The sequence below is a fragment of the Methylobacterium sp. J-068 genome, assembly GCF_022829445.1.
Lineage (GTDB): Bacteria > Pseudomonadota > Alphaproteobacteria > Rhizobiales > Beijerinckiaceae > Methylobacterium.
In genome coordinates this window covers 168,284-280,838 of sequence record NZ_JAKSXY010000122.1, presented here as the reverse complement: position 1 = coordinate 280,838, position 112,555 = coordinate 168,284, and the positions used below count along the sequence as shown (strand labels likewise).

The following is a 112,555-nucleotide window of genomic DNA, read 5'->3' as shown; positions in this document are numbered from 1 at the left end:
ATGTCAGGGGGCTTCCCGCCGGCGGATGCCGGCGGGAAGGCGTCGAGATCACATGGACGGAACGGTGCCGTTGCGGCCGACGATGAGCACGATGGCGTTCGGCTTGCCGTCGGCCCCGGCCTTGGTGAAGGCCACGACCTTGGCGCCTGCCACCACGATGCTCTTCTCGCCCGGGTCCACCAGGGTCACGGGAACGTCCTCGGGCACCACGACCTTCTTCTCGCCGCCCTGGTACTTGACTAGCAGGGTGCGCCCTTCCGTGCCGGACAGGCTGCCGATGGCACCGTTGGTCATGGTGGAGTTGGAGCCGAGATCCCACGGGTAGTGGCCGTCGGCGGTGCCGCGCAGGGAAGAGGCGAAGACCGTGACCTGCAGCGCCTTCTGGGTCCCGTCCGGCTGCGGGATCGCGGCGGTGCCGATGTAGCTCTCGGACTTGATGTCGGAGAGCTTGCCGGTGCTGGCGGCCAGGATCTTGGTGTCACCCCCGAAGGTCACGGTCTTGGTCTCGCCCGTGCGGGGCTTGATCGTCACGGTCGAGCCGTCGATGGCCTCGATGGTGCCCCGGTAACGCACCACGTCGTCGGCGCGGGCGGGCGCGGCGGCGAGCGCGAGGCCGAGGGTCAGTCCGGTCAGCAGCGTCTTCATCATGGCGTTTCACTCTCCTTGTGGTGGGGAACGCGCGGCGGACGCGCCCCGTCTGACCCGTTGATCCGGGTTTGTTCGCGAGCCGCCGTGTCGCGCGGCGGCTCGACCTCACATCGGTGGGACGGTTCCGTTCTCGCCGACGATCACCCGGTCGGCCACGGCGACGCCGTTCGCGTCGGCTCTCGTGACGGCGACGACGCGGGCGCCGGCCTTGATCGCGCTCCTGTCGCCGGGCGCCAGGGACACCACCGGCACGCCCTCCGGGACCGTGATGGTCTTCTCGCCGCCCTTGTAGGTCACCCGGATGGTACGGTCGCCGGTGCCCGAGAGGGTGCCCACCGCACCATTGGTCATGGTGCTCTCCTTCTCGAGGTCCCAGGGATAATGGCCGTCGCCGGTGCCGCGCATGCTCGGCGCGAAGACCGCGACCTCCAGGGCCTTGAGCGTTCCGTCGGGCTGCGGCGTGGCGGCGGTCCCGATATAGCTGTCGGGCTGGATGTCGCCGATCCTGGCGTTGTTGGCGGTCGCGACCCGCACGGATTCGGCGAGCGTCACCTGGACCGATGCGCCGAGACGCGGCTTTATCGTGACATGCGCGCCGTCCACCGCCTCGATCGTGCCGCGAATCCGAACCACAGGAGAATCGGCCCAGGCCGGCAGGGCGAGGGCAGAGAGCGCAAGGGAGAGGGCGACGATCGGCGACTTCATGCGATGGGTCCTGGCAGCCGGTCCGAGCCGGCCACCGGGAACGTGCGCCGATTTGTACCCGTGCGCAAGTCAATTGCGCGCGATCCGAATGTCGGGCCCGTGGTCCGATGCCGCGCGCCTCGCCGGAGGACGCGCTCCGTTTCGAAAAATCGAGCCCTGTCGATGATCTTCGTCAGTGGGCCATCAGCATCGGAATCGCCGCGTGCGTCAGGAGGTGACTCGTCGGTCCGCCGAAGATCATCTGGCGCAGCCGGCTCTGGGTGTAGGCGCCCTTGATCAGCAGGTCGCAGCCGAACCCCTCGGCCTCGGCGAGGAAGACTTCGCCCGGTGTCCGGCGACCGGCGGAATAGGCACGGAAATCCGCTGAAATCCCCTCGCAGGCCAGCGCGCGGGCCAGCTCTTCCGCGCTCGGGCCCGGCACCGTGCCGCCCTCGACGCTGATGACGCGGATGCGTTGCGCCTGGCGCAGGAACGGCATCGCGAAGGCCACGGCCCGCGCGGTCTCCGTGGAGCCGTTCCAGGCGATCAGGATCGCGTCGCCCAGGGTCGCCGGGGCGATCGGCGGCGCCAGCAGGATCGGCCGGCCGCTCTCGAACAGGGCGGTCTCGAAGGTGGTCATGCGCGGGCTGCCGTCCTCGGTCCCCGGCCGGCCCACCACCGTGGCGGTGAACAGGCGCGCATATTGCCCGAGGAAAGCGTCCCCCGCCGGTGCGTCGGCGCGCCAGCGATACCGGGGTCCCGCCGAGGTCACGGCCTCCGGCAGGCAAGGGCCCTCGGTCGCGAGGGGAACGCCGGCCTGGTTCATGAAAGTGACGAACTGGCTTCCGGCCGTCTCGGCCTCGGCCTTGTCGGCCTCCTCGTCGCGCAGCCAGGTCATGCCTCCGACCATGTCGACGGGAACGTATTCGGCCAGCGCCGGCCGCAGGGACACGCCCTCGATCAGGCTGCCGAACCGGCGGGCGGCCAGGATCGCGGTCTCGAAGACCGAAGGAAGCGCATCGTGAAGCGCGACGGGGACGAGCAGGGTCTTCATGGACGTGCCTTTCGCGCCGCAGCCCGGAACGGTGCGAGGCTAGAGCGAAACCGACGCTCCGGAAACCGGCGCGGCTGCGATCTCCCGCGCGTTTTCCCGATCCTGCGCTCTCCGATCGATCCCCTCGGTCGCCACAGGTGCGATCCCCGGAAAAGGGCAGGCGAGCGTCCGTGGCTCCAACCCGTCATTCCGGGGCGCCGCGGGCGAGCCGAGACTCTCGAACGCCCCGGACGATCCATCCCGAACCCGTCGTCGGACGCTTTCCCGTGGAGCGTTTCCTCTCGGCCGCTGTCCTCAAAGCCCATCGGCGCGCCGGGAGGCGTCGCGACAATCCTCGACCCTGATCCGGTGATGACATGGAGCGTATAGATGCCATGAAGCTTGGCCTTTCCGAAGTGAACCGCTCTGCCCGTGATCCAAGAATGAAACGATTTTTGCCTGGAACCCAATCGCTCTTGCTTCGTTGGCCCCGCGATCGTGGCGGGTCGACGTTGTTTTCGAGGCGGATTAGCCTCGCGGCCCCGTATGCCACGCGAGTTATTCGAATTCGAGGATCTCATGATCAAGAAAACCTTTGCCGTGACCGCCGTGATGGCTGCCCTCGCAGCCCCCGCCTTTGCGCAGGGCATGCCGGGCGACTTCCGCATGGAGGCCATGCAGGCGAACGCCTTCGAGATTCAGTCGAGCCAGATCGCCCTCGACAAGAGCCGCAACCCGCAGGTGCTGCGCTTCGCCCGCGAGGCCATCCGTGATCACCGCGCCGCGAACGTGGCCCTGGCCGGCGGCGCGGGCAACTACGCGGCCGTTCGCGGCAGCGAGGGGGTCGGCGGCCTGATCACGGCACCGCTCGCGGTCGCCGGTGGCGCCGTGGGTGCGGCCACGGGCGCCGCGGCGGGTGTCGTCGGTGGAACCCTGAGCGGCGGCCCGGTCGCGGGTGTCGAGGGCATCGGCAGCGGTGCGGCACGTGGTGCCGAGACCGGCAGCCGCGCCTTCCGTGGCGACGTGGACACCACGGCCGGCACGACGATCATCGAGCCGAACCCGCAGCAGCAGGCGATGCTCGCCGAGCTGTCGCAGACCCCCGCCGGCCCGCGCTTCGATCGCCTCTACGGTCGCATGCAGGTCCAGTCGCACGAGATGACGATCGGCATGTTCCGCTCCTACGCGGCCTCCGGCCCGAACCCGGCCCTGCGCGCGCATGCCGAGCAGGCCCTCCCGGTGCTGCAGTCCCACTACCAGATGGCGCAGCGCCTGCCCGGCGCCCGCTGAGGCATGCAACGGGTCGCCGGGCTTCCTCGGGCCCGGTGCGGAATAAGAGACAGGACGTCGGGCTGGCAGGCTCGGCGTCCTGTCGCGTTCGGACCACCCTCTCGAAGGGAAAGCGGATTTCGGCTCCCTCAGATGGGTGCCATCACTCCTTGAAGCAGCCGATCATCGAGGTCGGGCCGAGGCGGCGCCCTTCGTGGTCGACCGCCGGGCTGAACACGCCCGTGTCGGGATCGCGCAGCAGCAACTCGCCGCGCGCGATGCCGAAATGAGCGCCGTGCAGGGCGAGGCGGCCGCTCATCACGCGATTGCGCACGAACGGGAAGGTCATCAGGTTCTCGAGGCTCTGCTCGACCATCGCGTATTCCAGGCGCGTCAGGTAATCCGGCCCGCTCTGCTCACCCGCCTTGGCGGCGGCGGGCTCGACCAGGGACACCCACTTGCCGATGAAGTTGCCCTTCGAGAGCGGCGCCGAAGGGTTGGCGTAGGCCTTGATGCCGCCGCAGCTGGCATGGCCGAGCACCACGATGTGCTTGACCTCCAGGCCCTGCACCGCGAACTCGATCGCCGCCGAGGTGCCGTGATAATCGCCTCCGGTCTCGTAAGGGGGCACGATGTTGGCGACGTTGCGGATGACGAAGAGTTCGCCCGGCCCGGTATCGAAGATGACCTCGGGGGAGACGCGGCTGTCGCAGCAGCTGATCATCAGCACTTCCGGGTTCTGGCCCGTGGCCAGCTTGGCGTAGCGCTTGGCCTCGTCGGGAAGCCGCCCGTCGATGAACGAGCGATAGCCGGCCTTGAGCGTCTCGGGGAACATGCGGAAATCCTCGTGGGGCGTGTCGACGGAAGGCTTGGCGTCGGGGGAGGGCTTGGCGTCACTGGAAGGCTTGGCGTCCGGGAAGGGCTTGCCATCATGCGGCGTGCCAAGCGGGGTCTGTTGCCACTCGAGGACGACCGGCGAGGCGGGAATCGTCCCGTCGACGATGGCGCGGGCGAGTTGGGCGAGGCCCGCCGGCTCGATCCGCTCGTCCGTGGCCGCGAGTTCATCGAGCGTCCACCAGCGGGTGCCGAGCACCGGGTTGTCCTCGGTCTCGGCGAGACGGCTCGTATCCACCGTCGCGTCGGGCAGGCGGACGACGAAGTAGCGCTCGCGGGCGAAGCGCGATGTCCTGAACAGGTGGAACGGGCCGTCGCAGGAGGCGACCTGCGGCCCGATCCCGGCCTCCGCCACACCGATCTCCTCGGAGAGTTCGCGCCGGCAGGCCTGCACATGATCCTCGCCGGGCTCCAACCCGCCGCCGGGCATGAACCAGAAGGTCCGGGCCTCCGGCCGGGCGGGATCGATCGGCCGCACCGCCTCGTAGGCGATGAGGAGCAGGCGGTCATCCGGATCGAAGACGAGGGCCCGGGCAATGTCGCGAACGGCTAGATCCTCTGTCATCCCGAATCCCACGGCTGCGCCTCAACGCACCGCTTTAGCAGGGAAATCGTCCGGAGCCAGGGGTGGCTCCATGCGCGGGCGCACGGGCGCGGCCGGCATCCAGATCACGATCGGCAGGCCGAGGTCGTCCCTGCCCGGCGGATCGGGCAGGGGCACCGCGCGTCCCTCCAGGAGATCACGGGCGACGACGAGGCCGGCCAGCGCGTCGAGATGGTCATCGGCGCCGACACCCGTGGGACGGGCCGCGATCAGGCCCTCCGGGATGCCCGCCGCGGCGAGCAGGGTCCGGCGCTCGGCCAATCCCGCCTGGCGTGCCGGCCCCTTCTTGCCCGCCGCCAGGGTCCGGTCGCCGTTGAGGCGATGGAACGCCACCTCGGGATGGACCTCGTGAAGGCGCAGGGCGAGGTCCGGACGCGCGCGCAGCAGGGCGTCGACCTCGCGAACGTAGCTCAGGATGTTCCAGCATTGGATCGAGGGCGCGAAGGGCGGGGTGCTGCTCGTCCGCGACAGCGCCTTGGCGGCCTCGTAGGTCGGCGCATGGACCGCCGCGCGGGCCGGGACGGGGAACACGCTGGCGCGTCCCGGTCTGAGTCGGGCGCGGGCGGCCCGGTCCGCGACACGCCCCCCGCCCGTGACGTGGCTGTCCAACCCGATCGGGATGTCGATCCCGACCCGGAGCGGCGCTTCCGGCGTGTCGAGGAATTCGAGGACGCCGGGAAAGCGTCCCGCCCGGTGGCGCGTCGGGTCGTCGAGGTCGAGGAGCACGCCCGCCCAGGCGCCGCGACAACCGTCGAGGCCGCCGATCCAGCGTGTCATCGCGGTGCTCCGGCGCGCGGCGGCGCGAACCGGATCGGGCCTGGCCCGTTGTCGCTGCTCAGGGCCGCCGCCGCCGTTGGCCGCCGAAACGGGAACGCATTCATGGACATCGCCGTCGACAAGGTCACCGAGATCATCCTGCGTGTCCGCGCCATCGATGTGAAAGAAGGGCCGACCGACCCCGATTCCGGCTCGAACCCCATCGACGACGGCGCCACGGACGTGCTCGTCTCGGGCACGGACGACGCCACCGAGGAGGAGTTGCGCGCGATGATCGGCGCCCTCAACGACGACGAGCGGGCCGACCTCCTGGCCCTCCTCTACGTCGGACGCGGCGACATGGAGCCCGAGGAATGGGCCGATGCGGTGCGCTTCGCCCGCGAGCGCGAGGCGGCCGGCCAGGGCGCCGCCCACGAGATCCTCGGCATTCCGAACGCGGGCGACCTCCTCGACGAAGGCCTCGCCAATCTGGGGATCACGCCGGACCTGCCGCAGGCCTGACCCACAAGGAAAAGGGCCGGCCCCGCCATGGGCGGGACCGGACCCCGGGACGCATGCGCGACTCCGCTACCTGCAGGGCAGCGCGATCGCGGTGTCCGCCACGAAACCCGCCGTGTCGCGCAGGCTCTCGGGCTGGTTCGGGTCCAGGGACACCGCCTCGGCCTCGCGGTGCAGGCGATCGTTGCAAGCGCAGGTCGGGATCTGGCCCCGCGGCGGCGAGCAGGCATCGTGATGCATGCAGGCCACGTCCAGGGCGTCGATCGGCGGGCGCGGGCTGCGGTTGCCCGGTCCGCAATAATTGCCGTGGATCAGCAGGGTGCCGCGCTTCGCGTCGATGAAGGGAAGCTCTTGCGCGCGCGTGGAGGCGGCAAACAGCCCGGACACCGAGGCGGCGAGAACGACGCTCGCCAGGAGGCGGTGGGTGCGGGTGTTCGGTCGGTCTACGTCCGTCGTCAAGTTTCGATCCTCGTGATCTCGTCGCGCCCTCCCGGTCGGACATGGTGCCTCCTCGCAGGCTGGCAAGCGGGGCGGGTGCCATTCGTCGCGTCGCGGCGATACCCGCGAAGACGTCCGGCCTCTGCCCCGGAATCGCCGCGTGACGCTCCCGGCGCGCCGATCCATGGCGGATGCGGGTGGGATCGGCCGGACACCGGGCCGCGTCTCGGCTTTCGCGGATCCGGCCTCACGATCGGGGCCGCCGACCTCCGAAGAGGCCCGCGGAACGCGGCATGGTTCAAGCCGGACGCCGCCGGGACGAACGGCGTCCCCGGCTTCGGCCGGCCCGCGCGACGGGCGGCGAGGGGGCGTCATCCACACCGTTAACCTTTTCTTAACCCGCCGATTGTCGTGCAACGCCGGCCATGGGACATTCGTTAACAGAAGCTTAACGGGACCAGCGGCGGTCATGCAGAACCTGTTTTCCCAGCGTCTTTCGGCCCTCCTGGGCCGCCGCCTCGCCCTCCTGGGCGTCGCGCTGATGGCGGGTCTGACCCTTGCTCCCGAGGCCGGTGCGCAGACCCTGGCCTCGCTGCCCACCGTGCCCAGCGCCATCGTCGCCGGAGCCGCCGCCCGCCCGATCGCCGCCTGGGTCGATTTCTGCCAGGGCTACGCCACCGAGTGCGCCGTGGACACCGCGGAGCCGATGCAGATCACCCTGACGCCGGCCATCTGGAACACCATCGTCTCGGTGAACCGTCGGGTGAACAAGTCGTTGCGGGCGGTCACCGACCTGGATCACCTGAACGTCGCCGACCGCTGGGACCTCGCCGAGGACGGCGCCGGCGATTGCGAGGACTTCCAGCTCCTCAAGCGCAAGCTGCTGGCCGAGACCGGGTTGCCGCGCCGCGCCATGCGGATGACCGTGGTCATCGACGAGAAGGGCGAGGGCCACGCGGTGCTGACCCTGATCACGGATCGGGGCGACATCATCCTCGACAACAAGACCAGCGCCGTCCTGCCGTGGCGCCAGACCGGCTACACCTTCATCAAGCGTGAGAGCCAGCAGGCCGTGGCCTGGGTCTCGCTGGGCCGGGCCGCCTCGCCGGTCACCACGGCGAACCGCTGATCCGGCATCCGCTCGATCGAAGCGGACGCCGTGTCGTCGAGCCCGCGCGGCTCTGCGTGAGGCTCGAATCCACCATTCCAAGGGATCGACCGGATTTGGATCCGTGTCCCGGAATGGGATTGGGGACAATTCCACCCTTCAAGATTGATTGAGCTTAGGCGAGCGAGGGTGCCCGGGTTCGGGAGGCCTCGCCATGACGATCCGCGACCGCGCCTTGCCCGCGCTCTGTCTCCTCGCCACTCTCATGTCCGCGCCCTGCGCATCGGGCGCCGAGCAGCCCGGCGTCGCCGACCGGCACGGCACCTGGCGCGCCTGCCTCCATCGGAACTTCACTCTGCAGGTCGCGCTGTCGAGCCGGATCATCGCGGCCGATTCCGCCCTGCGGACCTGCCGCCCGAGCGAGCAGGCCTACCTCACGGCGCTCTCGGCGTCGCCCCTCGTGGACGGCGACGACGTCGCCCGCGTCCGTCCGGCCCTCTTGCTGCGGGCCAAGGGCTGGCTCCTCGACGGCGGGCCGCAGCGGCCGCTCTGAGGATCGGCCCCGGACGAGCGTCAACGGAACGATTTGCGCGGATCGAAGGCGTCCCGCACCGCCTCGCCGGCGAAGACCAGCAGGCTGAGCATCACCGCGACCACGAAGAAACCCGTGAGGCCGAGCCAGGGGGCCTGGATGTTGTCCTTGCCCTGCGCCAGCAGCTCGCCGAGGGAGGCCGAGCCCGGCGGCAGGCCGAAGCCGAGGAAATCGAGGGAGGTCAGCGTCCCGATCGAGCCGTTGAGGATGAAGGGCAGGAAGGTCAGCGTCGCCACCATGGCGTTGGGCAGCAGGTGGCGGCTCATGATGCGGATGTTCGAGAGCCCCAGGGCGCGGGCGGCGCGGACATACTCGAAGTTGCGCGCGCGCAGGAACTCGGCGCGCACGACGCCGACGAGCGAGACCCACGAGAACAGCAGCAGGATTCCGAGCAGGATGAAGAAGCCCGGCTCGATGAAGGCCGAGATGATGATGATGAGGTAGAGCGTCGGAATTCCGCTCCAGACCTCGATGAAGCGCTGCAGCGCCAGATCGACCCAGCCCCCGAAATAGCCCTGCACCGCCCCCGCGACGACGCCGATCGCCGAGGAGACGAGGGCGAGGATCAATCCGAACAGCACCGAGATGCGGAAGCCGTAGATGATGCGGGCCAGTACGTCGCGGGTGGTGTTGTCGGTGCCGAGCCAGTGCTTCTCGAGCGCCGAGCAGGGCTTGCCGACCGACTGGCACTGCGCCTCCGTCAGCATCCAGGTCGGGGGCGAGGGGGAGGGAGTCGGCAGCCCGTCGATGATGGTGTCGTAGGAATACGGGATCGGCGGCCAGAGCGCCCAGCCGTTGTCGTCGATCTCCTTCCGGGTCTCCGCCGAGCGGTAGTTCGGCCGGGCGTAGAAGCCGCCGAACTTCTCGTCCGGATAGTCGATCAGGACCGGGAACAGGATCTCGCCCTTGTACGAGACGACCAGCGGCCGGTCGTTGGCGATGAACTCCGCGAACAGGCTGAGGACGAACAGGCCCGCGAAGATCAGGAACGACCAGTAGCCGAGGCGGTTGCGCCGGAAGTTGGCGAGCCGCCGCCGGTTGAGCGGCGACAGGCCGCGCGTGGGCGGCGGCAGGGCGATGGCCTGCGCCGCGTCGGCGCGCGCGATCTCGTTCATCGGGCGCTCCCCGCGCGGCGGTTCAGCCGTCGATGCGGATGGCCGTTCCCTCGATCTCGTTCGGGCGCACGCCGCCGTGGCGCTCCAGGTAGCGCCGCAGCAGCCGGACGTTGCGGCGGTTGGCCTTGAAGGCCGCGTCGAACAGGTCGCCCGCCAGCGGCACGGCGCCGAGCGCGCCGTCGGCTGCGATGTTCATCGCCATCCGGGCGATGAGCCAGCGCGGGGCCCCGAGCCGGCGCGCCTCGACCACGATGTAGGAGGCGAGCAGCATGCCGGCGACGTCGCCCACCACCGGCACGAGGCCGATCACCGCGTCGAGCCCCACCCGGCGGTTGATGCCCGGGATGACGAAGGCCGAATCCATCAGGTGCGCGAACGCCTCCAGGCGCAGCAGCGTCGCTTCCCGGTCGTCCGCCTTCGGCCGGAACGGCGTGGTGGCACCGGCGGTCCGGGTGAAGTCCATGGTCGGGCTCCGGGGCAAATCCAGCCTTTGGGGAATACGCGGCGTGGTCATCGCTCGGGATGTGGCCCCGCGCCCACGCGCGCGCAAGCGCCGTCCGCTCGCCGCCGCGCATCACGCCGCTCGTCCGGCGACGGCGCCGAGCCGGTCGAGGGCACGGTCGAGGACGTCGTCGGCCTTGGCGAAGCACAGGCGGACGAGGTGACGCACCGAGGCATCCGGATAGAACGCGCTGATGGGAATCGCGGCGACCCCGTGCCGACGCACCAGCGCGTCGCAGAACGCGACGTCGTCTTCCCAGCCGAGCGGCGCGAGGTCGACGTTGAGGAAATAGGTGCCGGAGGACGGCAGGACCCGGAAGCCGCGCGCGACGAGACCTCGGGTCAGGCGGTCGCGCGAGGCCGCGAAGCGCGCGCGCATCGCGCCGAAATACGCGTCGTCCTTGGCGAGCCCGTAGGCCACCGCCTCCTGCAGGGCCGGGGGCGTGGTGAAGGTGAGGAACTGGTGCGCGTTGGCGATGACCCGCATCAGCGCCGGGGCCGCCATCACGAACCCGACTTTCCAGCCGGTGAGGCCGAAGATCTTGCCGGCCGAGCCGATCTTCACCGTGCGGTCGCGCATGCCGGGCAGGGCCATCAGCGGGCAGTGCCGCGCGCCGTCGAAGACGACGTGCTCCCAGACCTCGTCGCAGACCGCCACCACGTCGTGCCGGGCGCAGAAGGTGGCGAGGAGCGCCAGATCCTCGCGCTCGAAGATCGTGGCGCTGGGGTTCAGGGGATTGTTGAGGACGACGAGCTTCGTCCGGTCCGAGAAGGCCTCCGCCAGGGCCGCGCCGTCGAGGCGGAAATGCGGTGGCCGAAGGGGCACGATGCGCGCCACGCCGCCCGCCCGGCGCACCAGCGGCAGGTAGGCGTCGTAGAGGGGGGCGAACAGCACCACCTCGTCGCCCGGCGCGATCAGGGCGAACAGGGATGCCGCGATGGCCTCGGTGGCCCCCGAGGTCACCATCACCTCCGCCATCGGATCGAGGTCGAGGCCCTGGTGATGGGCGTAATGCGCGGCGATGGCCCGGCGCAGGTCGGGCAGCCCCATCATCGGCGGGTACTGGTTGTCACCGTGCAGGACCGCCTCGGCGGCCCTGCGGCGCACGTCCTCCGGCCCCGGATCGTCGGGAAAGCCCTGTCCGAGATTGATCGCGCCGAGGTCCCGGGCGAGGCCCGACATCACCGTGAAGATGGTCGTCGGCAGATCGGCGAGGACAGGGTTCATGGAGCGGAATTCATGGTGTTCTGATGGGGATGAGCGCGTGGTGGCTGCACACGGGACGGCGTAGCACGAGCCCTCGGCGGTTGCGAAATGTGCGTCCTCGCACCCGCCTTCGGCGATGCGCTTCGATGTCGACTGACGATTGTTGACATTCATCAGCCATCACGTAACGTTCGGATCACGGCTGGAGCGGTGGTTTCCAGCGCGGGACTTCGCCCCCTCGTTCCGTACATGTGTCGCCACCGCTCCGGTCCGTTTTGAGAAAAGGTCGTCGCTCCCCCCAGCGGCGGCCTTTTTCGCGTCTCCGCCCCGAGTATTCGAGCGCCGGGGCGTCAAACGATCCAAACAGCAACACGGGGGAAACCCGAAGGCCCCACTGGAGTCGCATTGGTCCCGCAGGATGTCTTCCATGCTGCACGGCGGCTGCGATCAGGCGTTCGGACCGGGTGAACGAAGCCCCGTCAGGCCGCGCGGCTCACGTGCCCCGAATCCCGGGGGTGCGACGCCGCTCGATGCTGTGGGACGATGTCCGCGATCCTATCTGAACGGAGCGCCCAGGTACCGAAAGGGCGTCCTTGTGAGCGTGGGCGGAATGGGGATTGAATTCGTTGGTCTTCGGAGCGAGGCCGGCCCCTGTCCCGCTCGCCGTGCCGTCGTCTCCACGCCGAGTTGCGTGGATGTGCCCGGTTCTTCACACGACACGTTCTTTTCGTATGTCATGATCGTCAGGCCATGAACGAAACCTCTCCCATCCGCACCGAGACGGCGCGGGAATATCCCGGGGCCGTGCCGGGGGATACGCGGAGCCATCCGCCGGTCCGGCGGCGCGGCCGTGCGCGTCTGTGGTTCGTCCTCCTCCTGGTCCTGGCGGGCGCCGGCTATGCCGGATACCGGTTCTACCTCGCGCCGAAGGCCGACACGCAGGCCGCCGCCACCCATGGCCGGGGCAAGGGCGCGGGCGGGCGCGGCGCACATGGCGAGCCGCCCCAGGCGGTGGGCATCGCCACCGTGGTGCCCGGCGACGTGCCGATCGTGCTCGCGGGGCTCGGCACGGTGACGCCGCTCGCCACCGTGACGGTGCGCTCGCAGATCAGCGGCTACCTCACCGAGATCGGCTTTCGCGAAGGCCAGACCGTGAAGAAGGGCGACTTCCTCGCCCAGATCGATTCCCGCCCCTACGAGGCGCAACTGGCCCAGTACCAGGGCCAGCTGATGCGCGACCAGGCGCTGCTGCAGAATTCGAAGCTCGACCTCGCCCGCTTCCAGCGTCTCTCCCAGCAGGATTCGATCTCGAAGCAGAATGTCGACACGCAAGGGGCTCTCGTGAAGCAGAACGAGGGCACGGTGGCGGCCGACCAGGCGCTGGTCGATCAGCAGAAGCTCAACATCACCTACACGCGCATCGTCTCCCCGGTGGAGGGCCGCGTCGGCCTGCGCCAGATCGACCAGGGCAACTACATCACGGCCGCCTCCACCAGCATCGTGGTGGTGACGCAGCTCCATCCGATCTCGGTGGTCTTCACCCTGCCGGAGGACGACGTCGCGCGGGTGATGCGGCGCATGCGCTCCGGCGCCAAGCTCGCGGTCACGGCCTACGATCGCGGCGACGTCACCGCCATCGCCACGGGCATGCTCGACACGGTGGACAACCAGATCGATACCACCACCGGAACCGTGAAGCTGCGCGCGATCTTCGAGAACCAGGACGACGCGCTGTTCCCGAACCAATTCGTCAACGCCAAGCTCACCGTCGACACGGTGCGCGACGCGCCCATCGTCCCGACCGCCGCCATCCTGCGGGGCACGCCCGGCACCTACGTCTACCTGATGGAGGGGGACGACAAGGTCGTGGTCCGCCCGATCAAGCTCGGCGAGGCGGACGGCGCCCGCACGGTGGTGAAAGAGGGACTCGGCATCGGCGACCGGGTGGTGGTCGACGGGACCGACCGGCTGCGCGACGGGGCTCCCGTGCGGGTCACCGAGGGCGCCGGCAAGACCGCTCGGGCATCGGGCGAGGCGGGAGCGCCGGGCGACGGCCAGACGCTGCCGGCGGCCGCTCCCGTCAGGCCGGGCGAGAAGGCCGATGCCACCAGGGCGGATGCGGACGCGCCGGAGGGTCAGAAGCGCGAGCGCCGCCGGCAGAGGCCCGCGGAGGCCCGATGAACCCGTCCCGCCTCTTCATCCTGCGGCCGGTCGCCACCACGCTGTTCATGCTGGCGATCCTGCTGGTCGGCATGGTCTCCTACCTGAACCTGCCGGTCTCGGCGCTGCCGTCGGTGGATTACCCGACGATCCAGATCCAGACCTTCTATCCGGGTGCCAGTCCCGAGGTGATGACCTCGGCGGTGACGGCGCCGCTGGAGCGGCAGTTCGGGCAGCTTGCCAACCTCAACCAGATGACGTCGCAGAGCTCGGCCGGCGCCTCCGTCATCACCCTGCAGTTCAGCCTGGATCTCGCCCTCGACATCGCCGAGCAGCAGGTCCAGGCGGCGATCAACGCGGCCGGCAACCTGTTGCCCTCGGATCTCCCGGCCCCCCCGATCTACGCCAAGGTCAACCCGGCCGACGCGCCGATCCTGACCCTGGCGCTGACCTCGAAGACCCTGCCGCTCACCGAGGTGCGGGATCTGGCCGAGACGCGGCTGGCGCAGAAGATCTCCCAGGTGGCGGGCGTCGGCCTCGTCAGCACCGGCGGCGGCCAGCGGCCGGCCGTGCGCATCCGCTTCAATGCGCGCGCGCTCGCCGCCTACGGCCTCAACATCGACGACCTGCGCACCACGGTCACCAACCTCAACGTCAACACGCCCAAGGGCACCATCGACGGGCCGACGCAGTCCTATTCCATCAACGCCAACGACCAGATCCGCGACCCGAAGGCCTATGACGACGCGATCATCGCCTACAAGAACGGCGCGCCGGTGCGGCTCTCGGACGTGGCGGACGTGGTCAACGGCCCCGAGAACACCAAGCTCGGCGCCTGGATGGACGAGACGCCGGCCGTCATCCTGAACATCCAGCGCCAGCCCGGCGCCAACGTCATCGCCACCGTCGACAAGATCAAGGCGCTGCTGCCCCAGCTCCAGGCGACCCTCCCGGCCGCCATCGGCGTGACCGTGCTCACGGACCGGACCACCACCATCCGCGCCTCGGTCCACGACGTGCAGGTGGAGCTGGCGCTGGCCATCGGACTCGTGGTGCTGGTGATCTTCCTGTTTTTGCGCAGCGTCTCGGCCACGCTGATCCCGAGCCTGTCGGTGCCGCTGTCGCTGATCGGCGCGCTGTCGATCATGGATCTCTACGGCTTCTCCCTCGACAACCTGTCGCTGATGGCGCTGACCATCGCCACCGGCTTCGTGGTCGACGACGCCATCGTGGTGATCGAGAACATCGCCCGGCACGTGGAGGAGGGGGATTCTCCGCTGGAGGCCGCGCTGAAGGGCAGCCGCGAGATCGGCTTCACCATCATCTCGCTCACCGTGTCGCTGATCGCCGTGCTGATCCCTCTCCTGTTCATGGGCGACGTGGTCGGGCGCCTGTTCCACGAATTCGCGATCACCCTGGCGGCCACCATCGTCATCTCGGCGGTGGTCTCGCTGACCCTGGTGCCAATGCTGTGCGCGCGCCTCCTGAAGCCCCACGTCCCCGAGGCGGCGGATCGCCGGGAAGGCTTCATCGCGCGCGGCGCGCGGCGCTCCATGGACGGCATCATCGCGGGCTACGGCCGAATGCTGCGGGTGGTGCTGCGCCACCAGGGGCTGACGCTCCTCGTCACCCTCGGCACGATCGCGCTCACCGCCTACCTGTTCGTGGTGATCCCCAAGGGGTTCTTCCCCGTGCAGGACACCGGCGTGATCCAGGGCGTGACCCAGGCCGACCAGACCGTCTCCTACGCCGCCATGGCCGAGCGCCAGCAGAAGCTCGCCGCCATCGTGCTGAAGGACCCGGACGTGCAGAGCCTGTCCTCCTTCATCGGCGTCGACGGCCAGAACGTGACCCTGAATTCCGGCCGCTTCCTCATCAACCTGAAGCCGCACGAGGCGCGCACGGCCCGCGCGCCCGAGATCATCGAGCGGATCAAGGCGGCCACCACCGGCGTGGCGGGCATCCGCCTCTACCTGCAATCCGTGCAGGACCTCACCATCGACACGGCGGTGAGCGCCACCCAGTACCAGGTCATCCTGGAGAACCCGAACCTGCAGGAGTTCGAGACCTGGGTGCCGCGCTTCGTGCGGGCGCTCCAGGCTTCGCCGCTGCTGATGGATGTCGCGAGCGACCTCCAGGCCAGCGGATTGGCGGCCTACATCACCATCGACCGGCCCACCGCCGGCCGCTACGGCATCACCCCGGCGACCGTCGACAACGCGCTCTACGATGCGTTCGGCCAGCGCATCATCTCGACGATCTTCACCCAGTCGAACCAGTACCGCGTCATCCTCGAGGCGGATCCCGATCTGCACAAGACCATCGACAGCCTCGATCACATCTACCTGCCGTCCTCCACCGTGGCCTCGGGACAGGTGCCGCTCTCGGCGGTGGCCCGCGTCAGCGAGCGGCGGGCGCCGCTGCTGATCAGCCATCTCGGGCAGTTTCCGGCGACCACCGTCTCGTTCAACCTCGCGCCCGGCGCGGCGCTTGGCGACGCGGTCGCGGCGGTGGAGGCTGCGCGCAAGTCCATCGACCTGCCCGCGAGCTTCCGCGTGGTGCCCCAGGGCTCGGTCTTCGCCTTCGAATCCGCGCTCTCGAACCAGCTCTTCCTGGTGCTCGCCGCCATCGTGACCGTCTACATCGTGCTCGGCGTGCTCTACGAGAGCTTCATCCACCCCATCACGATCCTGTCGACGCTGCCCTCGGCCGGTATCGGGGCGCTGATCGGCCTGATGCTGTTCGGCCTGTCCCTCGACATCATCGCCATCATCGGCATCGTGCTGCTCATCGGCATCGTGAAGAAGAACGCGATCATGATGATCGACTTCGCGCTCCAGGCCGAGCGCGAGGAGGGCATGAGCCCCCGCGACGCGATCTACGAGGCCTGCATCCTGCGTTTCCGGCCGATCCTGATGACGACGCTGGCGGCCCTGTTCGCGGCGGTGCCCCTCATCGTCGGCACCGGCGTCGGCTCGGAACTGCGTCAGCCGCTCGGCATCGTCATCGCGGGCGGCCTCATCGTCAGCCAGGTCCTGACCCTGTTCACCACGCCGGTGATCTACCTCGCCTTCGATCGCCTGGAGCGCCGCTTCTCGGGCCGGCGCGCGGGCGGCGCGGGCAGCGTCGAGGCACTGCCGTGAACGTCTCCGAGCCGTTCATCCGGCGGCCCGTGGCCACCACCTTGCTCACCATCGGGGTGCTGCTGGCGGGCATCTTCGCCTTCATGAAGCTGCCGGTGGCGCCGCTGCCGCAGGTGGATTTTCCCGTCATCCTGGTCCAGGCGCAGATGGCCGGCGCCTCGCCCGAGACCATGGCCACCACCGTCGCCGCGCCGCTGGAACGCCGCCTCGGCGCCATCGCGGACGTCACCGAGATGACCTCGACGAGTTCGCTCGGCTCGGTGCGCCTCGTGCTGATGTTCGGCCTGAACCGCGACATCGACGGCGCGGCGCGCGACGTCCAGGCGGCGATCAACGCCGCGCGGGCCGACCTGCCGACGGCGCTCCGCCAGAACCCGACCTACCGCAAGTTCAATCCGGCCGACGCGCCCATCCTGATCCTGGGTCTGACCTCCGACACCCTGACGCCGGGCCAGCTCTACGATTCCGCCGCCACGGTGGTGCAGCAGAAGATGTCCCAGTTGCCCGGCGTGGGGAACGTCGACATCGGCGGCTCCTCCCTGCCGGCGGTGCGGGTGGCGCTCGATCCGACCGCCCTGTTCAATTACGGCATCGGCCTGGAGGGCATCCGCGCGGCGCTCGCCTCGGCCAACGCGAATTCGCCCAAAGGCGCGATCGAGACCGAGACGCAGCGCTACCAGCTCTACGCCAACGACCAGGGCCGGGTGGCCGCCGATTATCGCGACCTCGTCGTCGCCTATCGCAATGGCGCCGCCGTGCGGCTCACGGATGTGGGCACCATCGAGGATTCCGTCGAGGACCGGCGCAACCTCGGCCTCGTCAACGGCAAGACAGGCGTGATCCTGTTCATCTACAAGCAGCCGGGCTCGAACGTCGTCGAGACGATCAAGGGGCTCAAGGCCGCCATCCCCCAGGTGAAGGCGGCGCTTCCCGGCGACATCGACCTCAGCGTCACGGGCGATCGCAGCGCCACCATCCGGGCCTCCCTGGCGGAGACCGAGGAGACGCTGGTCATCGCGGTCGTGCTCGTCGTCTTCGTGGTGTTCCTGTTCCTGCGCTCGTGGCGGGCCACCCTGATCCCGGCGGTGGCCGTGCCGATCTCCATCGTCGGCACCTTCTCGGCGATGTATCTGCTCGACTACAGCCTCGACATCCTGTCCCTGATGGCGCTGATCATCGCCACGGGCTTCGTCGTCGACGACGCGATCGTGGTTCTGGAGAACATCCAGCGCCACATCGAGGCGGGAAAGCCCCGGGTGGAGGCGGCCCTGCTCGGCTCGCGCGAGGTCGGTTTCACCGTCATCTCCATGAGCCTGTCGCTGGTGGCGGTGTTCCTGCCGATCCTGCTCATGGGCGGCATCGTCGGCCGCCTGTTCCAGGAATTCGCCGTCACCCTCTCCCTGGCGATCCTGATCTCGCTCGTGCTCTCGCTGACGACCACGCCGATGATGTGCGCGTTGCTCCTGCGGCGCGAGGCGGGACACGGCTCGGAGCGGCAGAACGTGTTCGTGCGCGGGCTGGAGGCCGCGTTCGACGGCATGCTGACGGGCTACGAGCGGACCTTGCGCGTCGCCATGCGCCACCGCCGGCTCGTGGTCCTGACGCTGCTGGCGACCGTCGGCCTCAACGTCTACCTCTACGTCATCGTCCCGAAGGGTTTCTTTCCCGAACAGGATACCGGCCAGATGATGGGCGGCATCCAGGCCGACCAGCGCATCTCGTTCCAAGCCATGCGGCAGAAGCTGGAACAGGCCACCGCCATCGTGCAGGCCGATCCGGCGGTCGACAGCGTGGTGGGCTTCACGGGGGGGCGGGGCACCAACTCGGCCAACGTCTTCGTCGGTCTGAAACCCCGGGGCGAGCGCGACTCGATCACGGCCGTGATGACGCGCCTGCGGCCCAAGCTGTCGCGGGTGGCGGGCGCCCGGCTCTACCTGTTCCCGCGCCAGGATCTGCGCATGGGCGGCCGCCAGAGCTTCGCCCAGTACCAGTACACCCTCCAGGGCGACACGGCGGAGGAACTCTACGCCGCCGCACCGAAACTCGTGCAGGCGCTGCAGAAGAATCCGATCTTCGGCGACGTCACCTCCGACCAGCAGGAGGGCGGCCTCGAGAGCCGCCTCGTCATCGACCGGGCCAGCGCCTACCGCTACGGCCTGACGCCGGACAAGATCGACAACACCCTCTACGACGCCTTCGGGCAGCGTCAGGTCTCGACGATCTACAATCCGCTGAACCAGTACCACGTCGTGATGGAGATCGCGCCGCGCTACCTCCAGAGCCCCGACACCCTGAAGATGCTCTACGTCTCGACCTCGGGCGGCAAGGCGCGGGGCTCGGCCACCACCAACGCGGTGGCGGGCACGGTGGCGGGCGCCGCGACGGCCGCGAGCACGGCCGCGACGGCGGATGCGAACGCGGCCTCCATCGCCACCGACTCGGCCCGCAACGCCGCCGCGAACGCCATCGCGGGGGGCAAGGGCGGCGCGAGTTCGAGCGCGCCGGTCTCCAGTTCCAAGGAAACCATGGTCCCGCTCTCGGCCTTCGCCCGCCTGGAGACGGGCAACGCGCCCGTTCAGGTCAGTCACCAGGGCCTGTTCGTGGCCACCACGATCTCGTTCAACCTCGTGGCCGGCAAGAGTCTCTCCGATGCCACCGCAGCCATCGACCAGGCCATCACCGACCTGCGCCTGCCGGCGACCATCCACGGTGAGTTCGCGGGCGCGGCCAAGAGCTTCCAGGAATCCTCCTCGCGCCAGCCCCTGCTGATCCTGGCCGCGCTGGTCGCCGTCTACACGATCCTCGGAATCCTCTACGAGAGCTTCGTCCACCCCATCACGATCCTCTCGACGCTTCCGTCGGCCGGGATCGGTGCGCTGCTGGCGCTCCTCGTCTCGGGCACCGAGTTCACCGTGATCGCGCTGATCGCGGTGTTCCTGCTGATCGGCATCGTGAAGAAGAACGCGATCATGATGATCGACTTCGCCCTCGACGCCGAGCGCACGCGCGGTGCTTCGCCCCACGATGCGATCTTCGAGGCCTGCCTCTTGCGCTTCCGCCCGATCATGATGACAACGCTCGCCGCGATGCTCGGTGCATTGCCCCTCATCCTCGCCGGCGGGGAGGGGTCCGAACTGCGCCGCCCCCTCGGCATCGCCATCGTCGGCGGCCTCATCGTGAGCCAGATCCTGACCCTCTACACCACCCCCGTCGTCTACCTGTACCTCGACCGTTTGCGCCGCCGCGCGCCGGCCGCGGGCGCCGCGCTGAGCCCGGCCGAATGAGCGTGGGTGGTTCGGGGGATCGCCGCGCGCGCGGGCTCGTCACGTCCCCATGGGGAAGGCGCGCAACCCAACTCGCAAGGAACGCGGCTCCCTCTCCTTCCAGGAGAGGGAGCCCGGCGCATCTCGCCGCCCTCGTGGCCCTCGCCGCGTCGGTCTCCGGCTGCATGGTCGGGCCGGATTATTCCCGCCCCTCCGTGGAGACGCCGATGGCGTTCAAGGAGGGTGGGACCCGCGAGGACAGCGCGGCTTACGTGGCGAGCCGCAAGGGCTGGCGCCCGGCCGCGCCGAACGACGGGGCCGAGCGCGGCGACTGGTGGCGCGTGTTCCGCGACCCCGCCCTCGACCGGCTGATCCGCCTCGTCGATGTCGATAACCAGAGCCTGCGCGCGCAGGTGGCGGCCTACGAGCAGGCGCGCGGCTTCGTCGCCCAGGCACGGGCCGCCCTGTTCCCCATGGTGACGGGCGCGCCCAGTATCTCGCGCTCGCGCTCGCTGGGCATCGAGCGCACCAACGTCTCCCTTCAGGGGCAGGCGACCTGGGAACTCGACCTGTTCGGCCGCATTCGCCGCAACATCGAGAGCGAGGTCGCCACCGCGCAGGCCAGTGCCGCCGAACTCGCCCTGGTGCGCCTGACGCTCCAGGCCGAGGTGGCGACGAACTACCTGACGCTGCGCTACCAGGATTCGCTCCAGCGGGTGCTGAACGAGAACATCGAGGGCTACAAGAAGAGCCTCGCGATCACCGAGAACCAGTACAATGCCGGGGTGGCCGCCCGCTCGGACGTGATCACGGCCCAGGCCCAGCTTCAGACGACCCAGGCCCAGGCCATCGCGGTCGGCCTGCAGCGCGCGACCTTCGAGCACGCCATCGCGCTCCTCGTCGGCCGGCCGCCCTCGGAACTGAGCCTGCCCGTGGCGCCCCTCGCCGCCAGGCCCCCGGCGGTGCCGGTGGGCATTCCCTCGACGCTGCTCGAGCGGCGTCCCGACGTCGCCCAGGCCGAGCGCAACGTCCAGGCGCAGAGTGAGCAGATCGGCGTCGCCGTGGCGGCGTTCTACCCCACCGTGACCCTCTCGGCGTCCGGCGGCATCTCGGGCAACCCGGCCAACGGCCTGTTCTCGGCGGTCAATCAGGTCTGGTCGGTGGCGGCCGCCGGGTCCGAGGTGTTCTACGACGGCGGCGCCCGCGCGGCGGCCCTGCGCATCACCCGCGCCGCCTACGATGCCAGCGTGGCGAACTATCGCCAGACCGTGCTCACCGCCTTCTCCGAGGTCGAGAACGGATTGGCGGGCGTGCGCATCCTGGCCCGCCAGCAGACCGCGCAGGACGAGGCGGTGGCCTCGGCGCGCCGGGCGGTCGAGATCACCCTCAACGAGTACCGGGCCGGCACGCAGAACTTCACCACCGTGGTCACCGCCCAGGCGCTCGCCCTGAACAACGAGGTCGTCGCCCTGCAGGTGCGCCTCAACCGCTTCACCACGGCCGTGTCGCTGATCCGGGCCCTGGGCGGCGGCTGGGACGTACGCAGCCTGCCCAGCGGCGAGGCGCTCAAGGAGACCCGCCTGCCGGTCGATTCCGGCCAGGCCGTCCGCACCGACGAGTGAGGCTCCACGGCAGGGCACGGCGTGCGATCTGTCACGACCTTGGCCGGAACGACGCCGAACGCCGCCGGTTGACGAGCGGATTTCGCCGACACGTCGTGCGGCACCCGTGAGTGGAGGCCATCGCGCCATGGATCAGAGTTCCGACCCGAAGGTTTCCGAACCCGGCAAGGCCATCGCCAAAGCGCCGATCACCAAGGCGCCGGCCTGCACCCTGGTGATCTTCGGAGCCGGCGGTGATCTGACCAAGCGCCTGCTGATGCCGGCCCTCTACAACCTCGCCCTGGGCGCGCTTCTCGACGACTCCTTCCGCATCGTCGGCGTCGACCACAACCCCAACACCGACGCGGGCTGGCGCCAGGACCTGTCCGACACGATGCAATCCTTCACCACCGACCGGACCTCGGAGTTTCACCCCACTCGGATCGATCCGAAGGCCTGGGGCTTCATCCGCGAGCGTCTGAGCTTCCGTCAGGGCGACTTCGCCGCACCCGAGACCTTTTCGGGGCTCGCGGGCGCGCTGACCGGCAACGTGATCTTCTACCTCGCCGTCTCGGCCCGCTTCTTCGGCCCCATCGTCGACGCCCTGGGTGAAGCCGGGTTGCTGAAGGAGAGCGACGGGGCCTTCCGCCGCGTCGTCATCGAGAAGCCGTTCGGCAGCGACCTCGATTCCGCCCGTGCCCTCAATGCCCGCATCCTGAAGCAGGGCGGCGAGAACCAGTTCTTCCGCATCGACCACTTTCTCGGCAAGGAGACCGTTCAAAGCATCCTGGCGATCCGCTTCGCCAACGGCCTGCTCGGCCCGGTCTGGCATCGGGACCACATCGATCACGTCGAGATCAGCGCGGCCGAAACCATCGGCGTGGAAGCGCGCGGCGCGTTCTACGAGCCGACCGGCGCGCTCCGCGACATGGTGCCGAACCACCTGTTCCAACTCCTCTGCATGGTGGCGATGGAGGCGCCCGCGACCCTCGATGCCGAGGCCGTGCGCGACGAGAAGGCCCGCCTGATCCAGGCCGTGCGGCCGATCCAACCCAAGGACGCCGTGCGCGGCCAATACGCGGCGGGCCAGGAGCACGGCCATGCCGTTCCGGGCTATCGCGAAGAGCCGAACGTCGCCAAGGATTCCCGCACCGAGACCTACGTCGCCCTGAAGCTCAGCATCGACAATCCCCGGTGGGACGTCGTGCCGTTCTACCTGCGCACGGGCAAGCGCATGGCGGGCCGGGTCACCGAGATCGTGCTCCACATCAAGCCGCCGGCCCAGTCACCGTTCGCCGGAACCGGCACGGCGGTGGCGCCCGACACCTTACGCTTCCGGATCGACCCCGAGCAGGGACTCGACATCGCCATGAACGCCAAGCGTCCGGGCCCGCGCATGGATCTCGGTCAGGTCACCGCCGCGTTCGACTATGGCGACTTCTTCCACGAGACGCCGAGCGTCGGCTACGAGACCCTACTCTACGATTGCATGATCGGCGACGCGACCCTGTTCCAGCGAGCCGACAGCATCGAGTCGGCCTGGGCGGCGGTCGATCCGGTCCTCGAGGCCTGGGCCGATGCGCCGGTGGAGCCGTACGCCGCCGGCAGCGCCGGTCCGGCCGGCGCCGAAGCGCTGCTCGCCCATCAGGGGCATCGCTGGTTAGCGCTCGGCGAAGGATGACGCCTTCGGCGCGCGCGCCGGCTTGCGGGCGTCGACCACGCGGGTGGGTCGAAGGGCGGCGAGATCGTCGTGATGCAACAGCAGAACACCCGTCGCCGCCGCGAGCTTGCGGGCGGCGGGCGTGAACCCGGCATTCGAGACGACCGCCGCCATGTCGGCCGACCAATACTGCGTCGCGGCCACGATTTCCTGCACCGCGCCGTTGCCGACGGGCTTCGCATAGCGCTTGCACTGGACCACCAGCCGAACGCCGGCCTGTTCGGCGATGATGTCGGCGCCCTGATCTCCGCTGGCCTGCGTCGCCCGCGCCAGCCAGCCGGTGTTCCGGAGCAGGGTCGCGCAGTAGCGCTCGTAGGCGATCCCGTCTTCCGGCGCATCGCTCTCATCGGGGAGATCGACGCCGACAGCGACCTGCTCCACGATGGCGAGGATGTCCTCCCACAGCGCGTCTCCGATATCGCCGAATCCTCGCGCCTCCAGGTGCGGGATCACCGTACGCTCGGCGAAATAGGCGCGCTCGCGCTCCCAGCCATCCGAGATCAGGTTCCCGTAAGCATCGACGAAGCATTCCTGGCGTCGCCGCAGAGCGAGGATGCGGGCATGGCGTCGGGCGACGGCACGGATCGCGCGGCGGATCCGGCGCGGCCGATCGAGGCGGTGGACCAGCAGGCCGGCGAGAACGAGACCCGTGACGGCCGCGGCGGGCGCGCCGAACCAGAAGGCGAAGCCGCCCCCGATCACGGTGGTCCAGAACAGGCGCGCCACGAGGCGCGATGCATCTGCCATGCGGTTCTGCCCGTCTCCAGAAGGGGCCGCCATCGTCCCGGACAGGAATAATGGGCGGCACGGTTCGGAAGGACCGTGGCATCCGAGCGTTGCGTGATCTCTAACGCGGGGGCCGGTATCGCCGCGCCGTCCGGGACGCTCCGCATCGCGTCCATGCGGTTCGGTCTCGGAATCCCGGCCGAGATCGGCCTCGTGTACTTCAAATCTCTCCTGAGATCTCGCCGAATGCCGCGATCACGGGATCGGATCTTCGTGTCCGACACAGCGGGTGTAAGCTGTGGACAACGGGACGGCGACCGGGGTCGCGCGCCGCGATCGCCGTCGATGTCCTGTCGGCGGATGCCTCGCCAGCCGCGAGGGCGCGGATGCGGTTCCATGAGGAACCTCATCCGCGCCCCATGATGTCCGATTCCGGGAGACCGTGCCCGGTGTCAGCCCTGCGCCGCCACCTTCGGACGGCGGCCGCGCGGCGCGGAGGCAGTCTTGACCTCGGGCTCGGCCGTGATGCTGTCCTGCTTCCGGCGCTGCTGGCCGAGACCCATGTTCTTGGCGAGTTCGGAGCGGGCGGCCGCATAGTTCGGTGCGACCATCGGATAGTCGCTCGCAAGGTTCCACTTGGTGCGATACTGCTCGGGCGTCATGTCGTAGCGCGTCCGAAGATGACGCTTGAGCGACTTGAACTTCTTCCCATCTTCCAGGCAGACGATGTAATCAGGTGTGATCGAGCGCTTGATCGAGACAGCGGGTGTCAGAGGTTCCGACTTCTCCTCGACCGTGGAGTGGCTCAGCTTGCCCAGGGTCGAGTGAACCGAGTTGATTAGGGCCGGAAGGTCCGCGATCGGAACCGAATTGTTGCTCACGAACGCCGAAACAATGTCTGCGGCCAACTCGATGAAGTCCGGAAGAATCTCGCCGTCTGCTCTCATGCTATGCTCCTGGTTGTAAATGGATCATGTGCCGTTGGCCGTGGGAACGCTCCTTAAGCAGTTCGCCGCCGATCTCGTGATCATGACTTACCGCCTACTATGATGTCACAAAGAAAAGTGCAAGCGCAGAGTAGTGTTCCTCTCGACAGTCTTGGTCTTCGTTGGAAAATGAGCCAGAACGTATCAAAAGAGCTGTCTGCATTCAAAGAGGGCGGAAGCGGTTCTTATAAAAAAAGGAGGGGCGACGATTGGCGGCGAAACTTTTATAGCCTGATCTAGGAAATTCATATTAAAATAGGTATAAATTCAGGTAAGTGGACGCAATAGGCTCAGAAATGAGTCTTTAGTTCATGCTTGCTTGTCGCACCCCGTGTCCCGCCGCGAAGAGCGAGGATTGATCTGTTTTGATCTCGATCGGGTCAAAAATTACGACGTGTGAAATCACGGTTTCAGGTGCCGGCAGATCTCCGTCCCACGTGCGAAGGGTTTTCCAGAGGGCGTGTCGCTGAAAAACCACTCAAGCACTGGAGCGCTGGCGCTTTCGCAGCCCCTGCGATGCAGGGTTGTGGTTCTCGATGGGGAAAAATCAACCTGCGTTGTTTGCGGCCTCGCGCGGTCCATAGGACCTGAAGCGCTCGACGGTGCGCCGGATCTCGTCATCGCTCAGGATCAGGGGGGCGCCGACTTGCAGGGCGGCGGCATATTGGCGGCACAGGGCTTCCATCTCCACCGCCAGCCACAGCGCTTTGCGCAGGTCGGAACCGGCGGCGATCATGCCGTGGTTGGCGAGAAGGCAGCCGGCGCGCCCTTCGAGGGCGACCAGGGCGGCCTTCGAGAGTGCCTCGGTCCCGTAGGGCGCGTAGGGGGCGCAGCGGATCGTCGGGCCTCCCGCCGCGGCGATCATGTAGTGGACGGCCGGGATCTCGCGACCACAGATCGCGAAGGCCGTGCAATACGTCGGATGGGCATGAACCACCGCGCCGAATTCCGGTCGCGCCGCCAGGATGTCGCGATGGAACCGCCATTCGGAGGACGGGCTCAGGGCATGCGTGAAGCCGCCGTCCCACGACATGGCGACGATGTCCTCGGGGCGCAGCTCCTCGGCGGGAATGCCCGAGGGCGTGACCAGGAAGCCGTTTCCGAACCGCGCGGAGACGTTGCCCGAGGTGCCCTGACTCAGGCCCAGACGCAGGAGGTCGACCATGGCCGAGACGATGGCCGCGCGAACGGCGTCCTCCGAGCGCGCGTCGGACGGGTTCTGCGGGGCAGGGGCCTTTGGCATGCGGAACTCCTCGGCAAGGCCCTCCATCGCGGGCACGACGCGTCTATAACACCGCGCGCCGAACATCCTCGTCCGGCGTTGGTTCGGTTCGACGTGGGTTGATCGCAGAGACGACGCACGGCGTCCGGCCCGAGACCTGGGGCCGGGGCCTCGACCCCTCCGGTCGAACATGTCCGAGACAGGATCTTCAAGTCATGACGCAGTCCGGTCGATGAGCACCTACCGCTTCGAGGCACTGGTCGCGCCGCGCGCCATCGTCCTGGTCGGGGGCACCGATGGTCGAGACGGTCTTGGCCAGGATGCTGTTCTTGGTCGTGAGGCTGCCCAGGGTCTTGAGGCTTGCCAGGGTCTTGAGGCTTGCCAGCGTCTTGGCGAGGCGGTGCTGGCCAATCTGCGGCGGGCCGGTTTTGGCGGTCCGATCCGGTGCATCGGCTCCGATGCCGAAGCGGGTGCGATTGCCGGTTTCAGGGATCTGCTGGAGACGCCCGACCTCGTCATCCTGGCGACGCCCCCGGAGGCGGTACCGGCTTGGGTCGCCGAGGCCGGCCGCAGCGGCGCCGCCGCCGCGATCATCCTCACTCCGGATGTCGGTGACGACCTGTGCGAGGCGGCCCGCGCCGAGGCGCGTCGACACGGACTGCGCCTCCTCGGCCCCGGCAGCATCGGCCTTTCGGTGCCCGGCGCGCGTCTCGATGCCAGCCTGCTCGCGCATCCGCCGAAGGCGGGCGACATCGCCCTCGTCTCGCAATCGGGCACCGTGGCGGCCGGAATCGTCGCCTGGGCCGCACGGCGCGACGTCGGCTTCTCGGCCGTGATGTCGCTCGGCATCGCCTGCGACATCGACGTCGCCGACTGCCTCGATCACTTCGCCGCCGATTTCCGCACCCGCGCGATCCTGCTGTCCCTCGACGTGGTGACGGATGCGCGCAAGTTCATGTCGGCCGCCCGCGCGGCCGCGCGCGCCAAGCCGGTCGTGGTCCTGCGCGCCGGGCGGCACCGGGCGCCTCCGCGCCACGTCACGACCCATACGGGGGCGCTCGCGCGGCCGGACACCGTCTACGAGGCCGCCTTCCGCCGGGCGGGCCTGCTCTCCGTCGACAGCCTCGACGCGATGTTCTCCGCCGTGGAGACCCTCGGGCGCCAGCGGCCCTTCCCCGGGCATCGGCTCGCGATCCTCGGCAACGGGCGCGGCATCGGAGCCCTCGCCGCCGACCGCCTCGCCGATCGGGGCGGCACGCTGGCGGCGGCCGGAACGCTCGGCAACCCGGTGGATCTCGGGGTCGCGGCCGGTCCGGACGCCTACGCCGCCGCCCTGGCGCCGCTGCTCGCGGATGCGGGCAACGACGCCGTCCTGGCGGTGCATGTGCCGACGGCGCGCTCCGACAGCGGCGAGGTCGCGGCCGCGATCGCCGAGACGGTCACGCGGGTCCGGAAGGCGGGCGGCCGCAAGAAGCCCGTCTTCGCCGTGACGATCGGCGAGGAGGCGCAGGCCGCGAGCCGGCTCGCCGAGGCCGGCATTCCGCGCTTTCCCACCGATTCCGACGCGGTGGAGGGCTTCCTGCATCTCGTCCGCTACCGCGAGGCGCAGGACGACCTGATGCGCACGCCGGATTCGCTGCCCCGCGACTTCTCTCCCGACGTCGCGGCCGCCCGTGCCATCGTGGGCCGCGCGGTCGCGCAGGGGCAGACCTGGCTCGACCCCGTCGCGGTGTCGGACCTCCTCGCCGCTTACCGCATCGACAGCGTGCCCCTGACGCTCGCCCCCGACATCGACGCGGCGGCCACCGCCGCCTGGAGCATCATCGCCAAGGGCGGGGCGGTGGCGCTGAAGGTCGTCTCGCCGGACATCGTGCACAAATCCGACGTCGGAGGCGTGCGCCTCGATCTGACCAGCGAGGCCGACGTGAGGGCTGCGGCCGCCGACATCATCGCCCGGGCGCGCCGGCTCGCGCCGGAGGCCCGCATCACCGGGTTCGCCGTGCAGCCGATGATCCGGCGCGGCAAGCAGCGCGAACTCATCGCGGGCCTCGCCGAGGACCCGACCTTCGGGCCGGTGGTGGTGTTCGGGCGCGGCGGCACGGCGGTGGAGGTCATCGACGACCGGGCGCTCGGGCTGCCGCCGCTGGATCTGCGCCTCGCCTCCGAGCTCATCGACCGCACCCGCGTGGCGCGGCGGCTGGCCGCCTACCGCGACGTGCCGGCGGTGGACCGGCACGCGGTGGCGCTGGTGCTGGTGAAGCTCGCGCAACTCGCCGCCGATTGCCCGGAGGTGCGCGAACTCGACATCAACCCGCTGCTCGCCGACGAGACGGGCGCGCTCGCCCTCGACGCCCGCGTGATGGTGGCGCCCGAGGCCACCACGGGCCGGCGTGCGCGCGGAACCTATCATCCGCGCTTCGCCATCCGCCCCTATCCGGTGGAATGGGAGCGAAGCCTCACCCTGAAGGGTGAGACCGTGACGGTGCGGCCGGTGCGCCCCGAGGACGAGGCCCTGTTCCTCACCTTCTTCCAATCCGTGAGCGCCGAGGATCTGCGCCTGCGCTTCTTCGCGCCGGTGCGCGACTTCAACCATGCCTTCCTGGCCAAGCTGACGCAGCTCGACTACGCCCGCGCCATCGCGTTCGTGGCGATCGATGCGCGGAGCAGCCTGATGCTCGGCGCCGTCCGGCTCCATGCGGATGCCAATCACGAGAGCGGCGAATACGCCATTCTCATCCACGGTGACCGCAAGGGCACGGGCCTCGGCCTCGCGCTGATGAGCCTGATGATCGACTGGGCCCGCATCGAGGGTCTGTCGCGGGTGGAAGGCACGGTTCTGCGCGAGAATCGGCCGATGCTCGCGGTGTGCAGGCAACTCGGCTTCACCACCCGGCCGGACAAGGAGGATGGCGGCGTGGTGAAGGTGTCGCTCGCCCTCTAGGCATCGCGCGCGCGGGCTCTCCGGCCGGGTCCTGGCACCGGACCGGCATCCGTGTCGGCGGGAGCGCCCTATCCCGACTCCGCGTGGCGTCGGACGCCGCCAGGATCGGCCCCTGCGCTGAACTGCGATGGCGTCACCCCGAAATGCTGCCGGAACAGGCGGCTGAGCTGGCCCGCGCTGCGGAACCCGAACGTTTCGGCCAGCACCGCGATGGGTTCCGCCTGGGCCGGGGCGCCGAGGGCGGCCTTCACCGCCTCCAGCCGCGCGGAGCGGATGTAGCGATCCACCCCGCCCACCCCCTGGAAGACCGCGAAGAGGCGCGTCCGCGAGGCGCCGATGTTGCGGGCGATCTCGGCGGCGCCGAGGTCCGGATCGCTCAGCGAGGACTCGATGTAGAGGCGAGCCTTCTGGAAGAGCCGCGCCGGATCGGAGCGCGACGTTCCGTGGCCGGTGGCCTGGGTGATGGCCTGGGCCAGCAGCGTCGCCGTCGTGGCGAGGGTCGCGGCGTCGAGCGCGCTGCGTTGGGGCAGACGCGCGCGCAGGCGCAGGAGGTGCCCCGTATACGTTTCGGCGATCTCGGGCGGGACGACGAAGCCGTGGAGCCGGTCGAGGGCGCCGAACCAGCGCTTCGCGAAGGCGCGGGGCAGGCCGACGAAATTGCGCTTCTGGCTCGGGATCTCGACCGTGTCCCGGATGATCGCCGGCCGGGAGAAATCGATGATGTAGAGCGAGCCCGCCTCCGCCCGCACCTCGATCCCGTCGAAATCACCCACGATGGCGCCGGTCTCCACGTGCTGCACGACGATGGCGTCGATGCCGTCGTAGCCGATCTTCTGTGCCGGTCGATGGAAGACGAACGGCACGCCTTCCATGAAGTGGAAGCGCATGTGCTCGGACCAGAAACTCGTGATCTCGACGTGGAAGGGCGCCGCGAGGGGCGTCACCAGGGCGGAACTCGCGAACATGAGCTGGTAGACGCTCGCCGCCTCCTCCAAAGGATAATCACGGCTGGAAAACTGTGCGCGCCTCAGGGGGAACGCGTCGTCCCGATGATCCGACGAGGGTGCGCGCAAGGGTTAGGATCCAAGTCTTTCCGGCATGCCGCCGGACCCGTTAAGGCCTTATGCGCCCTGCCGGTTCCTCGGCTCGTAGGGATTTGCGGGCATTCGGATTGTCCAAGGCGGATCGTCGTTGATCTGCTCAGAGACCGCCCTCCCGCGATAGAGGCCGATGCGACAGTGCCGATCGCCCTGTCGGACCGTTCTTTCACAGGTTGCCGACCACGCTCGCTCCTGGCCGGGGATGCCTGCCGTCGGAGCCGATCGCGATCCCGGACCCTGTCCCTCGGGATCGGATGCGGGCTTCGGGTGCGCCGGCGGATGTACGAAGCCCGCGAGGGCTGTGTGTCGAACCCGGGCGGTCGCGCGCTCAATTGACAATCAGTTTGCTAAATTGCCCGGAAAAGCGTAGAGAGCATAAATCAACCCAGTCGCAGATCGTTCTCGGCCTGATTTCACAACGGAATCAGGGGCGAGAATATTTTGCTCCGGGGCTGATAACGGAGACGACCGCGCATGATCGCGTGGACCTCCGGTTGATTTAAGCCCGCAAGGGCGAAGGAATATGATGGCTGTCGGTACTGTTAAGTGGTTCAACGAAACGAAGGGTTTCGGTTTCATCCAGCCGGATAACGGCGGCAACGACGTGTTCGTGCACATCTCGGCCGTCGAGCGCGCCGGCCTTCGTGGCCTCGCGGAAGGCCAGAAGGTCTCCTACGAGATGGAAACCGACAAGCGCAGCGGCAAGCAGTCCGCCGGCAGCCTCCAGACCGTCTGATCGCGGCGGATTCCCTCGCGGAATCCACTTCGCCTTGAGAGCCGCTTCCCGGAAGGGAAGCGGCTTGCTTGTGTTCTCGGCCTTTTCTTTATCCAGGGGAGTGCGCCCGCAACGCGGCCTCCCGCATGACAGGATTCTGTGTGAGCCAATTCAACCCGAACTCGATGACCGACCGCCTCAAGGCCGCCACGGAAGCCCGCGCCGCAGCGTTGGCGCGGTTCCGTGATCGTCCGCCGGCGGACGATCCGGTCGTGGTCGCCCGCAAGGCGGAGCGTGCCCAGATCGCGCGGGAGCGAGAGATCCGCGTTGCGGCCCGTGAGCAGGCGCGTCTCGAGGCGGAAGCCCAGCGGGCGGCCGAGGCCGAGGCCGAGCGTGAGCGGCTCGCCGCCGCTGAAGCCCTGGCCGCCGAGGAGAAGATCGCCCAGGCCGCTGCGGCGCGCCTCGAGCAGAAGGCCCAGCGCGACGCGCGCTATGCCGCGCGCAAGGCCAAGGCCCGCCGCTAAGACGCCGCGCCGTCAAGGCCGCCGGCACCCTGAGCCTTCCTGGCTCGGGATACGGGACGGGTTTCGCAAGGGCCCGTCCGGTCCGTCTCCACTCGATGATGTGGAGCGGGCCCATCTCCCAGGTTGGCCGAACCCGGCCGGTCTTCGCGGCATGCCCTGCGTGCCGACCCTCGTTCGAGGAGACACGAACCATGTCCCATAAGTTCAAGCTCGGCCAGCGCGTGCGGCGCGCCCAGATCGGCTACGCGGCCAGCAAGGCCGACGCCACCGATGTCTTCGAAATCGTCCGGCTGGTGCCCGAGGATCAGACCGGCGAGCCGTTCTACCGCATCAAGTCCGGCTCGACCGAACGCGCCGTGCGCGAGGGTGAGATCACCGAGGTCTGACCCGGCCCCGTCCCGCGCGCGGGACCGGGGCCGAACGACGTCGTCAGGTCAGCACCACCACGCGGCTGCCGATCTCGACGCGACCGTAGAGATCGATCACGTCCTGGTTGATCATCCGGATACAGCCCGACGACACGCTCTTGCCGATCGAGTCCGGCTCCAGGGTGCCGTGGATGCGGTAGAGCGTGTCCTTGTTGCCCTGCCAAAGGTAGTGGGCGCGGGCACCCAGCGGATTGCGCGAGCCGCCGGGCACGCCGAGCCCGCTCTGGAGCTGCGAGACCGACTTCGCCAGCTTCGGCGTGCGGGCGATCATCTCCTTCGGCGGGTACCAGTCCGGCCACATCTGCTTCGAATTCACCGTCGAGGCCCCGGACCAGGAGAAGCCCTGCTTGCCGACGCCGACGCCGTAGCGCCGCGCCCGGCCGTTCGGCTGGACCAGGATGAGGTGGTGGGCGCGCGGATCGACCACGATCGTGCCCGGAGGCTCCGACCCCGTATAGGCGATCTCCTGGCGCAGGAAGGACGGGTTCGCCTTGCGCCAGTTGAAGGCGTAGACCGGAAACGGCTCGTCGGTGATCGCCGCGTAGGCGCGGTTGAAGTCGATCGGTCCGTTGTCCACGGGCTTGGCCGGCGCCGCCTGCTGGGGGGAGGCCGGCGGAACCTGGCGGGGCGCGTAGAGGTCCGCATCCGGATCGTCCGGCACCGCCGCCCGACCGCGCTGCGCGCTCACCGGATCGGCGTTGCGCTCGATCGAGCGACCGGAATCGCGCTCGGAATAGGGCACGTACTGACCGCCGCGACGCCGGTAGAGCCGGCCCATCTCATCGCGATAGAGCCGCTCGTCATCGTAGGGCAGATCGCCGTCGATCCCGTCGTCGAAGAGGCCGCGGCGGCTCTGGGCGAGGGCGGACCCGATGGGTGTGAGGAGCGCGAGGCTCGTCGTTGCCCCTGTGAGAAGCCTGCGGCGGGTCGTCTGGGACATGGATCAGGTCGCTCGAGAAGTCGTCGTGAACGTGGATGACGTGTGATGGGGCCTAGCAAGACAATCCCGGCGCGTCACGTCACGTTGATGACTGAGCAGCATTGCATGGGTACCAAAGGTCCCGTGCGATGCATCGTGGGCACAACGCGGCGGGAGTCTTGGAGACCGATCTCGGTGGGCGATCGTTCGGACAGGCCGCCCGCGCCGGATTGCTCCGATTTTTACCGTGTCGTGAAAACAGGCGGGATGGTGTGCCGGCGCGGTCGCGGGATGGTTGTAAAGAGCTTGAGCGTACCGACATAGGAGGGGGCCCGCGAGGGTTCCCCACACTCCAATCCATGGAACGCGACCCGTGCCGGTCCATCCGCGTCCTCGCTTCCGCACGCTCTTTCCGGCGCTCGCGGCACTGCTTCCGCTCGTCCTCGCGCCGGCGGAGGCGCTGGCGGGCCGCTCGCCGACGGAACGCCCATCCGAGGCGAGGGGGCCCGGAACGACCTGGACCTCCAGCGAACCGGAGAATGCCGCCTGCCAGCGCAGCCGGCGCAAGCTCTGGCAGCCCGGCGAGGGCTGGGTGGTGCGCAGCGTCACGGTGTGTCGCTGAACCTGCCACTTTCCGGATGCTTGGGCTTTCTTCCCGGATGCTCGGGCTTTCTTCGGTAAAATCTGCTTCGTGCGGCGGATGCACGTAGGAAAACCGTTCGCGTCCGCGTACAGGTGGCTGGCCACGCGGCCGATGGGGGGATCGGCCGGACGTCTGCCTTCCCGGTCGGTCAAGCCGGAGCGACCGCGGCCGGAGGGGCGATTGAGTACGACCGGCGATGACTTCGACTCGCGGCGCGAGGCCCTGTCCCGATACGATATTCTCGATACCGCCCCCGAGGCCGCGTTCGAGGACATCGTCAAGCTTGCCTCGATGCTCCTCGAGATGCCGGTCTCGCTGATCTCGCTGGTGGATACCGGCCGGCAATGGTTCAAGGCCCGTATCGGCTTCGAACGCTCCGAGACCACCTTGCGCGAATCGATCTGCGCGCATGCGGTGCAGCAGGACGATCTCTTCGTGATCCCGGACACGACCCGGGACCCGCGCACCGCCGACAATGCCCTCGTCGTCGGGGCGCCGCACGTGCGCTTCTATGCCGGCGTGCCGCTGCGAACGCCCGAGGGCACGGCGCTGGGCACGCTCTGCGTGCTCGACACCCGGCCGCGTGACCTCACCGAGGCCCAGGCCTTCATCCTGCGGACGCTGGCGCGGCAGGTCATGACCGAACTCGACCTGCGCCGGACGATCAAGGAGCGCCGGGAGGCCGATCGGCGCAACGCGGCGATCATCGAGAGCGCCGTCGATTACGGCATCGTGGCCATGGACCTCGCCGGCGTGGTCACGAGCTGGAACGTCGGCGCCGAGCGCATCCTGGGCTGGAACGAGGCCGAGATGCTCGGCCAACCCGCCGACCGCTTCTTCACCGAGGGTGATCGGGAGCGCGACACCCTGGCGCGCGAGATGCGCATCGCCCGCGAGATGGGCCGGGCCAGCGACGAGCGCTGGCACCAGCGCAAGGACGGCACCCGCTTCTGGGCCATGGGCGAGACGATGCCGCTGATGGGCGAGGGCGAGGCCCATATCGGCTATCTCAAGATCCTGCGCGACCGCACGGCCCAGCGTCAGGCCGACGAGGCGTTGCGCAAGCAGACGGCCCTGCTCCAGACCGTCACCGACCATCTCAGCGAGGCCGTGTTCCGGCTGACGCGCGACGACGTCGTCACCTTCGCCAACCCGGCCGCCGAGGCCATGCTCGGCTGGCCGCCCGGCGCCTTGATCGGGCGCAACCTGCACGAGACCGCCCACCATCATCATGCCGACGGCCGTCCGTTTCCGAGTTGCGACTGCGAGGTGGTTCGGGCCCTGCAATCCGGCGAGCCCTTGCGCGAGCGGGCCACGACGTTCTTCCGCCGGGACGGCACGCCCATCGACGTGATCACCACCAACGCGCCGATCGTCGAGGACGGAATCGTCCAGGGCGCGGTGCTGACGCTCACCGACGTGACCGAGCGCCGGGCGGCGACCGCGCGCCTGCGCCGGAGCGAGGAACGTCTCGCTCTGGCCCTCAACGCCTCGGGCATGATCGGCACCTGGGACTGGGACCTGCGCGAGGACGTCGTCTATGCCGACGCCGCCTTGGCGCGGATCTATACCGTCGACCCGGACCGGGCGGCCCAGGGCGCCCCCCTGGCCGACTATACGCGCAACTTCCACCCCGACGACGTGGCGCTGTTCCAGGCGGAACTAGACCGTCTCTTCGCGGGCGCCGAGGAGTTCGCCTGCGAGTACCGCATCCTCCAGCCGGACGGGTCGCATCGCTGGGTCATCGCGCGCGGACGCCTCGTGCGGGCGCCAGACGGCACGCCGCTGCGCTTTCCCGGCGCCTCGGTGGACATCACCGAGCGCAAGCGCGCCGAGGAGCGGCAGGCCGCTCTGGTGGAGCTCGGAGAGCGCCTGCGCGCGCTGCACGATCCGCACGAGATGGCGTTCACCGCGGCCGAGATCGCGGGCCGGACCCTCGGGCTGACCCGCGCGGCCTACGGGACCCTCGACCCGACGGGCCACTATCTCGACATCGCCCGCGACTGGACGCTGCCCGGCGTGGGGAGCCTCGTCGGCCGGCACCGCTACGCCGATTACGGCTCCTACCTGCCCGAACTGCGGGAGGGCCGCGTGGTCGTCATCGACGACGTGGAGCAGGACCCGCGCACCGCCGGCCGGTCGTCGGGCTTCCGCGCCCTCGACGTGCGGACCGTGATCAACCTCCCCCTGATGGAGCGCGGCCAATTGGTGGCGGTGTTCTGCCTCCACGATGCGAAGCGGCGCAACTGGACGCCGGACATCGTCGACTTCGTCCGCAACGTCGTCGACCGGACCCGCGCCGCCGTGGCCCGCCTGCGCGCGGAGGAGCAGCAGGAACTGCTGAACCGCGAACTCAGCCACCGCATGAAGAACCTGCTGGCGATGGTGCAGTCGATCGCGACGCAGACCATGCGCTCGGCCGTGGACGTGGACACCGCCAAGGAGGTTCTGGCCGGCCGCCTCATCGCGTTGGGGCAGGCGCACGACCTCCTGATGGGCGGGGCGCTGGGCAGCACGCTGATCGGGCCCGTGGTGCGCGGCGCCCTGAAACTGCACGAGGACCGGTCGGGCCGCTTCCGCCTCGACGGCCCCGACCTCGAGATCGGCGCGAAGCCCGCCCTGTCCCTGGCGCTGATGCTGCACGAACTCGCCACCAACGCGGCGAAGTACGGTGCCCTGTCCCAGGATCACGGCCATGTCGCGATCCGGTGGGAGGTCCGCCCTGAGGCGGGGGAGCCGCACCTCGCGTTCTCCTGGGCCGAGATCGGCGGTCCGCCGGTGACGAAGCCGGCGCACAAGGGCTTTGGCTCCCGCTTCATCGAGCGGGGCCTCGCGGGCCAGGTCGGGGGCACCATCGCGCTGGCCTTTCCGCCGGACGGTGTCACCTGCGCCATCGCCGCGCCCCTGGCGGCCTTTCAGGCCGACGGCTGAGCCCGTCTCGCCGGCCGAGATCATTTCCTAGGCAATGCCGCCTCGGGCGCCATCCCGGCGCTTCGTGCGTGGGCATCGCCCGCCGGGGACGCTGCGACGGTCCGAGGGCGTCACCCTTGGCACGTTCGGTGCTTGAGGGGGTCCGTCGCCGTGAGGCGGCGCGCGGAGCAAAGGCGCTCCGCTAAGCGGACGGCGTGAGTCCGGATCCCTTGGCACGAACGGCCGCCGCGCGGCCGCGAACCTCGAGACGCACTCCATGGCCAGCTTCAAGACCGTGATGAAATCCGGTCACCCCCCGACCTTGTTCGCCGCGTTCCTCTACTTCGATTTCTGCTTCGCGATCTGGGTGCTCAACGGCGCCATGGGCCCGTTCATCACCGAGACCTACAAGCTGACCCCGGCGCAGACCGGATTCATGATCTCGCTGCCGATCCTGGCCGGCGCGATCATGCGCTTTCCCCTCGGAATCCTCGCCCAGTACATCGGGCGCAAGAACGCCGCCATCACCGAGATGAGCGTCATCATGCTCGCGATGGCCTTCGGCTTCTTCTTCGTGAACACCTATGACGAGGTGCTCGCCATGGGGGTGCTGCTCGGCATCGCCGGCGCCTCCTTCGGCGTCGCCCTCTCGCTCGGCTCGGGCTGGTTCCCGAAGGAGCACAAGGGCCTGGCGATGGGCATCGCCGGCGCCGGCAATTCCGGCACGGTCCTCGCCGTGCTGTTCGCGCCCCCGCTGGCCCAGGCCTATGGCTGGCAGGCCGTCTACGGCTTCGCCGGCTGCGTCATGGCGATCCCCCTCATCGTGATGATCGTCTTCGCGAAGGAGCCGCCGGACGCGGAGCACCAGTCCTTCAAGGAGCATGTCTCCTGCCTGTTCCAGAAGGACGGCTGGGCCTTCAACCTGATCTACATCATCACCTTCGGCGGCTTCATCGGCCTCTCGAACTTCCTGCCGACCTTCTTCTACGAACAGTTCGCCGTGACCAAGGTGGAGGCCGGGCGCCTCACCATGCTGGCGGCCCTGATGGGTTCGGGCATCCGCGTCCTCGGGGGCTACTTCGCCGACCGCCTGGGCGGAATCCTGGTTCTGTCCGTGGTTCTCATCGCCGCGGTCGGCTCCTTCCTCCTCCTCACCGCGACTCCGTCGCTCGTCCTCACCACGGCCCTGTTCATGCTCTGCTTCGCGGCGCTTGGCGCCGGCAACGGCGCCCTGTTCCAGCTCGTGCCCCTGCGCTGGCCGGCCAACACGGCGGTGGCCGGCTCGATGATCGGCGAGGTCGGGGCTCTCGGCGGCGCGATCCTGCCGAACGTCATGGGCCTGTCGAAGCAATATACTGGCTCGTTCGCCTACGGCTTCGTCGGCTACGCGGTCTTCGCGGCGGTGGTGCTGGTCTGCCTGCTGGTCTGGCAGCGCAAGTGGGTCGGAACCTGGGTCGGACCGCGCGGCAAGGTGCTGTCCCCGGCGACACCGGCTGAGAGCAGGGCCGGAGGCCTCGACCCCGTCACGGCCTGAGGGCGGCGGGACGTTCGATCTCGCAGCGGGGGCCTCGTCGGCCCCCGTTCGCGTTCCGCTCGGATATCGGCCGCGGCGTCAGCCGACCTCGCCCGACACGAGGGCGAAGGTGAGGACGTCGACCGAGGCCGCGCCGCCGCGCAGGAGAACCCGGGAGGCCGCATTGGCGGTGGCGCCCGTGGTCATCACGTCGTCGATGACCAGGATGCGGCGCCCCTGGAGGCGCGCGCGGGCCGAATCCGGCACCCGGAACGCGCCCTGGAGGTTCGTCCCCCGCGCGACGCGGCTCAGGCCGACCTGTGAGCGCGTCGCCTTCACGCGGACCAGGAGGCCGGGATCGCTGGGGAGTCCGGCGATCCGGCCGATGCGTCGGGAGAGCAGGGCCGCCTGATTGAAGCGCCGACGCCAGAGCCGGAGGCGATGGAGCGGCACCGGCACGAGGCAATCCGCCTCCGCCAGGAGTTCCGAACCGGCGCCCGCCATCATGCGCGCCAGCACGGGACCGAGGTCGAGCCGGTCCTCGTATTTCAGGCGATGAACGAGATCGCGCGCCCGCCCTTCGTAGAGCGCGACGGCCCGGGCACGCTGGAAGACCGGCGGATCGGCGATCGCACGGGGGGAGAGCAGGGCTCCGGTTCCGTGATCGACGGCGAAGGGAGTTCCCAGCCTCTGGCAATAGGGCTGCTCGATCAGGCGCAGGCCCGACCAGCAGGCGGAGCAGAGGGCGTGGGAATCGGCGGTCGCCCCGCCGCAGCCCGAGCAGGTCGGGGGATAGACCAGACCGAGGGCCCCGCGCCAGAGAAGACGGAGGCCCTTGAGGGGAAGGCGAGCGGTGGGCACCATACGGTCACCCTACCGCTCCTGGTTGTGCGAGGCGATGCGGACGACGTCCGCGCCCGGCGCTAGCGCGCGGGCTGCGCCTGGTTCTGCTGGGCGTCGCGCTTGTTGGCCTTGTGGCGGCCGATGGCGCAGCCCGCCGCCGCCCCGAGGACGCCGTGCCCGGCCACGTGCCCGGCGAGTCCGCCGACGGCCGCGCCCTTGAGGCAGCCCTTGGCTTCGGCGCCCGTCGCCGCGAGGGAGAGGCCCGCCAGGGTGAGGGCCGCGCCGAACAGAATGGACTTCATGGCATTGATCTCCCGGTTGGCCGTATGGCCGTCGATTGGCTGGCCCTCAACACGCGACGGAGCCTTCGCGTTCCGGGTGCTGGCGCCGCACGCCGTCCCGCGCCATCTAATCCCTCGATGACGCCTCCACCGCTGTTCGATACGGGCCTCGCCCGCCGCCGCCTCGCCCGCGCCCACCGCGCCGGCTACGCCGATTTCCTGCTTCGCCGCGTGGTGGACGATCTCGACGATCGCCTCGGCGCGGTGCTCAGGACGTTCCCCCACGCGCTCGATCTCGCCACGCCGTCGCCCCTCGCGGCCGAGGCCCTGCGGGCGAGCGGCCGGGCGGAACGGGTCCTTCGCTTGGGCCCCCTGCCGGAGCCGGGCGCCGTGGTGGCCGATCCCGAGGCGTTGCCGCTGGGCCCGCAACGCTTCGATCTCGCGGTCTCGCTGCTGGCACTGCAGCACGTCAACGATCTGCCCGGCACCCTGGCGCAGCTGCGACGCGCCCTGCGGCCGGACGGTCTCTTCATCGGGTGTCTCCTCGGCGGGCGCACCCTGACGGAGTTGCGTCAGGTTCTGGGCGAGGCCGAGAGCGAGGTCGAGGGCGGGATCAGCCCGCGCGTCGCGCCCTTCGCCGAGGTGCGCGAGATGGGAAGCCTCCTGCAGCGCGCGGGCTTCGCGCTGCCGGTGACCGATGTCGAGACGCTCACGGTGCGCTATCCCGACCCCTTCGCGCTGATGCGCGACCTGCGCGGCATGGGGTTGACCAACGTCCTCGTGGAGCGCCGGCGCACCCCCTTGCGCCGGGCCACCCTGATGCGGGCCGCCGCCCTCTATGCCGAGCGCTTCGCCGACGCGGACGGGCGCCTGCGCGCCACCTTCGAGATCCTGTGGCTCTCGGGTTGGGCTCCGCACGCGAGCCAGCAGAAGCCGCTCAAGCCCGGCAGTGCCCGGGCGAGCCTCGCCGAGGCCCTCGGCACCCACGAGCGGAACCCCGAAGGATCGACCCCGTGAGAGAACCCGGACCCGACCATCCCATTCATATCGCGCCGCATCCGGGCCGCGTCCGCGTCCGGCTCGCGGGGCTGCTCCTGGCGGAGAGCGACGCGGCCCTCGTCCTGCGCGAGGCGACTTATCCGCCCGTGATCTACATTCCCCGCGCCGATGCCCTCTGGGCGCATTTCGTCCCGAGCGCCCGGCGCAGCCATTGCCCGTACAAGGGCGACGCGGCCTATTTCACGCTGACGACGCCGCACGTCACCCGCCCCGATGCCGTCTGGAGCTACGAGGCGCCTTATCCGGCGGTGGCGGCCATCGCCGGGCATCTCGCCTTCTACACGGACAAGGTCGATCCGATCGAGGTGACCTGAGCCCGCGCGGACCATCCCGGGTGCGGTCAGTCCCGCACCTGTGACCAGAAGGCGGACTTGCGGCCGTGCCGCGTGCGCAGGCCCTGGCGGTACTGCTCCGGGTCGGGGCTGAGGCTGTCCGGCTCGATCCGGCCCGCGAGGTGATCGAGGCTGGACAGGTATCGTGCGGCATGGCCGTAGGCGGCCGAGCGGCCGCGATCGAGGATGTCGTCGATCAGGATGCGGTAGAGTTCGGTCGCGGCGAGCGGTTGGCCCTGCTCCAGGGATTCGGCGGCGGGCACCAGAACCTCGTAGCGCCCGCCATCCCAGGCGCTGCGATGCCGAGCCACGAGGCGCGCCGCCCGGGCGGGCTCCGGCCAGTGCGTGAAGAAGGCCAGGGCGCGATAGCGGTCCGGATGGGCTTCGGCGACGGCGAAGGCCTGCTCCAGCGCCGCGTCGTCCTCGAAATCGGGCAGCTTGGCGAGGTGGGTGCGCAGCATCTCCCGGTCGAGATTCTGCTCGAAATCCCGCCAGCGCAGTGCTTGCGCGGCCTCGCTCTCACCCAGCGCGTCGAGGATGCGGATCTCGAGGGCGGTGTGGGCACGCTCCGAGGCGGAGGGGTCGAACCGCCCGGCGAGCAACTGCTCCCTCGTGACGACGAGGATACCGCGCTTCTGCGGACGGCGAATCCAGTCGAGCGCCTCCCGCGCCCGGCCGGCCGCGAGCAGGCGTTCCGCGATCAGGACGCAGTTGGGCGGCTCGGGCGCGCGTCCGGTCTCCAGCGCGATGAAGGCATCGACATCGCCGGTGCGGTCGGCCAGCGCCTGGCGCATCCGCATGAGGCGGCCGCGCTCCGCCTCCTTCGACCAGTCCCGCTTGTTCGTGGTGCCGGCGCCGGCCGGCGGCGTCGCTTCCGCCAGGGCTCCGTCGAGGGGCGCGAGGGCGGCCTCGGGAAGCCTCGGGATGAGGTCGTGCATCAGGCCTTCCACCAGCCCGTACCCGTCCCTTTCGAGCCGGGACACGAGGCGCAGGGACATCTCCGTCGCGTCCGGGGCGGTCAGGCCCGCGATGAGCGCGGCGGCGGCATCGGCTGCGCGCTCGTACACGCCGTGGATGCGGCCGCTGGAATCGTCGGCCCGTCCCAGCACGTCCCCGGCGCCGCCGAGGAAGCGGATCAGCCGGTCGAGGGCCGCCCTGGAATCGAGGGCCGCGAGCTCGTTCACCACCGTCGTCAGCATGGCGTCGAGGTCGAGGGCGAAGGCGCGCTGCTTCTGCCAGTCGATGTAGCCCCCGGCCCGTTCGAGGGCGGTCAGGCGCCGGTCGATCAGGGCGGCAACGGCCTCGGGCCCCTGGAGACCCGCCACCGCCGCCGTCACCAGCTTCTTGAAGGCGGGGTTGCGGGCCGTCTCGGCGAGCACGAGGCCGATCAGGCGCTCGAGACCCAGTTCGGTAAGGGTCTCGGGGCTCGGCGCGGTTTTTCGCGACGCTCGCTTGGGTTTGGCGGATGCTTTCGCCGCCTTCGTACCCGGCACCTTGGCGGTGGCCCCCGAGGTCGCCGCTGCCTTGCGCGCCATGCTCCGTTCTCCCCCGACACGGCCCGCCGGCCGGCCTGACTCCAACGATGCACGAGAACCCCGAACGGGTCACGCCAAGTCGATTGCGCCAAGTCGATCAGGCCAAGTCGGTCAGGCCAAGTCGGTCACGCCCGTTGGATCACGGCCCGAGCAGATCCAGCAGGAACGGGATCAGCGGCGCGTCGGCGGGCGGCATGGGCTGATCCTTGAGGTCGCGCGGCCGCACCCATTTCAGGGCCTGGCCCTCCATGGAGCGGGGCAGGCCCTCCCAGCGCCGGCAGACGTAGAGCGGCATCAGCAGGTGAAAATCGGGATAGGCGTGGCTCGCGAAGGTGAGGGGCGCGAGGCAGGCCTCCCGCACGGTGATGCCGAGTTCCTCGGCGAGTTCGCGGATCAGGGTCTCCTCCGGCCGCTCGCCGGGATCGACCTTGCCGCCGGGGAACTCCCACAGGCCCGCCAGCTGCTTGCCCAGCGGGCGCTGGGCCAGCAGCACGCGCCCGTCCGCATCCACCAGCGCGACGGCGACCACGAGGAGGATGCGCAGCGGAGCCTCGCTCACGGGGCGATCGCGAAGGTCGCCGAAACGTCGGCGGCGGTCTCGATCGTGCCCGCGACCAGGGGAACCGGTACGCCGCCGTGCTTGGCCCGCATCGGCGCCGGCGCCGCGAAGGCGATGGGAGGCGGCGTGCTCGTGGCCGGAGACTGGATGGCCAGCACCCGGCCGAGGGTGACGCCCGCCGCCTCGGCCAGGCGCTCCGCCTGCGCCCGCGCATCCTTCATCGCCGCGCTCCGCATGGCGGCCTCCGCCGCCTCGGGATCGCGCAGGCCGAAGCCGACGCCGTCGATGCGGTTCGCGCCGCCGTCGAGCGCCCGGCGCATCAGATCGCCGAGGCGCGCCATCTCGGCGAGGCGCACCCGCACGGTGTTCGTGGCGCGGTAGCCATCGGGCTTCTCCGCGAAGGACCCGTCCGATTGCCGGACCGACCGGGTGACCGGCTGCAGCGTCACCGCCGAGGTGCCGAGGTCCGCCTCCGGCACCTTGAACTCGGCCGCCAGGGCGAGGACCGCCTTCACGGACGCGCTCGCGCTGTCGAGGGCGGCGGCCGGGGTGGCGCCCCGGGCCTCGACGCCGATCTCCACCGAGGCGAAATCCGGGGGCGTCTCCGAGCGCGCGCGCCCGACGACGCTGATCCGGCCCTCGCCCACGGCCGGCCGCTCGTCCGCGAAGGCCGCCGGAATCGGGGCGAGGAGGAGAAGGGCGAGCCCGAGGCTGATCGCCGGCCGGCGCCTCACGAGCGGTAATCCCCGTTGATCTCGATGTAGAGCTTGGTCAGGTCGCAGGTCCAGACCCGCGCGCACCCTTCGCCGAGGCCGAGATCGACGCGGACGGTGACGTCCGATTCGCGCATCACGGCGCTGGCCGCGTCCTCGCTGTAATCCGGGTCGCGGGCGCCCTCGCGGGCGACGCGCACGTCGCCGAACCAGATCGCGAGGCGGTCGCGGTCGGCCGGCTCGCCGGCCTTGCCCACCGCCATCACCACCCGGCCCCAATTGGCGTCCTCGCCGGCGATCGCGGTCTTCACCAGGGGCGAGTTGGCGATCGACATCGCGATGCGGTGGGCGGAGGCGTCGCTGGTCGCACCCGTGACCCGAACCGTGACGAACTTGCGCGCGCCCTCGCCGTCCTTGGCGACGAGTTGCGCCAGCTCGACCAGAAGGTCGTCGAGGGCGGTCCGGAACTCCGACAGCCGCGGGTCGTCGGCCGAGGCGATGGCCGCGTTGCCGGCCGCGGCCGTGGCGAACAGCATCAGCGTGTCGGATGTGGAGGTGTCGCCATCCACCGTCACGCAGTTGAAGCTCTTGCCCGTGCCGGCGCCGAGCAGCGCCTGGAGCACGTCCTGCGGCAGGGCGGCATCGGTGAAGACGAAGCTCAGCATCGTGGCCATGTCGGGAGCGATCATGCCGGCCCCCTTGGCGATGCCGTTGATCGTCACCGGTAGGCCGTCGATCGCCGTCCGCCGGGTGGCGAGCTTCGGGAAGGTGTCGGTGGTCATGATCGCCTGCGCGGCGGCGGCCCAGGCGGCCGCGCCGTCCTCGGTCCGGCCGGCGCAATCGGCCAGCACGCCCTGGAACTTGGTGGCGTCGAGGGGCTCGCCGATCACGCCCGTGGAGGCGATGAAGATCTCGTCCGGCCGGCAGGCGGCGGCCTCGGCGGCGATCTGCGCCGTCAGCGCCACGGCCTCGCGTCCGCGCAGGCCCGTGAAGGCGTTGGCGTTGCCGGAATTGACCACCAGGGCGCGGGCGCCCGCGCTGCCCAGCGCCTCGCGGCACCAATCCACCGGGGCGGACGGGCATTTCGAGCGGGTGAACACGCCGGCCGCCCGGGTGCCCTCGGCGAGGGCCACGTACAGCACGTCGGTGCGGCCGGAATAGCGGATGCCCGCCTGCGCCGTGGCGAGGCCGACGCCGCGAATCGGCGGCAGGTCCGGCGACGTCCGGGGTGCGAGCGGCGAGACGGGCGGGCTCTTGGCGGATGACATGGGGTTCACGGCTCCGGCTGTCCGCCGCTTGCGTCGGTCGCGCGGCGAGGGCGGTGTTGCCCCGCCCGCGCGGGCGCCGTCAACCGGGAAGCCCGTCATCGTCCTGTCGTATCGGGACGGCGTCGCCCTGCCGGGTTCGTTACAAGCGTGGCCCGCGCGACACGGGAACGGCTCGGCCGTTCGCGCCATTGCATCACCGGCGCGTCCTGACCATTCGGGGGCTTGTCTGTCCGAGCGGACGTGACATAGCATGCTGCGACGCACAGTAGACCGAGGTGATCGGTACGGATGTCCAGGCGCGAGTGGGGAGTCTCGACTATGGAACTACCAACCTCGCCCGGTGGCGCCTACGGCGTCCAGGTTCTCATCGCCGGCCGGCAGAAGCATTGGCGCGACGAGGTCTCGTCGCAGATCCGCCGGGCCGGGTACGCGGCGACCACGGTGGATTGCGGCGTCGACGCGATGACTGTGCTGGCACTGGGCCTGCCGGTCGATGTTCTGGTGACGGATGTCAGCCTGAAGGGCAAATTGTGTTGCCAGAAGCTGGCGCTGGAAGCACGTGCCCTGCGTCCGGACCTGCGCATCGTGTTCGCGAGCGATCTCGAATCGCAGAGCCGCGACGCCGCGCCCTTTCAGACGATCGACGCGATGTTCGACCGGGATTTCCCCGATGACGGGCGGGAGGGCCTCATGGCCGTCCGGTGCATCGACAACGTCGCCACGACGGTGCGGGACGCCCTGCGCAATACGGACTGATCGGTTGTCGGACACCGGAATCCTGTCGGTCGAGGCCCGATTGTCGATCCGGCCCCTTCACCGCCGCCCTACGCGCCCGACATGACAGGCGTCTGACGGTCCCGCGTGCCTCTCGACGGCACGCGACGGACACCCCTCGGATCGGGAGATGTCCATCGCGGACCGCATCATCCGCAGAATACCGGTGTGGTCACTGCGCCTTGGGTGCCTCGACCGGCTTCGTCTCGGCGGGTTTGGCATCCGCGTTCGTCTTGGCCGCATTCGCGCTGGTCTTGCCGAGATAGACGTATTCCGGCGCGGCGCGGAGCTGGTCCTTGGTGGTGTCGATCGTCGCCTTCAGGGTGGCGTCGTCCACGCGGGCGAGCTTGAGGGCGCTCGGATCGATCGCGACGTACTTCGTACCGATGCCGAGGAAGCCTCCGACCCCGACCACCCAGGCCTTCACCGTGTTCTTCTCGTCGAGCACCACGTCGGCGATCTCGCCGATGGTCTCGTTGGCACCGTTCTGGATCGTCAGACCGACGAGCTTCGAGGTGACCATGTCGCTCTTGTTCTGAACCACGAAGGTCGGGCGCAGGTCGTTGGCCAGGGTCGCGGGCGCCGCCTGGACCGGTGCCGTGGGACTCGGCGCTGGTGCCGTGGTCTCCGGTGCCTGGGCGAGGGCGAGGGTGGCGCTCGCGACGAGGAGGGTCGTGCCGAGCAGGAGGCTGCGCATGGCGAAGTCTTTCAGAAGGTCGAGCGGGAGATCGATACGGGGATCGGGGGATTGTACCCGCTCAAGCTCACGCCTTCGCGAAAGGTTCCCGCCGAAGGGCCCCGGCGATGGACGAACGTCACCCCGGTGTTAGGTTCACCCCGACAGGATCGGCGGAACGCTTCCGCGCGCCTGACCGGGAGCCGCGCCATGCCGAAGAACCCGCAGACGAACCCGCAGCCCGATGCCGGGCCCGTCCTTCCCCGTCGACGCGCCCTGGCGCTTCTCGCCGGGGCGCTGACCCTGAGCGCTCGTCCCGCCCTGGCGAGTGACGTGCGCGCGGGGGCCTTCGCCTTCGAGAAGCCGGAAGGCGGCACGCTGCCGCTCGAAGCCTATGCGGGCCGGCCGATCCTCGTCGTCAACACCGCGACGGCCTGCGGCTATGCCGGCCAGTTCACCGGCCTTCAGGGCCTCTGGACCCGCTTCGGCGATCGGGGGCTGACCGTCATCGCGGTGCCGTCCCCCGATTTTGGCAACCAGGAACCGCTCGATGGCGTGGCCATCGCGGAGGCCGCGCGCAAGAACCACGGCGTGACCTTCCCGGTCACCGCCAAGACCCATGTCCGCGGACCGAACGCCCACCCGTTCTATCGCTGGGCCGCCGCCGAGAAGCCCGGCAGCACGCCGAACTGGAATTTCCACAAATACCTGATCGACCGGGACGGCAGCCTGATCGGAGCCTTTCCGTCGAATGTCGAGCCCAGCGACCCGCGCATCGTCACGGCCATCGCCAACGCGCTCCCCGCCGCCTGATTCCTCAGCGCCGCGGCGCACCGACGGGAATGTCGCGCGGCGGTCTCGGCGCGTTCGACGGGGGTCCCCTGCGGATGCGGCGCGGACGCTCCGATGCGCCGCGCACCGGCGGCGATGCGTAGTTCGACGCGAAGGGGTTGGCCGGCGTGCGGTCGGCGCTGCCGAACAGGCTGAATTCCGCGCGCGCGACGCTCGCGGTGAGCGCCATCATCGGCAAAAGGGCGAGCAGGAAAAGGGCGGGGACGAGCGGACGCATGCGGCTCCTGGCGAGATCACGGGCGATCGTCGAGCGGTGAGGTCTTCCGCTCCGATACCCCAAAGCCCCATATCCGGCGAGGCATCGGCACGCGATCGCCCGGGAATGACGAGATGGAACCCCATCGATTCGAGCAGGCGGGCGCGGTCTTCGAAGTCGCCTTCGAGCGGGCGCCGGAGGGCTGGCTCGCCCGAATCCGGCGCGAAGGCACAGACACGGTCCATGTCGTCGGCTTTCCGGACGGCCCCGGCTACGATCCGGCGGATCTCCGCGACTCCCTGATCGCGGGCTGCGAGGCGGCCGTCTCGAACCTGCCCTGGGCGCCGCCGACCCGCCACTGAGCGGGAACCTCCGCAGGCGCACCGGGTTCGCCTTCCCACAAGCGCCACGGTCCAGGCACACATCCGGGGAAGGAGCACAGCATGTCCGAGGTCACCTACCGCATCGTCGAGCACGATGGCGGCTACGCCTACAAGGTCGGCGACGTGTTCTCCGAGACATTTCCGAGCCACGACGACGCCCTCCAGGCTGCCCAGGCGGCCGCCGCCGAGCAGCAGGTGCCGGGCTCGACCGAGCCGATCCGCTATCAGGACGGCAAGGGGGCCTGGCACGACGAGACGGCCGAGGGGAACGACCGTCCCACCGCCAAGGTGGTCGACTGAGGCGCCGCTCTCCGAATGAACCGGGCGGTGACTAGCCGCCCGGTGACTTGCTGCCCGGCAACGGGGCGGTCGGGACCTGGCGACCGGCGGGAGGCCGAATGGCCGATTGCCTAGCCGGCCCGACCTCGTGCATGGCTGGACGTGATCGCGGGTGTGTTCGTGCGTCGCCGACGATCCGGCCGCGCGAACCCGCCCCCCCGATCTTTGCCCCTGGAGCCTGCCCGTGACCGTTTCGAACCCGCGCCAGCCCGACCACGCCATCGATCCGCTGTTCACCGAGCGCTGGTCGCCCCGCGCCTTTGCCGGCGAGGCCGTGCCCGAGGCGGAATTGCTGCGGATGTTCGAGGCCGCGCGCTGGGCCCCGTCCTCCTACAACTCGCAGCCCTGGCGTTTCGTCTACGCCCTGCGCGGCACGCCTGACTGGGAGCCCTTCCTCGACCTTCTGGTGCCCGGCAACCGCAAGTGGGCGGAGGGCGCCGGCGCCCTTGTGATCCTCGTCTCCAGCAAACTGATGAAAACGTCCGATGGCCTGAAGCCCTCCGCCAGCCACTCGCTCGACACCGGTGCGGCCTCCGCGAACTTCCAGCTTCAGGCGATCCGCCAGGGCTGGCACGTGCACGGCATGGGCGGCTTCGACAAGGCGCGTGCCGCCAGCCTGCTGAACGTTCCCGCCGACCATCAGGTCGAGGCGGCTTACGCGGTCGGCCGGGTGGCCGATCCGGCGGATCTCACCGAGGAGCAGCGCGCCAAGGAGGTGCCGAACGGCCGGCGGCCGGTCACGGATTTCGCCTTCGCGGGTGCCTTCAAGGCTCGCGAGGCCTGAGTCCGCCACCGTGCTGAGACCCGCTGCCGACTATGCCGGGCTCGTCGCCGGTTTCGCCTGGGACATTCCCGACCGCTACAATATCGGCGTCGATGTCTGCGACCGCTGGGGCACGCGCGCGCCCGACCGGGTCGCGATCCAGGAGGTGGTCGGCGCCCGCGTCACGGAGACGACCTTCGGGCAGCTGCGCGCCCGATCCGACCGCTTCGCGGCGGGGCTTCGGGCGCGGGGGATCGAACCCGGTGATCGGATCGGTGTCCTGCTGCCGCAATCGGCCGCCGTGGTGGTCGCCCATGCGGCCGCCTACAAGCTGGGGGCGATCGCGCTGCCGCTCGCCGGCCTGTTCGGGCCCGACGCCCTGCGCTACCGGCTCGCCGATTCGGGCGCGCGCGTCCTCGTCACCGATGCGGCCGGGCTCGAGAAGCTCGCGTCGATCCGCGCCGACCTGCCGGACCTCGAACTCGTTCTCTGCACGGACGGCGCGCTTGACGGGGCGGTCTGCGCCGCCACGCTGATGGCCGAGGCGCCCGAGGGCTTCGCCGCCTTCGACACGCGGGCCGACGATCCCGCCCTGATGATCTACACCTCCGGCACCACGGGGCCGGCCAAGGGCGCGCTGCATGCCCACCGGGTGCTGCTCGGGCACCTGCCCGGCTTCCTGATGATGCACGACTTTCCGCCCAGGCCCGATGACCGGATGTGGACGCCCTCGGACTGGGCCTGGGCCGGCGGCCTCCTCAACGCGACGCTGCCGAGCCTGCATCTCGGCGTGCCGGTGGTGGCCTGCCCCAGCTTCCGCTTCGAGCCGGAAGCCGCCTTCCGCCATATCGCCGAGCAGGCGATCACCACCGTGTTCCTGCCGCCGACGGCCCTCAGGATGCTGCGCAGCGTGTCCGCGCCCCGCGCGCGCTTCGACCTGTCGCGCCTGCGCAACATCGCCTCCGCCGGCGAGGCCCTCGGCCCCGAGACCTTCGCGTGGGCGCGCGCCGAGCTCGGCCTCACCATCGGCGAAGCCTATGGCCAGACCGAGTGCAACCTCGTGCTCGCCGCCTGTCCGGCGGCCGGGGTGGCGCGCGCCGGCTCCACCGGGCGTCCGGTGCCCGGCCACCGCGTCGCGATCCTGCGCGCCGATGGCAGCGAGGCCGGCATCGACGAGTCCGGTGAGATCGCCGTCGCGCGGCCCGACCCGGTGATGTTCTTGCGCTACTGGAACCAGCCCGAGGCCACGGAGCGGAAGTTCTCCGGCGACTGGATGCTCACCGGCGACACCGCCCGGCGCGACGCGGACGGCTACGTCCATTTCGTCGGGCGCGAGGACGACCTCATCACCTCGGCGGCCTACCGCATCGGCCCGACCGAGATCGAGGATTGCCTCGGCGCCCATCCGGCCGTGGCGCTCGCCGCCGCCGTGGGCAAGCCGGACCCGCTGCGCACCCAGATCGTCAAGGCCTTCGTGGTCCTGCGCGAGGGCTTCACCGCCTCGGACGACCTCGCCGCCGAGATCCAGGCCTTCGTGCGCACCCGCCTCTCGGCCCATGAATACCCGCGCGAGATCGCGTTCCGGGACAGCCTGCCGATGACGACCACGGGCAAGATCATCCGGCGGCAATTGCGGGACGAGGGCTGAGACCGTCGCGGACCGTCTGGTGCCTCAGGACGCCCGCGCGATGTCCCCGGCCGGCGGCAACCCCAGCAGCCGCGTCAGATCGTTCGCCGCGCCCGGCTCCACGAGGTCGGCCAGGGTGTAGCCGTCGAGCACCGCCAGGAAGGCGGCGAGCGCCTCTCCGATGGCGCCCCGCAGGCGACAGCACGGGCTGATCGCGCAAGGTCCGCCCGAGAAGCATTCCACCAGGGCGAGGTCCTCCTCCGTCTCGCGCACCACCGCGCCGATGACGATCTCGGCCGGCGATCTGCCGAGGCGAAGGCCCCCGCCGCGTCCGCGCAGGGTTCGCACCAGACCGGCCCGCCCCAGCTGGTGAACCACCTTCGTCAGGTGGCTCTCGGAGATGCCGTAGGCCTGCGCGATGCCGCCGATCGAACTCATGCGCGGCTCGTGCAGCGCGAGATAGATCAGCGTTCGCAGGGCGTAGTCGGTGTAGCGGGTCAGACGCATCGCCGCTCCTGAGGCAGAAGGTACATCGCGCTTGTATCATTAACCTGCGATGGTTTAAAAGGTGTATGGCTTATAGACCTTTGGAGTGATTCGTGTCCTCAACCCTGACGCCCTCCACCATCGCCCTGATCAAGGCCACCGTCCCGGCCCTCGAAGCCCACGGCCTCGCCATCACCACCCGCATGTACGAGCGCCTGTTTCGCGACCCCGCGATGCGCGACCTGTTCAACCAGTCGCATCATGGCGCGACCGGTTCGCAGCCGAAGGCGCTGGCCCTGGCGGTCCTTGCCTATGCCCGCCACATCGACGACCTCGGTGTTCTGGGCGGTGCGGTCGAGCGCATCGCCCAGAAGCACGTGACATTGAACATCCTGCCGGAGCACTACCCCGCCGTGGCCGAGGCTCTGCTCGGCGCGATCCAGGATGTGCTGGGGGATGCCGCCACGGCCGAGATCTGCGCCGCCTGGGGGGAGGCGTACTGGCTCCTGGCCGACATCCTGATCGGGCGCGAGGCCTCGCTCTACCGCGACCTCGCGCACCGGCCCGGCGGCTGGAACGGCTGGCGCGATTTCGTGATCGAGAGCGTGGCGCAGGAGAGCGAGGTCATCCGCTCCTTCGTGCTGGTCCCGCGTGACGGCGGCGCGGTCGCCCGGCATGCGCCGGGGCAATATCTTGGAGTGCGGTTGGAGATTCCCGACCGGGGCAGCCTCACGCGCAACTACTCGATCTCCTGCGCACCCAACGCGCGGGCCTATCGGATCACGGTGAAGCGCCAAGCCGCCGCCGGCCCTGTTAGCGAGGACGCCGCCGGCCCGGCCGGTGAGGGTGCCGCCGCCCCGGCCGGCCTCGTCTCGAACTGGCTTCATGCCTCGGCCGGACCCGGCACGATCGTCAGGCTGGCGCCCCCCGCCGGCGACTTCTTCCTGGAGGAAGGGACCGGACCCCTGGTCCTCGTCAGCGGCGGCGTGGGCCTGACGCCGATGGTCAGCATGCTGGAGACCCTGGTCGAGACCGATTCGACGCGGCCGGTCTGGTTCGTCCACGCCGCCCGCAACGGACGCGTGCATGCCCTGCGCGCGCATGTCCGGGCCCTGGCCGAACGGGCCTCCACGGTGCGGGTGCGGACCGTCTACTCCGCGCCCGAGGCGACCGACGTGCCCGGTCGCGACTATGACGCCGCCGGGCTGATCACGGCCGAGGACCTCGCCGCCGCGACGCCGGTCGACCGGGCGACCTATTACCTGTGCGGTCCCAAGCCCTTCCTGGCGGCCCTCGTCCACGGCCTGGCCCGTCTGGGGGTACCGGCGGAGCGCATCCGCTACGAATTCTTCGGTCCCGCCGACGAACTCGCCGCGCCCGATCGCGCCGCCGCCTGAAGGAACCCAACCGGAGGGGCCCGTCCCGTGCCGCGCGGGCTGCCCGAGACGCGGTCCGCGATCAGCGGACCGTGATGTGGAAGCGCGCGCGCCCGACATCGCCCCCGGGGCTGACGAACTCGAGCGCGAACTCGTCCTCGCCGGTGTAGCCGGGGGACGGGGTATAGCGCACGAAAGTCGTCGGCACCTTGCGGGAATTGCAGCGCGAGCGCGTGTTGAGGGTCGAGAAGCTCGGAAAGTCGCGCCCCTCTTCCACCTGAACGCGGCCGTCATGGGCGGTATCGATCAGGCTGACCGACATGGGGCCGAGCGACCGGCAGGTCGGGTCGAGGGACGAGAACGAGGCGACCGTCAGCGTATGGCCCGCGGAGACGACCTTCTCGAAGGTCCGCATGCGTGCGGGGAACGCGCCCGCGTCCACGGTGCCGATCAGGCTCGTCAGAGCCGCCAGGACAAGGTGCGGTCTCATCGTTTTCTCCAACCCTCCGCATTCCGAAACCCCCGGACGTCCGCGCCGGGGACGGGCCGGGCGCAGGCACGACCTGCCCGCTGAAATACACGCTAAGCGGGTTTCATCGCGCGGCGCAACCGGATCGCCCGATCCAGTCGCGGTTGGAATCATTCGTATAAAGACATCTTTATATCTTGATTGCCTCGGGCGTCCCACGCTGCTATAGCCCCGGCCAGACGCAGAGAACGACGGAGAGAGGACCACATGGCCCAGGATTACATCGTCAAGGACATCGGACTGGCCGAGTACGGCCGCAAGGAGATCTCGATCGCCGAGACCGAGATGCCGGGCCTGATGGCCACGCGCGAGGAATACGGTGCGTCGCAGCCGCTGAAGGGCGCCAAGATCGCCGGCTCGCTGCACATGACGATCCAGACGGCCGTGCTGATCGAGACCCTGAAGGCGCTCGGCGCCGACATCCGCTGGGTCTCCTGCAACATCTACTCGACCCAGGACCACGCCGCCGCCGCCATCGCGGCCGCCGGCATCCCGGTCTTCGCCATCAAGGGCGAGACGCTGACCGAGTACTGGGACTACACGTCGAAGCTGTTCGACTGGCATGACGGCGGCATGCCGAACATGATCCTCGACGACGGCGGCGACGCCACCATGTTCGTGCATCTCGGCCTGCGCGCCGAGAACGGCGACACCGCCTTCCTCGACAAGCCGGAGTCGGAGGAGGAGGAGATCTTCTTCGCGCTCCTGAAGAAGAAGCTCAGCCAGAAGCCGAAGGGCTGGTTCGCGGGTCTCGCCGAGTCGATCAAGGGCGTCTCGGAGGAGACCACCACGGGCGTGCACCGCCTCTACAACCTCGCCAAGGAAGGCAAGCTGCTCTTCCCGGCGATCAACGTGAACGACGCCGTCACCAAGTCGAAGTTCGACAACCTCTACGGCTGCCGCGAATCGCTGGTGGATGGCATCCGTCGCGGCACCGACGTGATGATGGCCGGCAAGGTCGCCATGGTCGCGGGCTTCGGCGATGTCGGCAAGGGTTCGGCCTCTTCGCTTCGCCACGCCGGCTGCCGCGTTCTGGTGTCGGAGGTCGATCCGATCTGCGCCCTCCAGGCCGCCATGGAAGGCTACGAGGTCGTCACCATGGAAGACGCCGCGCCCCGCGCCGACATCTTCGTGACGGCCACCGGCAACAAGGACATCATCACCATCGAGCACATGCGGGCCATGAAGGACCGCGCGATCGTGTGCAACATCGGCCACTTCGACAACGAGATTCAGGTCGCCGGCCTGAAGAACCTCACCTGGTCGAACATCAAGCCGCAGGTGGACGAGATCACCTTCCCCGACGGCCACCGCATCATCCTCCTGTCGGAGGGACGCCTGGTGAACCTCGGCAACGCCACCGGCCACCCGTCCTTCGTGATGTCGGCCTCGTTCACCAACCAGACGCTGGCCCAGATCGAGCTCTGGACCAACCCGGGCAAGTACGAGCGTCAGGTCTACACGCTGCCCAAGGCCCTCGACGAGAAGGTGGCGCTGCTCCACCTCGAGAAGATCGGCGTGAAGCTCTCCAAGCTGCGCCCCGACCAGGCCGCCTATATCGGCGTCTCCGAGAACGGCCCGTTCAAGCCCGACCATTACCGCTACTGAGCCGGCCGGCGCTCCTCAGGACGCGCCTCCACCGCCGCTGAGACACGAACCGAAGCCCGGCCTCTGCGCCGGGCTTCTTCGTGTCCGGCCTCCGGCCGGACAGGCGGCGCGGTGTGGCTTTTCTGCGCCCTCCGCGGGCCATCGCGGGTCAAGCCCCTAAAGTTAAGCTTAACCCTCTTCCGGTGCGATTCCGCCTCGCGCTAGTGTGGGCTGATTCCTCAGATGGAGTGGCTCGCGGCCGGCCTTCGGGCGGTTGCGGGAAGGGCGCATCTTGGCGCCTCATCGAAGATTCGTGGAGGCGGGACGGATCATGAGGGTCGATCGAACGGCGCGCGCGGTCCTGTGCGCCGGCTCTCTCGTCGTCGCCGTGGCCGGAACTCCGGCGCGCGCGATCGGTCAGGGAATGGACGCCGGCGCGGTCGCCGCGGGGTTCGGGCAGCACACCCACAATGCCGCCGGCCTCGCGATTCTGATCGGGCTGACGGTCTTCTCGACCATCGTGGCGCTCCTGCACATGCGCGAGCGCAGCCGCTGGACCCGGCGCGAGCGGGATCTCGTGACGGAACTGACGGCGCTGCGCGGCGCCCATGACCGCGCCGAGATGCTGCTCAACGCCGAGCGCCAGATCATCGTGACGTGGTCTGGGCGCGGCGCGCCGACGGTGGAGGGCGATGTCGGCCTCGTCGACGGCAAGCGCCTGTCCGGGGACATCCAGACGGCGTTCCTGGGTTTCGAGAGCTGGCTGCACGCCGTCGATGCCGACGCCCTGAACACGGCCATCGAGAGCCTTCGGGCGCGCGGCACCGGCTTTCGCCTGAGCCTGCGCACGCAATCCGGGCGCTTCATCGACGCGCACGGTCAGGCGCTCTCCGGCCGCGCCATCCTGCGCCTGCGCGAGACCACCGACGAGAAGCGCGAGCTCATCGACCTGCGCATCACCCTCTACGAGGCGCGGCGCAGCCTCTCGGCTCTGACCAGTCTCCTCGACGCGATTCCCCAGCCGGTCTGGCGCCGCAACCGCAACGGCCTGCTCGCCTGGGTCAACCTTGCCTACGTGGCGGCGGTCGAGGGGGGCACCCGCGAGAACACCCTCGAGGGCGGCATCGAATTGCTCGATCGTCAGGCCCGCGACCTCATCACCCGGGACGACGGGGGACGCCTCGCGAGCGGGGGGCGGGCGGCGCATCGCCTCTCGGCCGTCGTGGCGGGAGGGCGGCGCACCCTCGACGTCACGGAATCCGCCATCGAGACCGGCCGGGTCGGCATCGCGGTCGACGTCTCGGAACTGGAGAGCGTGCGCGCCGACCTCCAGCGCCAGATGGACGCCAATGTCCGCACCCTCGACCAATTGCCCACCGCCGTGGCCATGTTCGACGCCCGCCAGCGGCTGATCTTCCACAACGCCGCCTATCGCCAGCTCTGGGACCTCGATCAGGCCTTCCTCGACGGCCGGCCGCTGGACGGCGAGATCCTCGATCGGCTCCGCGCTGCCCGAAAGCTGCCCGAGCAGGCCGATTTCAAGTCCTGGAAAGCCGACGTGCTCGGCGCCTACCGGGCGGTGGAGGCCAGCGAGGCCTGGTGGTACCTGCCGGACGGGCGCTCGCTCCGCGTGGTCGCCGATCCCAATCCGCAGGGCGGCCTGACCTACCTGTTCGACGACGTCTCGGAGAACATGAAGCTCGAATCGCGCTACAACGCGCTGATGCGGGTGCAGGCCGAGACCCTCGACACCCTGAAGGAGCCCGTGGCGGTGTTCGGCGCCGACGGACGCCTGACCTTCGCCAACCGCGCCTTCGCGACCCTGTGGCGCCTCGACCCCGAGACCCTCGGCGAGCGCCCCCGCGTCGATGCGGTCATCGCCGCCTGTCGGGTGCTGTCGCCCGACGAGGACCCCTGGCTCGACATCCGCGGCGCCATCACGGGGCTGGAGAGCCGCGCCGGGCTGACCTGTCGCCTGGAGATCGTGGACGGCACGGTGCTCGATTGCGCCGCCCAGCCCCTGCCCGAGGGCGCGACGCTCCTGACCCTCATCGACGTCACCGCGAGCGTGAACGTCGAGCGCGCGCTCACCGACAAGAACGATGCGCTGGAGCGCACCTCGCAGCTGCGCGACACCTTCGTGAACCACGTCTCCTACGAGCTGCGCTCGCCGCTCACCAACATCATCGGTTTCACCCAGCTCCTCGGCGACGAGACGGTGGGCGCCCTCAACGAGCGCCAGCGCGAATATTCCGGGCACATCATGCGCTCGTCCGGCGCGCTGCTGGTGATGATCAACGACATCCTCGACCTCGCCTCGATTGACGCGGGCTCGCTCGAACTCAGCCGCGAGGTGGTCGATGTCCGCGCCACCGTCGAGGCGGCGGTGCGCGGTCTCGAGGACCGGCTCGCCGATTCCGCCATCGGCCTCGATCTCGACGTGCCCGACGATGTCGGCAGCTTCGTCGCCGACGGCAAGCGCGTGCGCCAGATCCTGTTCAACCTGCTCTCCAACGCGGTCGGATTCTCCGCGCCCGGCCAGCACGTCCGGGTCGAGGTCCGGCGCAACGCCTCCGAACTCACCCTGTCGGTGGCCGACCAGGGCCAGGGCATGCCCGCCGAGGTCGCCGCCCGGGTGTTCGACCGGTTCGAGAGCCACACCCTCGGCACCCGCCATCGCGGTGTCGGCCTCGGCCTGTCCATCGTGCGCTCCTTCGTCGAGTTGCACGGCGGCACCGTCAGCCTCGAATCCGCGCCCGGCGCCGGCACCCGCGTGACCTGCACCTTCCCGATCTCCGAGCCGAACGCGCGCCGGGATGCGGCCGAATAGGCGGCCTCGGCCGGGACCCTTCGGCCCCATCCGCGATTTGGTTAAGGATGCTCCGCTATGAAGGCGGACATCCGCGCGGTCCGAGGGGTCGCGGCGGCGCGCGGCCGAGGAGGAGTTGGGCGTTGAACGAGGATGGTGCCGACACGCCCCAGCGTGAGGTGAAATCGGCCTGGGAGATCATGCTGCCCGACGAGAGCGCCACCGAGGATCTCGGCCGCTTCCTCGCCGAGTTCCTGCTGCCCGGCGACATCGTCGCGCTCTCCGGCGGCCTCGGCGGCGGCAAGACCACGCTCGCGCGCGCGCTGATCCGCGAACTCGCCGAGGATCCCGGCCTCGACGTGCCGAGCCCGACCTTCACGCTGATCCAGCCCTACGAGGCCGCCAACGGCCGGCAGATCGTGCATGCCGACCTCTACCGCCTGCGCAGCCCCGACGAACTCGTCGAACTCGGCTTCGACGAGATGACCGAGACCGCGATCACCCTCGTGGAATGGCCCGAGCGCCTCGGCCCTCGCGACGCGCCGATCCTCTCCATCGACCTTTCGCTGCGCGCCGAGTTCGGCGACGACGCGCGCTTCGCCCGCATCGACGGCAGCGGCGGCATGGCCGCGCGCCTCAAGCGCGCGCGGGCCCTCCGTGTGCTCCTGGTGCGGAGCGGCTGGGACGAGGCGGCCCGCCTCGCCATGCAGGGGGACGCCTCCTCGCGCGCCTACGAGCGGCTGGTGAAGCCGGACGGCAAGAGCGCCGTGCTGATGATCTCGCCGCCGCGCGCCGACGGGCCGCCCGTGCGCAACGGACGTCCCTACAGCGCCGTCGTGAAGCTCGCCGAGAGCGTCCACGCTTTCGTGGGCGTCGACCGGGGCCTGCGGGCGCTGGGCTTCTCCGCGCCCCGCATCTACGGCGAGGACCTCGCCGAGGGCCTGTTGATCATCGAGGATCTCGGCTCCGAGCCCGTGGTCGATGCGGGCGGCCCGCGTCCCGAGCGCTACGCCGAGGCGGTGCGCCTGCTCGCCAAACTCCACGCCACCGAGCTGCCCGGCGTGCTCCCCGTCGCCGACGGCATCGACCACGTGCTGCCGCCCTACGATCTCGAAGCCCTGGTGTTCGAGACCGAGCTGCTGCCGGACTGGTACTGCCCGGCGATCCGGGGCGCGGAGCTGGCGGGCTCGGCGCGGTCCGAATTCGTCTCGCTCTGGGCCGAGGTGCTCGACAGCATCACGCCGGCCCGCCCGACCTGGACCCTGCGCGACTACCATTCGCCGAACCTGATCTGGCTGCCCGAGCGCGAGGGACTCGAGCGCATCGGCGTCATCGACTTCCAGGACGCGGTGCTGGGCCACCCGGCCTACGACGTCGCCTCGCTGCTGCAGGACGCCCGCGTGGATGCGTCGGCCGAGTTCGAGCTGCGCCTGCTCGGCCTCTACGTGCGCGAGCGCCGGGCCCGGGAGCCCGATTTCGACATGCACGCCTTCGCCCGGGCCTACGCGGTGCTGGCGGCGCAGCGCGCCACCAAGATCCTCGGCATCTTCGCGCGCCTCGACCGCCGCGACGGCAAGCCCGGCTACCTCGCCCACCTGCCGCGCATCGAGGGCTACCTCGCGCGCAATCTCAACCATCCGGCCCTGACGCACCTGCGCCTCTGGCACGAGGCGCACCTGCCGCACCTCGTCCCGAAGCCCGCGCCGGAGCCGGCACACGACGACGCCCGCCAGCCATGATGCAACCGCGCCTCACCCTCGTGACCCTCGGGGTCGCCGATTTGGCGCGGGCCGTGCGCTTCTACGAGGCCCTGGGCTGGACGCGCTCGGCCTATGCCGCGGAGGGCGTTGCCTTCTTTCAGCTCGGCGGGCTCGTGCTCTCGCTCTATCCGCGCGCGGCGCTGGCCGAGGATGCGGGGGTCGCCCCGGCGGGCGAGGGGTTTCGCGGCTTCGCGCTCGCCCACAACACCGGGAGCCGGGCCGAGACCGATCGGGTGCTGGCCCACGCCGTCGCGGCGGGCGCCACCCTGGTGAAGCCGGCCCAGGAGGCGTTCTGGGGCGGCTATTCCGGCTACTTCGCCGATCCCGACGGCGCCCTCTGGGAGGTCGCCTGGAACCCGGACCTCCTGCCGCTCCCCGACGGCAGCGTGCGCCTGCCCGCCTGAGCGCCCCCCGACCCGACGAGACGGAGCCTCCATGCCCGACACAGCGTCCATCACCCGCGCCTTCGTCCTCGCAGCGGGCCTCGGCAAGCGCATGCGCCCGATCACCGCGACGGTGCCCAAGCCCCTGGTGGAGGTGGCCGGCCGCGCGCTCCTCGACCATGCCCTCGACCGGGCGGCGGAGGGCGGCATCACCGAGGCCGTGGTCAACGTCCACTATCTCGCCGACCTCATCGAGGGCCATGTCGGCAAGCGCCGGACCGCCCCGGCCATCGTCATCTCCGACGAGCGCGAGGCGCTGCTGGAAACCGGCGGTGGCGTGAAGAAAGCCCTGCCGCTGCTGGGCGAGGCGCCCTTCGTGGTCTTCAACGCGGATTCGTTCTGGCTGGAGGGTCCGGAATCCAATCTCGGCCGGCTGATCGCCGCCTGGAACCCCGAGGTCATGGATATCCTGCTCCTCGTCGCACCCACCGCCACCAGCCTCGGCTACGAAGGGGCGGGCGACTTCGTGATGACGTCCTCCGGTGCGCTGGAGCGGCGCGGCGAGCGCGAGGTGGCGCCCTTCATCTATGCCGGCGTCGCGATCCTGAAGCCCGGCCTGTTCGCGGGCACGCCGGAGGGCGCGTTCTCCCTCAACCTGCTGTTCGACCACGCCATCGCGGCCGGCCGGCTGCACGGCCTGCGCCTCGACGGGCAATGGCTGCATGTGGGCACGCCGGAGGCGATCGTGGCCGCCGAGGCGCGGGTCAAGTCGACGGCACCGGTGGCCTGAGGGACGCCCGCGCGGATCGGGTCGGGCGTCGCCGTACGACGCCGCATTCCCGAGAACGGGATTCGGTGCCATGGATCTCCGATGCCGATCTCAGACGCCCCCCACGTCTTCACCATCCCGCCCGGCGCGCCCTTCCTGCCGACGCTGGCCGAGGCGCTGATCTCCGGCCGGCTCGTCGGCGCGATCGGCGACGACCCCTTCGCGCTCGCCTCCGTCACCCTGTACCTGCCGACCCAGCGGGCGGTGCGGGCGTTCTCGTCGATCCTGGCCGCGCGGCTGGGGCACGCGGCGCTGCTGCCCCGCATGGTGCCGCTGGGCGAAGCCGACGAGGCGGAACTCGATCTCGCCGCCAATCCGCTCCTCGAGAACGGGCCGGATCTGCTCCACCCCGCGATGCCGCCCCTGGAGCGCCGGCTGATCCTGGCGCGCCTCGTTCAGGGCTGGGCCGAGGCGGTGGACCGCACCCTGTTGCCCATCGACGACGACGTGCCCTTCCTGGTGCCGTCCTCCCCCGCCGACGCCATCGGACTCGCCGCCGACCTCGAACGCCTGATGGACGCCCTCACCGTGGAGGGCCTGCCCTGGGCCGAGATCGCCGGTGCGGTCGAGGCCGAGTACTCGCGCTACTTCGGCCTGACCCTCGATTTCGTGCAGATCGCCGCCGAGGCCTGGCCCCGAATTCTCGCCGAGCGCGGGATGAGCGATCCGGTCTCGCGCTCGCGCAGGCTCGTGCTGGCGGAGGCCGAGCGCCTCGCCCGCGAGCGGCCCGGAGACCCGGTGATCGTGGCGGGCTCCACGGGCTCGGTTCCGGCCACCGCCAAGCTGATCGCCGCGGTTGCGGGGCTGCCGCGCGGCGCCGTGGTCCTGCCGGGCCTCGATTCCGATCTCGACGCGGCGGGCTGGGACGCCATCGAGACCGGGGAGGGGGTCTCCCGGGAGATCGCCCACGGGCACCCGCAGGCGATCCTGCACCGCCTGCTCGGACCGGCCTGCCTCGCGCGGGACCGCGCGCAGATCGCGACCCTGGGCGAGCCCTCCGCCGAGGGCCGCGCCCGCTTCGGCCTGCTCTCGCAGGCCCTGCGTCCGGCCGAGACCACCGAGGCCTGGGCCGAGCTCGACCCCGAGGCGCGGGCCTCCTTGAGCGATGCCGGGATGCGGGGCCTCGCGGTGGTCGAGGCCGCCGACGAGCGCGAGGAAGCGCTGATCATCGCCCTGGCCTTGCGCGAGACGCTGGAGGCTCCGGGTGCCACTGCGGCCCTCGTCACGCCCGACCGCGGCCTCGCGGTCCGGGTCGCGGCCGAACTCGCCCGCTGGGGGATCGTGGCGGAGGATTCCGGCGGCGAGGCCCTGTCGCGCAGCCGGGCGGGACGCCTCGCGCGCCTCGCCGCCGAACTCGCCGCCGCGCTGGAACCGGCCCGCCTGATCACGCTGCTGTCGCATCCCTTCGTCCGTCTCGGGATGCCCCGGCGCGACGTGGTGCGGGCGGCGGCCGCCTTGGAGATCGGCACACTGCGCGGGCCCGCGCCCGCGCCGGGCTTCGCGGGCCTGCGCGATGCGCTCGCCGACCAGCGCGGCGCGACCGGACGGCGTCCGCGCGCCAAGAGCCGCCTGACGGATCGCGACTGGGATCTGGCCGCCGACCTCCTCGATCGCCTGGAACTCGCCTTCGGCGGCTTCCTCGATCGCGATCATCGCGGGGTCGGAAACCTCGTCGCCTACGCCGCCTGCCACCGCGCCACCTTCGATCGGCTGATCGACGCGGGCGAGGACGAGCCGGTCGACGATGCCTCGCTCGCCGTCCTCGACACCCTCTTCGACGATCTCGAACTCGCCGAGCCCGGCCTCTTGCCCGGCCGCTTCGGCGACTACCCGGCCTTCTTCACCGCGCTCGCCCGCGAGCGCATGGTGGCCTGCAGCGACGGGCGGCCGCATCCGCGCCTGCGCATCCTCGGCCTCCTGGAAGCCCGCCTGATGAGCGTCGACCGGGTGGTGCTCGGCGGCCTCGACGAGGGCGTCTGGCCGATGAAGACGACCACCGACGCCTTTCTCAACCGGCCCATGCGCGAGCGCATCGGCCTGAACCCGCCCGAGCGCCGCATCGGCCAGAGCGCCCACGACTTCGTCCAGGCGCTGGGCCACCACGATGCCGTCGTCACCCGCGCGGCCAAGCGCGAAGGGGCGCCGACCGTGCCCTCGCGCTTCCTCCAGCGCCTGCGCGCCTTCACGGGCGAGGCGTGCTGGAACCGCGCGCGCGCGGAAGGGCGGCGCTTCTCGGCCTATGCCGCCGCCCTCGACCAGGGCACCGGCCCGGTGCCGCCGCGCCTGAAGCAGCCCAGGCCCCGGCCCGATCCGGCCCTGTTCCCGCGCACCTTGAGCGTCACCGAGGTCGAGACCCTGGTGCGCGATCCCTACGTGATCTTCGCCCGGCACGTGCTCGGCCTCGATCCCCTCGACCCGGTGGCGGCCGAGCCGGGCGCCGCCGATCGCGGCACGCTCATCCACGAGATCCTGGGGGAATTCGCGCAGAAGCATCCCGAGGCGCTGCCGGATATCGCATTGGCCACCGAGCGCTTGGCCGGCTTGGCTGCGAACGCCTTCGCGCCCATCAACGATACCTATCCGGCACTCTATGCCGAGTGGTGGCCGCGCTACGAGCGGCTCGCCGCCAAGTTCCTGGACTGGGAGGTCGAACGGCGCGGGCGGCTGGCGAAGGTCCATCCCGAGATCTCCGGCAAGTGGGTGATCCCGATGGGGAGCGAGACCTTCACCCTCCGGGCGCGGGCCGACCGGATCGAGCGCCGCAGCGACGGCGGGGCCTGCATCGTCGACTTCAAGACCGGCCTGCCGCCGAGCAACAAGGAGGTCTTCGCCGGCTTCTCGCCCCAGCTCACCCTGGAGGCGGCGATGCTGATGGCCGGCGCCTTCGAGGGGTTCGCGCCGGAGACCCTGACGCCGGATCTCCTCTACGTCCACGCCTCGGGGGGCCGCAAACCGTTCGAGCCGCTTCCCGTCAAGCCGCCGCGCGGCGACGAGCGCGAGGTCGCCGCCATCGTGGCCGAGCACGTGGCCCGCTTCCGGGGACTCGTCGCCCGGTTCCTCACCGGCGAGGCGGCCTACACCTCGCGGCCCTACCCGAAATACGCGAAGTCCTACGGCGATTACGACCACCTCGCGCGGGTGCTCGAATGGTCGCTCGGTGGGGAGGGAGACGCCTGATGTCCGCGCGCGAGACCTTCGTCGTCGACGACCTCACCCGGAAAGCGCAGCGTGAGGCCGCCGACCCGCGCGCCTCGGCCTGGGTCTCGGCCAATGCGGGCGCGGGCAAGACCAAGGTGCTGACCGACCGCGTCGTGCGCCTCCTCCTCGACGGGGCGCCGCCCGCCCGCATCCTGTGCCTGACCTTCACCAAGGCGGCCGCCGCCAACATGTCGATCCGCGTGTTTCGCGTGCTCGGCCGCTGGGTCACGCTGGACGATGCCACGCTGACGGCCGAACTGACGGAACTGACGGGCGAGCGCCCATCGCGAAAGACCCTGCAGGTGGCGCGGCGCCTGTTCGCCCGCGCGGTGGAGACGCCGGGCGGCCTGAAGATCGAGACCCTGCACGCCCTCTGCGAGCGGCTGCTGCACATGTTCCCCTTCGAGGCGAACGTGCCCGCCCGCTTCGTGGTGCTGGACGAGACCCAGGCGGCGGACGCCTTCCACATCGAGACCGGCAACGTGCTGGCCGATGCCATCGGGGGAACCGAGCCGGATCTCGGCGCGGCGGTGGCCATCGTGGGGCCGGAGGCGACGGGCGACGCCCTCCGCAAGGCGATCCGCGCCGCCATGCGGGCGCGCGACGTGCTGGCCGCCCGCCACGGCCTCGACGCTCCGTTCTCCGGCCTGGCCGACGCCCTCGGCGTCCGGCCGGACGAGACCGTCGCGGGCATCGAGGCCCGGATGCTGGACGGCCTCCTGGGCGACCTCGGCGCGGTCGCCGCGCGCCTGCGCACCGGCAAGGCCACGGACGAGGGCATCGCCGACCGGCTGATCGAGGTCGCGGAAGCCTCCGGGAGCGCGGCTCTGGAGACCTATCGCGGCATCTTCTTCACCAAGGAGGGTCTGCCGAAAGCCGACAAGAGTCTCGGCACCAAGGCGGTCCCGGAGGACGTCAAGCAGGCGCTGCGCGACGAGCGCGACCGGCTGGAACCGTTGCAGGACGCCTTGCGCGGCGTCCAGGCCCTGGCGCGCACCCGCGCCCTGTTCACCCTGGCGGCCGAGATCCACCGCCGGGTCGAGGCCCAGAAGGCGCGCCTCGGAGCGCTCGACTTCGACGACCTGATTCACAAGACCCTGGACCTGCTCGGCCGGGTCGACTCGACCTGGGTGCTCTACAAGCTCGATCGCGGCGTCGACCACGTGCTGATCGACGAGGCGCAGGACACCAACCCGCACCAGTGGGAGATCCTGCGCCGCATCACCGCCGAGTTCGCGAGTGGCGAGGGGGCCCGCGAGGTGGCGCGGACGCGCTTTGCCGTGGGCGACCCGAAGCAGTCGATCTACAGCTTCCAGGGCGCGGAGCCGCGCGAGTTCGAGACCACCCGGCGCGAGTGGCAGCGCGCCTCGAACGGCGCCGGCCTCGCCTTCTCGGACGTACACCTGAACCTGTCGTTCCGCTCCGCCGGCGGCGTGCTGCGGGCGGTGGACGCGACGTTCGCGATTCCCGAGCATTACGAGGGCCTGTCCTTCGAGGACGCCGCCATCGGCACCACCCACAGCACGGCGCGGACCTCCGCCCCCGGCACCGTCGAACTCTGGCCGATCGAGGAGCCGGCCGACGAGCCCGAGCCCGATGCCTGGGCCGCCCCCGTCGACGCGCCCGAGACCAACGCGCCGGCCATCGTCACCGCGCGCCGCGTGGCGCGGGCGGCCCTGGCCTGGATCACCACCGGCGACGAGACCGGCCGGATCTGGCGCCCGGGCGACATCCTCATCCTGGTGCGCAAGCGCTCGGCGGCCTTCGAAGAGGTGATCCGCGCCATGAAGGCGCTCGGCGTGCCGGTGGCCGGTCAGGACCGCCTCGACATCGCCGCCCACATCGCCGTCAACGACCTCGTGGCGGTGGGCCGCGCCGGGCTCCTGCCGGCCGACGACCTCACCCTGGCGGGCGCGCTGAAGACCCCGCTCGTCGGGTTCGACGACGACGACCTCGTGCGCATCGCGGCCCGCCGCGAACGCCACGAGACCCTGGAGGACGCGCTGGCCCGGCACGCCGAGGCGGGCGATCCGGCGGCGATCCGGGGGCACGAGGCCCTGACATCCTGGATCGCGCTCGCCGCCTGCGAGGGGCCGTTCGGGTTCTACGCCACGTTGCTCGGCGCGCGCGGCGGGCGCCGCGCCCTGGTCTCCCGCCTCGGCGGCGAGGCCGGCGACGCCATCGACGTCTTCCTGATGACGGCGGCCCAGGCCGAGCAGGCCACGGACGCGCCGTCGCTGGGCGGCTTTCTCGCGCGCTACGACACCGTGCCGGGGCGCGGGGAGGGAGGGCACACGGTCAAGCGCGACCTCGATTCCGGCCGCGACGAGGTCCGGGTGATGACCGTCCACGGAGCCAAGGGTCTGGAAGCGCCGGTGGTCGTGGTCATCGATGGCTGCGAGGCGCTCGGCCGCAACGATCCGCCGCTCCTGTCCATGACGCCCGTCGGCGTCTCCCAGGGCCGGTTCGGGCAGGGCGCCGGCCCGCTTCCGCCGATCTGGGCGGGCGCCAAGGCGGGCGATTGCGAGGCGGTCACGCAGGCGCGCGCCGCGCTGCAATCCCGCGCCCGCGAGGAGCACAACCGCCTCCTCTACGTGGCGATGACCCGCGCCGCCGACAGGCTGGTGATCGCGCCCCACCGTGGGCACGAGGCCCCGAGCGCGTCGGCGTGGTGCGAGATGATCCGTGCCGGACTGGAGCAGGCCTTCGGCGCCGGCGAGGCCCTGGAGACCCCGTACGGCCCGGCGACGCTGTGGCGCGAGGGCGGGCGTGCCGCGCCGCTCGGCGCGGTGCCGCCGGCCGCCGGGGCCTCGGTGGAACTGCCCCCTTGGCTCGAAGCGCCCGTCCCCGGAGAGTTCGAGGCGGCGCCGCCCGTCACCCCGTCCGGCGCGCTGGGAGCCGCCGACACGCGGCGCGAGCCCGGCCGGCGCCAGGCGGACAGCGAGGCGCGCCGGCGCGGAACCCTAATCCACTCCTTGGTCGAGCACCTGCCCCGGATCGAACCCGCCCAGCGGAAGCCCGCCGCCGCCGCCTTCGTGCGTGCCCGGGCTCCGGGCCTCGACCCCGTGAAGCAGGGGGCCATCGTCGACGCCACCCTGCGGCTCCTGGACGAGCCCGACCTCGCGCCGCTCTTCGCCCGCGATGCGCGGGCCGAGGTGACGCTCTCGGGCCGGGTCCGGGTGGGCGGCGTCGCGCGCGCCGTCTTCGGGCGGGTCGACCGCCTGGCGATTTCCGGGGACACAGTCTGGGTGGCGGATTTCAAGACCGGCCGGCCGCCGGCCGAGGGCGGCGCCGCGCTGCCGCGCGCGGAAGCCGGGCAGATCGCCCTCTACGCGGCCCTGCTCGCCGAAATCCACCCGACGCACCGGATCGTGCCGATGCTGGTCTGGACCTCCGGCCCGATCATCCGCCGCCTGTCCGAGGGCGAAATCTCGGCCGCCCTCGACGATCTGGCGGCCTGAGGCGCGAAGCCTACCGGCGCCCGCCGGCCGCCTTCCTGCGCGGGGCGGCGGCGCCGGCATCGTCCTCGAAGAGTTCGGCGAGTTTTTCCGTCATCGCGCCGCCGAGCTCCTCGGCGTCGATGATGGTCACGGCGCGGCGGTAGTAGCGCGTCACGTCGTGGCCGATGCCGATGGCGAGCAGTTCCACGGGCGAGCGGGTCTCGATGTCCTCGATCATCCAGCGCAGGTGGCGCTCGAGATAGTTGCCGGGGTTCACCGAAAGGGTGGAATCGTCCACCGGCGCGCCGTCCGAGATCACCATCAGGATCTTGCGCTGCTCGGAGCGCGCCAGCAGACGCTTGTGGGCCCAGTCCAGCGCCTCGCCGTCGATGTTCTCCTTCAGCAGCCCCTCGCGCATCATCAGCCCGAGGTTCTTGCGCGCCCGGCGCCAGGGAGCGTCGGCCGACTTGTAAACGATGTGGCGCAGGTCGTTGAGCCGGCCCGGCGTGTTCGGCTTGCCCGCGGCGAGCCACGCCTCGCGCGACTGTCCGCCCTTCCAGGCCCGCGTCGTGAAGCCGAGGATCTCGACCTTGACGCCGCAGCGCTCCAGGGTGCGCGCCAGGATGTCGGCGCAGGTCGCCGCCACGGTGATGGGGCGCCCGCGCATCGAGCCGGAATTGTCCAGCAGCAGGGTCACCACCGTATCGCGGAAGTTGGTGTCCTTCTCGCGCTTGAACGAGAGCGGCTGGAACGGATCGGTCACCACGCGCACGAGGCGGGCCGGGTCGAGCTGGCCCTCCTCGAGGTCGAAGTCCCAGGCGCGGTTCTGCTGGGCGAGCAGACGGCGCTGGAGCCGGTTGGCGAGGCGCCCGACCACGCCCTGGAGATGCGCCAGCTGCTTGTCGAGATAGGTGCGCAGGCGCGCGAGTTCGTCCGCGTCGCAGAGGTCCTCGGCGTGGATGACCTCGTCGAAGCGCGGGTTGAAGACCTTGTATTCCGGCCCGCGCGGCTCGTTGGTCCGCTGCGAGGGCGGCCACCACGCCTCCGAGGCCTCCTCGGATTCGGCGTTCTCCGACTCGTCGGGCAACTCGCCGGAGGGCGCGTCGGCGGCTTCGGTAGCCCCCTCCTGCATCTCGTCGGAGGCCTCCTGCGAGGTCTCCATCTCGGAGCGGTCGCCCTGCGACTGCTCCTCCGCCTCGCCCTCGCTCGGGGTCTGCTCGTCGTCCTGCGACTCGTTCTCGTCCTCGTTCTCGTCGTCCTCGGGGTCGAACGGCGTCTCGTCCGCCATGTCGAGGGAGGTGAGGAGGTCGCGCACCGAGCGGGCGAAGGCACGCTGGTTCTCGAGGGAGCCGATCAGCCCGTCGAGGCTGGGCCCGGCCTTCTCCTCGATGTGCGAGCGCCAGAGGTCGACGATCTTGCGCGCGGCCGCCGGGGGCGCGGCGCCGGTCAGGCGCTCGCGCACCATCAGGGCGACGGCATCCTCCATCGGCGCATCGGCCCGGTCGGTGATGTCCTCGTACTTGCCGCCGCGATGGTAGCGGTCCTCCAGCATCGCCGAGAGGTTGGAGGCGACGCCGGCCATGCGGCGCGAACCGATCGCCTCCACGCGGGCCTGCTCCACGGCGTCGAACACCGCGCGGGCGCCGGCATTCTCGGGCGCCAGGCGGCGATGGACGGCGACGTCGTGGCAGCCGAGGCGCAGCGCCATCGAATCGGCGTTGCCGCGCAGGATCGCCACATCCTCCGGCGTCAGCTTGCGCGGCGGCTCGGGCAGGCGCGCCTTGTCGCCAGTCAGCGCCGGGCGGTCGCTGGCATAGACCACCTCGATCTCGGAGCGCTTGGCGATGGCGCGCAGGCAGCCCGCCACCGAGCGCTTGAGCGGTTCGGCGACGGGCTCGCGCCGGTCGCCGGCTTTACGGTTGGAGATGCTCACGGGCGTTGCTTCTTCACCGAATCGAAGTCGAAGGGTCGCTCCAGGATATCCTCCCAGGCGTAGGGGCATTCGGACGGAAACTCATCGGGCGGAAGTCGCGTCTCGTCGGAAGCCCAGTCACGCGCGTCCGGGTAGGCATCCCCGAGAGCCTCGTCGATGCGGGGCTTGAGGCCTGGGCTCCCGGCCAGGATGCGGGCGTAGCGCCGACGCTGCTCGCGGATCGAGAAGATCCAGCTCGGTGTCCGATGCTCCGGCTGCTGGTCCCATTTCAGCATGTGCATCACGAGGACGCGCAGGGTGCTCTGGAGCTTGCCGAACTCGCTCTTCGACAAATCCTCCAGCTCCTCCGCCACGTGATCAAGATCGACATCCTCCAGCCGGCCGGAACGCAGTAGGTCGGCCTGTTGGATCAGCCACGAATAGAAGTCGTCCTCGTAGCGCGCACGGTTCGAGGCACGCTCAGAGGATGACGCCAAAAGTGCTTCGTCCTTTCGGGCCGGCTCGGCCATCGCGGTCCTCCGAAGAAACGGTCTTTCAGCTCAAGGCCACGTTCGACGCACTCTCGGGCAAATCCTTGCCGAAGGCGCGCTGGTAGAACTCCGCCACCAGGGTGCGCTCCAACTCGTCGCACTTGTTCAGGAAGGTTACCCGGAAGGCGAAGCCGATATCCTTGAAGATGTCGGCGTTCTCGGCCCAGGTGATCACGGTGCGCGGGCTCATGACGGTGGAGAGGTCGCCGTTCATGAAGGCGTTGCGGGTCAGGTCCGCCACGCGCACCATGCGGTTGACGATGTCGCGGCCGCCGTCGCGCTGGTAGTGGACCGCCTTCGAGAGCACGATGTCGACCTCGCGGTCATGCGCGAGGTAGTTCAGGGTGGTGACGATGGACCAGCGGTCCATCTGGCCCTGGTTGATCTGCTGCGTGCCGTGATAGAGGCCGGACGTGTCGCCCAGGCCCACCGTGTTGGCGGTCGCGAAGAGGCGGAAGGCCGGGTGGGGGCTGATCACGCGCTTCTGGTCGAGGAGCGTCAGGCGGCCGGAGAGTTCCAGCACGCGCTGGATCACGAACATCACGTCCGGGCGGCCGGCATCGTACTCGTCGAAGACCAGCGCGACATTGTTCTGCAGCGCCCAGGGCAGGATGCCGTCCTGGAAGGCGGTCACCTGCTTGCCGTCACGCACCACGATCGCGTCCTTGCCGACGAGGTCGATGCGCGAGACGTGGCTGTCGAGGTTGATCCGGATGCAGGGCCAGTTCAGGCGCGCGGCCACCTGCTCGATATGGGTCGACTTGCCTGTGCCGTGATAGCCGGTGACCATCACGCGCCGGTTGCGGGCGAAGCCCGCCAGGATCGCCAGGGTGGTCTCGCGGTCGAAGATGTAGTCCGGATCAAGATCCGGCACATGCTCCTCGCGCTGCGAAAAGGCCGGCACCTTGAGGTCGAGGTCGATGCCGAAGGCCTCGCGCACGGAGACGGTCCGGTCGGGCAGCGAGGCGGGCGTGACGTCAGAAAGCATAAGGACCTCGTCGGGGCGCGGGTGCCGTCGGTTCGGGCACGGGACCGCGCGGGCTGTGTCGGGCTCAGGCGTCTGGCGGCTCGGGACGAACCGCGCGCGAGCGCCATCTAAGGGTCGGCGCCGGGCGGCGCCAAGGGACTTCGCGCAGGATATAGGGCGTCGCGCGGCATTTGCCGCCCCATCCGGTGTCGAGAAGCTCCGGAAAAGGTGCATCGATCGTGCCGGACCATTACCGCGCGCCGTTCGGGCCCGTCAGCAGAGGCCGGCGGCGCGCAGGGCATCGTGGGCGCGGATGATGTCGCGCAGGCGCTCCTCGAAGGAACGGTCGCCGCCATTGGCGTCCGGGTGGAAGCGCTTCACCAGCACCTTGTACTGGGCCTTGATCGCGGCGGCGTCGGCGTTCTCGTCGAGGCCGAGCACGTCGAGGGCCTTGAGGGTGGCCGCGGAGTGGCGGGGGCGGCGCGGCTCGGGGGCCTTGCGCCGGGCGGTCTCGCCGACGCCCTCGGCGCGCAGGATGTCCAGGGGGTCGACATAGGCCCAGTCGCGCTTCGGCGCGCCCTTGGCCTTGGCCTTGCCCTCGGCGGTGGCGGGGTTCACGCCCATCGCCCAGGTCGGGCGGTGCCCGATGATCGCGTCCTTCTGGTAGGCCTGCACGGCGGCGTCGTTCATGCCGTCGAAGTAGTTGTACGTGGCGTTGTAGGCGCGCACGTGGTCCATGCAGAAGCGCCAGTACTGGCCTTCCGCCTTGCGTCCCTTCGGCGCCCGGTAGAGCCCGGGATTCTGGCAACCCGGGGTCTCGCAGGTCTGGGTCGCGGCCGTCTTCGGCTCGTCGCAGGACGGCTTGATGCGGATGCTGTCGAACAGGGGCGAGTTGAGATCCATGATGGGGCGATTATGAGGGGGCGGGTCGCAGACACAAGAGCGGCGGGCCTGATGACGCATGCGACCGCCGGGGGTTGACGCGCGGAGCCGGAGGAAGGCTCCGGCAACGTGTCCGAGATCGGGATGAACAGGAGACGCCCACGATGAGCGAGACCGGAACCCTGAAGGCGTGGATCGACGAGACGCTGCGCGCGCAACTGGCGCCGCAGGCCTTGGAGGTGATCGACGAATCGCACCTGCATGCCGGCCATTCGGGCTCGCGGCCCGAGGGGGAGACGCATTTCCGCGTGAACGTGGTGGCGGCCGCCTTCGAGGGAAAGAGCCGCGTCGAGCGCCACCGCATCGTCAACGCGGCCCTCGATCCGGCCTTCCGGCGCGGACTCCACGCGCTCGCCCTGCGCGCCCGCACTCCCGCCGAGGCGGCCTGACGGCCGAGAGAAAGACCGCGCCGTGGCCCTGCACTGCACGCCCCACATCGTCATCGACGAGGCGGAACTGGAGGAGACGTTCGTGCGGGCCTCCGGTCCCGGCGGCCAGAACGTCAACAAGCTCTCCACCGCCGTGCAGCTTCGCTTCGACGCCCGGCGCTCGGCCGCCCTGCCGGACGCCGTGGCGGTGCGGCTGATGCGGCTCGCGGGCCGGCGCCTCACGGTGGACGGCGTCATCGTCATCAGCGCCCAGCGCTTCCGGACGCAGGACCGCAATCGCGCGGATGCGCGTGAGCGGCTGGCCGAACTCGTCGCCGAGGCGGCCGTGCCGCCGACGCCCCGGCGCGCCACGCGCCCCACGCTGGCCTCGAAGAAGCGCCGCCTCGACGAGAAGTCGAAGCGGAGCGCCACCAAGCGCCTGAGGGGCAGCAGCGGCGATTAGACCTTGGGCTCGGCCACGCCGTCCGGCGGGTGCCTCTCGATCTCACCGCTGACATAGGCGCTGCCGGGCTTCGCGATCGTGAGCACCAGGGCGACGATCGCCAGAAGCGCGGAGACGGCGGCCGGGAACAGGAAGGCGTCCTCGCCATAGCGCAGCTGCAGGAAGCCGCCGATGACGGCACCCGTGCTGAGGGCCGCCCAGAGCGGCGCCTGGATCCAGAAAGAGGGCGCCACCGTGCCGAGCATGAGGTTGGCGAGCCCCGTGCCGAAGCGCACCACCGCGCCGGTGACGTAGGTGAGCGCGAGGCTGCGGCCGCCCTCGTCCTGCAGGGTCGCGTTCTGCAGGCCGAGCGCGATCACGATCGGATAGGCGTGGAGCGGGAAGGCGAAGGTCCCGTGCGGGATGATGAGTCCGATGGTGAGCAGGACCGATTGCAGCAGGAGCAGCACCGAGAGGCGCCAGCGCCCGACCCAGGCGGCGATGAGCGTGCCCGCGAAGGCGCCGAAGCAGAACAGGACGATGACGGAGGCGACGCGCGAAGTGCTCTCCCAGTCGAACCGGCTCACCGAGACGCCGAACCGCGTCGTGTTCCCGCTCATGAAGGACATGAACAGCTGCGAGAATTCGAGGAAGCCGATCGAATCGGCGCAGCCCGCCACCGCCGAGAGGGCCAGTGCGAAGGGAATGCGCGTCGCGGCGCTCGCCGGAAACGACTTGTTCTGCGTCTCTGCCATGGAATCTCCGTCCTGCGTGTCGCGTCACCGTGCCCGTCCGGCCCGACGCATCAAAACGCCGCCGGAGGTCGTCCAGCGGCGGCGGTGCGGTGTCGGTCCGTTGCTGGCAACAGCGCCGTCCGGATTTGGTTCAACCCCGTCGTTCGCCGCGGATCAAGGGTCGGAACGGGATCGTGAACCGCCCGGACGGCGCGCCACCACCACGCGGCCCGGCACGTCGGCGCCGTTCTCCCGGCGGACGGATGCCGGTTCGAGGACGACGAGATCGAACCCCGCCGCCGCCACGGCCTCGCGCACCAGCGCATCGCCGTGGGCGTAGCGCGAATCCGCCCCGAGGATCAGTCCGTCGCCCGGATGCGACTGGACCGTGAAGGCGAAGCGGCCGCCCGAAGCCAGGACGCGCGCGGTGTCGCCGAGCACGCGGGCGAAATCCCCGACATAGATCATGACGTCGGCGGCGATGGCGCAGTCGGCCGAGGCCGGGGGTTCCTCGCGCAGGATTGCGGCGATCTCCCCCTCTACGAGGCGGTGATAGCAGCCCAGGCGCTTCGCCCGCGCCAGCATCGCGGGCGAGAGGTCGATCCCCGTGAGGTGATCCGGGCGCTGGCCCAGGGCCGCCCCGACGAGGCCGGTGCCGCAGCCGAGATCGAAGACCCGGCCGAGGGGGCCGGGCGTCGCATCGAGCGCGGCGACGAGGAGGGCGGGCCCGCGATAGGACAGGCCCTCGACGAGGTGGCGGTCGAAGCGCGGCGCGTAGGCGTCGAACAGCGCCCGCACGTAGCCGGGCGAGATCGCCGTGGCGGAGGCGCCCGCGCCGAACCGCACCAGGGCGAGGCGGGCGCCCTGCGCGTCGTCGGGGTCAATCTCCAGGGCGTTGGCATAGGCGCGCAACGCGGCGTGGTGGTCGCCGTCCCGCCCGCTGGCCGCGTACCGGGCCTCGCGGGCGCGGCCGAGGAGGAACCAGGCAGGAGCGAAGCGGGGCGCGATCTCCAGCGCCTGCTCCGCCATCTCGGCGGCGCCCTCCGGGTCGCCGTCGTCGAAGCAGCCCTGCGCATAGGCGTAGCGCCGGTCGGCGAGGAGGTCGCCGGAGGTGATCGTGTGGGACATGTGGCTGCGCCGGTGCGTCGGGCGCCCTATATGCCGCGCCGATGAGCATCAGCGCCAGCGAACTTCTGACCCTGACCCGCGAGGGCCTCTACTGTCCCCTCGGCGGCTTCCACGTGGACCCGACCTGGCCGGTGCCGCGCGCGCTGATCACCCACGGCCATGCCGACCACGCCCGCTCCGGCCATGGCCGCGTGCTCGCGACGGCCGAGACCCTGCGCATCATGGCGGTGCGCTACGGCGCCGATTTCTGCGCGAGCCGGCAGGAGGCGCCGCTCGGACAGGCGATCCGCATCGGCGACGTCACCGTGCGCTTCGCGCCCGCCGGGCACGTGCTCGGCTCGGCCCAGATCGCGATCGAGGCGCAGGGGCTGCGGGTGGTGGTCTCGGGGGATTACAAGCGCGCCTACGACCCGACCTGCCTGCCCTTCGAGGTGGTGCCCTGCGACGTGTTCATCACCGAGGCGACCTTCGGCCTGCCGGTGTTCCGGATGCCGGACACCCGCGACGAGGTGCGGAAGCTCCTCGATTCCGTGGCCCTGTTCCCCGAGCGCGCTCACATCGTCGGGGCCTACGCCCTCGGCAAGGCGCAGCGGGTGATGGCCCTGCTGCGGGAGGCCGGCTACGACCGGCCGATCTACCTGCACGGCGCCGTGGAGAAGCTGACCGAACTCTACAAGCAGGAGGGCATCCCCCTCGGTGAGACGCCGAAGGTGGTGGCGACCGAGCGGGCCAAGCTCCACGGCGCCATCGTGCTCTGCCCGCCCTCGTCGATCCAGGACGTGTGGTCGCGCAAATTCCCCGATCCCGTCACCTCGTTCGCCTCGGGCTGGATGCGGGTGCGCGCGCGGGCGCGCCAGAAGGGCGTCGAACTGCCGCTCTGCATCTCCGACCATTCCGACTGGCCGGACCTCTGCCGCACGATCCGGGAGACCGGGGCCGGCGAGGTCTGGGTCACGCACGGGCAGGAGGACGCCCTGGTGCATTGGTGCGGGACGCAAGGCATCAAGGCTAAACCCCTGCACCTGCTCGGCTACGGCGACGACGGCGAATCCGAGCCGGCGGCCGCGCCGGAGGAGGCCGCATGAACGATTTCGCCCATCTCCTCGACCGCCTCGCCTACGAGCCGCGCCGCAACGCCAAGCTGCGCCTGCTCCAGGATTATTTCGCCCATGCGCCCGACCCGGAGCGCGGCTACGCTCTGGCCGCGATGACGGGGGGGCTGACCTTCCGGGAGGCCAAGCCCGCGATGATCCGGGGGCTGGTGGAGGCGCGGGTCGACCCGGTGCTGTTCGGGCTCTCGCACAACTACGTCGGCGATCTGGCCGAGACGACGGCTTTGATCTGGCCGGCACCGCAGGCCCCGGGGGACGTGAACGTTCCGGCGTCGGGCAGGCGGCGTGGGTCCCCTCTCCTGGAAGGAGAGGGACAGGGTGAGGTGCGTGACCTCTCTGGAGAAGGACCACACCTCTCCCCAACCCTCTCCTTCCAGGAGAGGGAGCCCGTCGCGTCATTTTCAGGCACGCATCGGTCCTCGGAGGCTGCGGGAGGGGGGGCGCTCGCCTCCCTCGGCCACAACAACCCGCCCCCGCACGTCCCCAGCCTCGCCGAGGTGGTGGAGACCCTGCGCACCGTGCGGAAGGCGGATCTTCCCGCCCGCATCGCGGAATGGCTCGATGCCCTCGACGAGACCGGGCGCTGGGCGCTCCTGAAGCTCATCACCGGTGCGCTGCGGGTCGGCGTCTCGGCCCGCCTCGCCAAGACCGCCATCGGGGCGCTCGGCGGCCACGAGGCCGACGCGGTGGAGGAGGTCTGGCACGGGCTGGAGCCGCCCTATGCCACCCTGTTCGCCTGGGTCGAGGGCCGGGCGCCGCGTCCGACGACGCTCAACCCCGCGCCCTTCCGGCCGCCGATGCTCTCACACCCCATCGACGAGGCGGCGGATTTCGAGAAACTCGACCCGGCTGCCTTCTCCGGCGAGTGGAAGTGGGACGGCATCCGGGTCCAGCTCGTCGGCGGGCGGGACGCGGGCGGCACCCAGGTGGCGCGCATCTACTCGCGCACCGGCGAGGACATCTCGGGCGCGTTCCCGGATCTGGCCGAGGCCATCACCTTCTCGGGCGCGATCGACGGCGAGTTGCTGATCCTGCGCGCGGGTCGCGTGCAGAGCTTCAACGTGCTGCAGCAGCGCCTCAACCGGAAGGCCGTGACGCCGAAGCTGCTGGAGGAGTTCCCCGCCCATGTTCGCGCCTACGACCTGATGCAGGCCGAGGGCGAGGACCTGCGCCCGCTGCCCTTCGTGGCGCGCAGGCAGCGCCTGGAAGCCTTCGTGGCCGCCCTCGACCACGCGCGCATCGACCTCTCGCCGCTGGTGCCGTTCGCCACCTGGGACGCGCTCGCCACGGCCCGCTCCGATCCGGCCGCCGTGGGGGCGGGCGAGGACGCGGACGCCATCGAGGGCGTGATGCTGAAGGCGCGCGACAGCGCCTACCTGCCGGGCCGCCCCAAGGGGCCGTGGTGGAAGTGGAAGCGCGAGCCGTTCCGCGTCGACACCGTGATGATGTACGCCCAGCGCGGGCACGGGAAGCGCTCGTCGTTCTACTCCGACTACACCTTCGGGGTCTGGCGCGAGCGCGAGGACGGCACGCCCGAACTCGTGCCGGTGGGCAAGGCCTATCACGGCTTCACCGATGCCGAGCTCGCCAAGCTCGACCGCTACGTCCGCAACAACACCACGAAGCGCTTCGGGCCGGTGCGCGAGGTGTCCTACGGGCGCGACCACGGCCTCGTGCTCGAGATCGCCTTCGAGGGCGTGCAGCGCTCGACCCGGCACAAGTCGGGGGTGGCCATGCGCTTCCCCCGCGTCGCCCGCATCCGCTGGGACAAGCCGGCGGCGGAGGCCGACCGGGTCGAGGCCCTGGAGACCATCCTGGCGCGCGGCGAGCGCGAGATCGCGCCGGGCGAGACCCTGCAGGTGGCTCAGGTGAAGGAGGCGCAAGGATGAGACGCGCGGGCGAGAACGGCGGGCGGATCGGGGCGCTGGAGGGCTTTTCCAGCGGCGCCGTGGAGCGCCAGGCGACCGCCACGATCACGGTGACGACGCCCGGCCAGGGCTTCACCGAGATCACGCGGGCGGTGGCGGATTTCCTCGCGCGGAGCGGGGTCGCGACGGGGCTCGTCACGGTGTTCTGCCGGCACACCTCGGCCTCCCTGACGATCCAGGAGAACGCCGATCCCGACGTGCGGACCGACCTCCTCACCGCCCTCGACGGTCTCGCCCCGCGCCATGCCAGCTACGTGCACGGGGCGGAGGGGCCGGACGACATGCCCGCGCATATCCGAACGCTGGTGACGGATTCCGCGCTCAGCGTTCCGGTGCGGGGCGGGCGCCTCGGCCTCGGCACGTGGCAGGGAATCTACCTGATCGAGCATCGCGACCGGCCCCACCGGCGCGAGATCCTGCTCCAGGTCTTTGGTTCGTAGCGCCGCGCCGAAACCTCAGCGCCGGATCAGGATGACGCCGCCGATGAGGAGCAGGACCCCGACGAAGCGTGGCCCGTCGAGGGCGCGCTGGGCGAGGCCCATCCAGCCGAAATGGTCGAAGGCCACCGAGGCAAGCATCTGACCCGTGACCAGCAGCGCCAGGAAGGTGGCGGCGCCGAGCTGCGGCACCAGGATCGTCGCCAGCGCGATGAAGACCGCGCCGAAGAACCCGCCGCTCCAGCCCCACCAGGGAATGCGTGCCGCAACCCCGGCCGAGGGCAGGGGGTCGCGCAGCGCGAGCGCCAGCACCACCATGCAGAGGAGCCCGACGAAGTAGCTCATGAAGCCGGCCCAGGCGGACGAGTTCAGGGCGATGCGCAGATTCGCGATCAGCGCCTGCTGCACCACGATGCTGGCTCCCGCCAGGACCGAGAGCGCGATGGGAGCCAGTAGCATGAGCATGGTCCGGTAGCCTTCTGGGGATCGATGCCGTCGCCACGCCCAGGGGCGCGGCCGTCGCCGCCTTGACAACCACCGCGCGGCCATGCCGTCAAATGCCGGAATTTTCGAAGTCCATGCGGAGAGGGCATGATGAACCCGGCCCATCTCGACCTGTTCCGGGCCGTGCTGCGCCATGGCGGCATGACGCGGGCGGCCGAGGCCCTCGGGCTCGGCCAGCCGCATGTGAGCCGGAGCATCGCGCAGCTTGAAGCGGAACTCGGCTTCGCGCTGTTCGTGCGCGGTCATGGCAGCGCCACGCCGACCCCGGAGGGCGAGGCCTTCGCGCGCGAGGTCGAGCGGACCTATGCGGGGCTCGACCATCTCCGCCACGCGGCCCGCCAGATCCGCGAACTCGGCACCGGGCCGCTGCGCATCGCCTGCCAGCCCTCGCTGGCCTCCGGCCTGCTGCCGCGCGCGGTCCGGCGCCTCGACGCCGAACATCCGGGCATCCGGATCGCGATCCACGTGCCGAGCCCGGACACGATCTGGTCCTGGGCCGCGTCGGGCCAGTGCGACCTCGGCCTCGCGCGGCCCCGGTCCGGCTATGCCGGCGCGACCGGCGAATCCTTCCTGACCGTCGACGCCGTCTGCGCGCTTCCGCGCCAGCACGCTCTGGCGGCGAAGCGGACCATCGCCCTCGAGGATCTCGCGGACCGGCCCCTGATCGCGGGCGGGCTCGGGATCTTCCAGCAGACGGTCGAGGCGCTGTTCGCGCAGGCCGGCCTCACCCCGCGCTTCGCGTGCATGGCGCAATACACGGCGGCCCGCTGCGGCCTCGTCGCGGAGGGGCTCGGTCTCGCGATCGTCGATCCGGTCCCGGCGCGCGAACTCACCGGCCTGCCCATCGTGCTGCGGCCGTTCCGGCCCCGCGTCGCCATCGAGACGATGATGATCCGGCCGGCGGGACGGCCGCCGAATCCACGGGTGGAGCGCCTGATCGAATTTTTGGAGCTGGAGCGCGATGCGCTGAGGTCGGAACAGGCCTGCCCGCACGGCCCCTGAGCGACGCCCCGATGCGTTCTCCCGGGGGCTCGGCCCGCTTCGATCGGCGGGAAACGCTGTCGGGCGGGCCGTGCCCGAGACGGGCGAGCGTTTGGTGCGTCGTCGTACTCGACGTGTGCATCGAAACACGACGTACCATGATCGTGCTGGGGAGAATTTTTGCCGACCGGCTCGCCAGCACGTTAACGGGGTTATAGCCTCCGTGGCATTGGAGTCGGGAGAGAAGCCATGAGTGAGGAATTGCTGGAGCTCGTGCGCCGTGCGCGTGAGATCGAGATGACGCCCTCGCAGCTGCGCGAGCAGCGTCAGAGCTTCGTCTACGGCAATACGCATATCGAGAACGCGCTGATCACGCGCGAGATGGTGGCCGAGGCGGATCGGAAGGTCGAGCTCGAGGATGCGGGTGACCGTTGATCGGCATAGCGTCGCCGAAACGCCAGAGCTGATCACCGACGAGGTCGAGAAGGCCAGGCGGGAAGCAGAAAACGGCGTTCGGCAATATCAGGTGGCTCTGGAAATGATCCGGGGCCACATTCACGATCCCGAACGACCGTTTCGGCTGCGCCAGAGCACGATCCTGCAGCTGCACGAGACCGCGTTACGCGGCATCCACCCGCTGGCGGGGACCTTCCGAAACACCCCGGTGTCGATCGGACAGAGCAAGCACACGCCGCCGGCCGCACTTCACGTCAGCGATGAGGTGTCGGACCTCTGCGAATACGTGAACCAGAATTGGGCAACGGCTTCGGCTGTTCACTTGGCCGCCTACGTGCTCTGGAAGTTGAACTGGATCCACCCGTTCGCGGACGGCAATGGCCGCACGTCGCGGGCGATCAGCTATGTCGTGATGAGCATCAAGCTCGACAGTCTTCTGCCCGGAACGCCGACGATCCCCGAGCAGATCGCATCCGCCAAGAGCCCGTATTACGAAGCCCTCGAGGAAGCGGATTTGCATTGGACGAAGGACGCCGTCGACGTCTCGGCGCTCGAAGGCATGTTGGCGTCGATGCTCGCCAAGCAACTCCTTCATGCCGCGAATGAGGCATCGGGGCAGACATAGGCGGGTCCGCATCGGCCGTCGTGAAACCCGCTTCGGCCGAGGGCATCGAGCGTTCCGGGCCCCGGCTTCATGCGCCCGGCATCGCCTCGGCCCGGAACTTCGCGAATCCCTTCGCCCGCAGGTCGCAGGCCGGGCATTGGCCGCAGCCGTGGCCCCAGGCGTGGCGGTCGCCGCGCGTGCCGAGGTAGCAGGTGTGGCTCTCCTCCACGATGAGGTCGACCAGCGCCGGGCCGCCGAGGTCCCGCGCCAGGGCCCAGGTCTCGGCCTTGTCGATCCACATCAGGGGCGTGTGCAGCACGAAGCGGCGGTCCATCCCGAGGTTCAGCGCCACCTGGAGCGCCTTGATCGTGTCGTCGCGGCAATCCGGGTAGCCGGAGAAATCCGTCTCGCACATGCCGCCGACGAGGTGCGTCAGCGCGCGGCGATAGGCCAGCGCCGCCGCGAAGGTCAGGAACAGGAGGTTGCGGCCCGGCACGAAGGTGTTGGGCAGGCCGCCCGCCTCGAACGTAATGGCGGTGTCGCGGGTGAGCGCCGTCTCGGAGACCTGGCCCAGCGCGTCGAGGGCCAGCGTGTGGTCCTCGCCGAGGCGCGCCGCCCATTCGGGCTTCAGGGCCGCGAGGCCCCGGCGCAGGGCGTCCCGGCAGTCGAGTTCGACCCGGTGGCGCTGGCCGTAATCGAAGCCGAGGGTCTCCACCCGCTCGAAGCGCTCCAGCGCCCAGGCGAGGCAGGTGGTCGAATCCTGTCCGCCCGAGAACAGGACCAGGGCGCCGCCGGCCCCCATCAGAGCGCCTCGCCCTCGTACTCGGCCCAGGACATCGGCGTCTCGTACACCTTCACGGAGGAGAGCGCCGGCAGCGCCGCCTTGGTGCGCTCCCAGATCCAAGCCGCGATGTGCTCGGCGGTCGGGTTCTCCAGTCCCTCGATCTCGTTGAGGCAGTAATGGTCGAGGCGGGCGAGCACGGGCGCGAAGGCGTGCTCCACGTCGAAGAAATCCACCACCCAGCCGGTGGCCGGGTCGACGGCGCCCGAGAGCGTGAGTTCGACCCGGTAGGAATGCCCGTGCATGCGGTGGCAGCGATGGGTCTCGGGCACGTTCGGCAGGCGGTGCGCCGCCTCGAAGGTGAAGGCCTGGGTGATCTTCATGGGGTGATCTTCATGGTGGGAGCGGGCGGATTCCTCACGGAATCCCGATGATCTTGTGCGTCTGGAGCGAGAGGCGCCAGCGCGCGTCACGCCGGCAATAGGCGACCGCCGAGGCCGTGTTGGCGAGCCGCTCCGGGCCGTCCATCGGCTGCAGCCAGCGGTGCCGGAAATCGAGGTCCGCGAAGGCGTCGGGGTCGACCCGCGCTTGCGGGTAGACCAGCTTCAGCTCGTGCCCGCTGCGCTGCACGAGGGGATTGCCCGCCTTGGGGCTGACGCAGATCCAGTCGATGCCCTCGGGAGCCGCCAGGGTGCCGTTGGTCTCCACCGCGATCTCGAAGCCCTGCCCATGCACCGCCGCGATCAGGGCCGGGTCGAGCTGGAGCAGCGGTTCACCCCCGGTGAAGACCACGTAGCGGTGGCTCGGGCCACCCGCCCAGGTCCTCGCGATGGCCTCCGCCAGGGCCTCGGGCGTGGCGAAGCGCCCGCCGCCCTCGCCATCCATCCCGATGAAGTCGGTGTCGCAGAAGGTGCAGGCGGCCGTGGCGCGGTCCTCCTCGCGGCCGGACCAGAGATTGCAGCCGGCGAAGCGGCAGAACACCGCCGCGCGGCCCGCCTGCGCGCCCTCGCCCTGGAGGGTGTGGAAGAGTTCCTTGACCGCGTATGCCATTACGTTCCCGCGCCGGCCGGACGAGTCTTCCGGGCGCACGCTCCTCGTCGTCGAATGTCCGTTGCCGGGCCGCAGATAAGCGGGCGCGTCCGCCGGAGCCAGCGGGCACGCGCGGAGCGCACCCATGCGTCGGGCGCGGTCATACCATGAAAACGCCGGGATCTCGCATCCGCGAAAGGCTTCGCCATGCTGTTGCCACGGAACGACGCTTGATGGGAATCCATGTCACGGCCCGGTCGTCCCACGCTCGATGTCGACGCCGTGTGGGCCAGATCCGAGCTTGGCCGTTGACGGCTCATCCGCGCGGCCCGATCATCGATCGGGCCGGGGCAACCCTTCTTGAGACAGGCCTGATGTCGAACGGATTGTTGAGGCGCTTCGTCGCCGGTCTCGCGATGGCGGCGGGGCTGCTGGGCGCCGGTTCGGCGGGCGCGGTGACGGCGCCGATCCTCGTGGTGGAGGTGGATTCCGGCAAGGTGATCTACGGCCAGGCGGCCACCGACCCCTGGTTTCCGGCCTCCATCACCAAGCTCATGACCACCTACGTCGCCCTCGACCTGGTGCGGCAGGGCCGCGTCTCCCTCGATTCGCTGATCACCATCTCGGCCGCCGCCGCCGCCGAGCCGCCCTCGAAGATGGGCTTCCGGCCGGGCACCAAGCTCACCCTCGACAACGCCCTCAAGATCATCATGGTCAAGTCGGCCAACGACGTGGCCTGGGCGATCGGCGAGAATCTCGGCGGCTCCGTCGAGGGCTTCGCCCAGATGATGAACGAGACCGCCCAGCGCATCGGCATGCGCGACAGCCGCTGGACCAACCCCAACGGCCTGCCGGACCCCCGGCAATGGACCTCGGCCCGCGACATGGCCGTCCTCGGGCGCGCCCTCATCCGCGATTTTCCCGAGAACCGGGCCCTGTTCTCGATCAGCGCGATCCAGTTCGGCCGTTCCGTGATGGCCAACCATAACGGCCTCCTCGGGCGCTATGCCGGAGCCGACGGCATGAAGACCGGCTTCATCTGCTCGGGCGGCTTCAACGTGGTGGCGAGCGCCACGCGCAATGGACGCCGCATCCTCACGGTGGTGATGGGCCAGCCGAGCGCGCGCGAGCGCGACCTCAAGGCGGCGGACCTGTTCGATTACGGCTTCTCGCAGAGCACGGGCTGGACGGCGCAGACCCTCGACGCGCTGCCGGCCTCCGGTATCTCCGAGCCGCCGGACCTGCGCCCCTATATCTGCGACAAGCGCAAGCCGATGCCCGTCGACGAGGGCCAGGGCGCCATCACGGCGAGCACGGGGGCGGCCGGCGCCAGTGCCGACAACGCCAACGCGCAGCTGATGGCGGCGGCGGCGCCTCCCTCCGCCGCGCTCGCCTTCGCCACCATGAACAGCGCGGCCCTGCGCAACCGCGCCCTGCCGCCGCGCGCGCCGCTTCAGCCGGTCCTGGTCTGGATCGGCCGCGACCCGGCCGAGGGCGCCATCGCGCTCAACGAGCAGGAGGAGGCGGAGAAGGCCGAGAAGGCGGCCAAGCTCGCCGAGGCCCGGAAGGCAAAGCTCGAGGCGATCGCGGCCAAGCGTGAGGCCGCGCAGGCGGCAAAGCAGGCCAAGGGGACGGCCCCCAAGGCCGACGCGAAGAAGGCGCTGGCCAGGGGCAAGTCTGCGGTGCCCGCCACGGCCCATGCCTATGCGCCGGCCGAATCCACCCCCGTAATGGAGGGCGCCCCGAAGCTGAAGGTCGGCACGGTGGGCAGGCCGGCCGCAAAGGCCGCGCCCAAGGGGCTCGAGAAGGGAGCGGCGAAGGGCGCCGGGAAAGCCGCGGCCAAGCCCGACGGCAAGGCGGGCAAGCCCGTGGCGAAAGCGGCGAAATCCACCAAGTCGGTGAGCAAGGCCGCCGCGGACGAGTGAGGCCCGGCGGGTCGCGCCGATCCTGGCAATGTTATAACATCTACTGAGGATTGAGCGCGGGGACGGATCGGGCTAGGCCAGGGGGATGACAGACCTCTCCAAGCCCGATCCCCGCGCGTCCGAGCCGATCCCGCTCACCGTCCTCACGGGCTTCCTCGGCGCGGGCAAGACGACGCTGCTGAACCGGATGCTGCGCGACCCCGCGCTCGCCGACACGGTGGTGATCGTCAACGAGTTCGGCGAGATCGGCCTCGACCACCTGCTGATCGAGACCATCGACGAGGACATGGTCCTCCTCGGCGCCGGGTGCCTGTGCTGCACCGTGCGCGGCGACCTCATCGCGACCCTCGAGGACCTGCTGCGCAAGCGCGACAACGGCCGCATCCAGCCGTTCCGCCGCGTGGTGATCGAGACGACGGGCCTCGCGGACCCCGCCCCGATCCTGCACGCGCTGATCTACCATCCCTATCTGGTCATCCGGTACCGGCTCCAGGGCGTCGTCACCGTGGTCGATGCGATCAATGGGGCCTCGACCCTCGACCGGCATCCCGAGGCCCTGCGCCAGGTGGCGGTGGCCGACCGGATCGTGCTGACGAAGCGCGATCTTACCGAGGATGACGGCCGGACTCTCGAAGCGCGGCTGCGGGCGCTGAACCCGGCCGCGCCGATCCACGCGGCGTCGGTCGAGCCGGTCGCGCTTCTCGGCGGCCTGTTCGGGCTGGAGGGCAAGATCGGCGATGTCCGCGACTGGCTCGGCGCCGAGGACCATCATCATGAACACGGTCATCATGGGCACGGTCATCATGGGCATGGCCACCACCATCACGACGTGAACCGGCACGATGCGGCCATCCGGGCCTTCAGCCTGACGAGCGACAAACCCGTACCCCGCGCCGCCTTCGAGATGTTCCTGGACCTGCTGCGCTCCAGCCACGGCCCGAACCTGCTGCGTCTCAAGGGACTGGTGGCCCTGGCCGATGCGCCGGAGCGCCCCCTGGTGGTGCACGGCGTGCAGCACGTCATCCACGCGCCCGTGCATCTCGACGCCTGGCCCGATGGCGATCACCGCTCGCGGCTCGTCCTCATCGTCCGCGATCTCGACCCGGCCTTCGTCACCCGCCTGTGGGACGCCTTCCTGGGCCGCCCGCGCATCGACGGCCCCGACGCGGCGGCCCTGACCGACAACCCGCTCGCCATTCCGGGGGGATGAGACCGGCTCCGCTTCGATCGAGCGGAGACGGTCTGAAATTTGGCCCGCCTGTCCGAAAGCGGGCGGCATCGATCTTGAAATCTTAATCCCACATCGCGCCGCGCGGCGCGCACCTGTCCCGGATCGGGACGGATATGGGATCGGATCGCAACAATGAGACATCGCTTCACGGTCATCGAAGGCGGCGCCGGCATCGCGGCGGGCGCCGACACCGTGGTGGATGGCCCGTTCTCCGAGACGACGGTCGACGAGACGCCCGTCACCTGGCGCATCGACCTGCGCCGCGCCATCGTTGTCGGCGCGGACGAGGTCGCCGCCTGGCGGGCGCTACTGATCCGCGCGGGAGGCGGCGATTCCGTCCATGCCGATCCGGATTACCTGCTCTCGGCCGCCCAGCATCAATCCGGCGGGCGGGACATCCTCTTCGCCCTGGCCTGGGCGGTCGGGAGCGGCCCGGATCGTCTGGCCGCCGTGGTGCCCCTGGCCCTGCCGCATACGCTGTGGGGCCACAGCCGGATCGTCCTCTGGCAGCCGCACGGCGTGACCGTCGCCCCGGTCTTCGCGGCCGAGACCGAAGCGGCCGTGCGCGAGGCCCTGACCGAGCGCCTGCGCGAGCTGCGTCCCCGGGCGACCCTGGCGCTCGCGCCCGTCGCGCGGCCGGACGCGAAGGCCGTCGTGCCGGCATCGCACCTGCGCGCCGTGGCCCCGCGCGCCAGCATCCCGGCCCACAGCCTCGTCGGCGTGCGTTCGCTCCGCGCGCCGGTGCCGGCCCGCGTCGAGCGGATCAGCGATCCGTACGCCGTCCGTGACGCGGTGGAGGCGTTTCTCCTCCTCGATGCCGAGGTCTCGTCGGCCCCCATCATCGGCGATCCGTCCGAAGCCGCGATGGTGCGGGTCGTGACGCGGCTGTTCGCGCAGCGCCGTCAGGCGATGGTGGAGCTGACGCGGCGCGACGGCGCCGTGGTCGCCGCGACGCTGATCCTCGGAACGGGAGCCGGCGCCGTCCGGTGGCGCCATGCCGAGGGCGACGTCGCCCCGGAGCGCATCGATCGGCTGGCTTAGAGTGCCTCACCAAGCTCCCGACCACCGCCGGTCCTCACTCTGGGCACGGCGGCGCAACGGGAGTTTTGTGAGAGACACTGAGGCGTTCCGGCCGGGCCGTGGACGGGTGGTCAGGCCCGCCGCGCGCCCGTCCACGGCCCCGCGATCACCGGTCGGTCAATCATCGGAAGATCTTCTTGGCCTTCAAGGCACCGTAGCGGTTCGACGTGCCGCTCATCTCCTGCGTGCCGCCCTGGGTCTGGAAGGTCTCGACCGTCGAACTGCCGCCCTGCGAGCCCCAGGTCAGCTTGACCCCCGTTCCGGTCGCCTCGACAAAGCCGTAGTTCAGCCGGGCGTCGTGGGGTTTGATCTCGTCCGCGTTGGCGGGCTTCGTCTTGCTGTAATAGACCACGTCCTGCCCCAGGAAATGGTAGTAGTACTGGTTGTTATCGGTCACGTTCCACCAGCCGCGGACCCAGTCCGGCATCTTCGCTTCCTGCTGCGCGCTCGTGACCTCCCAGAACAGGATTCGCGGCTGCTTGAAGATGCTGCTCTCGGTCATGCCGCCGGAAATGCCCTGGCGCTGCACGATGTCGTGCCCGTCCCAGAGCTCCGTGTGAAAGCCGAGCCCGTTGTCCCGGAACACGAGGATTCCGCGCCGCCCGTAGATCGCGGCCTTCATCTGGTCGGCCGACTTCGTTCCGGGCTTGATGTCGTCGGTCGTGCCGAAATTGTCGGTGAGGAATTTCTCGATCTCGGCCACGTTGCCGACGTAGAACCCGTTGCCGGTCTTCGGCTGGAAGCTTCGCCGGTTGCCGACCGATTTGGGCATGTCGACGTTCTCGGGGATCTTGAGGTTGGCCCCATTCAGCGAGTTGGAGAGCTGAAGCGCGCAGGAGGTCGGCTTGTGCGGCGCCGTGACGCCGTCGGCCTGAGCTTTCGCCACGGCCTTCTCCCAGCCCGCGAGAAGACCCTTCATGATCTCCTGGGGACCGCCGGTCAGCTTGTCGTGCTTCATGTAGAACTTCAGCATGGTGCCGAAGTCTGCGTTGATGACGCGGAACATGATCGTCTCCCGAAGCTGATGGCGAAGTTCGTGCGGTGTCAGGCGGCCTGTTTCACGGTGTCGAGGACGGACCGGGCGGTGTCCGGGCCCGATCCTGGAGCATCGCCAACGCGCTGGGGACAGCGATGGCTCGATGAGCAATGTTCAACCGCTGCGCGATGCCGCGGCCATTGTGCTCGGAAATGGAAGAATTTCGTTCTTCAGCAGATGTGTCGGCAGGCTGGTCCGTTGATCAATGAAAGCGAGATTCGCTCTCGTCATCGAGCAATATAGAGCTTCGCCGTTGCGCCGTCGAGATTGAAGATCGTGGGTTTTCGCGGGGCGTCGGCATATTTCGGCGCGGATCGCCCGCCGGGGACGCTTTCGATCCTGGACCTCGTGCGGCGCGACGACCGCGCGTTTCCGGGCCCGCAGGGCAGGCCTTCCCATCCCGTGCCGAATCCTTACGCGAAGTGCGGGCCTCGCCGGATTCGCGGGTGCGTTCCGCGCGCGCGGCCGCGGGTGGCTTTGCGCCTACTCGTCCTCGCCGAACTTGTTCGCGAGAAGATCGCTGATCGCCGTCATGCAGGCCTCGGCGTCGCTCCCCGAGGTCACCACCGCGATCGAGGTCCCCTGCGCGGCGCCGAGCGTCAGCAGGCCCATGATCGAGCGGCCGCCCACCGTCTCGCCGGAGCGGGTCACGGTGACGACGGCGTCGTGGCGCTCGACCGTCTGGACGAACTTCGCCGAGGCCCGGGCATGGAGGCCGCGCCGGTTGATGATGGGCAGGACCTGGATCAGCCCGCCCTCGGGCACCGGGGGCAGGGCGTCTTCGGCGTCGTAATCGTCGTCGCTCATGGGCGTTGGCCGTTCCCTCGCTGGCACCCCGCGCCGCTTCGCGCGGCATCGGCAGGCCCGCCCGTCGAGCGGAACCGTCGATTGCCTGTAAGCCGTGGCGGGAACGGAGGAAAGGCTATTTGCCGGCCAGCACGCGCGAGGCGACGTTGATGTATTTCCGGCCGGCCTCCTGCGCGTGCAGGACGGCATCGCCGAGAGGCTCGGCGTCGCGCACGCTGGCGAGCTTGATCAGCATCGGCAGGTTGATGCCCGCCACCACCTCGACCTGTCCGCCATTCATGCAGGAGAGGGCGAGATTCGAAGGCGTGCCCCCGAACATGTCGGTGAGCACGACCACGCCATTACCGGAATTCACGCGGCCGACGGCCGTCATGATGTCGAGCCGGCGCAGCTCCATATCGTCCTCGGGACCGATGGTGATGGTCTCGATCTGCTTCTGCGGCCCGACGACGTGTTCAAGGGCAGCCTTGAATTCCGTCGCCAGCAGGCCGTGGGTGACGAGCACCATTCCAATCATCGACGCGGGTTCCAACGCCTTGTGAGCGGAGCCGCCATTTTGTGCAGCGCAAGGTCGAGCGCAAGGTGATTGCGACGTTTTGTGTGCTCGAACGTCATCATCATGCCACGGTGGTGGCCCCGGCGCTACGGTCCCGGACCCGGCGGCAGCGTCAGAACGGGACGGTGCGTCCCGCGCGCCACGCCGGGGCAGGCAGACAGCGCGTCGAGGGCGAGGCGAGGGCCGAGGCCGGCGTGCAGGAGCGCCCGGTCGAGGAGCAGGCCCGGCAGGGGAAGCCCGAGCAGCGTCACGGCCGGCATGGCCGCCTCGGGCAGGCGCGGGAGCCCGTCCACGAGGTCGACGACGAGGCGCAGGGGCGCCGAGGGCAGGGCGGCCGCGACCGGAAGGATGCCGAGGCCCCGGACCTCGATGCGGGCGCCCAGCGCCGGATGCGGCCGGGCCACGACCTCCCCGGCCTCGCACGCGAGCCGGATGGCATCGTCGCCCACGAGGCCCGCAGGCAGGCCGAGCAGGGCCGCCCGGTCGAGGAGGAGCAGCGCGAGGGTCGACTTGCCCGCCCCCGAGGCGCCCCGGATCAGGATTCCGGCGCCGTCGATCGCGACGCAGCTGGCGTGGATCGTGTCCTCTGCGCGGTTCGTGCGGGTGGTCATGCCCGCTGGGTCAGCGCGTGACGGCGGGTAGCCGCACGATGAAGCGGGCGCCGCGCACCGTGGGTTCGCCCTCCTCGTCGGCCGGGCCCGGCCGGTTCTCCGCCCGGATCGTGCCCCGATGGGCCTGGACGATCTGGCGCGAGATCGAGAGGCCGAGGCCGGAATTCTGGCCGAAGCCCTGTTCCGGACGGTCGGTGTAGAAGCGCTCGAAGATCCGCTCCAGGGCGTGCTCGGGAATGCCCGGCCCCTCGTCCTCGACGATCAGCTCCACGTCGTTGCGCACCCGGCGCAGGGCGACGCGCACCTTGGCGTCGGGGGGCGAGAACGAGCGGGCATTGTCGAGGAGGTTGTTCACCACCTGGCCGAGGCGGCTGTCGTGCCCGAAGATCGTCAGGGGCGATTCGCCCTCGCCGGCCGGCGCGTCGACGTCGAACTGGATCGGCGCGTCCTTTGCCCTGCGGCGCTCGTTGGCCACCGAGACCACCGTGGTCATCAGCTTGCGCATGTCGACGCGCCGCGCCTCCGCGCGGGCGAGTTCCGCGTCGAGGCGCGAAGCGTCGGAGATGTCGGAGATCAGCCGGTCGAGGCGCTTCACGTCGTGCTGGATGATCGCCAGCAGGCGCGAGCGCGAATCGTCGGATTTCGCGAGCGGCAGGGTCTCGACGGCGCTGCGCAGCGAGGTCAGCGGGTTCTTCAATTCGTGGCTGACATCGGCCGCGAAGCTCTCGATCGCGTCGATGCGGCGGTAGAGGGCCTGGGTCATGTCGCGTAAGGCCCCCGAGAGGTGGCCGATTTCGTCGGTGCGCCCGGTGAAGTCGGGAATCTCCTCGCGCGACTTGATGCCGAGCCGCACCTTCTCGGCGGCATCCGCGAGGCGCCGTACCGGCCCCGCGATGGCGCCGGCGAGGAGGATCGACAGGACCAGCATCACGGCGGCGGCGATGAGGAAGACCTGGAGCAGGCCGAAGCGCTCCGAGGCGATGACCCGGTCGATGTCGCCCCCTTGCGTCGAGAGCATCAGGGCGCCGCGCACCGAACTCGCGCGCTGGATCGGCACCGCCACGGAGACGATGGTCTCGCCGGCCGGATTCCGGCGCACGATGGTGCCGCGCGCGCCGCCGAGCGCCACCTGCACCTCCTTCAGGCCGTGGCCGCTCGCGGGGCCGATCTCCTCGGAGGCACTCGACGGCACCTGCCGGCCCCCGAACTTCGATTGCAGGAAGTCCCAGACCTGCTCCAGCAGGGTGCGCTTGCGGGGGCGCACGTCCGGGTCGCTGCGGCTCATCTCGCCCCGCGCCGAGAGGGTGCGGGTGTCGAACAGCAGGCCGCCCTCCTGGTCGTAGACCCGGGCGCGGTTGCCGGTGGGCGTGATCAGGCGGCGCAGGAGCGGGGCCACCCGCTCCGGGTTCAGCGAGAAGGTGAGGGGGGAGGAGGGCTTGTCCTCGCCCTCGCCGGCCTGAAGCTGAAGGAGCTGGTCCGGATCGATCCGGATCGCGTCGGTCTCGACCGAGGCCGAGGACGCGATGGCGCCGGCGATGATCTCGCCCTGGATCAGCAGGCTCTGCACCCGCGCCTGGATCAGCCCCTGCCGGAACTGGTTCAGGTAGAGGAACCCGAACAGCAGCGCGATGAGCCCGACGAGGTTGAGCACGACGATGCGCCGGGTCAGGCTCGACGAGGCGCGCTGTCCGATGCCGTTCCAGATCTGGCGCGGCCAGTCGAGCATGCCGCGCGAAGGGATCTCGGCTTGGTCTGTTGTGGCCACGATCGTCCGGGTGTGTGGGGAGGCGCGGGCTTGGCGGAAGGGGCCGCTCAGCTTTCCTTGAAGCGGTACCCGACGCCGTACAGCGTCTCGATCATGTCGAAGTTGGTGTCGGTCACCTTGAACTTCTTGCGCAGCCGTTTGATGTGGCTGTCGATGGTGCGGTCGTCCACGTAGACCTGATCGTCGTAGGCCGCGTCCATCAGGGCGTTGCGGCTCTTCACGACGCCGGGGCGGTGGGCGAGCGCCTGCAGGATCAAGAACTCCGTCACCGTCAGGGTCACGGGCTCGCCCTTCCAGGTGCAGGTGTGGCGCTCCGGGTCCATCATCAGCAGGCCGCGCTCCAGGGAGCGGGCGGCGGCGTCGGCCTCGCGCGCGGCGGCGCCGGGGCCGTCCTTCGGGGCGAAGCGGCGCAGCACCGCTTTCACGCGCTCGACCAGCAGGCGCTGCGAGAACGGCTTATGGATGAAGTCGTCCGCGCCCATCTTGAGGCCGAACAGCTCGTCGATCTCCTCGTCCTTCGAGGTCAGGAAGATCACCGGGAGGTCGGATTTCTGCCGCAGACGCCTGAGAAGCTCCATCCCGTCCATGCGCGGCATCTTGATGTCGAAGATCGCGAGATCGGGCGGGGAATGCTTCAGCCCGTCCAGCGCCGAGGCACCGTCGGTATAGGTCTGGATGCGGTAGCCTTCCGTTTCGAGCGCGATCGAGACGGAGGTGAGGATGTTTCGGTCGTCGTCCACGAGGGCGATGGTCGGCATGCGCGTGTCCTGTTGCTCGGATGCGGCTCGGCGGACGTCTGACGGCGCCCGCCTCTCCGCATCCCACCCCGATTCGCCGTCGCGGACGGCACGTCAGGATCGGCAAAAACGCGGTGGCGACCGTGCCGGAGGGCGGGCCGCGTTCGCGCGGAGAGTCAGGCTGTGTAATGGCAATGTGCAATAAAAGCGAGCGACCCTCGGTCGTTCGTGCGTTTGGCGCTTGACTGAGGCCAACGGGCCGCACTCCCGTCCCCTCGTGCGGAGCCTCGATCCATCGCTATGATCCCCCGGCTGAACGCGGCCTGAGCGCCGCATGCCGATCACGATTCAGGCGATCACGATTGCGGGGGGACCATCATGGCCGAGGGCGAGACCAATACGGGGTCGGAGCGGCGCGGACCGGCGGTGCCGCTGCCGGCGGCGGAGGCGCCCTTCGACGCGATCGGGCTGGCCCGGCACCTCCTGCGCTCGATCCGCTCCGGGGCGCTGGCCACCCTCGACCCGGAGGACGGCACGCCCTTCGTCTCGCTGGTCACCATCGCCACGGATGTCGACGGCACGCCCCTGATGCTGCTCTCGCGGCTCTCGGCGCATACGCGCAACCTGCTGAAGGACCCGCGCGCCTCGCTGCTGTTCAGCGCCGGCGGCAAGGGCGACCCCCTCGCGCATCCGCGCCTCACCGTGACGGGGCGGGTGGCGCAGACGGCCGAGCCGCGCGCCCGCGCCCGCTTCATCGCCCGGCATCCGAAATCGAAGCTCTACGCGGATTTCCCGGATTTTGGGTTCTTCGGTCTGGAGCCGGCGGCCGGGCACCTGAACGGAGGCTTCGCCAAGGCCGCCGTGCTGACCGCGGACGAGTTGCGCCTCGACCTGACGGGCGCCGAGGCCCTGGTGGCGGGCGAGGCCGGCGCCGTCGAGCACATGAACGCGGATCACGCCGACGCGCTCGCGCTCTACGCCGTGGCCTCCGGCGCCGAGCCGGGCCCGTGGCGCCTCACCGGCCTCGACCCCGAAGGCATGGACCTCCTCACCGGCGACCGGACCGTGCGGGTGCTCTACCCGGAGCCAGTCCGCGAGATGGGCGCGCTGCGCAAGGTTCTCGTGACGATGGCGGCCGAGGCGCGCAAGGGCGGCGCCCCCGAGCCGGGATAGGGGAGCCGCGCGCGACACGATCCCGCCGAGCCCCGGGACAACCCCGTCCCGCCCCGCGCTTGGCGCGGGGGACGGGCGCTGCTATCTGCGGCGTTCCAGTTTTTCAGCCCTTATGACCGTGCGCCGGGTCCGTCCCCTGACGGCGGGCCGCGCGCGCCGGAGATCGCAGCCTCGATGACCACGTCCCCCATCGACAACATCCGCAACTTTTCCATCGTCGCGCATATCGACCACGGCAAATCGACCCTCGCCGACCGCCTGATCCAGACCACCGGCACGGTGGCGCTTCGCGACATGAGCGAACAGATGCTCGACTCGATGGACATCGAGAAGGAGCGCGGCATCACCATCAAGGCGCAGACCGTGCGCCTGGAGTACAAGGCTGAGGACGGGAAGGACTACATCCTCAACCTGATGGACACGCCGGGCCACGTCGACTTCGCCTACGAGGTCTCGCGGTCGCTCGCCGCCTGCGAGGGCTCGCTCTTGGTGGTCGACGCGTCGCAGGGCGTCGAGGCGCAGACGCTGGCCAACGTCTACCAGGCGCTCGACGCCAACCACGAGATCGTCCCCGTCCTCAACAAGATCGACCTGCCGGCCGCCGAGCCCGAGCGCATCCGCGCCCAGATCGAGGAGGTGATCGGCATCGACGCCTCCGACGCCGTGGCGATCTCGGCGAAAAGCGGCCTGAACATCGAGGCGGTTCTGGAGGCCATCGTCACCCGCCTGCCGCCGCCCAAGGGCGACCGCGACGCGCCCCTCAAGGCCCTGCTGGTGGATAGCTGGTACGACGTCTATCTCGGCGTCGTCGTGCTGGTGCGCATCGTCGACGGCGTGCTCAAGAAGGGCATGAACATCCGCATGATGCGGGCCGACGCCGTGCACGGCGTCGACAAGATCGGCGTGTTCCGGCCCAAGATGGCCGATATCGGCGAACTCGGCCCCGGCGAGGTCGGCTTCTTCACGGGCTCGATCAAGGAGGTCGCCGACACCCGCGTCGGCGACACGCTCACCGAGGACAAGCGCCCCTGCAAGGAGATGCTGGCGGGCTTCAAGGACGTGCAGTCCGTGGTGTTCTGCGGGCTCTTCCCGGTCGATGCGGCCGAGTTCGAGACCCTGCGCAGCGCCATGAGCAAGCTGCGCCTCAACGACGCGAGCTTCTCCTACGAGATGGAGACCTCGGCCGCGCTGGGCTTCGGCTTCCGCTGCGGCTTCCTCGGGCTCCTCCACCTCGAGATCATCCAGGAGCGCCTGGAGCGCGAGTTCAACCTCGACCTCATCTCGACGGCGCCCTCCGTCGTCTACCGCCTGCAGATGACCGACGGGACGATCAAGGAACTCCACAACCCGGCCGACATGCCGGACGTGATGAAGATCACCGCCATCGAGGAGCCGTGGATCCGCGCCACGATCCTCACGCCGGACGAGTATCTCGGCGGCGTGCTGAAGCTGTGCCAGGACCGGCGCGGCACCCAGGTCGACCTCAACTACGTGGGAAAACGCGCCATGGTCGTCTACGACCTGCCGCTCAACGAGGTGGTGTTCGATTTCTACGACCGCCTGAAGTCGATCTCCAAGGGCTATGCTTCGTTCGACTATCACATCTCCGACTACCGTGAGGGCGACCTCGTGAAGATGTCGATCCTCGTCAATGCCGAGCCCGTGGACGCCCTGTCCATGCTCGTCCACCGCACCCGCGCCGAGCATCGCGGCCGGGCCATGTGCGAGAAGCTGAAGGACCTCATCCCCCGCCACCTGTTCCAGATCCCGGTCCAGGCGGCTCTGGGCGGCAAGATCATCGCCCGCGAGACCATCAAGGCCCTCTCCAAGGACGTCACCGCCAAGTGCTACGGCGGCGACATCTCGCGCAAGCGGAAGCTTCTGGACAAGCAGAAGGAGGGCAAGAAAAAGATGCGCCAGTTCGGCAAGGTCGAGATCCCGCAGGAGGCTTTCATCGCCGCCCTGAAGATGGACGATTGATCCGTCTCATACTGTTTCGGCCTGATCAGTTCGGTGATGAGGGGACCCGTCGCGTCTGATCGTCCCGAAGGGATCAACCGAAACCGGTCTTAGATGGGGTGCGGCTCGCCGATCAGGAGCCGGAGCGGGCGCGCCAGCTTCTTCGAGAGGCGGCCGACCGGCTCGACGGTGACGTCCTCGGCACTCGCCGCCTCGACGATGGCGAGCGCCACCGCCTCGGAACTCGTCAGCACGGCATAGACGCGCAGGGCCTCGCGCCGGCGCTGCGCCGCGACGAGGAAGACCTGCTGCTTCGCGGCGCGGTGCGCCGTGGGTGGGCTCTTGGCGGGGGAACGCTCCGCAGGAGGACGCTTGGCAGGCGGGCTCTTCTTGGCAGGAGGATGCTTGGCAGGTTGGCGCTTGGCGCCTTGTGTCTTGGCGCCTTGCGTCTTGGCGACATGCCCCTTCGCGACATGCCCCTTGGCGGATTCGGCTTTGGCCTTGATCTTCTTCGGTGCGGCTGTGGCCTTGATCGCGGACGGCACGGGCGGAACCTATTTCCCAGCGGAACGGGACGGTGAGGAGGTCGGCGGTGCCGACCGGCGGTCGTTGACGGCATCCGCACCGAAGCGACGGCATCTCATGGCCAACGCTCCAAAACACAACCGAGGTCCGCCCCAAAGCGCAAAGTCCGACGATCGCCGCCGCGCAGGACGCCAGCGGACGGGCTGGCGCGAAGCTCCGGGGGAGACCGTTCGTCGGGGAGGGCCGGTCCCCGGGATCAGGCCCGCGCGGCAATCCGGACCGTGCCGCGTCCGGCAGCCTTGGCGGCATACAGGGCGGCGTCGGCCCTGAGGAAGAGGTCGGCCGGTGTCGAGTGTCCCATCTGCGCGATCCCCACGGAGGCACCGAACCGAAGGCACTCGCTCCCATGCGTCAAAGGCGCGCGCATCGCCGCGACGATCCGTTGACCGAGCGCCTCGCAGAGGACACCCTCCGGATCGTCCCGGATCAGGACGGCGAATTCGTCTCCGCCGATACGGGCGACGAGGTCCGCGTCGCGGCAGGTTTCGCCGAGGCGTCGTGCCGCCTCCCGCAGGCAGGCGTCGCCCACGGGGTGACCGTGGGTGTCGTTGATCCCCTTGAAGCCGTCGAGGTCGACGAGCAGGAGGCCGTCGGATGCCCGGACGTTCTCCAGGTGGGATTGGAACACGGCGCGGTTCGCCAACCCGGTCATGACGTCGAATTCCGCCAGGTAACGCGTGCGGTCGGCATGCAGCTTCTCGACGGTGATGTCCTGCTTCAGGCCGAAGATGCGCACCGGCACCCGGTTCCGGCATTCCACCGTCGCGGTGATCCGAATCCACCGGCGGCCGCCGCGTCGGCCGACGATCTCGGTGTCGAGCGCGAAGCTCGATTGGCGTGCGATGGCATCGGCCCGCACCGCGACGAGCGTCCGCCGGGCGTCCTCGGTGTAGCAGTCCAGGGTTTCCGACCGGGTCGGCACCGAACCGCGCGGAAATTCGAAGATGTCGTAGACGCCGCCGCTCCATCGGAGGGTCTCGCTCGGCAGATCGCACTCCCAGAGGCCGATCTGCGCGGCCGACGAGGCCTGCTCGAAGACGGTCCGATCATGCGCCAGGGCGTCGGCTTGGGATCGGATCAGCGCGGCCTGAGCGCGGACGATTTCCGCTCGTGCGGCGGATTCGGCCCGCAATCCGCGAATGATCGCGGCATCGCTCGCTTGCCGGATGGCGGCCGCATCCATCACGCGGTGAGCGAGGTGAACCGCCGCCAGAGGCAGGCCGAGCGGTCCGGCGCGCACGGGGGCAGGTCCAGGGAGGCTCGCGCCGGGCGAAGGTTCGCCCGCGCGCAGGGAAGCGTCCTCGAAACCATCGGACGTCGTCAGCAAGACCTCCCACGCACAAGAAACCGTTTCGCAATCCTGAGTGGATCGAGGTTAAGAAAACGGTCGTTGCGTGCCGATTACTGGGCGGGCTTGTCCTCGTCCGGGAGATCGGTCTTGTCGGCCGGCGGCTCGGCGCTCGCCATGGCCCTGCGCTCCAGCATCGGCTGCAGGCGCGCGGCGAGTTCCTGACCGAGATGGCGGGTGTAAGCGTTCTGGAAGTAGCGGGCTCCGGTGCCGCGCCCGTACAGGCGATCATGCGCCTGGATCATCGCGTCGACTTCCGGCCGGCAGAGGAAGCCCGTGACGCCGGCCGCCTCGTACCAATGGCCCGCGCGCGCATGACGGGTGGCGGTGGGGTTCGACAGCACGGTTTCGGCGAAGCAATCCGTCGCCGCTCTCTCCAGGGGCGACATCACCGCGTGCGGCTGAACCGGATTGCGCCCGGCGGCTTCCGCCACGCTGCCCAATCCGAACATCGTCACGAACGCGCCGAACAGCAAAGCCTTCATCGTGGGAAGCCCCGTGCGAAATCAATTTCGATTCGCTCCGAGTATTCACCGCGGATTTCGTTCGGAGAAGGGCAGAATCCCGCGTCGCGCGCGCCACAATCGCGATCCTGCCGGATAGTGGCGAGCCCACAACAGGGGCCGGCTCAGCCCCGGCGCTCGGCGTTCCAGCGGCCGCTGCAAGAGATCACGCCGGTCGTGGTCCAGGTGCCGTTGCCCGTTCCCTGACGGCCGAGCCGTCCCACCACGTCGGCGGAATCGTTGCCGCGCGCGATCACGGCCCGCACCGCTCCCGACGGCGAGACGCGGCCGTTGATGTTAAAGTCGCCTCCCGCGTAGCTCGCCTCTCCGCGACGGATCTGCACGCCGTAGCGGTAGGCCCGGTCGCAGGGGCCGTCCAGGGTCACGACCTCGATGCTCCAGGCCCCGTCGTAGCGGTTCGGGACCTTGACCTTCTTCTTGGCGGCATCCGCGGCCTCGATGGAAGCGGTGAGAAGAGCGAGGGTGGTCGCCGCTAAGGCTGCGCGTCGCATGGTTTTCCGTTCGAACTGATGGTCTCGACTGGGCCGAGAACGAACGGGACGCCGATCGGTTTCCCGATCATGCACCCGTCGCGTGCGCCAGCGCTCCCGTCAGCAGCGTCAGGACGTCGCCGCCCGCCTGGAGGTAGGCGTCCACGCCCGCCTCCGTCAGGGCCTCGCTCAGCTCGCCCGGCCGGCCGGCGAGATAAAGCTGCGCGACGCCCGCCGCCTTCAGGGACCGGGCGGCCTCCACCGCCTGCGTCGCATAGATCGCGTCCGACGAGCACAGGCAGGCGATCCGCGCGCCCGACGCCCGGAAGGCCTCGGCCAGAGCGGCGGCGTCCGAGAAGCCCTCCTGGTTCACGGCTTCGATGCCACCCGCCGCGAAGGTGTTGGCGGCGAAGGTCGAGCGCGCGTTGAAGGACGCCACGGGACCGAGATTGGCGAGAAACACCACCGGTCGCCGGCCCGTCTCGGCCAGGGTGACGTCCGACGCGTCGCGCAGGGCCTCGTAGGGTTCGGCCAGACGCAGCGAGGGCAGCGGCTCGCAGGTCAGTGCCGCGCCGCTGCCGAAACCGCCGGCGGGCGGCGCCGCGACGACCGGGACGTCCAGCACGGTCACGGGCTTCTCGGCGAGGTACGGAAATTCGCTGGCGCCGGTGATCGCCTCGCGCCGCGTGGCGACGTTCTTCGCGCGCGTGGCCCGGGTGGCGGCGATGCGCCCCTGAAGCGCTCCCGAGCGGAGGCTGGCGACGATGCCCCCCTCGCGCTCGATCTCCTGGAAGCCCGCCCAGGCGGCTTGCGCGAGTTCTTCGGTGAGGGTCTCGAAGCTGCCGGCCCCCGCCGCCGGATCGGCGACGCGGGCGAGGTTCGATTCCTCGATCAGTACGATCTGGCTGTTGCGCACCACCCGGCGGGCGAAGGCGTCGGCGAGGCCGAGTGCGGCCGTGTAGGGCAGGGCGGTCACCGAATCCGCGCCGCCGAGGCCGGCCGAGCAGGCCGCCATGGAGGTTCGCAGGATGTTCACGAAGGGGTCGCGCCGATTCATCATCCGCCAGGCGGTCTCAGCATGCAGGCGCAACGGTCTCGGCGCGAGGCCGCAGGCCGATTCGACCCGGCCCCAGAGCCGCCGCATGGCCCGGAACTTGGCGATGGTGAGGAACTCGTCGGCATCCGCCGTGAGCAGCACCGAAACGGCGTCGCGGGCGCGCTCGACGGCGTGACCGCCGGTCTCCAGCGCGCGCAGGTAGGCCACGGCCGTCGCGAGGGTCGCGGCGAGCTCGGCCGCCTCGCTGGCGCCCGCCTCGTGATAGGGGCGCCCATCGGCGAGGCAGGCCCGGCCGGTGAAGCCCAGGGCATCGAAATCCGTCAGGATGCGGGCGATCTCGGCGCCATGATCTTCCGCGAGGGTGCCGGTCCGGGCGAGGACGCTGATCGGATCGAGGCCGAGATCGAGGTCGAGCCCTTTCAAGGTCTCGCCGCGCGCCGCGACCACGTCCTTGATCAGGTTCGCGGCCTCGATTCCGCGCGCACCGGCATCGAGGCGGGTGGCGATGAGCGGCAGCATGACGTTGCCGAGGGCGGCGTCGAGATCGGCCGCGTTCGTCGCGGCGAGGCCGTGGCCCCGGGCGGCGTGAGCACCGGCGAAGACGAGGACGAGTGCGTCGGCGCCACCCTCGAGGTCCGCCAGGGCGAGGTCGCTGGCCGCCGTTCCGTCCGGATGATCGACCCGCTGGGAGATGCGCCACGGGCCCGGCGCCCGAACGGGCTGCGCCACCGGGGGCGACTTCTCGTAGAGGGGCTCGATGCGGATGCCGTCGGCGGTCTTCGAGACCAGCCGCTTCTCGAAGTCGCCGCCCTTCAGCACACCGTCGACGAGGCCGAGCCAGCGCTCGCGGGTCGCGGGCGGGAACAGGTCGGCGAGGGGACGGTCTTCCATCGGGTCGGGCCTCCGCATTGGCTCTCATGCGCCGGCCCGGGAGAGCCGGTGCGCCGGCCCGAAGAGAGCCGGCATCGATTTCCGGACAGCCCTTGCACGGCGCCGCTCGCGGACGCAATCGTCCCTTCGGCCTGTATTATGTATCCCGGCGCGGACGCGCGCCGGGCCCGGGGCGAAGACGCTCAGCCGAAGATGATCAGGCCCGCGAAGCCGAGGGATCCGACGATGATGCGCCACCAGGCGAACAGCCGGAACCCGTGCGAGGCGACGTAGTCGAGGACCGTGCGCACCACGATGAAAGCCGAGATGAAGGCCACGATGAAGCCGATGACGATCAGCCCGGCATCGTCCTTCGAGAGGTTCTTGTAATTGTCGAGCAGGTCCTTGGCGAAGGCGCCCGCCATGGTGGGGATCGCGAGGTAGAACGAGAACTCGGTGGCCGAGCGCTTGTCGGCGCCCATCAGCATGGCGCCCACGATGGTGGCGCCCGAGCGCGAGACGCCGGGGATCATCGCGAGGCACTGGAAAAAGCCGATCTTCAGGTCCATCGGCAGGGTGAAGTCGAAGACGTCGCGCTTCTTCACCTCGAGGTCGGTGTCGTCGAGGACGAGGAGCACCAGGCCGCCGGCCACCAGGGTCGCGCACACGATCCAGGGATTGAAGAGGTAGAACTTGATGTATTTCGAGAAGAGGCCGCCGATGATCGCCGCCGGCAGGAACGCCAGCAGGATGCCGGCCACGAAGCGGCGGGCCTTCGGGTCGTTGGGCAGGGAGAGCGTGATGCCGAGGAGCCGGCGGAAATACACCGCCAGGATCGCCAGGATCGCTCCGAGCTGGATCAGCACCTCGAAGGTGTTGTTGGGCGACTGAAAGCCGATGAAGTGGCCGACGAGAAGCTGGTGCCCGGTGGACGAGACGGGGATGAACTCGGTCGCCCCCTCCACCACGGCGAGCACGACCGCCTTCGCGATGCCCATCGCATCCATCATCACTTCGCCTCGACGGTTTGGAATCTCGAAAGGCCCGGCGGCAGCACGGCCCGGGGCCGCTCCGTCATCCGGGACGCGGCCCTCGTGGATCGAACGTGATCCATCAAGGTTGACGGATGGTTATCGCGTTCGGTCCGCGCGTGTTAATGAGGCGGCAATGATCGGGCAATAAGTCTCGTCCGGCCGACCATCCCCGCAGGGCGACGATGCGGTTCGTCCCCCGGCACTCTTTCCCCGTTCGAAACGGCCTCGATGGCGACGCTCTACCACTCCCCCTTCTGCCCGCATTCCCGCTTCATCCGTCTCGTCCTGTCCGAGATGGGCATGGAGCCGACGCTGATGGAGGAGCGCCCCTGGGACCGGCGCGAGGCCTTCCTGCTGATCAATCCGGCCGGGACCACGCCGGTGCTCGTGGAGCAGACCGGCCTCGCCGTGCCGGGCGCCGGCATCATCGCCGAATATCTCGACGAGACGCGCGGGCTCGGCCTCAGCGGGCGGCGCCTCCTGCCCGAGACCACGGCCGCGCGCGTCGAGGTCCGCCGCCTGCTCGACTGGTTCCTCGTCAAGTTCAACGCGGAGGTGACCGAGTACCTCGTCACCGAGAAGATCTCGAAGCGCTTCATGAACAGCGCCAATGGCGGCGGCCCGCCGGACATGCACGCCATTCGCGCGGCGCGCACCAACGTGCGCTACCACATGAAGTATATCGGCTACCTCATGTCCCGCCGGAAATGGCTGGCGGGCGACCATCTGACCTATGCGGATCTCGCGGCGGCGGCCCACCTCTCCTGCGTGGATTATCTCGGCGACGTGCCATGGGACGAGGACGAGACGGCGAGGGACTGGTACGCGCGGGTGAAGTCGCGTCCGTCCTTCCGCACCCTGCTGGCGGACCGGGTGCCGGGCATGGCCCCGGCCGACCACTACGCGAACCTGGACTTCTGAACGCGCGGGTTTCCCAGGAAATCCCCCGCACGGCCCCGCGCAAGATCCTCGTCGGGGACGACCTGCGCCGGGCGGTGGACGCGCGGGCGCGCCATCTCGGCTTCGAATCGATCCGGATCACCCGGCCCGATGCCGTGCCCGAACTCCGGGCCCGTCTCCCGGCCTGGCTCGCCGCCGGCCATCACGGTTCGATGGACTGGATGCTGGAGCGGGCCGACCAGCGCGCCGACCCCGCCACCTTGTGGCCGGGTGTCCGCAGCGTCGTCGTGCTCGGGATGAATTACGGCCCGGAGCACGATCCCCTGGCGCTGCTCGCGCGGCGCGACCGGGGGGCCATCGCGGCCTATGCCCAGCGGCGCGACTACCACGAGGTGGTGAAGGGCAAGCTCAAGGAGCTCGGCGGCTACCTCTCGGCCAAGGGCGATGTCCGCGTGAAGGTCTTCGTCGACACCGCCCCGGTGATGGAGAAGCCGCTGGCCGCCGCCGCCGGCCTCGGCTGGCAGGGCAAGCACACGGTCCTGGTCTCGCGCGACCTCGGCAACTGGCTCCTGCTCGGGGCCATCTACACCTCGGCCGATCTGGAGCCGGACGCAGCCGAGACCGACCATTGCGGCTCCTGCCGGCGCTGCCTCGACATCTGCCCGACGAACGCGTTCCCCGAGCCCTATCGCCTCGATGCGCGGCGCTGCATCGCCTACCTCACCATCGAGCATGCGGGGCCGATCGCGCCGGAATTCCGCGCCGCCATCGGCAACCGGATCTTCGGCTGCGACGATTGCCTCGCGGTCTGCCCCTGGAACAAGTTCGCCGCCGTGGCGGCCGAAGGGCGGATGTCCGCGCGGGCGGATCTGGCCGCGCCGCCGCTCGCCGAGCTTGCCCGTCTCGACGACGCGGCGTTTCGCGCGCGCTTCGCCGGCACGCCGGTCAAGCGCACGGGGCGCGACCGCTTCCTGCGCAACGTGCTGATCGCCATCGGCAATTCGGGCGATCCGGCCCTGGCCGCCGAGGCCGAACGCTGCCTCGGCGATCCCGCCGCGCTGGTTCGCGGCATGGCGGTCTGGGCGCTCGGCCGCCTTCTGCCCGAGGCGCGGCTGCGGGCCCTTTTCAACGCGCACGGCTTGAGCGAAACCGACGCCCTGGTCGAAGCCGAATGGCGCTCGGCCCTGGCCATGCCCGAGACGACAGGACAGCCCCAGCCATGAACCTCTTCGTCTTCGGCCTCGGCTTCACCGCGCGCCACTTCGTCGAGCGGGCGCGCGATGGCTTCGCGGCGATCCGCGCGACGGTGACGGACCCGTCCCGCAGCGCTCCGAGCGACCTTGCCGCCCTGCGCGCCTTCGGCCCGGAGAGCGACGATCCCCGCATCGCGGCGGATCTGGCCGAGACCGACGTGCTCCTGGTCTCGGCGCCGCCCGGGCGCGCGGGCGACACGGTGCTGGCCCGCTATCGCGACGCCATCGCGCAGAGCCGCATCGGCTGGATCGGCTATCTCTCGACGATCGGCGTCTACGGCGACCACGAGGGGGCCTGGATCGACGAGGAGACCCCCGCGAGGCCGGTCAGCGCGCGTTCGCGCGGGCGCCTCGCCGTCGAGACCGACTGGTTGGCGCTCGGCGCCGAGACCGGCAAGGCGGTCCAGGTCTTCCGGCTCTCGGGGATCTACGGGCCGGGCCGCAACCCGATCGTGAAGCTGCGCGAGGGCAAGTCGCAGCGGATCATCAAGCCGGGCCAGGTCTTCAACCGCATCCACGTGGACGACATCGCCACGACACTGCTGGCCTCGATCGCGCGGCCCCGGAACGGCGCGGTCTACAACGTCACCGACGACGCGCCGACGCCCCCGCAGGTGGTCACCGAATACGCCGCGGCGCTCGCCGGCCTGCCGCTGCCGCCGGAGGTGGATTTCGAGACCGCCGACCTCAGCCCGATGGCCCGCAGCTTCTACGGCGAGAACAAGCGGGTCAGGAACCGCCGCATCCGTGAGGAACTCGGGGTCACGCTCGCCTATCCGACCTACCGGGAAGGGCTGGCCGCTTTGGTGGCGGACGCGGCCAGGGCCTAGCCGCGATGCGTGGGCTGGGAGCCGCTCAGGATCACGCCGCCCGGCGGTTCGCGGCCGGGCCGAAATGGTCGATGTAGCGGGCGGCGATCGCCGAGACCGGCAGCACCACGAACACGTCGGTGGTGCCGAACTGACGGTCCACCACCGCCCCGTCGCCGAAGGTGGCGCCGACGCGCAGGTAGCCCTTGATCAGGGGCGGCAGGGATTGCAGCGCCGCCTTCGGGTCCACGGCCTCGCGCGCGAGCCGGTCCATGGCCACGTAGTGCTCCGGCAGCGCCCGGGCGCGCCAGGGCTCGGGCGCGCGGGCATGGTGGTGGAGGAAGCTCAAGGGCAGGGCGAGGCGGTCGGGGTCGGTCCCCTCCAGGCTGGCGCAGCCGAGCATCGCGTCGATCCGATGGTGCTGGACATAGGCCCAGATGCCGGCCCAGAGCAGTTCCACCGTGCGCTTGGTCCGGTAGGGCTTGAGCACGCAGGAGCGGCCGAGTTCGAGGAAGCGCTTGCCCGGATGGGCGGCCAGCAGGGGAGCGATGTCGTACTCGCCCGCGGTGTAGAAGCCGAAATGGCGGTCGGCCGATTCCTGACGCAGCAGGCGGTAGGTGCCCACCACCTTCGGACGGGGCTTGCGGAACGGCTTGGCCTCGGTGGCGGCGTGGTCGATGACGAGGAGGTGGTCGCAGACCGCGTCGTAGCCGTCGATGTCGCGGCGCGACAGCAGGCTCATGCCGGAGGCCACCGCCGACATCTCCTCGTAGAACACCCGGTAGCGCAGGCGCTGGGCCCGCCGGATCTCGGAGACCGAGGTCGCCAGCCGGACTTCGAGGTTGCCGATGCGGCCGAGGCTCGGATCGAGGCCGGGAGCCGCGAGCGGCTTCTTCAGGCGGGGCTTGAACCGGATCGGAACGGCGCCGGGCGGGATCAGGCCACGGCCGTTGAAACCGGGAAGCCCCGCGAAACCAGGAAGTCCCGCAAACCCGGGAAGCCCCGCGAATCCGGGAAGCCCGGCATCGGCGCTCCTCTGCTTCATCCGGGCGAGGGGGGCCTGAACATGCGTCTCCCAGCCGGTGAGCCACGCTGCGGACGCATCTCGCGCGAAGTTGGGGACCATCGTCGAATCCGCCTGTCGGGCCTGCGAGGCGGGCTCCCGCTGGAGCCCTCGGCCTCACGCCTTCGGGGGATCACAACATCACGAAGCGCGCACGCTTTTATGACAGAGATTCGTCTTGGCCGACAGGGAGTTGGCGAATCGATCCGTGCCGAATCCGGCGGCTCACCGGTGGGTAGCCGCCGAAGAAATCGTTAGGTTAGACGAACTGGTTCAGGCCCGGGATCGCGCCGACGATCGGCCCCATCACGTCCTCGCCGGCCTTCTCGCGGCCATAGGCGAACAGCTCCTGGCCGAGCGGCTGCATCTGACCCATGGGCACGCCGGCCGCCATCAGCTTCTGGCCGAGCGCCATGACGCCCCCGCCCATCATGCCGCCGAGCATGCCCATCAGGCCGCCGCCGCCCTCGCCGGCATTGGATTCGGCGATCGTCGTCTCGGAGCCCGGCAGGGCGGCGAGCAGCTGGCTCACCTCGGTGGCCGGCCCTTCCTTCTGCAGGAAGGCCAGGATGTGGCCGATGGCGGTCTGTGCCGTCGCGGCATCGAGGCCGGTTCGGGTCGTGACGCGGGCGATCAACTCTTCCATCTTCGAACAACTCCAGCGCGATGCGGAGATAGTCCTTCCGGCCTTGCCGGCATGAAATCAAGGCCGGGGATGGTTCCGCTGGAAATCGGCGCGCCCGCCCGCCATAACGGTCACGGTCGAGGCGGCTTTGCCGCGATGGTTCGGGGGAGCGGTCATGCAGGGCGGCGGCGAGATCCCGGTCGACAAGATCCCGGTCGACACGATCCTGGTCGGCAAGGCGCCGATGAGGGACGGAACCCTCAAGCCCGAGGGGCTGACCCTGCGCCTGGCCAACCGCCACGGCCTCGTCGCAGGGGCCACCGGCACCGGCAAGACCGTGACCCTTCAGGTGATGGCGGAGGGCTTCTCCAATGCCGGCGTCCCGGTCTTCGCCGCCGACATCAAGGGCGACCTCTCGGGGCTGGCGGCGGCCGGTGAATCGAAGCCGGTCTTCGTCAAGCGCGCCGAGGAACTGGGCGTGCCCTACGAGCCCGACCGGTTCCCGACCGTGTTCTGGGACCTGTTCGGCGACCAGGGCCATCCGATCCGCTGCACCGTGATCGAGATGGGGCCGCTCCTGCTGGCCCGCCTGCTGGAACTGAACGACACGCAGGAGGGCGTGCTCAACATCGCCTTCCGGGTCGCCGACGACAACAAATGGCCGGTGCTGGACCTGAAGGACCTGCGCGCGCTGCTCCTCTACCTCACCGAGAACCTGAAGGCGGTCTCGGGCCAGTACGGCAACGTCTCGGCCGCCTCCGTGGGCGCGATCCAGCGTCAGCTGCTGATGCTGGAGAACCAGGGGGCGGACAGGTTCTTCGGCGAGCCGGCCCTCGACCTCAACGACTTCATGCGGGTCGACCGCGAGGGTCGGGGCATCGTCAACATCCTGGCCGCCGACAAGCTGATGCAGCGGCCGCGCCTCTACGCCTCGTTCCTGCTGTGGATGCTCTCCGAACTCTTCGAGCAGCTGCCCGAGGTCGGCGACCTCGACAAGCCGAAGCTCGTCTTCTTCTTCGACGAGGCGCACCTGCTGTTCGACGATGCGCCGAAGGCCCTCCTCGACGCGGTGGAGCAGGTGGTGCGCCTGATCCGCTCGAAGGGCGTCGGCGTCTACTTCGTGACGCAGAACCCCCTCGACGTGCCGGAATCGGTGCTCGGCCAGCTCGGCAACCGGGTGCAGCACGCCCTGCGCGCCTTCACGCCCCGCGATCAGCGCGCCGTGAAGGCCGCCGCCGAGACGTTCCGCCAGAATCCCGGCTTCGATGTCGCCAAGGCCATCACCGAACTCGGCGTCGGCGAGGCCCTGGTGAGCTTTCTGGAGGCCAAGGGCACGCCCTCGATCGTGGAACGCGCCCTGATCGCCCCGCCGCAGGGGCGCGTCGGCCCGATCACCCCGGCCGAACGGGCCGAACTGATCGCGAAAAGCCCGGTGCGCGGCAAGTACGATGAGGCCGTGGACAACGAGAGCGCCTACGAGATGCTGGCCGCCCGCAAGGGGCTCGACGCGGGCGGAACGGACGGCGCGGCCGCTCCCGAGGGCGGGATCGGCGGGATGCTCGGCGGCTGGCTTGGCGGCGTGCTGGGCACCAAGCCGGCGGGGAAAGGGCGCCGCCCCCCGCCGAGCCTCGCCGAACAGGTGCTGGGCAACGCCGCCCGCTCGATGGCGCGCAAGGTCGGCACCGAGGTCGGGAATGCGATCCTGCGCAACGTGCTGGGCGGCCTGACCAAGCGGTAGGCGCGGACCGCTGCGGCCGAAACATTGACAATTCGCACCGTCTGCGACTATCCACCTCGTCTCGCGCGACTTCCTCGACGAAGCTCGCGCGTTTCGCGTTCGCCCCCGGCTCGATCCGACGGTGCGGATGACCTGAACAAGAAGACGGCCCAGGATTCGCCGCGAGGCGCGCCGGAGGCCGGCAGAGAACACGAAGAGAGAACGATGTTCGCAGTCATCAAGACGGGCGGCAAGCAGTATCGCGTTGCCGCCAACGACACCATCACGATCGCCACCCTCGAGGGCGAGGCCGGTTCGGCCGTCACCTTCGGTGACGTGCTTTTGTTCACGAACGGCGAAGGCGCCACCCAGGTCGGCGCGCCGCTGCTCTCGGGCATCAGCGTCACCGGCGAGATCGTCAGCCACGGCCGCGACGCGAAGGTCATCGCCTTCAAGAAGCGCCGCCGCCAGAATTCCCGCCGCAAGCGGGGCCACCGGCAGCACCACACCGTGGTGCGCATCACCGGCATCAGCGCCTGACGATCCGACCTGAGATCCAAGAATTCGGAGTAACTCCCCATGGCCCATAAAAAAGCAGGCGGCTCGTCCCGCAACGGCCGCGATTCGGCCGGTCAGCGCCTCGGCGTGAAGAAGTTCGGCTCGGAAGCCGTGATTCCGGGCAACATCATCGTGCGCCAGCGCGGCACCAAGTGGCACCCCGGCACCAATGTCGGCATCGGCACGGACCACACCCTGTTCGCCAAGGTCGCCGGCCGCGTACTGTTCGAGACGAAGCGCGGCCGCGCCTTCGTCACGGTGGTTCCGGTGCAGGAAGCCGCCGAGTAGACGGTCGGTCCGAAAGCCTGCCCTGAAAACGGGCGGGCGCCATCCGTTCGAGAGACCGTCGGGGAGGATGGGCAGCCATCCTCCCTTTCGTCGTCTTGAGGTGAAGCATGCGTCCAGCCCGGCCGATCGTGATGTCCGGCCTCCTGGTCCTCGGCGGTTTGGCTCTGGTGGCCGTGTTCGCGGTCCCGCGGTTTCGGAGCACGCAGGAGCCGGCGGCGGCCACGAATCCTCCGGTCGGCGGCCCGGTCCTCTATTGCGAGTTCTACAATTTCGTCGGGCGCGCGCCCAAGGTGGGCTTCACCTTCGGGATGGTGTCCGGCGGGAGGGGCGCGGGGAACGCTGCCCCGGTCTTCACGCAGACCGATCAGATCGAGGCGGACGGAACGCGCGCCGGATTCGCTGACGCGGGCGTCGCGCCGGTCTGGTCCTTCACGGCTTTGGAGGACCCCGCGGTCCTGACCTCGCCGGACGGCGCGATCCGGATCAATCTCTACGGCTACGATCCGGCGCGCCGGGGCGCCACATGGTTCGAGGCCGGGCTGCGCAGCGTTCAATATCTCAACCTCGACGGGAAGTGCCGCCAGAGCGGCGTCTGAGCGTCGGGGCCATCTGACCATGCGGGGCTTCCCGCCGGCACCGATCGGAGCGCAAGGTAGGGCCAGTGGTCCGGCGCGCCGGGCCGAATCCACGAGACGAGCAGCACCGTGAAATTCCTCGACGAAGCCAAGGTCTATGTCCGCTCCGGCGACGGTGGTGCCGGATGCGTGGCCTTCCGGCGCGAAAAGTTCATCGAGTTCGGCGGCCCCAACGGCGGCGACGGCGGGCGCGGCGGCGACGTCTGGGTGGAGTGCGTCGACGGCCTCAACACCCTGATCGACTACCGCTACCAGCAGCATTTCAAGGCCCGGAAGGGCGAGCACGGCATGGGCTCGAACCGCCACGGGGCCAACGGCGCCGACGTGGTGCTGAAGGTGCCGGCCGGCACCGAGATCCTGGCCGAGGACGGCGAGACCCTGATCGCCGACATGACGCATGTCGGCCAGCGCGTGCGCCTCGCCAAGGGCGGCAACGGCGGATTCGGCAACGCCTACTTCACCACCTCGACCAACCGCGCGCCGAAGCACGCCAATCCGGGGCTCGAAGGCCACGAGCAGTGGATCTGGCTGCGCCTCAAGCTCATCGCCGATGCGGGCCTCGTCGGGCTGCCGAATGCCGGCAAGTCGACCTTCCTCGCCACCGTCACGGCGGCCAAGCCCAAGATCGCGGATTATCCCTTCACCACCCTGCATCCCGGCCTCGGCGTCGTCCGCTCGGACGAGCGGGAATTCGTGCTCGCCGACATTCCCGGCCTGATCGAGGGAGCGCATGACGGCGTCGGCCTCGGCGACAAGTTCCTGGCCCACGTGGAGCGCTGCCGCGTGCTGCTCCACCTCGTGGAAGCCACGAACGAGCATGCCGGCAAGACCTACAAGCTCGTCCGGCGCGAACTCGAGGCCTACGGCAACGGCCTCGACGAGAAGCCCGAGATCGTGGCGCTCTCGAAGGCCGACGTGGTCGATCCGGATACCCTGAAGGAGCAGGTCGCGCGTCTGAAGCGCGCCTCGAAGAAGAAGCCCCTGATCCTCTCCTCGGCCACCGGCCTCGGCGTCCAGGATGCGCTGCGGGCGCTGGCCCGCGAGATGGACGAGGCGAAGCTCGCCGAGGCCGAGGCGCGGCCTGCGGAAGCCTGGCAGCCGTGACCTGACGTTCTCGATAGGCGCCGGGCCCTTGTGCCGGGGGCGCTCCGTCGTCACAAGCGCCCAACCGTCCTCCCGCCGACGCTGCCGATGACCACCGAACGCCAAGCGACCCCGAATCTCCAGGACTTCCGCCGCATCGTCATCAAGGTCGGCTCGGCCCTCCTCGTCGACCGGGCGCGCGGACGCCTGCGCCATGCCTGGCTCGGCGCCCTGGCCGAGGACATCGCCGACCTTCACGCCAGTGGGGCCGACGTGCTCGTGGTCTCGTCGGGTGCCATCGCGCTCGGGCGCACGGTGCTGGGCTATCCGCCCGGAACCCTGCGCCTGGAGGAGAGCCAGGCGGCGGCGGCCGTGGGCCAGATCGCCCTGGCCCGGCACTGGTCCGAGGCGCTCGGGCATCACGGCATCGCGGCCGGGCAGATCCTGGTCACGCCGCAGGACACCGAGGAGCGCCGGCGCTACCTGAACGCGCGCGCCACGGTGCTGAAGCTCCTCGAGGTGCGCGCCGTCCCCGTGGTCAACGAGAACGACACGGTCGCCACCAGCGAGATCCGCTACGGCGACAACGACCGCCTGGCCGCGCGCGTCGCCACCATGATCGGCGCCGACGTGCTGGTGCTGTTCTCCGATATCGACGGGCTCTACACCGCCCCGCCCCACACCGACCCGAGCGCGCGGCACCTGCCGGTGATCGAGCGGATCACGCCGGAGATCGAGGCGATGGCGGGCGGGCCGGCCTCCGAGCTCTCGCGCGGGGGCATGCGCACCAAGGTCGAGGCCGCCCAGATCGCGGCGAGCGGCGGCACCCACATGATCATCGCGGACGGGCGCGAGAAGAATCCGCTGCGCACCATCCTCAGGGGCGGGCGCTGCAGCTGGTTCCTGTCCGGCTCGAACCCGGTCACCGCCCGCAAGAGCTGGATCGCCGGGTCGCTCGAGCCGCGCGGCATCCTCACTGTCGATGCCGGCGCGGCCCGCGCGCTCCAGGGCGGCGCGAGCCTGCTCCCGGTGGGTGTCACGCGGGTTCAGGGCGGCTTCGGGCGCGGCGACGCCGTGGTGATCCGGGACGAGGCCGGACGCACGCTCGGGCGTGGCCTCGTGGCCTATGACAGTGATCAGGCCCTGCGCATCATCGGGCGGCCCAGCCGCGAGATCGCGGATCTTCTGACCCATCCCGGTCGCGCCGAGATGGTGCATCGCGATGACCTCGCGATGGTTGGGGAATAGCTGATCTGTCAGCGTGAATGCTTGTTTTTGCCGCGTACACCGTGGCATGACGAGCGGGAACACAAGGCGGCCGCGTGCCTTCGCGACGGTCGCGAGGATGAACACTGTGCCCGTTCTGAATCTGCGCACCGATTTCGCACCCCCCGGTGATCTCGTCACGGAGATGAACGCCCTCGGCCGGCGCGCCCGCGCCGCCGCCCGCAAGATCGCCCTCGCGCCGGCCCAGACCAAGGACACCGCCCTGCGCCTGATCTCGGAGCGCCTGCGTGCCGAACGGGACACCATCCTGGCCGAAAACGCCCGCGACGTGGAGGCGGCCCGCGCGGCCGGCCAGACCCAGGCCCTCGTCGACCGCCTGACCCTCGACGAGGGACGGCTCAACGCCATCGCGGACGCGGTGGCCAAGATCGGGGCGCTGCCCGATCCCGTCGGACGGCAGATCGCCGCGTTCGAGCGGCCGAACGGCCTGCTCATCGAGCGCATCGCCGTGCCGCTCGGCGTCGTCGGCGTCATCTTCGAGAGCCGGCCTAACGTCACGGCGGATGCGGGTGCGCTCTGCCTCAAGGCCGGCAACGCCGCGATCCTGCGGGCGGGCTCGGACAGCCACCGTTCGGCGATGGCCATCGCGCGGACCATGCGGGCGGGGCTGGAGGCGGCCGGCCTTCCCGCCGACGCGATCCAGATCGTGCCGACCCGCGACCGCGCGGCCGTCGGCGCCATGCTGGCCGGCCTCGACGGCGGCCTCGACATCATCGTGCCGCGCGGTGGACGCGGGCTGGTGGAGCGGGTTCAGGCGGAGGCGCGCGTCCCGGTTTTCGCCCATCTCGACGGCATCTGCCACGTCTACGTGGCGGCGGGCGCCGACCTCGCCATGGCCCGCACCGTGGTCCTGAACAGCAAGATGCGGCGCACCGGCATCTGCGGCGCCGCCGAGACGCTCCTCGTCGACCGCGCCTGCGCCGAGACCCACCTCGCGCCGCTCGTGACCGCGCTGCTCGATTCCGGCTGCGCCGTTCGCGGCGACGCGGCGACGCAGGCGGTCGACGGCCGGGTGAGCGCCGCCACGGACGTGGACTGGCGCACGGAGTACCTCGACGCCATCATCGCGGTGCGGGTCGTCGACGGGCTCGACGCGGCGATCGAGCATATCGAGACCAACGGCTCGCATCACACCGACGCGATCGTCACGGACGACATGGCCGAGGCGACGCGCTTCCTGGCGGAGGTCGATTCGGCCATCGTCACGCACAACGCCTCGACCCAGTTCGCCGATGGCGGCGAGTTCGGCTTCGGCGCCGAGATCGGCATCGCCACGGGCCGCATGCACGCCCGCGGTCCGGTCGGCGTCGAGCAGCTGACGACCTTCAAGTACCGCGTCCACGGGAACGGGCAGACGCGTCCTTGACGCATCCGTCCGCGACTCTCCCGCGCCCCGATGCGGCTTGACGCATCGGGGCCGGCCCGCCTGCCCCCCGTCGTGCCCGGCCTGCGCATCGGCCTCTATGGCGGCTCCTTCAATCCGGCCCATCTCGGGCACCGGCACGTCAGCCTCGTGGCCCTGGCGCGGCTGCGCCTCGACCGGGTCTGGTGGATGGTCACGCCGGGCAACCCGCTGAAGGACCGAGGCGAACTCGCCGCCATCGAGGCGCGCGTCGCCCGCGCGAGCCGTGTCGCCGATCATCCGCGCATCGCGGTGACGGATTTCGAGTCGCGGATCGGCGCGCGCTACACCCGCCAGAGCCTGCGCTTCCTGACGCGGCGAAATCCGGGCGTGAAGTTCGTCTGGATCATGGGCGCCGACAGCCTCGCGACATTTCACCGCTGGCGGGGATTTTCCGAGATCGCGCGCCTGATGCCGATCGCGATCATCGATCGGCCGGGCTTCACCCTGACCGCGCCCGCCGCCCGCGCCGCGCGGGCGCTCGCGCGCTGGCGCATTCCCGAGTCGGACGCGGGCAGCCTCGTGGACAGGGCCGCCCCGGCCTGGGTCTTCCTGCACGGCCCCCGCTCGACCCTCTCCTCCACCGCCCTGCGGGCGAAGCCGGACGCCGCCGCATAGGTCGTGCATGGAAAAGGCAAGAGCCACGTTCCACTTCATCGCTATTCGAGGTACGGTGGCGGGATGACGATGGCGATTGCAGGAACCCAGACGCTGAACGACGCGGTCCATACCGGAGCCCCCGGCTCCGACGAATCCACCGACCGGAAGATCGACGATCTCCGGAGCCTCGCCCTCGATTGCCTCGAGGACAT

105 protein-coding genes and 1 pseudogene (1 of these 106 only partly in view) are annotated in these 112,555 nt (G+C 70.1%); 57 read left to right on the top strand and 49 right to left on the bottom strand.

From position 1 onward, the window contains the following. Positions 1-48: 48 nt before the first annotated feature. The 3 genes from MKK54_RS21590 to MKK54_RS21580 all read right to left on the bottom strand — a co-directional run bounded on the left by MKK54_RS21590 (position 49) and on the right by MKK54_RS21580 (position 2,386). The gene (locus MKK54_RS21590; RefSeq protein WP_244014076.1) at positions 49-648 is read right to left on the bottom strand and encodes a hypothetical protein; all 600 of its coding nucleotides are present in this window, start codon (positions 646-648) and stop codon (positions 49-51) included. A 105-nt stretch (positions 649-753) separates the two neighbouring features. Beyond that, complete coding sequence (locus MKK54_RS21585) at positions 754-1,353, bottom strand: hypothetical protein (protein ID WP_244014074.1); 600 nt, start codon at positions 1,351-1,353, stop codon at positions 754-756. Between the two features lie 172 nt (positions 1,354-1,525). After that, positions 1,526-2,386 (bottom strand): universal stress protein, encoded by an 861-nt coding sequence (locus MKK54_RS21580; RefSeq protein ID WP_244014072.1) that lies wholly within the window; start codon positions 2,384-2,386, stop codon positions 1,526-1,528. 558 nt (positions 2,387-2,944) lie between these two features. Between MKK54_RS21580 and MKK54_RS21575 the strand changes: the two genes are divergently transcribed. Next, positions 2,945-3,655, top strand: coding sequence for a DUF4142 domain-containing protein (locus MKK54_RS21575; RefSeq protein WP_244014070.1), 711 nt, complete (start codon positions 2,945-2,947; stop codon positions 3,653-3,655). Between the two features lie 142 nt (positions 3,656-3,797). Here MKK54_RS21575 and MKK54_RS21570 read toward each other — a convergent pair whose 3' ends face one another. The 3 genes and pseudogenes from MKK54_RS21570 to MKK54_RS21560 all read right to left on the bottom strand — a co-directional run bounded on the left by MKK54_RS21570 (position 3,798) and on the right by MKK54_RS21560 (position 5,909). Further along, entirely contained in the window at positions 3,798-4,469 is a 672-nt protein-coding gene (locus MKK54_RS21570; RefSeq protein ID WP_244014642.1) for a carbonic anhydrase, read from the bottom strand. A gap of 120 nt (positions 4,470-4,589) precedes the next feature. Then, positions 4,590-5,093, bottom strand: a pseudogene (locus tag MKK54_RS21565) (NUDIX hydrolase); the annotation flags it as partial. A gap of 21 nt (positions 5,094-5,114) precedes the next feature. Next, positions 5,115-5,909, bottom strand: a complete 795-nt coding sequence (locus MKK54_RS21560) for a DUF429 domain-containing protein (protein WP_244014068.1) — start codon at positions 5,907-5,909, stop codon at positions 5,115-5,117. A gap of 102 nt (positions 5,910-6,011) precedes the next feature. Here MKK54_RS21560 and MKK54_RS21555 point away from each other — a divergent pair, with 102 nt between their 5' ends. Further along, positions 6,012-6,410 carry a DUF3775 domain-containing protein gene (locus MKK54_RS21555; protein WP_244014066.1) on the top strand — a complete coding sequence of 133 codons (399 nt, stop codon included), beginning with the start codon at positions 6,012-6,014 and terminating at the stop codon, positions 6,408-6,410. A gap of 66 nt (positions 6,411-6,476) precedes the next feature. Here MKK54_RS21555 and MKK54_RS21550 read toward each other — a convergent pair whose 3' ends face one another. Continuing rightward, a complete protein-coding gene (locus tag MKK54_RS21550) occupies positions 6,477-6,866 on the bottom strand; it encodes a hypothetical protein (RefSeq protein ID WP_244014064.1) in 390 nt (129 codons plus the stop codon). A gap of 520 nt (positions 6,867-7,386) precedes the next feature. Between MKK54_RS21550 and MKK54_RS21545 the strand changes: the two genes are divergently transcribed. Both MKK54_RS21545 and MKK54_RS21540 read left to right on the top strand, forming a co-directional pair. After that, on the top strand, positions 7,387-7,974 hold the full coding sequence (locus MKK54_RS21545) for a transglutaminase-like cysteine peptidase (RefSeq protein ID WP_244014640.1): 588 nt from the start codon (positions 7,387-7,389) through the stop codon (positions 7,972-7,974). Positions 7,975-8,167: 193 nt separating this feature from the next. Beyond that, positions 8,168-8,506 (top strand): hypothetical protein, encoded by a 339-nt coding sequence (locus tag MKK54_RS21540; RefSeq protein ID WP_244014062.1) that lies wholly within the window; start codon positions 8,168-8,170, stop codon positions 8,504-8,506. Between the two features lie 20 nt (positions 8,507-8,526). Here the strand turns inward: MKK54_RS21540 and MKK54_RS21535 are convergent, their stop codons facing one another. The 3 genes from MKK54_RS21535 to MKK54_RS21525 all read right to left on the bottom strand — a co-directional run bounded on the left by MKK54_RS21535 (position 8,527) and on the right by MKK54_RS21525 (position 11,389). Continuing rightward, positions 8,527-9,660, bottom strand: a complete 1,134-nt coding sequence (locus MKK54_RS21535) for an ABC transporter permease (protein WP_244014060.1) — start codon at positions 9,658-9,660, stop codon at positions 8,527-8,529. A gap of 22 nt (positions 9,661-9,682) precedes the next feature. Continuing rightward, positions 9,683-10,123: a DUF4112 domain-containing protein gene (locus tag MKK54_RS21530; RefSeq protein ID WP_244014058.1), complete on the bottom strand. Its 441-nt coding sequence runs from the start codon at positions 10,121-10,123 to the stop codon at positions 9,683-9,685. A gap of 111 nt (positions 10,124-10,234) precedes the next feature. Then, positions 10,235-11,389: an aminotransferase gene (locus tag MKK54_RS21525; RefSeq protein ID WP_244014056.1), complete on the bottom strand. Its 1,155-nt coding sequence runs from the start codon at positions 11,387-11,389 to the stop codon at positions 10,235-10,237. A 729-nt stretch (positions 11,390-12,118) separates the two neighbouring features. Here MKK54_RS21525 and MKK54_RS21520 point away from each other — a divergent pair. From MKK54_RS21520 to zwf, 5 genes are all read left to right on the top strand, one after another. Continuing rightward, positions 12,119-13,549, top strand: a complete 1,431-nt coding sequence (locus MKK54_RS21520) for an MdtA/MuxA family multidrug efflux RND transporter periplasmic adaptor subunit (RefSeq protein ID WP_244014054.1) — start codon at positions 12,119-12,121, stop codon at positions 13,547-13,549. Further along, positions 13,546-16,671: an MdtB/MuxB family multidrug efflux RND transporter permease subunit gene (locus tag MKK54_RS21515; RefSeq protein ID WP_244014052.1), complete on the top strand. Its 3,126-nt coding sequence runs from the start codon at positions 13,546-13,548 to the stop codon at positions 16,669-16,671. The genes MKK54_RS21520 and MKK54_RS21515 overlap by 4 nt, the downstream gene beginning before the upstream one ends. Then, positions 16,668-19,955 (top strand): efflux RND transporter permease subunit, encoded by a 3,288-nt coding sequence (locus MKK54_RS21510; RefSeq protein ID WP_244014050.1) that lies wholly within the window; start codon positions 16,668-16,670, stop codon positions 19,953-19,955. The genes MKK54_RS21515 and MKK54_RS21510 overlap by 4 nt, the downstream gene beginning before the upstream one ends. 134 nt (positions 19,956-20,089) lie before the next feature. Then, a complete protein-coding gene (locus MKK54_RS21505; protein ID WP_313898408.1) occupies positions 20,090-21,556 on the top strand; it encodes an efflux transporter outer membrane subunit in 1,467 nt (488 codons plus the stop codon). Between the two features lie 127 nt (positions 21,557-21,683). After that, positions 21,684-23,216 carry a glucose-6-phosphate dehydrogenase gene (gene zwf, locus MKK54_RS21500; RefSeq protein WP_244014048.1) on the top strand — a complete coding sequence of 511 codons (1,533 nt, stop codon included), beginning with the start codon at positions 21,684-21,686 and terminating at the stop codon, positions 23,214-23,216. Here the strand turns inward: zwf and MKK54_RS21495 are convergent. The 3 genes from MKK54_RS21495 to MKK54_RS21485 form a co-directional block, all read right to left on the bottom strand. Then, a complete protein-coding gene (locus tag MKK54_RS21495) occupies positions 23,196-24,002 on the bottom strand; it encodes a restriction endonuclease (protein ID WP_244014046.1) in 807 nt (268 codons plus the stop codon). The two genes, zwf and MKK54_RS21495, sit on opposite strands and share 21 nt — an antisense overlap. 431 nt (positions 24,003-24,433) lie before the next feature. Continuing rightward, positions 24,434-24,928, bottom strand: coding sequence for a MucR family transcriptional regulator (locus MKK54_RS21490; RefSeq protein ID WP_244014044.1), 495 nt, complete (start codon positions 24,926-24,928; stop codon positions 24,434-24,436). A 586-nt stretch (positions 24,929-25,514) separates the two neighbouring features. Beyond that, on the bottom strand, positions 25,515-26,210 hold the full coding sequence (locus MKK54_RS21485) for a class II aldolase/adducin family protein (protein ID WP_244014041.1): 696 nt from the start codon (positions 26,208-26,210) through the stop codon (positions 25,515-25,517). 211 nt (positions 26,211-26,421) lie between these two features. Here MKK54_RS21485 and MKK54_RS21480 point away from each other — a divergent pair, with 211 nt between their 5' ends. Beyond that, the gene (locus tag MKK54_RS21480; RefSeq protein ID WP_244014039.1) at positions 26,422-29,130 is read left to right on the top strand and encodes a bifunctional acetate--CoA ligase family protein/GNAT family N-acetyltransferase; all 2,709 of its coding nucleotides are present in this window, start codon (positions 26,422-26,424) and stop codon (positions 29,128-29,130) included. A gap of 68 nt (positions 29,131-29,198) precedes the next feature. On the opposite strand, the gene MKK54_RS21475 is transcribed toward MKK54_RS21480, so the two are convergent. Then, positions 29,199-30,095: a helix-turn-helix domain-containing protein gene (locus tag MKK54_RS21475; RefSeq protein WP_244014036.1), complete on the bottom strand. Its 897-nt coding sequence runs from the start codon at positions 30,093-30,095 to the stop codon at positions 29,199-29,201. Positions 30,096-30,756: 661 nt separating this feature from the next. On the opposite strand from MKK54_RS21475, the gene MKK54_RS21470 reads away from it, so the two are divergent. The 3 genes from MKK54_RS21470 to MKK54_RS21460 all read left to right on the top strand — a co-directional run bounded on the left by MKK54_RS21470 (position 30,757) and on the right by MKK54_RS21460 (position 31,855). Beyond that, positions 30,757-30,966 (top strand): cold-shock protein, encoded by a 210-nt coding sequence (locus MKK54_RS21470; RefSeq protein WP_238275572.1) that lies wholly within the window; start codon positions 30,757-30,759, stop codon positions 30,964-30,966. A gap of 140 nt (positions 30,967-31,106) precedes the next feature. Next, entirely contained in the window at positions 31,107-31,469 is a 363-nt protein-coding gene (locus tag MKK54_RS21465; RefSeq protein ID WP_313898407.1) for a DUF6481 family protein, read from the top strand. A gap of 191 nt (positions 31,470-31,660) precedes the next feature. Continuing rightward, positions 31,661-31,855 carry a hypothetical protein gene (locus tag MKK54_RS21460; RefSeq protein WP_244014034.1) on the top strand — a complete coding sequence of 65 codons (195 nt, stop codon included), beginning with the start codon at positions 31,661-31,663 and terminating at the stop codon, positions 31,853-31,855. Between the two features lie 43 nt (positions 31,856-31,898). Here MKK54_RS21460 and MKK54_RS21455 read toward each other — a convergent pair whose 3' ends face one another. Further along, positions 31,899-32,837, bottom strand: coding sequence for a L,D-transpeptidase (locus MKK54_RS21455; protein WP_244014032.1), 939 nt, complete (start codon positions 32,835-32,837; stop codon positions 31,899-31,901). 352 nt (positions 32,838-33,189) lie between these two features. On the opposite strand from MKK54_RS21455, the gene MKK54_RS21450 reads away from it, so the two are divergent. The 3 genes from MKK54_RS21450 to MKK54_RS21440 all read left to right on the top strand — a co-directional run bounded on the left by MKK54_RS21450 (position 33,190) and on the right by MKK54_RS21440 (position 37,903). Beyond that, positions 33,190-33,438: a hypothetical protein gene (locus MKK54_RS21450; protein WP_244014030.1), complete on the top strand. Its 249-nt coding sequence runs from the start codon at positions 33,190-33,192 to the stop codon at positions 33,436-33,438. Between the two features lie 201 nt (positions 33,439-33,639). Beyond that, complete coding sequence (locus MKK54_RS21445; RefSeq protein ID WP_244014028.1) at positions 33,640-36,390, top strand: PAS domain S-box protein; 2,751 nt, start codon at positions 33,640-33,642, stop codon at positions 36,388-36,390. A 256-nt stretch (positions 36,391-36,646) separates the two neighbouring features. Beyond that, complete coding sequence (locus tag MKK54_RS21440) at positions 36,647-37,903, top strand: nitrate/nitrite transporter (RefSeq protein ID WP_244014026.1); 1,257 nt, start codon at positions 36,647-36,649, stop codon at positions 37,901-37,903. A gap of 78 nt (positions 37,904-37,981) precedes the next feature. On the opposite strand, the gene MKK54_RS21435 is transcribed toward MKK54_RS21440, so the two are convergent. Further along, a complete protein-coding gene (locus tag MKK54_RS21435; protein WP_244014024.1) occupies positions 37,982-38,746 on the bottom strand; it encodes a ComF family protein in 765 nt (254 codons plus the stop codon). Positions 38,747-38,805: 59 nt separating this feature from the next. Then, positions 38,806-39,027, bottom strand: coding sequence for a hypothetical protein (locus tag MKK54_RS21430; RefSeq protein ID WP_244014022.1), 222 nt, complete (start codon positions 39,025-39,027; stop codon positions 38,806-38,808). A gap of 117 nt (positions 39,028-39,144) precedes the next feature. Between MKK54_RS21430 and MKK54_RS21425 the strand changes: the two genes are divergently transcribed. Both MKK54_RS21425 and MKK54_RS21420 read left to right on the top strand, forming a co-directional pair. Continuing rightward, positions 39,145-40,023 (top strand): methyltransferase domain-containing protein, encoded by an 879-nt coding sequence (locus tag MKK54_RS21425; protein WP_244014020.1) that lies wholly within the window; start codon positions 39,145-39,147, stop codon positions 40,021-40,023. Then, complete coding sequence (locus MKK54_RS21420; protein WP_244014018.1) at positions 40,020-40,379, top strand: DUF427 domain-containing protein; 360 nt, start codon at positions 40,020-40,022, stop codon at positions 40,377-40,379. The genes MKK54_RS21425 and MKK54_RS21420 overlap by 4 nt, the downstream gene beginning before the upstream one ends. Before the next feature lie 26 nt (positions 40,380-40,405). Here MKK54_RS21420 and MKK54_RS21415 read toward each other — a convergent pair whose 3' ends face one another. From MKK54_RS21415 to argJ, 4 genes are all read right to left on the bottom strand, one after another. Then, a complete protein-coding gene (locus MKK54_RS21415) occupies positions 40,406-41,932 on the bottom strand; it encodes a DUF6880 family protein (RefSeq protein WP_244014016.1) in 1,527 nt (508 codons plus the stop codon). A gap of 139 nt (positions 41,933-42,071) precedes the next feature. Further along, positions 42,072-42,491: an 8-oxo-dGTP diphosphatase MutT gene (gene mutT, locus MKK54_RS21410; RefSeq protein WP_244014013.1), complete on the bottom strand. Its 420-nt coding sequence runs from the start codon at positions 42,489-42,491 to the stop codon at positions 42,072-42,074. Continuing rightward, a complete protein-coding gene (locus MKK54_RS21405) occupies positions 42,488-43,225 on the bottom strand; it encodes an SIMPL domain-containing protein (protein WP_409564221.1) in 738 nt (245 codons plus the stop codon). The genes mutT and MKK54_RS21405 overlap by 4 nt, the downstream gene beginning before the upstream one ends. Next, positions 43,222-44,472 (bottom strand): bifunctional glutamate N-acetyltransferase/amino-acid acetyltransferase ArgJ, encoded by a 1,251-nt coding sequence (gene argJ, locus MKK54_RS21400; protein ID WP_244014011.1) that lies wholly within the window; start codon positions 44,470-44,472, stop codon positions 43,222-43,224. The genes MKK54_RS21405 and argJ overlap by 4 nt, the downstream gene beginning before the upstream one ends. A 318-nt stretch (positions 44,473-44,790) precedes the next feature. Between argJ and MKK54_RS21395 the strand changes: the two genes are divergently transcribed. Continuing rightward, entirely contained in the window at positions 44,791-45,228 is a 438-nt protein-coding gene (locus MKK54_RS21395) for a histidine kinase (RefSeq protein WP_244014009.1), read from the top strand. Between the two features lie 190 nt (positions 45,229-45,418). Here the strand turns inward: MKK54_RS21395 and MKK54_RS21390 are convergent, their stop codons facing one another. Beyond that, positions 45,419-45,943: a PRC-barrel domain-containing protein gene (locus MKK54_RS21390; RefSeq protein WP_244014007.1), complete on the bottom strand. Its 525-nt coding sequence runs from the start codon at positions 45,941-45,943 to the stop codon at positions 45,419-45,421. Between the two features lie 189 nt (positions 45,944-46,132). On the opposite strand from MKK54_RS21390, the gene MKK54_RS21385 reads away from it, so the two are divergent. Continuing rightward, on the top strand, positions 46,133-46,735 hold the full coding sequence (locus MKK54_RS21385; RefSeq protein ID WP_244014005.1) for a glutathione peroxidase: 603 nt from the start codon (positions 46,133-46,135) through the stop codon (positions 46,733-46,735). Between the two features lie 4 nt (positions 46,736-46,739). Here the strand turns inward: MKK54_RS21385 and MKK54_RS21380 are convergent, their stop codons facing one another. Next, positions 46,740-46,991: a hypothetical protein gene (locus MKK54_RS21380; protein WP_244014003.1), complete on the bottom strand. Its 252-nt coding sequence runs from the start codon at positions 46,989-46,991 to the stop codon at positions 46,740-46,742. Between the two features lie 113 nt (positions 46,992-47,104). On the opposite strand from MKK54_RS21380, the gene MKK54_RS21375 reads away from it, so the two are divergent. The 4 genes from MKK54_RS21375 to MKK54_RS21360 all read left to right on the top strand — a co-directional run bounded on the left by MKK54_RS21375 (position 47,105) and on the right by MKK54_RS21360 (position 50,103). After that, the gene (locus tag MKK54_RS21375; RefSeq protein ID WP_244014001.1) at positions 47,105-47,332 is read left to right on the top strand and encodes a hypothetical protein; all 228 of its coding nucleotides are present in this window, start codon (positions 47,105-47,107) and stop codon (positions 47,330-47,332) included. Positions 47,333-47,413: 81 nt separating this feature from the next. Then, positions 47,414-47,653 (top strand): hypothetical protein, encoded by a 240-nt coding sequence (locus MKK54_RS21370; RefSeq protein WP_244013999.1) that lies wholly within the window; start codon positions 47,414-47,416, stop codon positions 47,651-47,653. 223 nt (positions 47,654-47,876) lie between these two features. Continuing rightward, a complete protein-coding gene (locus tag MKK54_RS21365) occupies positions 47,877-48,476 on the top strand; it encodes a nitroreductase family protein (RefSeq protein ID WP_244013996.1) in 600 nt (199 codons plus the stop codon). A 10-nt stretch (positions 48,477-48,486) separates the two neighbouring features. Beyond that, complete coding sequence (locus tag MKK54_RS21360; RefSeq protein ID WP_244013994.1) at positions 48,487-50,103, top strand: AMP-binding protein; 1,617 nt, start codon at positions 48,487-48,489, stop codon at positions 50,101-50,103. Positions 50,104-50,127: 24 nt separating this feature from the next. On the opposite strand, the gene MKK54_RS21355 is transcribed toward MKK54_RS21360, so the two are convergent. Beyond that, positions 50,128-50,589, bottom strand: a complete 462-nt coding sequence (locus MKK54_RS21355; RefSeq protein WP_244013992.1) for an Rrf2 family transcriptional regulator — start codon at positions 50,587-50,589, stop codon at positions 50,128-50,130. Between the two features lie 92 nt (positions 50,590-50,681). Between MKK54_RS21355 and hmpA the strand changes: the two genes are divergently transcribed. After that, positions 50,682-51,965: an NO-inducible flavohemoprotein gene (gene hmpA, locus MKK54_RS21350; RefSeq protein WP_244013990.1), complete on the top strand. Its 1,284-nt coding sequence runs from the start codon at positions 50,682-50,684 to the stop codon at positions 51,963-51,965. A gap of 61 nt (positions 51,966-52,026) precedes the next feature. On the opposite strand, the gene MKK54_RS21345 is transcribed toward hmpA, so the two are convergent. After that, positions 52,027-52,434 (bottom strand): hypothetical protein, encoded by a 408-nt coding sequence (locus tag MKK54_RS21345; RefSeq protein WP_244013988.1) that lies wholly within the window; start codon positions 52,432-52,434, stop codon positions 52,027-52,029. Positions 52,435-52,680: 246 nt separating this feature from the next. Here MKK54_RS21345 and ahcY point away from each other — a divergent pair, with 246 nt between their 5' ends. From ahcY to addA, 7 genes are all read left to right on the top strand, one after another. After that, on the top strand, positions 52,681-54,081 hold the full coding sequence (gene ahcY, locus MKK54_RS21340; RefSeq protein ID WP_244013985.1) for an adenosylhomocysteinase: 1,401 nt from the start codon (positions 52,681-52,683) through the stop codon (positions 54,079-54,081). Between the two features lie 310 nt (positions 54,082-54,391). Continuing rightward, a complete protein-coding gene (locus MKK54_RS21335; protein WP_244013983.1) occupies positions 54,392-56,890 on the top strand; it encodes a sensor histidine kinase in 2,499 nt (832 codons plus the stop codon). 179 nt (positions 56,891-57,069) lie between these two features. Further along, complete coding sequence (tsaE, locus tag MKK54_RS21330; RefSeq protein WP_244014630.1) at positions 57,070-58,608, top strand: tRNA (adenosine(37)-N6)-threonylcarbamoyltransferase complex ATPase subunit type 1 TsaE; 1,539 nt, start codon at positions 57,070-57,072, stop codon at positions 58,606-58,608. Further along, complete coding sequence (locus tag MKK54_RS21325) at positions 58,605-59,033, top strand: VOC family protein (protein ID WP_409564220.1); 429 nt, start codon at positions 58,605-58,607, stop codon at positions 59,031-59,033. The genes tsaE and MKK54_RS21325 overlap by 4 nt, the downstream gene beginning before the upstream one ends. Before the next feature lie 31 nt (positions 59,034-59,064). Then, positions 59,065-59,802, top strand: coding sequence for a nucleotidyltransferase family protein (locus MKK54_RS21320; RefSeq protein ID WP_244013981.1), 738 nt, complete (start codon positions 59,065-59,067; stop codon positions 59,800-59,802). A gap of 81 nt (positions 59,803-59,883) precedes the next feature. Further along, complete coding sequence (gene addB, locus MKK54_RS21315; protein WP_244013979.1) at positions 59,884-63,018, top strand: double-strand break repair protein AddB; 3,135 nt, start codon at positions 59,884-59,886, stop codon at positions 63,016-63,018. Beyond that, the gene (gene addA / locus MKK54_RS21310; protein WP_244013977.1) at positions 63,018-66,500 is read left to right on the top strand and encodes a double-strand break repair helicase AddA; all 3,483 of its coding nucleotides are present in this window, start codon (positions 63,018-63,020) and stop codon (positions 66,498-66,500) included. Before addB ends, addA begins: the two co-directional genes overlap by 1 nt. A 10-nt stretch (positions 66,501-66,510) precedes the next feature. Here the strand turns inward: addA and cobT are convergent, their stop codons facing one another. The 4 genes from cobT to MKK54_RS21290 form a co-directional block, all read right to left on the bottom strand. Further along, complete coding sequence (gene cobT, locus MKK54_RS21305; protein WP_244013975.1) at positions 66,511-68,412, bottom strand: cobaltochelatase subunit CobT; 1,902 nt, start codon at positions 68,410-68,412, stop codon at positions 66,511-66,513. Beyond that, positions 68,409-68,888 carry a DUF29 domain-containing protein gene (locus tag MKK54_RS21300; RefSeq protein WP_244013973.1) on the bottom strand — a complete coding sequence of 160 codons (480 nt, stop codon included), beginning with the start codon at positions 68,886-68,888 and terminating at the stop codon, positions 68,409-68,411. The genes cobT and MKK54_RS21300 overlap by 4 nt, the downstream gene beginning before the upstream one ends. Before the next feature lie 58 nt (positions 68,889-68,946). After that, the gene (cobS, locus tag MKK54_RS21295) at positions 68,947-69,930 is read right to left on the bottom strand and encodes a cobaltochelatase subunit CobS (RefSeq protein ID WP_244013971.1); all 984 of its coding nucleotides are present in this window, start codon (positions 69,928-69,930) and stop codon (positions 68,947-68,949) included. A 252-nt stretch (positions 69,931-70,182) separates the two neighbouring features. Next, positions 70,183-70,812 carry a J domain-containing protein gene (locus MKK54_RS21290; protein ID WP_244013969.1) on the bottom strand — a complete coding sequence of 210 codons (630 nt, stop codon included), beginning with the start codon at positions 70,810-70,812 and terminating at the stop codon, positions 70,183-70,185. 143 nt (positions 70,813-70,955) lie between these two features. Between MKK54_RS21290 and MKK54_RS21285 the strand changes: the two genes are divergently transcribed. Together MKK54_RS21285 and arfB are read left to right on the top strand one after the other, a co-directional pair. Continuing rightward, a complete protein-coding gene (locus tag MKK54_RS21285) occupies positions 70,956-71,240 on the top strand; it encodes a BolA family protein (RefSeq protein WP_244013967.1) in 285 nt (94 codons plus the stop codon). Between the two features lie 22 nt (positions 71,241-71,262). Next, positions 71,263-71,682, top strand: coding sequence for an alternative ribosome rescue aminoacyl-tRNA hydrolase ArfB (arfB, locus tag MKK54_RS21280; protein ID WP_244013965.1), 420 nt, complete (start codon positions 71,263-71,265; stop codon positions 71,680-71,682). Here arfB and MKK54_RS21275 read toward each other — a convergent pair. Further along, the gene (locus MKK54_RS21275; RefSeq protein ID WP_244013963.1) at positions 71,679-72,416 is read right to left on the bottom strand and encodes a YoaK family protein; all 738 of its coding nucleotides are present in this window, start codon (positions 72,414-72,416) and stop codon (positions 71,679-71,681) included. The genes arfB and MKK54_RS21275 overlap by 4 nt on opposite strands. A gap of 153 nt (positions 72,417-72,569) precedes the next feature. Beyond that, the gene (locus tag MKK54_RS21270) at positions 72,570-73,523 is read right to left on the bottom strand and encodes a class I SAM-dependent DNA methyltransferase (RefSeq protein ID WP_244013961.1); all 954 of its coding nucleotides are present in this window, start codon (positions 73,521-73,523) and stop codon (positions 72,570-72,572) included. A 41-nt stretch (positions 73,524-73,564) separates the two neighbouring features. Between MKK54_RS21270 and MKK54_RS21265 the strand changes: the two genes are divergently transcribed. Genes MKK54_RS21265 through MKK54_RS21255 form a run of 3 tightly spaced genes read left to right on the top strand, consistent with a single transcriptional unit; the run spans position 73,565 to position 77,003 of the window. Beyond that, a complete protein-coding gene (locus MKK54_RS21265) occupies positions 73,565-74,608 on the top strand; it encodes a ligase-associated DNA damage response exonuclease (RefSeq protein ID WP_244013959.1) in 1,044 nt (347 codons plus the stop codon). Next, positions 74,605-76,524, top strand: coding sequence for a cisplatin damage response ATP-dependent DNA ligase (locus MKK54_RS21260; RefSeq protein WP_244013957.1), 1,920 nt, complete (start codon positions 74,605-74,607; stop codon positions 76,522-76,524). Before MKK54_RS21265 ends, MKK54_RS21260 begins: the two co-directional genes overlap by 4 nt. Continuing rightward, positions 76,521-77,003, top strand: coding sequence for a secondary thiamine-phosphate synthase enzyme YjbQ (locus tag MKK54_RS21255; protein WP_244013954.1), 483 nt, complete (start codon positions 76,521-76,523; stop codon positions 77,001-77,003). The genes MKK54_RS21260 and MKK54_RS21255 overlap by 4 nt, the downstream gene beginning before the upstream one ends. A 15-nt stretch (positions 77,004-77,018) precedes the next feature. Here MKK54_RS21255 and MKK54_RS21250 read toward each other — a convergent pair whose 3' ends face one another. Then, positions 77,019-77,465 (bottom strand): DMT family transporter, encoded by a 447-nt coding sequence (locus tag MKK54_RS21250; RefSeq protein ID WP_244013952.1) that lies wholly within the window; start codon positions 77,463-77,465, stop codon positions 77,019-77,021. 126 nt (positions 77,466-77,591) lie between these two features. Here MKK54_RS21250 and MKK54_RS21245 point away from each other — a divergent pair, with 126 nt between their 5' ends. From MKK54_RS21245 to MKK54_RS21235, 3 genes are all read left to right on the top strand, one after another. After that, complete coding sequence (locus MKK54_RS21245) at positions 77,592-78,506, top strand: LysR family transcriptional regulator (protein ID WP_244013950.1); 915 nt, start codon at positions 77,592-77,594, stop codon at positions 78,504-78,506. A 228-nt stretch (positions 78,507-78,734) separates the two neighbouring features. Then, on the top strand, positions 78,735-78,920 hold the full coding sequence (locus tag MKK54_RS21240; protein ID WP_244013948.1) for a hypothetical protein: 186 nt from the start codon (positions 78,735-78,737) through the stop codon (positions 78,918-78,920). Beyond that, positions 78,904-79,566, top strand: a complete 663-nt coding sequence (locus tag MKK54_RS21235) for a Fic family protein (protein ID WP_244013946.1) — start codon at positions 78,904-78,906, stop codon at positions 79,564-79,566. The genes MKK54_RS21240 and MKK54_RS21235 overlap by 17 nt, the downstream gene beginning before the upstream one ends. A gap of 67 nt (positions 79,567-79,633) precedes the next feature. Here MKK54_RS21235 and queC read toward each other — a convergent pair whose 3' ends face one another. From queC to queE, 3 genes are read right to left on the bottom strand one after another with little or no spacing between them, the layout of a single operon-like run. Continuing rightward, the gene (gene queC / locus MKK54_RS21230; RefSeq protein WP_244013943.1) at positions 79,634-80,347 is read right to left on the bottom strand and encodes a 7-cyano-7-deazaguanine synthase QueC; all 714 of its coding nucleotides are present in this window, start codon (positions 80,345-80,347) and stop codon (positions 79,634-79,636) included. Continuing rightward, on the bottom strand, positions 80,347-80,709 hold the full coding sequence (gene queD, locus MKK54_RS21225; RefSeq protein ID WP_244013941.1) for a 6-carboxytetrahydropterin synthase QueD: 363 nt from the start codon (positions 80,707-80,709) through the stop codon (positions 80,347-80,349). Before queD ends, queC begins: the two co-directional genes overlap by 1 nt. 34 nt (positions 80,710-80,743) lie before the next feature. Further along, positions 80,744-81,376 carry a 7-carboxy-7-deazaguanine synthase gene (gene queE, locus MKK54_RS21220; RefSeq protein WP_244013938.1) on the bottom strand — a complete coding sequence of 211 codons (633 nt, stop codon included), beginning with the start codon at positions 81,374-81,376 and terminating at the stop codon, positions 80,744-80,746. A gap of 353 nt (positions 81,377-81,729) precedes the next feature. On the opposite strand from queE, the gene MKK54_RS21215 reads away from it, so the two are divergent. The 3 genes from MKK54_RS21215 to MKK54_RS21205 all read left to right on the top strand — a co-directional run bounded on the left by MKK54_RS21215 (position 81,730) and on the right by MKK54_RS21205 (position 85,552). Further along, a complete protein-coding gene (locus MKK54_RS21215; RefSeq protein WP_244013935.1) occupies positions 81,730-83,280 on the top strand; it encodes a D-alanyl-D-alanine carboxypeptidase family protein in 1,551 nt (516 codons plus the stop codon). Positions 83,281-83,365: 85 nt separating this feature from the next. Further along, positions 83,366-84,490 (top strand): CobW family GTP-binding protein, encoded by a 1,125-nt coding sequence (locus tag MKK54_RS21210; protein ID WP_244013933.1) that lies wholly within the window; start codon positions 83,366-83,368, stop codon positions 84,488-84,490. Positions 84,491-84,643: 153 nt separating this feature from the next. Further along, the gene (locus tag MKK54_RS21205; protein ID WP_244013931.1) at positions 84,644-85,552 is read left to right on the top strand and encodes a hypothetical protein; all 909 of its coding nucleotides are present in this window, start codon (positions 84,644-84,646) and stop codon (positions 85,550-85,552) included. Positions 85,553-85,712: 160 nt separating this feature from the next. Here the strand turns inward: MKK54_RS21205 and MKK54_RS21200 are convergent, their stop codons facing one another. The 6 genes from MKK54_RS21200 to MKK54_RS21175 all read right to left on the bottom strand — a co-directional run bounded on the left by MKK54_RS21200 (position 85,713) and on the right by MKK54_RS21175 (position 91,124). Then, positions 85,713-86,597: a T6SS effector amidase Tae4 family protein gene (locus tag MKK54_RS21200; RefSeq protein WP_244013929.1), complete on the bottom strand. Its 885-nt coding sequence runs from the start codon at positions 86,595-86,597 to the stop codon at positions 85,713-85,715. Positions 86,598-87,110: 513 nt separating this feature from the next. Continuing rightward, the gene (locus MKK54_RS21195) at positions 87,111-87,434 is read right to left on the bottom strand and encodes an HPr family phosphocarrier protein (protein WP_244013927.1); all 324 of its coding nucleotides are present in this window, start codon (positions 87,432-87,434) and stop codon (positions 87,111-87,113) included. A gap of 115 nt (positions 87,435-87,549) precedes the next feature. Then, a complete protein-coding gene (locus tag MKK54_RS21190; RefSeq protein ID WP_244013924.1) occupies positions 87,550-87,951 on the bottom strand; it encodes a PTS sugar transporter subunit IIA in 402 nt (133 codons plus the stop codon). Positions 87,952-88,076: 125 nt separating this feature from the next. Beyond that, positions 88,077-88,601 carry an HPr kinase/phosphorylase gene (locus MKK54_RS21185; RefSeq protein ID WP_244013922.1) on the bottom strand — a complete coding sequence of 175 codons (525 nt, stop codon included), beginning with the start codon at positions 88,599-88,601 and terminating at the stop codon, positions 88,077-88,079. 10 nt (positions 88,602-88,611) lie between these two features. Beyond that, positions 88,612-90,327: a sensor histidine kinase gene (locus MKK54_RS21180; protein ID WP_244014626.1), complete on the bottom strand. Its 1,716-nt coding sequence runs from the start codon at positions 90,325-90,327 to the stop codon at positions 88,612-88,614. An 86-nt stretch (positions 90,328-90,413) separates the two neighbouring features. Next, a complete protein-coding gene (locus MKK54_RS21175; RefSeq protein ID WP_056179384.1) occupies positions 90,414-91,124 on the bottom strand; it encodes a response regulator transcription factor in 711 nt (236 codons plus the stop codon). A gap of 357 nt (positions 91,125-91,481) precedes the next feature. Here MKK54_RS21175 and MKK54_RS21170 point away from each other — a divergent pair, with 357 nt between their 5' ends. Further along, positions 91,482-92,276 (top strand): HugZ family protein, encoded by a 795-nt coding sequence (locus tag MKK54_RS21170; protein ID WP_244013920.1) that lies wholly within the window; start codon positions 91,482-91,484, stop codon positions 92,274-92,276. A gap of 174 nt (positions 92,277-92,450) precedes the next feature. After that, entirely contained in the window at positions 92,451-94,256 is a 1,806-nt protein-coding gene (gene lepA, locus MKK54_RS21165) for a translation elongation factor 4 (protein ID WP_244013918.1), read from the top strand. Between the two features lie 89 nt (positions 94,257-94,345). Here lepA and MKK54_RS21160 read toward each other — a convergent pair whose 3' ends face one another. From MKK54_RS21160 to MKK54_RS21135, 6 genes are all read right to left on the bottom strand, one after another. After that, positions 94,346-94,780, bottom strand: a complete 435-nt coding sequence (locus MKK54_RS21160; protein WP_244013916.1) for a hypothetical protein — start codon at positions 94,778-94,780, stop codon at positions 94,346-94,348. Between the two features lie 236 nt (positions 94,781-95,016). Further along, positions 95,017-96,060, bottom strand: coding sequence for a GGDEF domain-containing protein (locus MKK54_RS21155; protein ID WP_244013914.1), 1,044 nt, complete (start codon positions 96,058-96,060; stop codon positions 95,017-95,019). A gap of 161 nt (positions 96,061-96,221) precedes the next feature. Then, positions 96,222-96,620, bottom strand: coding sequence for a hypothetical protein (locus tag MKK54_RS21150; RefSeq protein ID WP_244014624.1), 399 nt, complete (start codon positions 96,618-96,620; stop codon positions 96,222-96,224). Between the two features lie 176 nt (positions 96,621-96,796). Next, positions 96,797-97,183 (bottom strand): hypothetical protein, encoded by a 387-nt coding sequence (locus MKK54_RS21145; protein WP_244013912.1) that lies wholly within the window; start codon positions 97,181-97,183, stop codon positions 96,797-96,799. A 67-nt stretch (positions 97,184-97,250) separates the two neighbouring features. Continuing rightward, complete coding sequence (locus MKK54_RS21140; RefSeq protein ID WP_244013909.1) at positions 97,251-99,110, bottom strand: methylmalonyl-CoA mutase family protein; 1,860 nt, start codon at positions 99,108-99,110, stop codon at positions 97,251-97,253. Between the two features lie 182 nt (positions 99,111-99,292). Next, a complete protein-coding gene (locus MKK54_RS21135; RefSeq protein ID WP_244014622.1) occupies positions 99,293-100,096 on the bottom strand; it encodes an undecaprenyl-diphosphate phosphatase in 804 nt (267 codons plus the stop codon). Between the two features lie 255 nt (positions 100,097-100,351). Here MKK54_RS21135 and MKK54_RS21130 point away from each other — a divergent pair, with 255 nt between their 5' ends. The 3 genes from MKK54_RS21130 (at position 100,352) to MKK54_RS21120 (ending at position 103,106) form a co-directional block, all read left to right on the top strand. Further along, positions 100,352-101,044: a glutathione S-transferase family protein gene (locus MKK54_RS21130; RefSeq protein ID WP_244013907.1), complete on the top strand. Its 693-nt coding sequence runs from the start codon at positions 100,352-100,354 to the stop codon at positions 101,042-101,044. Between the two features lie 74 nt (positions 101,045-101,118). Next, a complete protein-coding gene (queG, locus tag MKK54_RS21125) occupies positions 101,119-102,246 on the top strand; it encodes a tRNA epoxyqueuosine(34) reductase QueG (RefSeq protein WP_313898406.1) in 1,128 nt (375 codons plus the stop codon). Beyond that, a complete protein-coding gene (locus tag MKK54_RS21120; RefSeq protein WP_244013905.1) occupies positions 102,243-103,106 on the top strand; it encodes an SDR family oxidoreductase in 864 nt (287 codons plus the stop codon). The genes queG and MKK54_RS21120 overlap by 4 nt, the downstream gene beginning before the upstream one ends. 31 nt (positions 103,107-103,137) lie before the next feature. Here MKK54_RS21120 and MKK54_RS21115 read toward each other — a convergent pair whose 3' ends face one another. Continuing rightward, positions 103,138-104,211, bottom strand: a complete 1,074-nt coding sequence (locus MKK54_RS21115) for a GNAT family N-acyltransferase (RefSeq protein WP_244013903.1) — start codon at positions 104,209-104,211, stop codon at positions 103,138-103,140. A 196-nt stretch (positions 104,212-104,407) separates the two neighbouring features. After that, complete coding sequence (locus MKK54_RS21110; protein WP_244013901.1) at positions 104,408-104,794, bottom strand: DUF2267 domain-containing protein; 387 nt, start codon at positions 104,792-104,794, stop codon at positions 104,408-104,410. A gap of 154 nt (positions 104,795-104,948) precedes the next feature. Here MKK54_RS21110 and MKK54_RS21105 point away from each other — a divergent pair, with 154 nt between their 5' ends. The 9 genes from MKK54_RS21105 to rsfS form a co-directional block, all read left to right on the top strand. After that, entirely contained in the window at positions 104,949-106,511 is a 1,563-nt protein-coding gene (locus tag MKK54_RS21105; RefSeq protein ID WP_409564219.1) for a helicase HerA-like domain-containing protein, read from the top strand. 204 nt (positions 106,512-106,715) lie between these two features. Next, a complete protein-coding gene (gene rplU, locus MKK54_RS21100; RefSeq protein ID WP_055947814.1) occupies positions 106,716-107,030 on the top strand; it encodes a 50S ribosomal protein L21 in 315 nt (104 codons plus the stop codon). Positions 107,031-107,069: 39 nt separating this feature from the next. Next, the gene (gene rpmA, locus MKK54_RS21095; RefSeq protein WP_244013899.1) at positions 107,070-107,336 is read left to right on the top strand and encodes a 50S ribosomal protein L27; all 267 of its coding nucleotides are present in this window, start codon (positions 107,070-107,072) and stop codon (positions 107,334-107,336) included. Between the two features lie 107 nt (positions 107,337-107,443). Continuing rightward, complete coding sequence (locus MKK54_RS21090; protein ID WP_244013896.1) at positions 107,444-107,932, top strand: hypothetical protein; 489 nt, start codon at positions 107,444-107,446, stop codon at positions 107,930-107,932. Positions 107,933-108,040: 108 nt separating this feature from the next. Beyond that, on the top strand, positions 108,041-109,075 hold the full coding sequence (obgE, locus tag MKK54_RS21085) for a GTPase ObgE (RefSeq protein ID WP_244013893.1): 1,035 nt from the start codon (positions 108,041-108,043) through the stop codon (positions 109,073-109,075). An 87-nt stretch (positions 109,076-109,162) separates the two neighbouring features. Next, complete coding sequence (gene proB, locus MKK54_RS21080) at positions 109,163-110,302, top strand: glutamate 5-kinase (RefSeq protein ID WP_244013891.1); 1,140 nt, start codon at positions 109,163-109,165, stop codon at positions 110,300-110,302. A gap of 106 nt (positions 110,303-110,408) precedes the next feature. Continuing rightward, the gene (locus MKK54_RS21075; protein WP_244013889.1) at positions 110,409-111,707 is read left to right on the top strand and encodes a glutamate-5-semialdehyde dehydrogenase; all 1,299 of its coding nucleotides are present in this window, start codon (positions 110,409-110,411) and stop codon (positions 111,705-111,707) included. 30 nt (positions 111,708-111,737) lie between these two features. Next, on the top strand, positions 111,738-112,361 hold the full coding sequence (locus MKK54_RS21070) for a nicotinate-nucleotide adenylyltransferase (RefSeq protein WP_244013887.1): 624 nt from the start codon (positions 111,738-111,740) through the stop codon (positions 112,359-112,361). Between the two features lie 63 nt (positions 112,362-112,424). Further along, on the top strand, positions 112,425-112,555 hold the 5' end (the start) of the coding sequence (gene rsfS, locus MKK54_RS21065; protein WP_244013885.1) for a ribosome silencing factor. 298 nt of this gene lie beyond the right edge of the window; only the first 131 of its 429 coding nucleotides appear in the window; it begins with the start codon at positions 112,425-112,427; its stop codon lies beyond the right edge, outside the window.

Bases quoted from the DNA above. Each gene is read 5' to 3' on its own strand.
- MKK54_RS21590 (WP_244014076.1), bottom strand. From the start codon at position 648: ATGATGAAGACGCTGCTGACCGGACTGACCCTCGGCCTCGCGCTCGCC.
- MKK54_RS21585 (WP_244014074.1), bottom strand. From the start codon at position 1,353: ATGAAGTCGCCGATCGTCGCCCTCTCCCTTGCGCTCTCTGCCCTCGCC.
- MKK54_RS21580 (WP_244014072.1), bottom strand. From the start codon at position 2,386: ATGAAGACCCTGCTCGTCCCCGTCGCGCTTCACGATGCGCTTCCTTCG.
- MKK54_RS21575 (WP_244014070.1), top strand. From the start codon at position 2,945: ATGATCAAGAAAACCTTTGCCGTGACCGCCGTGATGGCTGCCCTCGCA.
- MKK54_RS21570 (WP_244014642.1), bottom strand. From the start codon at position 4,469: ATGTTCCCCGAGACGCTCAAGGCCGGCTATCGCTCGTTCATCGACGGG.
- MKK54_RS21560 (WP_244014068.1), bottom strand. From the start codon at position 5,909: ATGACACGCTGGATCGGCGGCCTCGACGGTTGTCGCGGCGCCTGGGCG.
- MKK54_RS21555 (WP_244014066.1), top strand. From the start codon at position 6,012: ATGGACATCGCCGTCGACAAGGTCACCGAGATCATCCTGCGTGTCCGC.
- MKK54_RS21545 (WP_244014640.1), top strand. From the start codon at position 7,387: ATGGCGGGTCTGACCCTTGCTCCCGAGGCCGGTGCGCAGACCCTGGCC.
- MKK54_RS21540 (WP_244014062.1), top strand. From the start codon at position 8,168: ATGACGATCCGCGACCGCGCCTTGCCCGCGCTCTGTCTCCTCGCCACT.
- MKK54_RS21535 (WP_244014060.1), bottom strand. From the start codon at position 9,660: ATGAACGAGATCGCGCGCGCCGACGCGGCGCAGGCCATCGCCCTGCCG.
- MKK54_RS21530 (WP_244014058.1), bottom strand. From the start codon at position 10,123: ATGGACTTCACCCGGACCGCCGGTGCCACCACGCCGTTCCGGCCGAAG.
- MKK54_RS21525 (WP_244014056.1), bottom strand. From the start codon at position 11,389: ATGAACCCTGTCCTCGCCGATCTGCCGACGACCATCTTCACGGTGATG.
- MKK54_RS21520 (WP_244014054.1), top strand. From the start codon at position 12,119: ATGAACGAAACCTCTCCCATCCGCACCGAGACGGCGCGGGAATATCCC.
- MKK54_RS21515 (WP_244014052.1), top strand. From the start codon at position 13,546: ATGAACCCGTCCCGCCTCTTCATCCTGCGGCCGGTCGCCACCACGCTG.
- zwf (WP_244014048.1), top strand. From the start codon at position 21,684: ATGGATCAGAGTTCCGACCCGAAGGTTTCCGAACCCGGCAAGGCCATC.
- MKK54_RS21495 (WP_244014046.1), bottom strand. From the start codon at position 24,002: ATGGCAGATGCATCGCGCCTCGTGGCGCGCCTGTTCTGGACCACCGTG.
- MKK54_RS21490 (WP_244014044.1), bottom strand. From the start codon at position 24,928: ATGAGAGCAGACGGCGAGATTCTTCCGGACTTCATCGAGTTGGCCGCA.
- MKK54_RS21485 (WP_244014041.1), bottom strand. From the start codon at position 26,210: ATGCCAAAGGCCCCTGCCCCGCAGAACCCGTCCGACGCGCGCTCGGAG.
- MKK54_RS21480 (WP_244014039.1), top strand. From the start codon at position 26,422: ATGAGCACCTACCGCTTCGAGGCACTGGTCGCGCCGCGCGCCATCGTC.
- MKK54_RS21475 (WP_244014036.1), bottom strand. From the start codon at position 30,095: ATGTTCGCGAGTTCCGCCCTGGTGACGCCCCTCGCGGCGCCCTTCCAC.
- MKK54_RS21470 (WP_238275572.1), top strand. From the start codon at position 30,757: ATGGCTGTCGGTACTGTTAAGTGGTTCAACGAAACGAAGGGTTTCGGT.
- MKK54_RS21460 (WP_244014034.1), top strand. From the start codon at position 31,661: ATGTCCCATAAGTTCAAGCTCGGCCAGCGCGTGCGGCGCGCCCAGATC.
- MKK54_RS21455 (WP_244014032.1), bottom strand. From the start codon at position 32,837: ATGTCCCAGACGACCCGCCGCAGGCTTCTCACAGGGGCAACGACGAGC.
- MKK54_RS21440 (WP_244014026.1), top strand. From the start codon at position 36,647: ATGGCCAGCTTCAAGACCGTGATGAAATCCGGTCACCCCCCGACCTTG.
- MKK54_RS21435 (WP_244014024.1), bottom strand. From the start codon at position 38,746: ATGGTGCCCACCGCTCGCCTTCCCCTCAAGGGCCTCCGTCTTCTCTGG.
- MKK54_RS21430 (WP_244014022.1), bottom strand. From the start codon at position 39,027: ATGAAGTCCATTCTGTTCGGCGCGGCCCTCACCCTGGCGGGCCTCTCC.
- MKK54_RS21425 (WP_244014020.1), top strand. From the start codon at position 39,145: ATGACGCCTCCACCGCTGTTCGATACGGGCCTCGCCCGCCGCCGCCTC.
- MKK54_RS21415 (WP_244014016.1), bottom strand. From the start codon at position 41,932: ATGGCGCGCAAGGCAGCGGCGACCTCGGGGGCCACCGCCAAGGTGCCG.
- argJ (WP_244014011.1), bottom strand. From the start codon at position 44,472: ATGTCATCCGCCAAGAGCCCGCCCGTCTCGCCGCTCGCACCCCGGACG.
- MKK54_RS21395 (WP_244014009.1), top strand. From the start codon at position 44,791: ATGGAACTACCAACCTCGCCCGGTGGCGCCTACGGCGTCCAGGTTCTC.
- MKK54_RS21390 (WP_244014007.1), bottom strand. From the start codon at position 45,943: ATGCGCAGCCTCCTGCTCGGCACGACCCTCCTCGTCGCGAGCGCCACC.
- MKK54_RS21385 (WP_244014005.1), top strand. From the start codon at position 46,133: ATGCCGAAGAACCCGCAGACGAACCCGCAGCCCGATGCCGGGCCCGTC.
- MKK54_RS21380 (WP_244014003.1), bottom strand. From the start codon at position 46,991: ATGCGTCCGCTCGTCCCCGCCCTTTTCCTGCTCGCCCTTTTGCCGATG.
- MKK54_RS21375 (WP_244014001.1), top strand. From the start codon at position 47,105: ATGGAACCCCATCGATTCGAGCAGGCGGGCGCGGTCTTCGAAGTCGCC.
- MKK54_RS21370 (WP_244013999.1), top strand. From the start codon at position 47,414: ATGTCCGAGGTCACCTACCGCATCGTCGAGCACGATGGCGGCTACGCC.
- MKK54_RS21355 (WP_244013992.1), bottom strand. From the start codon at position 50,589: ATGCGTCTGACCCGCTACACCGACTACGCCCTGCGAACGCTGATCTAT.
- MKK54_RS21345 (WP_244013988.1), bottom strand. From the start codon at position 52,434: ATGAGACCGCACCTTGTCCTGGCGGCTCTGACGAGCCTGATCGGCACC.
- ahcY (WP_244013985.1), top strand. From the start codon at position 52,681: ATGGCCCAGGATTACATCGTCAAGGACATCGGACTGGCCGAGTACGGC.
- MKK54_RS21335 (WP_244013983.1), top strand. From the start codon at position 54,392: ATGAGGGTCGATCGAACGGCGCGCGCGGTCCTGTGCGCCGGCTCTCTC.
- tsaE (WP_244014630.1), top strand. From the start codon at position 57,070: ATGCTGCCCGACGAGAGCGCCACCGAGGATCTCGGCCGCTTCCTCGCC.
- MKK54_RS21325 (WP_409564220.1), top strand. From the start codon at position 58,605: ATGATGCAACCGCGCCTCACCCTCGTGACCCTCGGGGTCGCCGATTTG.
- MKK54_RS21320 (WP_244013981.1), top strand. From the start codon at position 59,065: ATGCCCGACACAGCGTCCATCACCCGCGCCTTCGTCCTCGCAGCGGGC.
- addB (WP_244013979.1), top strand. From the start codon at position 59,884: ATGCCGATCTCAGACGCCCCCCACGTCTTCACCATCCCGCCCGGCGCG.
- addA (WP_244013977.1), top strand. From the start codon at position 63,018: ATGTCCGCGCGCGAGACCTTCGTCGTCGACGACCTCACCCGGAAAGCG.
- cobS (WP_244013971.1), bottom strand. From the start codon at position 69,930: ATGCTTTCTGACGTCACGCCCGCCTCGCTGCCCGACCGGACCGTCTCC.
- MKK54_RS21290 (WP_244013969.1), bottom strand. From the start codon at position 70,812: ATGGATCTCAACTCGCCCCTGTTCGACAGCATCCGCATCAAGCCGTCC.
- MKK54_RS21285 (WP_244013967.1), top strand. From the start codon at position 70,956: ATGAGCGAGACCGGAACCCTGAAGGCGTGGATCGACGAGACGCTGCGC.
- MKK54_RS21275 (WP_244013963.1), bottom strand. From the start codon at position 72,416: ATGGCAGAGACGCAGAACAAGTCGTTTCCGGCGAGCGCCGCGACGCGC.
- MKK54_RS21270 (WP_244013961.1), bottom strand. From the start codon at position 73,523: ATGTCCCACACGATCACCTCCGGCGACCTCCTCGCCGACCGGCGCTAC.
- MKK54_RS21265 (WP_244013959.1), top strand. From the start codon at position 73,565: ATGAGCATCAGCGCCAGCGAACTTCTGACCCTGACCCGCGAGGGCCTC.
- MKK54_RS21260 (WP_244013957.1), top strand. From the start codon at position 74,605: ATGAACGATTTCGCCCATCTCCTCGACCGCCTCGCCTACGAGCCGCGC.
- MKK54_RS21255 (WP_244013954.1), top strand. From the start codon at position 76,521: ATGAGACGCGCGGGCGAGAACGGCGGGCGGATCGGGGCGCTGGAGGGC.
- MKK54_RS21250 (WP_244013952.1), bottom strand. From the start codon at position 77,465: ATGCTCATGCTACTGGCTCCCATCGCGCTCTCGGTCCTGGCGGGAGCC.
- MKK54_RS21245 (WP_244013950.1), top strand. From the start codon at position 77,592: ATGATGAACCCGGCCCATCTCGACCTGTTCCGGGCCGTGCTGCGCCAT.
- MKK54_RS21240 (WP_244013948.1), top strand. From the start codon at position 78,735: ATGAGTGAGGAATTGCTGGAGCTCGTGCGCCGTGCGCGTGAGATCGAG.
- MKK54_RS21235 (WP_244013946.1), top strand. From the start codon at position 78,904: ATGCGGGTGACCGTTGATCGGCATAGCGTCGCCGAAACGCCAGAGCTG.
- queC (WP_244013943.1), bottom strand. From the start codon at position 80,347: ATGGGGGCCGGCGGCGCCCTGGTCCTGTTCTCGGGCGGACAGGATTCG.
- queD (WP_244013941.1), bottom strand. From the start codon at position 80,709: ATGAAGATCACCCAGGCCTTCACCTTCGAGGCGGCGCACCGCCTGCCG.
- queE (WP_244013938.1), bottom strand. From the start codon at position 81,376: ATGGCATACGCGGTCAAGGAACTCTTCCACACCCTCCAGGGCGAGGGC.
- MKK54_RS21215 (WP_244013935.1), top strand. From the start codon at position 81,730: ATGTCGAACGGATTGTTGAGGCGCTTCGTCGCCGGTCTCGCGATGGCG.
- MKK54_RS21210 (WP_244013933.1), top strand. From the start codon at position 83,366: ATGACAGACCTCTCCAAGCCCGATCCCCGCGCGTCCGAGCCGATCCCG.
- MKK54_RS21205 (WP_244013931.1), top strand. From the start codon at position 84,644: ATGAGACATCGCTTCACGGTCATCGAAGGCGGCGCCGGCATCGCGGCG.
- MKK54_RS21200 (WP_244013929.1), bottom strand. From the start codon at position 86,597: ATGTTCCGCGTCATCAACGCAGACTTCGGCACCATGCTGAAGTTCTAC.
- MKK54_RS21195 (WP_244013927.1), bottom strand. From the start codon at position 87,434: ATGAGCGACGACGATTACGACGCCGAAGACGCCCTGCCCCCGGTGCCC.
- MKK54_RS21190 (WP_244013924.1), bottom strand. From the start codon at position 87,951: ATGATTGGAATGGTGCTCGTCACCCACGGCCTGCTGGCGACGGAATTC.
- MKK54_RS21185 (WP_244013922.1), bottom strand. From the start codon at position 88,601: ATGACCACCCGCACGAACCGCGCAGAGGACACGATCCACGCCAGCTGC.
- MKK54_RS21180 (WP_244014626.1), bottom strand. From the start codon at position 90,327: ATGCTCGACTGGCCGCGCCAGATCTGGAACGGCATCGGACAGCGCGCC.
- MKK54_RS21175 (WP_056179384.1), bottom strand. From the start codon at position 91,124: ATGCCGACCATCGCCCTCGTGGACGACGACCGAAACATCCTCACCTCC.
- MKK54_RS21170 (WP_244013920.1), top strand. From the start codon at position 91,482: ATGGCCGAGGGCGAGACCAATACGGGGTCGGAGCGGCGCGGACCGGCG.
- lepA (WP_244013918.1), top strand. From the start codon at position 92,451: ATGACCACGTCCCCCATCGACAACATCCGCAACTTTTCCATCGTCGCG.
- MKK54_RS21150 (WP_244014624.1), bottom strand. From the start codon at position 96,620: ATGTTCGGATTGGGCAGCGTGGCGGAAGCCGCCGGGCGCAATCCGGTT.
- MKK54_RS21145 (WP_244013912.1), bottom strand. From the start codon at position 97,183: ATGCGACGCGCAGCCTTAGCGGCGACCACCCTCGCTCTTCTCACCGCT.
- MKK54_RS21140 (WP_244013909.1), bottom strand. From the start codon at position 99,110: ATGGAAGACCGTCCCCTCGCCGACCTGTTCCCGCCCGCGACCCGCGAG.
- MKK54_RS21135 (WP_244014622.1), bottom strand. From the start codon at position 100,096: ATGGATGCGATGGGCATCGCGAAGGCGGTCGTGCTCGCCGTGGTGGAG.
- MKK54_RS21130 (WP_244013907.1), top strand. From the start codon at position 100,352: ATGGCGACGCTCTACCACTCCCCCTTCTGCCCGCATTCCCGCTTCATC.
- MKK54_RS21120 (WP_244013905.1), top strand. From the start codon at position 102,243: ATGAACCTCTTCGTCTTCGGCCTCGGCTTCACCGCGCGCCACTTCGTC.
- MKK54_RS21115 (WP_244013903.1), bottom strand. From the start codon at position 104,211: ATGGTCCCCAACTTCGCGCGAGATGCGTCCGCAGCGTGGCTCACCGGC.
- MKK54_RS21110 (WP_244013901.1), bottom strand. From the start codon at position 104,794: ATGGAAGAGTTGATCGCCCGCGTCACGACCCGAACCGGCCTCGATGCC.
- MKK54_RS21105 (WP_409564219.1), top strand. From the start codon at position 104,949: ATGCAGGGCGGCGGCGAGATCCCGGTCGACAAGATCCCGGTCGACACG.
- rplU (WP_055947814.1), top strand. From the start codon at position 106,716: ATGTTCGCAGTCATCAAGACGGGCGGCAAGCAGTATCGCGTTGCCGCC.
- rpmA (WP_244013899.1), top strand. From the start codon at position 107,070: ATGGCCCATAAAAAAGCAGGCGGCTCGTCCCGCAACGGCCGCGATTCG.
- MKK54_RS21090 (WP_244013896.1), top strand. From the start codon at position 107,444: ATGCGTCCAGCCCGGCCGATCGTGATGTCCGGCCTCCTGGTCCTCGGC.
- proB (WP_244013891.1), top strand. From the start codon at position 109,163: ATGACCACCGAACGCCAAGCGACCCCGAATCTCCAGGACTTCCGCCGC.
- MKK54_RS21070 (WP_244013887.1), top strand. From the start codon at position 111,738: ATGCGGCTTGACGCATCGGGGCCGGCCCGCCTGCCCCCCGTCGTGCCC.